Source organism: Pseudomonas sp. zfem002, assembly GCF_032621685.1.
GTDB classification, from domain to species: Bacteria; Pseudomonadota; Gammaproteobacteria; order Pseudomonadales; family Pseudomonadaceae; genus Aquipseudomonas; species Aquipseudomonas japonica.
Genome location: NZ_JAVYJH010000010.1, coordinates 54,012 through 161,602, shown reverse-complemented (window position 1 = coordinate 161,602; position 107,591 = coordinate 54,012). Strand labels below are relative to the sequence as shown.

Annotated in this window: 106 protein-coding genes, 2 tRNA genes and 2 pseudogenes (1 of these 110 only partly in view); 55 read left to right on the top strand and 55 right to left on the bottom strand. The window is 64.0% G+C overall.

Translation table 11 applies throughout. The annotated features are described in order from the left end of the window. The 4 genes from RTI28_RS14140 to RTI28_RS14125 all read left to right on the top strand — a co-directional run. Positions 1–351 (top strand): transposase (locus tag RTI28_RS14140; RefSeq protein WP_316920996.1); only part of this gene is annotated, 351 nt, incomplete at its 5' end. A gap of 132 nt (positions 352–483) precedes the next feature. Beyond that, entirely contained in the window at positions 484–729 is a 246-nt protein-coding gene (locus tag RTI28_RS14135) for a hypothetical protein (RefSeq protein WP_316920995.1), read from the top strand. Further along, entirely contained in the window at positions 726–1,430 is a 705-nt protein-coding gene (locus tag RTI28_RS14130; RefSeq protein ID WP_316920994.1) for a hypothetical protein, read from the top strand. Before RTI28_RS14135 ends, RTI28_RS14130 begins: the two co-directional genes overlap by 4 nt. Then, positions 1,403–2,350 (top strand): hypothetical protein, encoded by a 948-nt coding sequence (locus RTI28_RS14125; protein ID WP_316920993.1) that lies wholly within the window; start codon positions 1,403–1,405, stop codon positions 2,348–2,350. Before RTI28_RS14130 ends, RTI28_RS14125 begins: the two co-directional genes overlap by 28 nt. 438 nt (positions 2,351–2,788) lie before the next feature. Here RTI28_RS14125 and RTI28_RS14120 read toward each other — a convergent pair whose 3' ends face one another. The 3 genes from RTI28_RS14120 to RTI28_RS14110 form a co-directional block, all read right to left on the bottom strand. Further along, positions 2,789–3,193 (bottom strand): type II toxin-antitoxin system HicB family antitoxin, encoded by a 405-nt coding sequence (locus RTI28_RS14120; RefSeq protein ID WP_316920992.1) that lies wholly within the window; start codon positions 3,191–3,193, stop codon positions 2,789–2,791. A gap of 71 nt (positions 3,194–3,264) precedes the next feature. Beyond that, on the bottom strand, positions 3,265–3,447 hold the full coding sequence (locus RTI28_RS14115) for a type II toxin-antitoxin system HicA family toxin (RefSeq protein WP_316920991.1): 183 nt from the start codon (positions 3,445–3,447) through the stop codon (positions 3,265–3,267). Between the two features lie 569 nt (positions 3,448–4,016). Further along, complete coding sequence (locus RTI28_RS14110; protein ID WP_316920990.1) at positions 4,017–4,376, bottom strand: hypothetical protein; 360 nt, start codon at positions 4,374–4,376, stop codon at positions 4,017–4,019. An 844-nt stretch (positions 4,377–5,220) separates the two neighbouring features. On the opposite strand from RTI28_RS14110, the gene RTI28_RS14105 reads away from it, so the two are divergent. The 6 genes from RTI28_RS14105 to RTI28_RS14080 all read left to right on the top strand — a co-directional run bounded on the left by RTI28_RS14105 (position 5,221) and on the right by RTI28_RS14080 (position 10,517). After that, on the top strand, positions 5,221–6,675 hold the full coding sequence (locus RTI28_RS14105; RefSeq protein ID WP_316920989.1) for a tyrosine-type recombinase/integrase: 1,455 nt from the start codon (positions 5,221–5,223) through the stop codon (positions 6,673–6,675). Further along, a complete protein-coding gene (locus tag RTI28_RS14100) occupies positions 6,662–7,453 on the top strand; it encodes a hypothetical protein (protein WP_316920988.1) in 792 nt (263 codons plus the stop codon). The genes RTI28_RS14105 and RTI28_RS14100 overlap by 14 nt, the downstream gene beginning before the upstream one ends. 51 nt (positions 7,454–7,504) lie before the next feature. Next, positions 7,505–7,702 carry a helix-turn-helix transcriptional regulator gene (locus RTI28_RS14095; RefSeq protein ID WP_316920987.1) on the top strand — a complete coding sequence of 66 codons (198 nt, stop codon included), beginning with the start codon at positions 7,505–7,507 and terminating at the stop codon, positions 7,700–7,702. 1 nt (position 7,703) lies between these two features. Further along, positions 7,704–8,003, top strand: a complete 300-nt coding sequence (locus RTI28_RS14090) for a helix-turn-helix domain-containing protein (protein ID WP_316920986.1) — start codon at positions 7,704–7,706, stop codon at positions 8,001–8,003. A gap of 3 nt (positions 8,004–8,006) precedes the next feature. After that, complete coding sequence (locus tag RTI28_RS14085; RefSeq protein ID WP_316920985.1) at positions 8,007–9,695, top strand: DUF3987 domain-containing protein; 1,689 nt, start codon at positions 8,007–8,009, stop codon at positions 9,693–9,695. 405 nt (positions 9,696–10,100) lie between these two features. Continuing rightward, positions 10,101–10,517 carry a hypothetical protein gene (locus RTI28_RS14080; protein ID WP_316920984.1) on the top strand — a complete coding sequence of 139 codons (417 nt, stop codon included), beginning with the start codon at positions 10,101–10,103 and terminating at the stop codon, positions 10,515–10,517. A 141-nt stretch (positions 10,518–10,658) separates the two neighbouring features. Here the strand turns inward: RTI28_RS14080 and RTI28_RS14075 are convergent. From RTI28_RS14075 to RTI28_RS14050, 6 genes are all read right to left on the bottom strand, one after another. Further along, a tRNA-Thr gene (locus tag RTI28_RS14075) sits at positions 10,659–10,734 on the bottom strand. Positions 10,735–11,227: 493 nt separating this feature from the next. Next, positions 11,228–12,475, bottom strand: a complete 1,248-nt coding sequence (locus RTI28_RS14070) for a methyltransferase (protein WP_316921002.1) — start codon at positions 12,473–12,475, stop codon at positions 11,228–11,230. A 128-nt stretch (positions 12,476–12,603) separates the two neighbouring features. Then, positions 12,604–13,293, bottom strand: a complete 690-nt coding sequence (locus RTI28_RS14065) for an ABC transporter permease (protein WP_316920983.1) — start codon at positions 13,291–13,293, stop codon at positions 12,604–12,606. After that, on the bottom strand, positions 13,290–13,985 hold the full coding sequence (locus RTI28_RS14060; RefSeq protein WP_316920982.1) for an ABC transporter permease: 696 nt from the start codon (positions 13,983–13,985) through the stop codon (positions 13,290–13,292). The genes RTI28_RS14065 and RTI28_RS14060 overlap by 4 nt, the downstream gene beginning before the upstream one ends. 55 nt (positions 13,986–14,040) lie before the next feature. Beyond that, positions 14,041–14,796 (bottom strand): ABC transporter substrate-binding protein, encoded by a 756-nt coding sequence (locus RTI28_RS14055; protein ID WP_316920981.1) that lies wholly within the window; start codon positions 14,794–14,796, stop codon positions 14,041–14,043. Between the two features lie 13 nt (positions 14,797–14,809). Next, entirely contained in the window at positions 14,810–15,583 is a 774-nt protein-coding gene (locus RTI28_RS14050) for an ABC transporter ATP-binding protein (protein WP_316920980.1), read from the bottom strand. 607 nt (positions 15,584–16,190) lie between these two features. On the opposite strand from RTI28_RS14050, the gene gabP reads away from it, so the two are divergent. After that, positions 16,191–17,585: a GABA permease gene (gene gabP / locus RTI28_RS14045; RefSeq protein ID WP_316920979.1), complete on the top strand. Its 1,395-nt coding sequence runs from the start codon at positions 16,191–16,193 to the stop codon at positions 17,583–17,585. 54 nt (positions 17,586–17,639) lie between these two features. On the opposite strand, the gene RTI28_RS14040 is transcribed toward gabP, so the two are convergent. From RTI28_RS14040 to RTI28_RS14025, 4 genes are all read right to left on the bottom strand, one after another. After that, on the bottom strand, positions 17,640–18,413 hold the full coding sequence (locus tag RTI28_RS14040; protein ID WP_316920978.1) for a hypothetical protein: 774 nt from the start codon (positions 18,411–18,413) through the stop codon (positions 17,640–17,642). Between the two features lie 226 nt (positions 18,414–18,639). After that, positions 18,640–19,074, bottom strand: a complete 435-nt coding sequence (locus RTI28_RS14035) for a hypothetical protein (RefSeq protein WP_316920977.1) — start codon at positions 19,072–19,074, stop codon at positions 18,640–18,642. A gap of 130 nt (positions 19,075–19,204) precedes the next feature. Then, a complete protein-coding gene (ppk2, locus tag RTI28_RS14030; RefSeq protein WP_316920976.1) occupies positions 19,205–20,251 on the bottom strand; it encodes a polyphosphate kinase 2 in 1,047 nt (348 codons plus the stop codon). A 275-nt stretch (positions 20,252–20,526) separates the two neighbouring features. Then, positions 20,527–21,225, bottom strand: coding sequence for a hypothetical protein (locus tag RTI28_RS14025; protein ID WP_316920975.1), 699 nt, complete (start codon positions 21,223–21,225; stop codon positions 20,527–20,529). Between the two features lie 150 nt (positions 21,226–21,375). Here RTI28_RS14025 and RTI28_RS14020 point away from each other — a divergent pair, with 150 nt between their 5' ends. Then, positions 21,376–22,200, top strand: a complete 825-nt coding sequence (locus RTI28_RS14020) for a hypothetical protein (protein ID WP_316920974.1) — start codon at positions 21,376–21,378, stop codon at positions 22,198–22,200. A gap of 432 nt (positions 22,201–22,632) precedes the next feature. On the opposite strand, the gene RTI28_RS14015 is transcribed toward RTI28_RS14020, so the two are convergent. From RTI28_RS14015 to RTI28_RS14000, 4 genes are all read right to left on the bottom strand, one after another. Continuing rightward, positions 22,633–22,708: transfer RNA gene (locus tag RTI28_RS14015), tRNA-Phe, on the bottom strand. Positions 22,709–22,799: 91 nt separating this feature from the next. After that, positions 22,800–23,072 (bottom strand): oxidative damage protection protein, encoded by a 273-nt coding sequence (locus RTI28_RS14010; protein WP_316920973.1) that lies wholly within the window; start codon positions 23,070–23,072, stop codon positions 22,800–22,802. Further along, a complete protein-coding gene (gene mutY, locus RTI28_RS14005; RefSeq protein ID WP_316920972.1) occupies positions 23,069–24,136 on the bottom strand; it encodes an A/G-specific adenine glycosylase in 1,068 nt (355 codons plus the stop codon). The genes RTI28_RS14010 and mutY overlap by 4 nt, the downstream gene beginning before the upstream one ends. Next, positions 24,133–26,379 (bottom strand): AsmA family protein, encoded by a 2,247-nt coding sequence (locus RTI28_RS14000; RefSeq protein ID WP_316920971.1) that lies wholly within the window; start codon positions 26,377–26,379, stop codon positions 24,133–24,135. The genes mutY and RTI28_RS14000 overlap by 4 nt, the downstream gene beginning before the upstream one ends. A 398-nt stretch (positions 26,380–26,777) precedes the next feature. Between RTI28_RS14000 and RTI28_RS13995 the strand changes: the two genes are divergently transcribed. The 7 genes from RTI28_RS13995 to RTI28_RS13965 all read left to right on the top strand — a co-directional run bounded on the left by RTI28_RS13995 (position 26,778) and on the right by RTI28_RS13965 (position 32,727). Further along, positions 26,778–28,439: an OFA family MFS transporter gene (locus RTI28_RS13995; RefSeq protein ID WP_316921001.1), complete on the top strand. Its 1,662-nt coding sequence runs from the start codon at positions 26,778–26,780 to the stop codon at positions 28,437–28,439. Positions 28,440–28,802: 363 nt separating this feature from the next. Next, entirely contained in the window at positions 28,803–29,396 is a 594-nt protein-coding gene (gene hisB, locus RTI28_RS13990; RefSeq protein ID WP_042120552.1) for an imidazoleglycerol-phosphate dehydratase HisB, read from the top strand. Next, complete coding sequence (gene hisH / locus RTI28_RS13985) at positions 29,396–30,034, top strand: imidazole glycerol phosphate synthase subunit HisH (RefSeq protein WP_042120551.1); 639 nt, start codon at positions 29,396–29,398, stop codon at positions 30,032–30,034. The genes hisB and hisH overlap by 1 nt, the downstream gene beginning before the upstream one ends. Further along, the gene (locus RTI28_RS13980; protein ID WP_042120550.1) at positions 30,034–30,294 is read left to right on the top strand and encodes a DUF2164 domain-containing protein; all 261 of its coding nucleotides are present in this window, start codon (positions 30,034–30,036) and stop codon (positions 30,292–30,294) included. The genes hisH and RTI28_RS13980 overlap by 1 nt, the downstream gene beginning before the upstream one ends. A 42-nt stretch (positions 30,295–30,336) precedes the next feature. After that, a complete protein-coding gene (gene hisA, locus RTI28_RS13975; RefSeq protein WP_042120549.1) occupies positions 30,337–31,074 on the top strand; it encodes a 1-(5-phosphoribosyl)-5-[(5-phosphoribosylamino)methylideneamino]imidazole-4-carboxamide isomerase in 738 nt (245 codons plus the stop codon). Positions 31,075–31,084: 10 nt separating this feature from the next. Further along, positions 31,085–31,855 (top strand): imidazole glycerol phosphate synthase subunit HisF, encoded by a 771-nt coding sequence (gene hisF, locus RTI28_RS13970; RefSeq protein WP_095155793.1) that lies wholly within the window; start codon positions 31,085–31,087, stop codon positions 31,853–31,855. A gap of 137 nt (positions 31,856–31,992) precedes the next feature. Next, positions 31,993–32,727 carry an ABC transporter substrate-binding protein gene (locus RTI28_RS13965; protein WP_316920970.1) on the top strand — a complete coding sequence of 245 codons (735 nt, stop codon included), beginning with the start codon at positions 31,993–31,995 and terminating at the stop codon, positions 32,725–32,727. Here the strand turns inward: RTI28_RS13965 and RTI28_RS13960 are convergent. The 4 genes from RTI28_RS13960 to gpmI form a co-directional block, all read right to left on the bottom strand. Beyond that, positions 32,718–33,485, bottom strand: coding sequence for a divergent polysaccharide deacetylase family protein (locus RTI28_RS13960; protein ID WP_316920969.1), 768 nt, complete (start codon positions 33,483–33,485; stop codon positions 32,718–32,720). The genes RTI28_RS13965 and RTI28_RS13960 overlap by 10 nt on opposite strands. Beyond that, the gene (locus RTI28_RS13955; protein ID WP_316920968.1) at positions 33,485–34,816 is read right to left on the bottom strand and encodes a S41 family peptidase; all 1,332 of its coding nucleotides are present in this window, start codon (positions 34,814–34,816) and stop codon (positions 33,485–33,487) included. Before RTI28_RS13955 ends, RTI28_RS13960 begins: the two co-directional genes overlap by 1 nt. Before the next feature lie 86 nt (positions 34,817–34,902). Beyond that, the gene (locus tag RTI28_RS13950; protein WP_316920967.1) at positions 34,903–36,201 is read right to left on the bottom strand and encodes a murein hydrolase activator EnvC; all 1,299 of its coding nucleotides are present in this window, start codon (positions 36,199–36,201) and stop codon (positions 34,903–34,905) included. A gap of 253 nt (positions 36,202–36,454) precedes the next feature. Continuing rightward, the gene (gpmI, locus tag RTI28_RS13945; protein WP_316920966.1) at positions 36,455–37,990 is read right to left on the bottom strand and encodes a 2,3-bisphosphoglycerate-independent phosphoglycerate mutase; all 1,536 of its coding nucleotides are present in this window, start codon (positions 37,988–37,990) and stop codon (positions 36,455–36,457) included. Positions 37,991–38,194: 204 nt separating this feature from the next. Here gpmI and RTI28_RS13940 point away from each other — a divergent pair, with 204 nt between their 5' ends. The 3 genes from RTI28_RS13940 to secB are packed head-to-tail and all read left to right on the top strand — an operon-like array spanning position 38,195 to position 39,387. Continuing rightward, complete coding sequence (locus RTI28_RS13940) at positions 38,195–38,611, top strand: rhodanese-like domain-containing protein (protein ID WP_316920965.1); 417 nt, start codon at positions 38,195–38,197, stop codon at positions 38,609–38,611. Position 38,612: 1 nt separating this feature from the next. Continuing rightward, positions 38,613–38,867: a glutaredoxin 3 gene (grxC, locus tag RTI28_RS13935; protein WP_316920964.1), complete on the top strand. Its 255-nt coding sequence runs from the start codon at positions 38,613–38,615 to the stop codon at positions 38,865–38,867. 40 nt (positions 38,868–38,907) lie between these two features. Next, complete coding sequence (secB, locus tag RTI28_RS13930) at positions 38,908–39,387, top strand: protein-export chaperone SecB (RefSeq protein WP_316920963.1); 480 nt, start codon at positions 38,908–38,910, stop codon at positions 39,385–39,387. A 141-nt stretch (positions 39,388–39,528) separates the two neighbouring features. On the opposite strand, the gene RTI28_RS13925 is transcribed toward secB, so the two are convergent. Continuing rightward, positions 39,529–39,984: a tRNA (cytidine(34)-2'-O)-methyltransferase gene (locus tag RTI28_RS13925; protein ID WP_316920962.1), complete on the bottom strand. Its 456-nt coding sequence runs from the start codon at positions 39,982–39,984 to the stop codon at positions 39,529–39,531. Between RTI28_RS13925 and RTI28_RS13920 the strand changes: the two genes are divergently transcribed. Further along, positions 39,983–40,423: a hypothetical protein gene (locus RTI28_RS13920; protein WP_316920961.1), complete on the top strand. Its 441-nt coding sequence runs from the start codon at positions 39,983–39,985 to the stop codon at positions 40,421–40,423. The genes RTI28_RS13925 and RTI28_RS13920 overlap by 2 nt on opposite strands. Before the next feature lie 294 nt (positions 40,424–40,717). Here RTI28_RS13920 and ntrC read toward each other — a convergent pair whose 3' ends face one another. The 4 genes from ntrC to glnA all read right to left on the bottom strand — a co-directional run bounded on the left by ntrC (position 40,718) and on the right by glnA (position 45,973). Further along, positions 40,718–42,154, bottom strand: a complete 1,437-nt coding sequence (ntrC, locus tag RTI28_RS13915; RefSeq protein ID WP_316920960.1) for a nitrogen regulation protein NR(I) — start codon at positions 42,152–42,154, stop codon at positions 40,718–40,720. Then, on the bottom strand, positions 42,151–43,236 hold the full coding sequence (gene glnL / locus RTI28_RS13910; RefSeq protein WP_042120528.1) for a nitrogen regulation protein NR(II): 1,086 nt from the start codon (positions 43,234–43,236) through the stop codon (positions 42,151–42,153). Before glnL ends, ntrC begins: the two co-directional genes overlap by 4 nt. A 259-nt stretch (positions 43,237–43,495) precedes the next feature. Continuing rightward, the gene (aroQ, locus tag RTI28_RS13905) at positions 43,496–44,422 is read right to left on the bottom strand and encodes a gamma subclass chorismate mutase AroQ (RefSeq protein ID WP_316920959.1); all 927 of its coding nucleotides are present in this window, start codon (positions 44,420–44,422) and stop codon (positions 43,496–43,498) included. 144 nt (positions 44,423–44,566) lie between these two features. Next, positions 44,567–45,973: a type I glutamate--ammonia ligase gene (gene glnA, locus RTI28_RS13900; RefSeq protein ID WP_042120526.1), complete on the bottom strand. Its 1,407-nt coding sequence runs from the start codon at positions 45,971–45,973 to the stop codon at positions 44,567–44,569. A 330-nt stretch (positions 45,974–46,303) separates the two neighbouring features. Between glnA and thiI the strand changes: the two genes are divergently transcribed. Next, complete coding sequence (thiI, locus tag RTI28_RS13895; RefSeq protein ID WP_316920958.1) at positions 46,304–47,758, top strand: tRNA uracil 4-sulfurtransferase ThiI; 1,455 nt, start codon at positions 46,304–46,306, stop codon at positions 47,756–47,758. 115 nt (positions 47,759–47,873) lie between these two features. Beyond that, positions 47,874–49,697, top strand: a complete 1,824-nt coding sequence (gene typA, locus RTI28_RS13890) for a translational GTPase TypA (RefSeq protein ID WP_042120524.1) — start codon at positions 47,874–47,876, stop codon at positions 49,695–49,697. A gap of 218 nt (positions 49,698–49,915) precedes the next feature. On the opposite strand, the gene RTI28_RS13885 is transcribed toward typA, so the two are convergent. Next, a complete protein-coding gene (locus RTI28_RS13885) occupies positions 49,916–50,320 on the bottom strand; it encodes a YkgJ family cysteine cluster protein (protein ID WP_316920957.1) in 405 nt (134 codons plus the stop codon). A gap of 199 nt (positions 50,321–50,519) precedes the next feature. Here RTI28_RS13885 and RTI28_RS13880 point away from each other — a divergent pair, with 199 nt between their 5' ends. The 3 genes from RTI28_RS13880 (at position 50,520) to RTI28_RS13870 (ending at position 54,726) form a co-directional block, all read left to right on the top strand. Continuing rightward, positions 50,520–52,970: a glycogen/starch/alpha-glucan phosphorylase gene (locus tag RTI28_RS13880; RefSeq protein WP_316920956.1), complete on the top strand. Its 2,451-nt coding sequence runs from the start codon at positions 50,520–50,522 to the stop codon at positions 52,968–52,970. Between the two features lie 142 nt (positions 52,971–53,112). Continuing rightward, on the top strand, positions 53,113–54,123 hold the full coding sequence (locus RTI28_RS13875) for a class 1 fructose-bisphosphatase (RefSeq protein ID WP_042120520.1): 1,011 nt from the start codon (positions 53,113–53,115) through the stop codon (positions 54,121–54,123). Positions 54,124–54,129: 6 nt separating this feature from the next. Further along, positions 54,130–54,726: a DUF924 family protein gene (locus tag RTI28_RS13870; RefSeq protein ID WP_316920955.1), complete on the top strand. Its 597-nt coding sequence runs from the start codon at positions 54,130–54,132 to the stop codon at positions 54,724–54,726. Positions 54,727–54,894: 168 nt separating this feature from the next. Here RTI28_RS13870 and RTI28_RS30340 read toward each other — a convergent pair whose 3' ends face one another. After that, on the bottom strand, positions 54,895–55,620 hold the full coding sequence (locus tag RTI28_RS30340) for a methyl-accepting chemotaxis protein (protein ID WP_410478987.1): 726 nt from the start codon (positions 55,618–55,620) through the stop codon (positions 54,895–54,897). Between the two features lie 129 nt (positions 55,621–55,749). Beyond that, a pseudogene (locus tag RTI28_RS30335) lies at positions 55,750–56,787 on the bottom strand (cache domain-containing protein); the annotation flags it as partial. Positions 56,788–57,012: 225 nt separating this feature from the next. Between RTI28_RS30335 and bamE the strand changes: the two are divergent. Both bamE and RTI28_RS13855 read left to right on the top strand, forming a co-directional pair. Continuing rightward, the gene (bamE, locus tag RTI28_RS13860) at positions 57,013–57,267 is read left to right on the top strand and encodes an outer membrane protein assembly factor BamE (protein WP_042120514.1); all 255 of its coding nucleotides are present in this window, start codon (positions 57,013–57,015) and stop codon (positions 57,265–57,267) included. Further along, on the top strand, positions 57,267–57,830 hold the full coding sequence (locus tag RTI28_RS13855) for a lipocalin family protein (protein WP_316921000.1): 564 nt from the start codon (positions 57,267–57,269) through the stop codon (positions 57,828–57,830). Before bamE ends, RTI28_RS13855 begins: the two co-directional genes overlap by 1 nt. Before the next feature lie 25 nt (positions 57,831–57,855). Here the strand turns inward: RTI28_RS13855 and RTI28_RS13850 are convergent, their stop codons facing one another. After that, complete coding sequence (locus RTI28_RS13850) at positions 57,856–59,220, bottom strand: formimidoylglutamate deiminase (protein WP_316920953.1); 1,365 nt, start codon at positions 59,218–59,220, stop codon at positions 57,856–57,858. A 143-nt stretch (positions 59,221–59,363) separates the two neighbouring features. On the opposite strand from RTI28_RS13850, the gene hutC reads away from it, so the two are divergent. From hutC to RTI28_RS13765, 17 genes are all read left to right on the top strand, one after another. After that, entirely contained in the window at positions 59,364–60,074 is a 711-nt protein-coding gene (gene hutC, locus RTI28_RS13845; RefSeq protein ID WP_316920999.1) for a histidine utilization repressor, read from the top strand. Next, positions 60,071–60,649 (top strand): HutD family protein, encoded by a 579-nt coding sequence (locus RTI28_RS13840; protein ID WP_316920952.1) that lies wholly within the window; start codon positions 60,071–60,073, stop codon positions 60,647–60,649. The genes hutC and RTI28_RS13840 overlap by 4 nt, the downstream gene beginning before the upstream one ends. A gap of 313 nt (positions 60,650–60,962) precedes the next feature. Then, a complete protein-coding gene (gene hutU / locus RTI28_RS13835) occupies positions 60,963–62,642 on the top strand; it encodes a urocanate hydratase (RefSeq protein ID WP_316920951.1) in 1,680 nt (559 codons plus the stop codon). 124 nt (positions 62,643–62,766) lie between these two features. Beyond that, complete coding sequence (locus RTI28_RS13830; RefSeq protein ID WP_316920950.1) at positions 62,767–63,735, top strand: ABC transporter substrate-binding protein; 969 nt, start codon at positions 62,767–62,769, stop codon at positions 63,733–63,735. 36 nt (positions 63,736–63,771) lie between these two features. Then, entirely contained in the window at positions 63,772–64,623 is an 852-nt protein-coding gene (locus RTI28_RS13825; protein ID WP_316920949.1) for a proline/glycine betaine ABC transporter permease, read from the top strand. Next, on the top strand, positions 64,620–65,450 hold the full coding sequence (locus RTI28_RS13820; RefSeq protein ID WP_084702422.1) for a glycine betaine/L-proline ABC transporter ATP-binding protein: 831 nt from the start codon (positions 64,620–64,622) through the stop codon (positions 65,448–65,450). Before RTI28_RS13825 ends, RTI28_RS13820 begins: the two co-directional genes overlap by 4 nt. A gap of 8 nt (positions 65,451–65,458) precedes the next feature. Continuing rightward, on the top strand, positions 65,459–66,979 hold the full coding sequence (gene hutH / locus RTI28_RS13815; RefSeq protein WP_316920948.1) for a histidine ammonia-lyase: 1,521 nt from the start codon (positions 65,459–65,461) through the stop codon (positions 66,977–66,979). A gap of 22 nt (positions 66,980–67,001) precedes the next feature. Beyond that, the gene (gene hutH, locus RTI28_RS13810) at positions 67,002–68,537 is read left to right on the top strand and encodes a histidine ammonia-lyase (RefSeq protein ID WP_316920947.1); all 1,536 of its coding nucleotides are present in this window, start codon (positions 67,002–67,004) and stop codon (positions 68,535–68,537) included. 14 nt (positions 68,538–68,551) lie between these two features. After that, positions 68,552–69,757: an imidazolonepropionase gene (gene hutI, locus RTI28_RS13805; protein WP_316920946.1), complete on the top strand. Its 1,206-nt coding sequence runs from the start codon at positions 68,552–68,554 to the stop codon at positions 69,755–69,757. A gap of 10 nt (positions 69,758–69,767) precedes the next feature. Further along, positions 69,768–70,559, top strand: a complete 792-nt coding sequence (hutG, locus tag RTI28_RS13800; RefSeq protein WP_316920945.1) for an N-formylglutamate deformylase — start codon at positions 69,768–69,770, stop codon at positions 70,557–70,559. Positions 70,560–70,808: 249 nt separating this feature from the next. Next, complete coding sequence (pip, locus tag RTI28_RS13795; RefSeq protein ID WP_316920944.1) at positions 70,809–71,783, top strand: prolyl aminopeptidase; 975 nt, start codon at positions 70,809–70,811, stop codon at positions 71,781–71,783. After that, on the top strand, positions 71,780–72,217 hold the full coding sequence (gene dtd / locus RTI28_RS13790; protein ID WP_064302615.1) for a D-aminoacyl-tRNA deacylase: 438 nt from the start codon (positions 71,780–71,782) through the stop codon (positions 72,215–72,217). The genes pip and dtd overlap by 4 nt, the downstream gene beginning before the upstream one ends. 264 nt (positions 72,218–72,481) lie before the next feature. Beyond that, positions 72,482–74,221: a glucan biosynthesis protein G gene (locus RTI28_RS13785; RefSeq protein WP_316920943.1), complete on the top strand. Its 1,740-nt coding sequence runs from the start codon at positions 72,482–72,484 to the stop codon at positions 74,219–74,221. Then, complete coding sequence (gene mdoH / locus RTI28_RS13780) at positions 74,214–76,784, top strand: glucans biosynthesis glucosyltransferase MdoH (RefSeq protein ID WP_316920942.1); 2,571 nt, start codon at positions 74,214–74,216, stop codon at positions 76,782–76,784. The genes RTI28_RS13785 and mdoH overlap by 8 nt, the downstream gene beginning before the upstream one ends. 187 nt (positions 76,785–76,971) lie before the next feature. Next, the gene (locus tag RTI28_RS13775; protein WP_316920941.1) at positions 76,972–77,772 is read left to right on the top strand and encodes a transporter substrate-binding domain-containing protein; all 801 of its coding nucleotides are present in this window, start codon (positions 76,972–76,974) and stop codon (positions 77,770–77,772) included. A 187-nt stretch (positions 77,773–77,959) separates the two neighbouring features. Continuing rightward, positions 77,960–78,922 (top strand): amino acid ABC transporter permease, encoded by a 963-nt coding sequence (locus tag RTI28_RS13770; protein WP_316920940.1) that lies wholly within the window; start codon positions 77,960–77,962, stop codon positions 78,920–78,922. Continuing rightward, positions 78,915–79,649: an amino acid ABC transporter ATP-binding protein gene (locus RTI28_RS13765; protein WP_316920998.1), complete on the top strand. Its 735-nt coding sequence runs from the start codon at positions 78,915–78,917 to the stop codon at positions 79,647–79,649. The genes RTI28_RS13770 and RTI28_RS13765 overlap by 8 nt, the downstream gene beginning before the upstream one ends. Before the next feature lie 119 nt (positions 79,650–79,768). Here the strand turns inward: RTI28_RS13765 and RTI28_RS30330 are convergent, their stop codons facing one another. From RTI28_RS30330 to ubiE, 11 genes and pseudogenes are all read right to left on the bottom strand, one after another. Further along, positions 79,769–80,482 carry a methyl-accepting chemotaxis protein gene (locus RTI28_RS30330; protein ID WP_410478986.1) on the bottom strand — a complete coding sequence of 238 codons (714 nt, stop codon included), beginning with the start codon at positions 80,480–80,482 and terminating at the stop codon, positions 79,769–79,771. Positions 80,483–80,623: 141 nt separating this feature from the next. Next, positions 80,624–81,673: pseudogene (locus tag RTI28_RS30325) on the bottom strand (methyl-accepting chemotaxis protein); the annotation flags it as partial. A gap of 190 nt (positions 81,674–81,863) precedes the next feature. Beyond that, a complete protein-coding gene (locus tag RTI28_RS13755; RefSeq protein ID WP_316920938.1) occupies positions 81,864–82,571 on the bottom strand; it encodes a 16S rRNA (uracil(1498)-N(3))-methyltransferase in 708 nt (235 codons plus the stop codon). Further along, positions 82,568–83,359 (bottom strand): twin-arginine translocase subunit TatC, encoded by a 792-nt coding sequence (gene tatC / locus RTI28_RS13750; RefSeq protein ID WP_316920937.1) that lies wholly within the window; start codon positions 83,357–83,359, stop codon positions 82,568–82,570. Before tatC ends, RTI28_RS13755 begins: the two co-directional genes overlap by 4 nt. Continuing rightward, entirely contained in the window at positions 83,356–83,745 is a 390-nt protein-coding gene (gene tatB, locus RTI28_RS13745) for a Sec-independent protein translocase protein TatB (protein WP_316920936.1), read from the bottom strand. Before tatB ends, tatC begins: the two co-directional genes overlap by 4 nt. Positions 83,746–83,749: 4 nt before the next feature. Next, on the bottom strand, positions 83,750–84,022 hold the full coding sequence (locus RTI28_RS13740) for a twin-arginine translocase TatA/TatE family subunit (protein ID WP_042120487.1): 273 nt from the start codon (positions 84,020–84,022) through the stop codon (positions 83,750–83,752). Between the two features lie 25 nt (positions 84,023–84,047). Next, complete coding sequence (locus tag RTI28_RS13735) at positions 84,048–84,383, bottom strand: phosphoribosyl-ATP diphosphatase (RefSeq protein ID WP_042120485.1); 336 nt, start codon at positions 84,381–84,383, stop codon at positions 84,048–84,050. A 1-nt stretch (position 84,384) separates the two neighbouring features. Continuing rightward, positions 84,385–84,777 (bottom strand): phosphoribosyl-AMP cyclohydrolase, encoded by a 393-nt coding sequence (gene hisI, locus RTI28_RS13730; protein WP_316920935.1) that lies wholly within the window; start codon positions 84,775–84,777, stop codon positions 84,385–84,387. A 73-nt stretch (positions 84,778–84,850) separates the two neighbouring features. Continuing rightward, positions 84,851–86,455: a ubiquinone biosynthesis regulatory protein kinase UbiB gene (gene ubiB, locus RTI28_RS13725; protein ID WP_316920934.1), complete on the bottom strand. Its 1,605-nt coding sequence runs from the start codon at positions 86,453–86,455 to the stop codon at positions 84,851–84,853. Next, on the bottom strand, positions 86,452–87,075 hold the full coding sequence (locus RTI28_RS13720; RefSeq protein WP_316920933.1) for an SCP2 domain-containing protein: 624 nt from the start codon (positions 87,073–87,075) through the stop codon (positions 86,452–86,454). Before RTI28_RS13720 ends, ubiB begins: the two co-directional genes overlap by 4 nt. Further along, positions 87,075–87,845: a bifunctional demethylmenaquinone methyltransferase/2-methoxy-6-polyprenyl-1,4-benzoquinol methylase UbiE gene (gene ubiE, locus RTI28_RS13715; RefSeq protein WP_316920932.1), complete on the bottom strand. Its 771-nt coding sequence runs from the start codon at positions 87,843–87,845 to the stop codon at positions 87,075–87,077. Before ubiE ends, RTI28_RS13720 begins: the two co-directional genes overlap by 1 nt. Positions 87,846–87,971: 126 nt before the next feature. Here ubiE and RTI28_RS13710 point away from each other — a divergent pair, with 126 nt between their 5' ends. The 3 genes from RTI28_RS13710 to RTI28_RS13700 all read left to right on the top strand — a co-directional run bounded on the left by RTI28_RS13710 (position 87,972) and on the right by RTI28_RS13700 (position 89,607). Continuing rightward, positions 87,972–88,247 (top strand): polyhydroxyalkanoic acid system family protein, encoded by a 276-nt coding sequence (locus RTI28_RS13710; protein ID WP_316920931.1) that lies wholly within the window; start codon positions 87,972–87,974, stop codon positions 88,245–88,247. Positions 88,248–88,379: 132 nt separating this feature from the next. Then, complete coding sequence (locus tag RTI28_RS13705) at positions 88,380–88,799, top strand: phasin family protein (RefSeq protein WP_316920930.1); 420 nt, start codon at positions 88,380–88,382, stop codon at positions 88,797–88,799. Positions 88,800–88,809: 10 nt separating this feature from the next. Continuing rightward, positions 88,810–89,607 carry a phasin family protein gene (locus RTI28_RS13700; RefSeq protein ID WP_316920929.1) on the top strand — a complete coding sequence of 266 codons (798 nt, stop codon included), beginning with the start codon at positions 88,810–88,812 and terminating at the stop codon, positions 89,605–89,607. An 87-nt stretch (positions 89,608–89,694) separates the two neighbouring features. On the opposite strand, the gene RTI28_RS13695 is transcribed toward RTI28_RS13700, so the two are convergent. The 14 genes from RTI28_RS13695 to gshB all read right to left on the bottom strand — a co-directional run bounded on the left by RTI28_RS13695 (position 89,695) and on the right by gshB (position 103,549). Beyond that, a complete protein-coding gene (locus RTI28_RS13695) occupies positions 89,695–90,309 on the bottom strand; it encodes a TetR/AcrR family transcriptional regulator (RefSeq protein ID WP_316920928.1) in 615 nt (204 codons plus the stop codon). A 12-nt stretch (positions 90,310–90,321) separates the two neighbouring features. After that, entirely contained in the window at positions 90,322–92,004 is a 1,683-nt protein-coding gene (gene phaC / locus RTI28_RS13690; RefSeq protein ID WP_316920927.1) for a class II poly(R)-hydroxyalkanoic acid synthase, read from the bottom strand. Between the two features lie 121 nt (positions 92,005–92,125). After that, positions 92,126–92,977 carry a poly(3-hydroxyalkanoate) depolymerase gene (gene phaZ / locus RTI28_RS13685; RefSeq protein WP_316920926.1) on the bottom strand — a complete coding sequence of 284 codons (852 nt, stop codon included), beginning with the start codon at positions 92,975–92,977 and terminating at the stop codon, positions 92,126–92,128. Positions 92,978–93,035: 58 nt separating this feature from the next. After that, positions 93,036–94,715, bottom strand: a complete 1,680-nt coding sequence (phaC, locus tag RTI28_RS13680; RefSeq protein WP_316920925.1) for a class II poly(R)-hydroxyalkanoic acid synthase — start codon at positions 94,713–94,715, stop codon at positions 93,036–93,038. 353 nt (positions 94,716–95,068) lie between these two features. Next, positions 95,069–95,446, bottom strand: a complete 378-nt coding sequence (locus tag RTI28_RS13675) for a DUF971 domain-containing protein (RefSeq protein ID WP_316920924.1) — start codon at positions 95,444–95,446, stop codon at positions 95,069–95,071. 59 nt (positions 95,447–95,505) lie between these two features. Next, a complete protein-coding gene (gene hslU / locus RTI28_RS13670) occupies positions 95,506–96,843 on the bottom strand; it encodes an ATP-dependent protease ATPase subunit HslU (protein WP_316920923.1) in 1,338 nt (445 codons plus the stop codon). Between the two features lie 76 nt (positions 96,844–96,919). Further along, the gene (gene hslV, locus RTI28_RS13665; protein ID WP_028945572.1) at positions 96,920–97,450 is read right to left on the bottom strand and encodes an ATP-dependent protease subunit HslV; all 531 of its coding nucleotides are present in this window, start codon (positions 97,448–97,450) and stop codon (positions 96,920–96,922) included. Between the two features lie 241 nt (positions 97,451–97,691). Next, positions 97,692–98,963, bottom strand: coding sequence for a dihydroorotase (locus RTI28_RS13660; RefSeq protein ID WP_316920922.1), 1,272 nt, complete (start codon positions 98,961–98,963; stop codon positions 97,692–97,694). After that, entirely contained in the window at positions 98,960–99,964 is a 1,005-nt protein-coding gene (locus RTI28_RS13655; protein WP_042120455.1) for an aspartate carbamoyltransferase catalytic subunit, read from the bottom strand. The genes RTI28_RS13660 and RTI28_RS13655 overlap by 4 nt, the downstream gene beginning before the upstream one ends. 12 nt (positions 99,965–99,976) lie before the next feature. Then, positions 99,977–100,495, bottom strand: a complete 519-nt coding sequence (pyrR, locus tag RTI28_RS13650) for a bifunctional pyr operon transcriptional regulator/uracil phosphoribosyltransferase PyrR (RefSeq protein WP_316920921.1) — start codon at positions 100,493–100,495, stop codon at positions 99,977–99,979. Between the two features lie 61 nt (positions 100,496–100,556). Then, a complete protein-coding gene (gene ruvX, locus RTI28_RS13645) occupies positions 100,557–100,988 on the bottom strand; it encodes a Holliday junction resolvase RuvX (protein ID WP_042120451.1) in 432 nt (143 codons plus the stop codon). Further along, the gene (locus RTI28_RS13640; RefSeq protein WP_316920920.1) at positions 100,988–101,557 is read right to left on the bottom strand and encodes a YqgE/AlgH family protein; all 570 of its coding nucleotides are present in this window, start codon (positions 101,555–101,557) and stop codon (positions 100,988–100,990) included. Before RTI28_RS13640 ends, ruvX begins: the two co-directional genes overlap by 1 nt. 48 nt (positions 101,558–101,605) lie before the next feature. Continuing rightward, complete coding sequence (locus tag RTI28_RS13635; RefSeq protein ID WP_316920919.1) at positions 101,606–102,508, bottom strand: energy transducer TonB; 903 nt, start codon at positions 102,506–102,508, stop codon at positions 101,606–101,608. A gap of 87 nt (positions 102,509–102,595) precedes the next feature. Next, positions 102,596–103,549, bottom strand: a complete 954-nt coding sequence (gene gshB / locus RTI28_RS13630) for a glutathione synthase (RefSeq protein ID WP_316920918.1) — start codon at positions 103,547–103,549, stop codon at positions 102,596–102,598. A 190-nt stretch (positions 103,550–103,739) separates the two neighbouring features. Between gshB and pilG the strand changes: the two genes are divergently transcribed. The 5 genes in view from pilG to RTI28_RS13605 are tightly spaced (at most 46 nt apart) and all read left to right on the top strand, a layout consistent with a single transcriptional unit that may run on beyond the window. Then, the gene (gene pilG / locus RTI28_RS13625) at positions 103,740–104,150 is read left to right on the top strand and encodes a twitching motility response regulator PilG (RefSeq protein ID WP_316920917.1); all 411 of its coding nucleotides are present in this window, start codon (positions 103,740–103,742) and stop codon (positions 104,148–104,150) included. Positions 104,151–104,196: 46 nt separating this feature from the next. Beyond that, positions 104,197–104,562 carry a twitching motility response regulator PilH gene (gene pilH, locus RTI28_RS13620; RefSeq protein WP_316920916.1) on the top strand — a complete coding sequence of 122 codons (366 nt, stop codon included), beginning with the start codon at positions 104,197–104,199 and terminating at the stop codon, positions 104,560–104,562. Positions 104,563–104,573: 11 nt separating this feature from the next. Beyond that, on the top strand, positions 104,574–105,113 hold the full coding sequence (locus RTI28_RS13615; RefSeq protein ID WP_316920997.1) for a chemotaxis protein CheW: 540 nt from the start codon (positions 104,574–104,576) through the stop codon (positions 105,111–105,113). A 15-nt stretch (positions 105,114–105,128) separates the two neighbouring features. Next, positions 105,129–107,177, top strand: a complete 2,049-nt coding sequence (locus RTI28_RS13610; protein WP_316920915.1) for a methyl-accepting chemotaxis protein — start codon at positions 105,129–105,131, stop codon at positions 107,175–107,177. Beyond that, positions 107,177–107,591, top strand: the 5' end (the start) of a protein-coding gene (locus RTI28_RS13605) for an Hpt domain-containing protein (protein WP_316920914.1). 4,874 nt of this gene lie beyond the right edge of the window; the window shows 415 of its 5,289 coding nt (coding positions 1–415); its start codon is at positions 107,177–107,179; the stop codon falls past the right edge of the window. Before RTI28_RS13610 ends, RTI28_RS13605 begins: the two co-directional genes overlap by 1 nt.

Genomic DNA, 107,591 nt, shown 5'->3' with positions numbered 1-107,591 from the left:
GATGAAAATGTTGTCTGTGCCGATGCGGGTTATACCGGCGTGGAGAAAAGGTCTGAGCATGACGGGAGGCCAGTGATCTGGCAGATTGCGGCTCGCCGCAGTACCTACAAGCACCTGAGTAAACGCAGCGCGCTTTACAAAGCCAGACGCAAGATCGAGAAGGTCAAGGCGCAGGCGCGAGCGAAAGTGGAACATCCATTTCGCGTGATCAAGCGTCAGTTCGTTTATGTGAAAACCCGCTTCCGTGGCTTGGCCAAGAACACGGCGCAACTGACCACGCTGTTCGCCCTGTCGAATCTGTGGATGGTGCGCCGGCAATTACTGACTGCTGCGGGCGAGGTGCGCCCGTAACGGCAGATGACCAAGGCTTTGCCTTGGTTATCCAATAATCAGCGGCTGAAAATCGGGATTTTCGGCATCCATAAGCCACCAATTTCCGGCTGATGAGCAACTTGTTCGGAGTTTCCCTAGCGCTCTGGTGTCATGGCTGAGAACTGTAAGCAGGTGAGGCGAGTCCAGTTCGGCCTGACAGAGAAGAAGTCGAACCCGGAAAATGTCGAGAAGCGGCGCGACAAGAACGCGGTTACCGCCCAGGGCGGCACCGGCTCGGCGGTCGGCGGCAGCACCAGCGGCGCCGGCGGCGCAACGGGTGGCGATGGCCAGCCCGGGCTGAGTGGTTTCGAGGAAACGCTGAAAAGGGTAGATGACTGGCTGGGGAGCGGTTCATGAAGCTGCACCAGGTACTGAACATTGCCGGCGTCGACTTCGACCTGGTCAACGCCGATGTCCGGCTTGAGCTGCATACCCCAGGCCGGGCCACGTTCACGATCCAGGCCGAGGCGCCGGTGAAGGGCCTGGTGACGTTCGACGTCGGCTACAACGACAAGCCCCTGCAGCGCCATTTCATCGGGTACGTCGAGCGCTGCACCGCCGCCAATGCTCGCCAGCAAGTACTGTTCTGCCGCGAGCTGGCCGCGATCCTGGCCAGGCCACTGCCGATGAACCTTCGTCACGTCGACCTGCGCGCCGTGCTGCAGGAGATCAGCCGGCAAACCGGCCTGACCTTCCGGGTACCGGAGCAGGCCTATGCCGCGACCAAGGCCCCGTTCTTCTACAGCCTGGCCACCGGCGTCCAGGCCATGGAAAGCATGGCCCGCGTCTACAACATCCCCGACTTCATCTGGCAGCAGCAGGGTGACGGCGAGGTGTTCGTGGGCAGCTGGGCCGACAGCTTTTTCGGCGCCCGCGCCGCCCTGCAGTTGCCGATCGAGCTGTTCGACGGCTACCAGGGCAACCAGTCCGCCATGATCGCGGCCCTGCCCGGGCTGCGACCAGGTGCAACGATCAACCAGGGCGAACGGGTGACCCACGTCGCGCTCGCCGGCAACCAGATGGCCATCAAATGGAAGACGCAATCCGCCGCGCTGTAGAGCGCCAATTCCCCGAAATCACCGGCGGCTACCACCTGCCGCGCTTCGGTCGGGTCGTTGCGGTACCGGACGCGCCGGCGGCGCAAGCGCTGTGCGACGACTTCCGACCGCGGTTCGGCGTCGACGTCCAGGTGCTGCTGCCGGACGGCGAGCCGGACCCGGCGCTGCCGGTGTTCAACAGCCTGCCGCTGCCGGCGCCGATGGGCGGCCAGGAAGCGGGCATGTTCGGCTTTCCGGAAGAAGGCACGACGGTGGTCGTGTCGTTCGCCTACGGCCTGCCCCACAAGCCGTTCATCCAGCAGATCCTGCCGCACGGCCTGAGCCTGCCCCGGGTATCGAAGGGCGACCAGGTGTGGCAGCACAGCGAGGCCTGCCAGCAGCGGGTCGACGCTGACGGCAACTGGCTGCGCCAGACGGACGGAAAGATCCAGGACAAGGCGATCGAGCGCGAGGTAGAGGCCCTGGCCAACGCCGAGCAGTTTCAGAGCCACACCAGGAACGTCGACGATCACAGCACGGAGACGGTCGGGGGCATCAAGAAGATCGAGGCCTTGGGCGCGCTCAAGCTGCTGTCGGGCGGATCCGCGAGCCTGGCGGCGGTCGACGACCTGCACCAGGCCACCGGCCGCGATTTGAACCTGGTGGTGGGGCAGAAGCTGAACGCGACGATCGGCGGCAATCTGCAGGAGCGGATCCAGGGCATCCGCCGGAGCATCGCGCCCAAAACCTGGTTGGGATCGGAAGGGGTGAACGTGCTGAAGGTGCTGTGCGACCTGCTGGACTTGGTGGAGCAGATGAACCTGCAGATTGCCAGCCACGTTCACGCCTCCAGCCCACCGCCCAGCAACGCCGCCGCGTTCAGCGCTGCAGCGCAGAGCAGCGCCACATTGGCGGGGAAGATGAAGCCGATTACCGCTTAGCGATATACCGCGGCTTGAGCCTGGGTCGGATCTTCAACGGATCATCCGGGCCCCATTCCCACACACTCGCCAGTTCTTCGGTTGCCTCTGGTACTGTGATCCCCGGCGTCAGGTCGACGAACGTCCCCCGCGCTGGGTGTCTCAGTTGGACGCCTTCGCGCTGCTGCTCAGCGTAAAATTCGATCGCCTCGGAAACGTTGGGGAAATGGCGGTCCTCATGACCACATGTAGCGAAACTCATGACGTATGGCATGCAGAAACAATCCCTTTCTCTGCTGGGGTGTGGAAAACGGTGGCGCAATAATACTGTAACGAGGCATGACCAGGGCGATTTTTTGGTGGCCAGTGGCCACTTTGGCCGTGCGCCTGCAGGCGAAAATACAAAGGGGCCCGCGGGCCCCTTGTAGTTCTACCGATTCAGCAACCGGCACGGCAGGATCATGCGCCGGCGAGCACCCGGAGCGCAGCCGAGGCCAGGAAGCCAGAGCGGCTTTTTTGCTCAGGGTGATTTGCAACGTAATCGTCAATCCGCTGCAGCAAATGCTCTGGCAACGTGGCGTTGAAGCGCACTGACTTGCCCAGGTAGGGGGTGATATCGAAGTCGACGACTGCCCACACACCACCGGCATAGTCCGGATTGTTCAGATGCACATCGATCGGCTGGCTCTTCGGAAGCGGATCGCCGTCGGCCACCGAGCCTTCGCAGTAGAGCGCCAGTGCCTCGAGCACATTGTCCAACGCCTCTTCGACTGTTACCCCTCCGCTGAAACAGCCTGGTGCGTCTGGCACAGTCACGCCGTAATCAGAGTCCGGATCCTTGTGGATAACCACGGGAAATTTCATTGCGTTCTCCTACTGGAGTCAGAGCTGGCCACCCTACGGGAGGCCCGGCCCTGCGGTGTAAGTTACCGGCCTCATTTGAGGCCGGCGGTCTTCAGGATGCTATTCAAGGTGCCTATCGGGGTTTGTATCTTGGGGTGGGGCACTACCACCTTTCCCGGTTTGGTTGGGTGTTTGAAGTAGTGGTGGCTCCCTCTCACCCCCACTAGCACCCATCCATCTGCCTCTATCAACTCGATCACTTCACGACTTCGCATGTTCCCTCCGCTGCGCTGTTGATGTGTGTATAGTACACACCAAAACCCAGCAAGGCAAGAGATCAATACACATAATACACATTATTTTTCGATGCACAAACTACACTGGCCGGCACCACCACGACTGGGCACAGGCGCATCCGAACTGCCGCGATCGGGTGTGGGGAAAATCACCAGGTGACAAAAAAATCAGGGAAGAAAATCACTTATCCCCCTCCCGCCGGCGGGCTTTCCGCCCCAAAAAAGTGCAAACGCCGGGGATGGTGCAATGGCAGCGCAGGGCAGGCAGGCCGTGGGGCCTGCGCAGGGGGTAGCCGTTGCACGGTGTGCAAGGAATTGAAGGGTTGTGCAACCGAAGTTGGGGTATGTAGTGGGGGAGGATGCCGGCCTCGGTGGGCTGGAGGCCACGGAATCCGTGGGGGCGAGTCGAAAAACCCCTGTTTTCCCGGGTTTTCCATTTCGGAATGGGTCATTTCAACCGACGCGGATCACTCCAGGCGCACAGCACTGATGCGCCTGGAGCCCCCGAGCTGCGTGGGGCTGCTGCTTCGTCAGCATTGCACAGCGTTTCAGTCGTGCTCACCAGCTACCAGGCGGATATGGGGAAGGTTGGCTTCCTGCTTGAGACGCTTGAATTCGTTGGCGACGACTGGGGTCAGCAGACGATCCAGGGCGACCCGTAGCTGCACCGCCTGAGTTTCGGTCAGCCGCTTCACTGATCCGGTGCGAGCGCTCGCACATGACACCTTCTCCGGTGCGATACCGATCGCGTCCAATGCGCCATCGATGTAGCCGTCCAGGTACTCGCGGCGCTTGTACAGGATCGAGCTCTCTGGGGCTTCCTGGTAGTCCCAATGCACCTCCCATGACTTGCCGGACTGGAAGACTTCGATGATGGGCAGTGCCGCTTGGGTCGCTGGTTTGCGCATGCTGATGCTCTCGATCAATTCGCCACGCGGGCAGTGTGAAGGATTGTTCCAGGGTGCCCCATGAAAGGTTTTTCAGGCTGACCCTCAAATCCCTGTCAGAACATGGATATCTGTCAGGAAGTCGGCTGGAGGCCGCGTGTTTACTGGGTTTGCGATCTGACAACGAACTGGGATATTCGCGGCAAATCTGACACTCAGAAATAAAAAGCCTTATAAATCAATGGCTTGATAACTCTAAATCTGACACGGCGGTTTTGTCAGGTTCTGACGCCTCGCTGACACCTTTCTGACATTGCCTGAAAGCGCTGTAGGCCTTGATATAGAAGGGTTAGACAGAGGTGAGAATATCCATCTGACAGATCTGACAGGCTTTTTAGGGGTCAACCTAAATTTCGCCTTTCTACGTGCATGGAGGTGTTTCGTATGGCGCGTATACACAGCGACGGCTCGAAATACCCGACCTATCACACCGCGATACTGCTACTACTCACCCCTTCGCATACGAGCTCTCTGGCTTGCCTGCAGGAGGCCGCTGGAGACTGGAGGAGGGTGCTTGTTACGTCCGCTGTTACGCATAGCCCCGAATGAGGCTTAGCAAACGATCGTAACTGCTTGATTTGAATGGTGCCGGCACCAGGAATCGAACCCGGGACCTACTGATTACAAGTCACAAAGGCATGTAATTTCACGAAATAAGCAGAACCCATAAATCCGCTGAAGGTATCGATTTTAACGGGGTTTATGCTGATTAACCTATTTCCTGTCCTTTCACGAAATACCCTTGTGCTTCAGAGAAGTGTTGAGCAAAGTGTTGAGCACGAAAACGGCCTGGAGGGCACGTGTTATGGGGCTCAAACTGACCGATACCCAAGTAAAAGGATGGGTAAGCAGCGGGACAATCAAGAAAGGGGGCGAGATTCAGCCTGCCCGTACCCTTTCCGAACAGCTCGGGGAACGTGGCGCCGGTTCGATGTTGCTGGAGCGTCGCCCGACTGGAGTTGTTGAGGTTTACCTGGCTTTGCGCCGTGAGGGTAAGCAAGAGCGCCGCAAGCTGGGCTCATTTGGTGAGATGGGCGCAGAGGGTTTGATTCGTGGCCTTGCCCACTGGAGGAAAGAAGCTGAGCGCGTATCTGCTGAGGTGCGCCGCTTTCCCACCTTGAGGGCATATGACGAGCACCAGCGCCAGCAATCGGCAATGGCTGAGCGTGCCGCTAGCCTGGAAGCACGCAAAGGCTCTTTTGAGCAACTGCTGGCCGGCTATGTGGAGGATATGCGGCGCAAGGGCAAGAGCAGCGCCAAGGACGTGCAGGGCTCATTCAATCTGAATGTGTTGAGCGCGTTCCCCGAACTGGCCGCCCGCAAGGCGAAAGAGATTCAGCCCGGCGACATAACCGAAATTCTGCGCCATTGCCTGACCCGCCCACCTGCAACGAAAGGCCGGGGAGCACGCAAGACCACTGCCAGCGCCAGCAATGGCAAGCTGACAACGGCTAATCGTCTGCGTGCCTACCTTCGTGCAGCCTTCGCCTTTGGCCTAAAGAACGACCTGAGCCCGCAACGATCTGGGGGCGCTGTTGAGTTCGGCCTGTCGCATAATCCGGTTACTGATCTGCCGACCATTGAGGGCGCTGAAAGGGCCAATACTGAGGCGCTGAACAAGGACGAATTGCGGCATCTGCTAAGCGCGCTAGACAGCTTGCCGACCCACCACCAGGCCATTGCCAGAGCCATGCTCTACATGGCCGGGCAGCGCGTGGAAATGCTCTGCCGGGCTAAGTGGGATGATCTACTTGACGATCCCGAGCACGGCCCACTGTTGCGCCTTGTGGACTACAAAGGCGGCAAGGGCACCCCGCCACGGGATCACCTGCTGCCCATCGGTGGGCGGCTTGGCGAAGTACTGGCGCCATTGCTGGCGCGGGGAGAGGCGCAGCCATGCAAATTGGCCGGCCCCTTCGCGCTGAGCAGCCGCCCGCTGTCGTCCGACACCGCACTCAAGATATTCAGCGAGCTGGGTAGCGAACTGGCCGGCAAGGCTCTGACCCGCCGCTTCACTTGGCGAACCATGCGCGCCACGATTGAAACTCACCTTGCAGAGCTGGGCACGGATGAGCAACGCCGGGCCTGGCTGTTGTCGCATGGCCGCAGTGGAGTACAGGCAAAGCACTATGACCGTTACAGCTATGTGAGTGAAAAACGCGAGGATTTATCCCGCTGGGCTCGTTACCTAGACGGGCTAGCGGGGCAGGTACCTGCTGATAATATTGTGCCACGGAGGGCTTCTAATGGGCTGGATTAGTGACTATTTGGCCGACGGTGGTATGCACGGCATGGCCGCGCAATCCCTGTATGAGCTACTGACCACGGCTAGCGAGGGGCACCCGCTGGCAGAGGTGGCTGCCCTGATGCGCGCAACCTCGCCGCCTTCCAAAGACACATGGGTGCAGGCCCTAGAGGTGGTAGGCGAGATATTCATCAGCAGCGCCGCCGATAAGCCCGAGCCATTGGCTAGCGAGGCGTTCGAGCAACTGCAAGCAAAGCACCCGTCGTACCTGCTGGCGCTGGCGCTGATCCTGCTGGCTGACTTCGATGGCCGTATTGACCCGCCACTGCCCGATACCCTGCGGGGCCCGTTTAGGGTGTATATGAATTTTCTACAGGCCAAGTGCTTGGTTGGCCATATGCTAGATGGTGGAGGGCCTGATATTAGTGGCCTGAAGGTTGAGGCATTGTTTTATCTAGGCGCGATGTTTGCAGACCGCTCCAGGCAGAAAGAAGTAGCGGCCAAACCTAGGCCACGAAACAAGCCGAAAGAGCCTCGCAAATACAATACGAATTTGCGCGCCGCGTTTATAGCGGCAATGAAGAAGGCAAGGCTCGGGGGCTCAACCTTGATGGTCTTTATCGACTCGGTAAGGGTGGGCAGCATAGACGGCGGCCTAACACTGGAGGACGGCCCCGAGGGCGCGTGCCGTTACTTGCTAGGCGCCGATGATTTGGACGAGCCGTACAGAGTGGCCATGAGCACGTTGCGCGACTGGTGGAAGGCTGCCGGGAAGGGTGAGTTAGCCGGCTAATCCCTTCCCACCCCTGAAAGTGAAGTCACCCACTAGAGGAGACTTCACAAGATGCACCAACAAACCGACATCATCCGCAGCAATCAGGCCACCGCTGATTATCTGGGCGGTATTTCCCTTGTAACTCTTTGGCGTCTGAGTCAGACCGAAGGCTTCCCCCGCAAGATCAAGTTGAGCGCCCGTGCCGTGGGCTATCGCAAGTCCGAGCTTGATGCATGGCTGGCTACCCGTCAGGGCGAGGTGGCATGAAATGACAGACAAGAAAAAGGCCGACCAACAGGCCGGCCCTAATAATTCAACGCGCCCCGATCATAGCAGCACCAGCGCCCAGCGTGCCTGTCTGCTGGCACGCCTGCGACTCGGCCCCGTGGACACCCTTACCGCTCGCAGTGAGCTGGGCATTCTGATGCCCGCCGCCAGGATCAAAGAGCTGAAAGAGCGTGGTTACAGGATACGCGCCCAGCGCATCCGCATGACCGACGATCAAGGCCGCACGCATCGCGGCATCGCTCTGTATTACCTGGCATCAAATACTGACGGGGAGGTGTGAGCCATGAGTGACCTTACGCAGCCCTACATGGATACGATTCCATTGGAGGCATACAGCGACATGGAAGGCATGCAGAGTGACGATGGCCAACACTTCGACCAAGCGTATGATTACCCCATTGCTGAATTGCCGCCTGCTGATCCTGTCGATACACGCCCACGCTTACCCAATGGAGAGCCAGACATGGGGCCAGCGCCAAAGGCCAAGCGTATCGGGCTAATAAAAACAGTATCTAGCCGGCCATATGCTCAGGAGTTTTTGGAGCCGATCACCGCGCCACGCCCTTTACTGCTCGACCTTGAAGCCGCAGAGCCTTACCCGCTGGAGGCGTTGCCGTCGCTTATGCGTGACGCCGCCCAAGCAATTGCCGAGCATGTACAGGCACCGCCAGCCCTGGCTGGCCAATGCGTGACCGGGGCCGCAGTGCACTTGGCTCAGCCCCGAGTTAATGCGCCCCATATCCACAGGCCAGGCGGTATGCCTTGCTCTATGTTCCTGCTGACGCTGGCCGACTCTGGCGACCGCAAAAGCGAATGTCGCCGCCTGGCATTCAAAACTATTGATGAAGCCGAAGAAAAGGCCCGCACCGATCACCGCAAAGCCTGTGCTGACATATCCAATATGGCCGCTGGCTTGAGGGGTAAGCAGCTTGAGCAATTCACCGCTGAGCACCCGATCCCCTTTGATCCTCGCACTCAATACAGCGATGCCACCTTTGAGCGTATTGCAGGTGACATGATCCGGGGCACGCCTGCCGCTAGTTGGGACACGGATGAAGGTGGGCAAGTGCTCGGCGGTGCCTCACTGAAAGCAGACACACGGGCCGCAACACTGGGCGGCTTGGTTAAGGCATTCGACACGGGCACCTTTGAGCGCACCCGCTCACACGGTAATGCCGAGGGCTCAGGCTTTGCGTACAACCGCCGCCTCAGCGTGCATCTTTTAGCTCAGAGCGTAACGGTATCGGATGCGCTTAATGATCCCTTATTGCGTGGCCAGGGCTTTCTGCCCCGGTTCTTGTTCGTTAGCCCTGAGAGCTTAGCCGGTACGCGCTTTCTGACCTCAGACCAATTAAACCGCAAGGCTTATGCCGATTCGCGCCTGCAACGCTACTGGGCACGGTGTGAGGCTATCGCGGCAACGCCCCAAGAAATTGACCATGAGACCGGCGAAGTTAAACCGCCGGCGCTGGAGTTGGACACCGAAGCCGAACAGGACTGGCTGGAGTTCTACAACGAAGTGGAAGGTGAGCAATCTAGCCTCGGTAAGTTCGAGAACCTGCGCCCCTTCGCTGGCCGTGCGGGTGAACTAGTGCGCCGCCTAGCTGCTGTATTTGCCTGCTTTGAGGGGCAGCAGCGGATAGATGGCGAATGTCTGCGCCGTGCTACCGTGCTGGCGCGGTACTCACTTAACGAATGGGCACGCTATACCGATTCGGAATCTGTTAACCCTGATATGAGGGACGCCGTTGCCATTATGGAATGGATGCAAGATCCCAAGCGGGCCGCAAACTGGCGCACCTTCGATAAGGCTCATGCCGGTAAATCATGGCCCCAGCGCATGCGTCACGCCAAAAAACGTGACCGTCTGCTAGGCATTCTGGCTGAGTACGGCCACCTGCTGACCAGCGACGGCAATCAGTTCAGGATCAATCCGCTTGCGGAAGCTGCGGAAAATGCGGAGCGCCAGTAGCGGCGCGGCCTGCCGCTTGCGGAAGAGTTGCGGAAAAGTGCGGAGAACGCGACCGTCGTTGCTGGTACCTGATCTATGGATACCGATTTTCCGCAGCCCTCCGCAGAGCCTCCGCAATCTACACGCCAGCAACGATGGGGCATTCCGCAAAATCCGCGCTTTCCGCACCCGTCAGCCTGGATCAAGCACGGGCAATTCTTAGCCCCGCATTTTTCCAATTGATTTAGGTTCGATTCGATGGGCAGAGCACGAGAGAAAGACAGCACCGCTGATTACCGCAGGCTGAGCATGAACGGGCTGAGGCGCGGCAAGTTGCTAACACCAGGTGCGTGTTTCGACTGGTGCTGGTGGCGAGATGGCGAGAAGGTGGCCGGTATCTGTATTACAGTCGAGAGCCGGTGTGGTATGCGCCTGCGCTATCAAAGCCGCAGCCAGGGCAGCGAGCCAGTACAGTACGATTATCCTGTGTCGATTACCTGGACGCCCTGCCACCTGGGTGGGGAGCGTCCGTGGTTCCGCTGCCCGCAATGTGACAGCCGCGTTCTGAATTTGTACGGTGGTGCGATGTTCGCCTGTCGTCATTGCATGCGGCTTAACTATCGCAGCCAGCAAGCCAGTAAGCGTGATCGCGCTACGGATCGCTCTTGGGCGTTGCGCTACAGCCTGGGCTGTGATTCCGGGCCGTTTGACTACCCCGCCGAGTACATACGCCGCCCCAAGGGCATGCACCGCAAAACCTTTGCGCGGCGCCTCGAGCAGCTATCACGCATCGAGGAAAAAGCAGTGGCTGAGATAGACGCTCTGCTGGAGGTGCTGAGGTGAGGCATCAGGGTGTGCCAGCATTGAGGTAGCAGCTCCGGGGAGTGTTGAGCAGAAAGCCCAGCGTGAGAGAAGTGTTGAGCGAAGTGTTGAGCAAAAACGAAAAAGGCCCACCGTAAGGTGAGCCTAAGTCGTTGATCTATATGGTGCCGGCACCAGGAATCGAACCCGGGACCTACTGATTACAAGTCAGTTGCTCTACCATCTGAGCTATACCGGCAAGGTAGGCGCGCTATTATAGCGATCGGTTTGGTTCTGTAAACCTATTCATTGTGATCCTGTTGGAAGCCCCGTATTTCGGGGCTTTCAGTGTTTTGGGTGGCGGGTTTTGGGAGGTCTGGTGCCCACGGACTGTGGGGAGCGGATTCCCCCGGAGCGCCTGACAGCAGCGATTTGGCGCGAAGCGGAGATTAAGCTGGTACCCAGGTGGATCAGGCAGATGCGGGATTCAGGTTTTACGACGGCTGCGCCGCCGATCGCGGATGAATCCGCTCCTACACAGAAGCCGATACGGCACCCCGCTCAACCCGGATCTGAACCACCCCCGCCTAATTCGCTTTAACGCTTATGCACAAACCACATCGACCCCTTGCACCCCATGCAAGTGCGCTGCCTCGCCGCATTGACGCCGGTGCAAACGGCTGTTTTCTCAGGCGTTTAACAGGTGCGGAAAAATACCTTCGATCCGCAGACCCGCTCAGCACCGCGACTTTTCAGCCCGAAAGCGTGAAGTTGCTCACAGAGTTATCCACAGGTTTTTCCGCCAACAACAACAGATTGCGTGGGGTCAGTTGGTGCGGGCAGAAGGTGCCGAGGCGGACGTTGTAGCCCTGTTCGCGCAGATACAGTGCACGGTCGAGGACGAGCCAGAGCTCCAGCGGGCGGCGGAACAGGTTGCGCACCCGCTCCAGATTGCGCACCTGGGCCAGGCGTTGCCAGCCGGCGGCTTCCAGAGCCGGCCAGTCGGGAGCGTCCGTCACGCTCAGGCCCTTGAGGGCGGCAAGGTCGTGGCAGTAGTCGGCGAAGGACTTGTGCAGCCAACTGCTCGGCAGTGACGGGGTCGGCAGATAATCGTCGCTCTTTCGCAACTGGCGTTGCAGCAGGTCGAAACCCAGGCGCCAGGCCATTGACTGGTCGCGCTGGCGGCGCACGCGGCTGCCAGCGGTGACGGTTTCGCTCAGGGGCAGGCCGAGGTCGTCGAGGTCGAGGCGCAGTGTCGATGCGCGGGCGGCGGTGGATAACGGTGTGTACCCAGGTCCGCTGGTGCGGTTGTAGCAGCAGGGGGCGATCGCCAGTTGCTGGCAGCCGCTGGCACTGGCGAGCTGGATCAGGCGGACATGCAGATCGCCGCACGCATGCAAGGCCACGGGGGTGTGTTGCGCGCTGAGCTGGGCGGCAGCGCTTTCGGCCATGACGTCCTGCAGGCGGTGCTCGGCCGGCAGTTGGTGGTGCCGGCTGAGGCGCTCGCCAGCGGCGACCAGCGCGCTGTCGTGTTCCAGGCAGGTGAGGCGCTGCACTGCGCCCAGCAGGCGGCGGCCGAGGTGGCCCTTGCCGGCGCACCAGTCGAGCCAGTGATGCGCGCGCCGGGCGAAGTCGAGGTGGCTGGCGAAGGCTTCGATCTGCTGCCATTTGCGCCCGGGCACATCGACGTTGAGGCGCGGGCTGGCGGCGGCGAGGGCCGTTGTGGATAAGTCGCCCAGGGCTGCCAGTGCCTGGGCTTCGGCCGCCAGTCGCGGGTAGGGGGCCGGGGCGAGGACGTGGCAGGGATCGTTATCGGCAGACTCGGCGTCGGCCAGGGTTCGGCCGCGCAGCCATTCGGCCAGCTCCGGGTGGCTGGTTTCCCAAGGCAGGCGCAGGGTGGTGAACGGGCGCGGGTGCCAGAGGTGGTGGTGCTCGCGCAGGAACTGGTCAAGGGCCTGGAAGCGCGGGAGGAGCTGGTCGTTTTCCAGGTAGGCGGTCATGGGTGGGCCCGGGGGATCGAGGATGGAGGGGGTGTGGCCGCTTTGCGGCCATTCGCGAGCACGCTCGCTCCCACGGGGATTGTGGTTGCCCATGAAATCGGGGCCACCTGCGCGGCCCCGATTTCAGCTTACCGAGCCTGGGTCGCGTCCACCCGCAGCCAGCGTTCCAGCAGCTTGAACGCCTGCACCAGGACGAACGAGATCACCAGGTAGAACACACCCGCGGCGAAGAAGATCTCCACCGGCATGTAGGTCCGGGCGATGATCGTGCGGGCCATGCCGGTGATGTCCAGCAGGGTCACGGTACTGGCCAGGGCGCTGGCCTTGAGCATGAGGATCACTTCGTTGCTGTACGCCGGTAGGCCGATGCGCGCGGCGCGCGGCAGCATGATGTGCAGCATCGCGGTGGCGCGGGACATGCCCAGCGCCCGCGCCGCTTCGATCTCGCCACGCGGGATGGCCTGCAGCGAACCACGCAGGATCTCGGCGATATAGGCCGCGGTGTGCAGGGTCATGGTCAGCGCGGTACACCAGAACGGGTCGCGCAGGTACGGCCACAGCGAGCTGGAGCGGACCGCGTCGAACTGCGCCAGGCCGTAGTAGACCAGGAACAGCTGCACCAGCAGCGGTGTGCCACGGAAGAAGAAGATGTAGCCATAGGGCAGGGCACGCACGTACCACAGCCGCGAGGAACGGGCGATGCCCAGCGGGATGGCGACGATCAGGCCGACGATGACGGCGATGGCCAGCAGCTCCAGGGTCAGGGTCGCGCCCTGGGCCAGGCGCGGCAGCCATTTGATGATGACTTCCCAATTCATGAGTTGGCCCTCGCGAAGCCGCGTCCGGCGCGTTTTTCCATGAAGTGCATGCCGGTCATGGCAAGGACGGTCAGCCCCAGGTAGATCATGGCCGCCACCATGTAGAAGGTGAACGGTTCCTTGGTGGTGGTCACGCCGTTCTGCGACTGGCGCATGATCTCTTCAAGGCCGATCACCGACACCAGCGCGGTGTCCTTCATCAGGATCATGAACAGGTTGCCCAGACCAGGCAGGGCGATGCGCCACATCTGCGGCAGGATCAGCTTCGAGAAGATCCGCCCCTTCGACAGGCCCAGCGCCAGGCCCGCTTCACGGTGACCCTTGGGGATCGCCAGCAGCGCGCCGCGGAACACTTCCGTGGCATAGGCACCGAAGCACAGGCCGAGGGCGATGACGCCGGCGGCGAAGGCGCTCAGTTCCAGGCCGGGGATGCCCAGCAGGTCGCCGAGCTGGCTCATCAGGGTGACCGAGCCGAAATAGATGAAGAGTACCCAGAGCAGTTCCGGTACGCCGCGAACGATGGTCGAGTAGCTGCCGCCGACCCAGCGCAGGGGTTTGTACGGCGAGGTCTTGGCCAATGCACCGAGCAGGCCGAGGACCAGGCCCAGGCACAGCGCCGACAGCGCCAGTTTGACGGTCATCAGCGTGCCAGCGGCAAGCGCCGGCCCGAATCCGTGTAGATCAATATTCATGGGCAGGAGTGTTCAAGGGACCGGCACCGCGCGAGGCGGTACCGGTCGGGGCGAATCAATAGATGCTGAACGGGAAGTACTTGTCGTTGATCTTCTTGTACGTGCCGTCGGCGATGATCTCGTCCAGCGCGGCGTTCAGCTTGTCGACCAGTTGCTTGTCGCCCTTGCGCACGGCGATGCCGATCTCGTCGCTTTCGACCACGGGCTCGCCCTTGAACTCGTAGTTCTTGCCGGCATCGGATTTCAGCCAGTCGTAGTTCACGTACTTGTCGGCCAGCAGTGCGTCGACACGGCCGGAGGTCAGGTCGAGGTAGGCGTTTTCCTGGGTGTCATACAGCGATACCCGGATGTCGCCGCCGTAGGTGTCTTCCAGCCAGGTGGCGGACAGGGTGGCGCGCTGGGTGCCGATGGTCTTGCCCTTCAGCGAGGCCTTGTCGGTCTTGAAGTCGACGTTCTTCGGCGCGATGAACTGCAGCTTGTTCGAGTAGTAGCGCTTGGTGAAATCGACGGCATTCTTACGCTCGTCGGTGATCGACAGCGAAGAGACGATGAAGTCGAACTTCTTGGCGTTCAGGGCCGGGATGATGCCGTCCCAGTCGGAGGTGACCACTTCGCACTCGACTTTCATCTTGGCGCACAGGGCGTCGCCGATGTCCTTGTCGAAGCCGACCACCTGGCCGCTGGCGTCCTTGCTGTTGAACGGCGGGTAGGCCGCCTCGATACCCATCCGCAGTTTTTCCGCGGCCATGGCATTGGCCGAGAACACCAGCGTGGCGGCAGCGGCCAGGAGGAATTTCTTGTAGGTCTGCATGCGTGTTGCTCCGTTAGCGGTTGCTGGACATGAATTGCTTACAACGCGCCGAGGTCGGGTTTTCGAAAACCTGCTGCGGCGTTCCCTGCTCTTCGATCAGGCCCTGATGGAGGAAGACGACTTCGCTGGACACCTGCCGGGCGAAGCTCATTTCGTGGGTCACCAGCAGCATGGTGCGGCCTTCTTCGGCCAGTGCGCGGATGACGTTGAGGACTTCCTGGACCATTTCCGGGTCCAGTGCGGAGGTCGGTTCATCGAACAGGATGACCTTGGGCTTCATCGCCAGGGTGCGGGCGATGGCCGCGCGCTGCTGCTGGCCGCCCGAGAGTTCGCTGGGGTAGCTGTGCCGCTTGTTGTGGATGCCGACCTTGTCCAGCAGCGCTTCGGCATGCTCGATCGCCTCGGCCTTGCTCTGGCCCAGGACGCGACGTGGCGCCTCGATGATGTTGTCGAGGATGGTCATGTGCGGCCACAGGTTGAAGTTCTGGAAGACGAAGCCGATTTCGCTGCGCATGCGGTTGATCTGCTTGCCGTCGGCGGCGACCAGTTCGCCATTGCGCGCGGCTTTGAGCTTGAGCGCTTCGCCGGCGACGAGGATTTCGCCCTGGTGCGGGTTTTCCAGAAGGTTGATGCAGCGCAGCAAGGTCGACTTGCCGGAACCGGAGGAACCGAGGATGGAGATCACGTCGCCGTCGCGGGCGGTGAGGGAAATGCCCTTGAGAATCTCCTGTTCACCGTAGCGTTTGTGCAGGTTGCGGATTTCCAGCGCGGGCGTGGCCTGGGCCATGTGCGGTCCTCATATGTTCTGTGCGTTCTGCTTGTTGGCGGCCGTCCTGGCGAGGCGCCACGCTAGCATAGCGCTCGGATCGCAGCCAAGAAGGTCGAGCAGCGTGGTCGGCCATGGGGGCGGCGGGTGTCGCATCGTCGCAGGGGACTGTCGCGTCGCTGTCCGCCGGTCCGCTTCGCGGGGTCTCGGCCTGGATGAAAAAAGGCGCGATGGTGCCATTTTTGGCCGCCGCTGGAAAGTCGTATTTGGTCGCGGCGATGGTTGGTGGCGCCTGCGCGGAGCGCTTTGGCGGCTTAAGGTTGCACCTTGGTGACTCGTAAAGTTGCACAAGGTGTTACCTGTGTTCGGTTATGGCGCACCCATTTCTAATTGTAAGTGGGTATTTCAGTAATCCGGCGAAGTCTGGCAATTTTGGCGGCCTTTCGGCCAATGGCTGGCTGAAAGCGCCGCAGGCCTTGTCTGTCGTGGTTACGGGGTATTTCGACATAAACGGTCCAACAACCTGGCCCGCTTATTGCCATCCACCTCTCACGAGACCCAGGGCGCCCCAAAAGGGCATGCGGCCTCGAACGCGGGAAGATCCCCCATTCTTTGCATAGGTAGTTTTATGAGCGGTAAGCACAATTCCAATGACCTCGCTCAGGGGCTCAAGCAACGGCATGTGACCATGCTGTCCATCGCTGGCGTGATCGGTGCCGGCCTGTTCGTCGGCTCCGGCCATGCCATCGCCGCCGCCGGTCCGGCCGTGCTGCTGGCCTACGCCGCGGCGGGCACGCTGGTGGTACTGGTGATGCGCATGCTCGGCGAAATGGCCGTGGCCTCGCCGGACACCGGTTCCTTCTCCACCTACGCCGACCGTGCCATCGGGCACTGGGCCGGTTTCACCATCGGCTGGCTGTACTGGTGGTTCTGGGTGCTGGTCATCCCGCTGGAGGCCAACGCCGCCGCGACCATCCTGCATGCCTGGTTCCCCGATGTGGCGATCTGGGTGTTCACCCTGGTCATTACCCTGCTGCTGACCGCGACCAACCTGTTCAGCGTGAAGAACTACGGTGAATTCGAATTCTGGTTCGCCCTGCTCAAGGTGGTGGCGATCATCGGCTTCATCATTCTCGGCCTGGCGGCGATCTTCGGCTTCATGCCGAACAGCCAGGTCAGCGGTGTCAGCCATCTGTTCGACACCCAGGGCTTCATGCCCAACGGCCTCGGCGCGGTGCTGGGCGCCATGCTGACCACCATGTTCTCGTTCATGGGTACCGAAATCGTCACCATTGCCGCCGCCGAGTCGAAGGACCCGGGCCGGCAGATCAGCAAGGCGACCAACTCGGTGATCTGGCGGATCTTCCTGTTCTATCTCGTCTCGATCTTCATCGTCGTCGCCCTGGTGCCGTGGAATGCCGGCGAGCTGGCGGAAGTCGGTTCGTACCAGACCGTGTTGCAACTGATGGGCATCCCGCATGCCAAGCTGATCGTCGACATCGTCGTGCTGATCGCCGTGACCAGCTGCCTGAACTCGGCGCTGTACACCTCGTCGCGCATGCTGTTCTCCCTGAGCAAGCGCGGTGATGCCCCGGCGCTGGCCCAGCGTACCAACGCCAGCGGCACGCCGCACTGGGCAGTGCTGCTGTCCACCGCGGCGGCGTTCCTCACCGTGTTCGCCAACTATGTGGCGCCGGCGCAGGTGTTCGAATTCCTCCTGGCCAGTTCGGGCGCCATTGCCTTGCTGGTGTACCTGGTGATCGCCGTGTCGCAACTGCGCATGCGTCGTCAGCGCATGGCCCGTGGCGAGAAGATCGCTTTCAAGATGTGGGCGTTCCCGGTGCTGACCTGGGTCACCATCTTCTTCATCATCGGTGTGCTGACCCTGATGCTGGTGCGTCCGGATCATCGGGCGGAGGTGCTTTCCACTGGCTTGCTGAGCATTGCCGTGGTGGCCGCCGGTCTGCTGGTGGCGCGCAAGCGCAAGGCCGAAAGGGCTGGACGCCTGGTGATGGACAACTGAAGGGCTTGAGTTGAAAGAAGAAGGCCGCGATCTGATCGCGGCCTTCTTCTTTGTTTATTTTTCGTCTGGCCGGGGCAGCGATAGCGCCTGTTCGTAGCTCTCGAGAATGTCGTCGCTCAGGGCCCATTCAGTAGCTTCTTCCTTGCTGCTGTCGTGTACCCATTGGTGGTAGATGCTGATCACATGCTTGGCATAGATGGCGAATGAGTCCTCGTCGTAGCCGTCCTCGACCAGGATCGTCATGGGGTCGTGACAGAAGACGGTGAACATGTTGACGAGGCTGGTCTTCTGGGCCTCCTGCATCTTCTCGTACAGCTCTTCGTAGTGGCCGGAGTCGAAGGCTTTCATGATCAGTTCATCGATGGGCGGGAGGACCAGCTCTTCGTCGAATGCGTCATCCTGCTCGTATTGCATGGCCGCCAACTCTGCACCATCCATGAAAGCATCCTGTACTTCTTCGCTCAGGTACCAAGCCGTGGCTTCTTCCCTTGTGCTGTTGTGCAACCAATGGTGATAGGCACAGAACAGGCTTTCGACGTAGTAGGAATATTCATCCGTGTAGGTGTCCTCCACCGCGTCGGTAAGGGGATCACGGAAGAAGAGAGAAAACACCTCGGCGAGGCTGGTCTTTTCGGCTTCGTTCATCTCCTTGAACAGCTTCTGGTAGTGGCCGGACTCAAAGCCGATACGAATCAGATCATTGACCAGTGGGGCGTCCAGGTCGACTTCGGCTTTGGGTGCCGCTGTTCCGTTGCGTACCATGCGGTTTTGCTTGGCCTTGGCCGCGGCGCGCTTGGCGCGTTTCTGTTGCTTGCTGCTTGAAGACATCCTGACGCTCCTTCCAACTCAGGCTTTGCGCGACCTCTGCAGGAGCTGGCTTGCCTGCGATGGACCGCGTAGCGGTCCCAAAGCCTGTCACGCCGAGCCTCTGGATAAATATGGTCAAGCAGGCACTGAATCCAGGAACTCACCCTGACGGTAGCTCGTGCTGGATGGTTTTGGGACCGCTATGCAGTCCATCGCAGGCAAGCCAGCTCCTACAGAGGGTGTGCCGTCAGCCGAATTTCTTCTGCTTCGACACCAGCTCCGACGCCGCCACATAGGCGTCCTGGAATTCCTCGCTCTCCAGCCAGGCCATGGCCTCGGCTTCCTCGGTGCCGTCCAGCCATTTGCGATAGGCGCAGAAGACCATGCAGATGTAGTCGGTCGCATGCTCTTCCTTGTGGCCCTTGAGCACCAGGGTCAGCAGCGGGTCGACCATGAACACGGCGATCATGGCTTCCAGGCTGGTCTCCTGGGCTTTCTTCATCTTGTCGAACAGCGCGGCGTAGCTGTTCGAGCTCATGGCCTTGTCGAACACCTGCTGGACGCTGGCGCTGGAGGCCTCGCCGCCGCTCTTCACCGCCTGGCCGCTGCGCACCATGCGGTTCTCGCGGGCCTTGGTGGCGGCGCGCTTGGCGCGTTTCTGTTGTTTGGTGTTCGAGGCCATGGGGGTTCCCTTGTGCGAAGTCAGTCAAATGGCGCGTATTGAAACGCAGTTGACCGGGAAACCCAAGCCGGCGAGGGGGATTAACGGACCGCAGGCAGTGGCGCCCGGCATGCCAGGCGCACTGCAGGCTTCAGCGCGGCAGCACCAGGGAACTGACCCGGCTCTGCAGCTGCGCGTCTTCCTCGTCGCGACGGTCTTCCTCGATCTCCCGTGAAGCGCGGCCCACCAGCAGCGGGTCGGGTTCGTGGGCGACGCGGAAGTCCTTGCCGGGGTAATCCAGCGAGTGCAGGAAGTGGCGGATGCAGTTGAGCCGCGCGCGCTTCTTGTCGTCCGACTTGATCACGGTCCAGGGCGCATCGGCGGTGTCGGTGTGGAAGAACATGGCCTCCTTGGCCGCGGTGTACTCGCCCCACTTGTCCAGCGACTTGATATCGATGGGCGACAGCTTCCAGTGCTTGAGCGGGTCGTCGCGGCGTGAGATGAAGCGGCGCAGTTGCTCCTCGCGGTTCACCGAGAACCAGTACTTGAACAGCAGGATGCCGCTGTTGCACAGCATGCGCTCCAACTCCGGGGCCTGACGCATGAACTCCAGGTACTGCAGCGGCGTGCAGAAGTCCATGACCCGCTCGACGCCGGCGCGGTTGTACCAGGAGCGGTCGAAGAAGACCATCTCGCCCGCGGTTGGCAGGTGCTGGATGTAGCGCTGGAAATACCACTGGCCCTTTTCCTGATCGGACGGTTTTTCCAGGGCGACGATCCGCGCGCCACGCGGGTTCAGGTGCTCCATGAAGCGCTTGATGGTGCCGCCCTTGCCCGCGGCATCCCGGCCTTCGAACAGGATGACCACGCGCTGGCCGGTTTCCTTGACCCAGTTCTGCACCTTCAGCAGCTCGATCTGCAGCGCGTGTTTGGCCTTGTCGTATTCGGCGCGGCGCATGCGCGTGCTGTACGGATAATTGTGCGGCAGCTGCGCCGACGCGCTGTCCTCGTCGCTGCCATGGGGGGCATGGGCGACTTCGAGGGCGGCAGGGCTGTTCGGCACGATATCGGTTTCGACGATCGGCGAAGGCTTGCGTGAGCGACGTGGCGGGCGCGGGGTGGCGGGTTTGTGCGGTGTGACGTGGTGCGTGCTTACCCCGGGCTCTGGGAGCGGGAGGACGGGGGTTTCTTCACTCATGGGATCGGGCCTTCTGTTCCTTCGAATGTCCAACCCACAACTTACATAGATCGGGTGATGGCGTATTGATATCGATCAATGCGTGGGTGGTTTTTCGCGCACGAACAAAAAACCTGAATCCGGCATTGGTTTTCGGCCGTGAGTCGACTCATCTCAATTGCAAGCTTCGAGCCTTTGCGCCACTCAACGGCTTTCCATCCGAAGCCTCTTGCTGCCCGGACGTTTTCGTTGGAGTCATCAATCAGGCAGATCTGCTCTGGCGACATGGGTTCGCGTTATTCATCTTCATGTACCTTGGTCTGCTTGCGAGCAAAGGCCGCATTCGACTCTACCGTTACAACATCAATCCAGCCCTCGGGGTGTATGCAGTCCGACTGGTTAGTAACTCGCCATGCGTAAGTCACGGTTCCATTTTTTTTTCCGTTGATATCACATTTCTGGGTTCTACCCTGATAGCAAATATAAGTTTTTGGCGAGTGAAAGGCTCCCGGAATGTCCTGGATTACATAGGGGCAGCCCTGGGCTTCAATATTCACCTTTTCGTTGTTTGGTGACTTGGCTCTTGAGTTATTCCCTTCCGAGGCCCATGGGTTGCTTGCAGGATCATTGGCGGCATCAGCAGCGACTTTATCGATGGATTTACTCTTTTTCCCAGGAGGATTACTGGGGGGCGAAGGCTTGGATATGGACTCGGTTGTCACCTTGTTCAAACAGCTCTGCAGCGTGCTAACCATCAATGCTGCCAGCTCAACAGTCGCCTCGCACTCTTCAGCGTTCACTACGCTTGAGCAATCTTGCGCACGACTTTGATCCAGGCCTAATTGAGCGTTGGCCAATGCGTTCGCGCCGTAGGTATTGATGAAACTTCGTAGATCAACGGATCCACTTGCCGTATTTAAAACATCTGGACAGCTATCGGCTAGAGCAATAGGTGTACCTGCAAAGGCAAGTGCAAGAACGAGAAGCGATTTCATTTAAGCCTCCAATCATCATTCATGAACGTCGGGCGTTCATGTTTTTTGCAGCGTCGATAATGCTGGACTAACCTGAACATTAGCTCAGCCAAGTGTCAGAGGCTCGATTTACTGGCTTTAATTGGTAAATAATCATCAGTAGGGGGCTCTGTGAAAAAGCCAATCGCCTTTGTCTGTTTCATTTCTTTAACACTATTGATACATGGCTGCGCAACAGATCAGGGCTGGGAATACTGGGATGCGAGGCGCGCTGAGCTAGAGCGTACCGGCGTACCCAAGGAAGGTGCACCGAACCTTGATGCCGTCACCCAAAGAGTCGAAAGCGAATATCAGGAACACTGTGTCAAGGGAGCGAGCGGAGCAGATTCTTTTTGCCTGGAAGCCGAAGAGCTACTTCCGAAGATGTTCTTTAATCAGCGCGCCCACGCCAAATCCCTATTTTTCCTGTACGCGCTTAAGAAAAGGAACATGAGTCAGGCCGCTACGGCCAGTTGGGCTCCTTCTGAAAGTTCTTGTTTTGAAACATGTCAGTTGATTTACATGAACCAGGTCAGACTGGAGCGAAAACCCACCTCCGAAGAGTTTTATTCCGCCTGGATGGACGCTATGGACCGGTTGTATTACGGCTACAGAAGGGAGTATTGCTGTGAGGGGTTGGCCCGATTTGAATCGACTGATGAGTTTGTCAAGGATGCGCACAAATACCTGCCTCCTGCAGAGGCGTATTATGCTGAGTCTTTTATTGCCAACGTGATCATCAAGATGAAGCAGCAGCATGAAATTATTGGGCAAAAGAGCGGCTTCACACCGGGAGTTACTCCAACGCCTGAGCAAATGGATCGGTCGGATGGCTATTATGCCGCTCTCTATAAAAATGCGATCGACTACATGAGAAAGAATGATTTCCCGCAACGATACGTAGACTTCGTAGGCAATCTCTACGCGACGGTTAAAAGCGCTCATGAAAATAGATAGCTTCTTCGTGCAGATGCGAGGCGCTGGGGTGGCCGTAAGTCAGTATGTGGCTTGATCATTCTCACTGCGTCAGGTGGCTGCGGGTGTTTGCGCTTCCAGCGCCAGGTTGACGTCAGCCAGAAGACGAAAACTCTTGATCTCGAGTTGATGGATTCGCATCAGGTTCTCCGTGAGCTATGGCGTGTCGGTTCGACTTGCTGACGTTGCCATACTCGGACAAGGGAGAAGGAGATTCTTTGCTCTGGAATGCATGCGCTGGAGTGGCAGCGAGAGGCGCCTGTTGAGGCTCGGTGGCGAGATGTGCGGAATGACTCTGGAGGGCTGGCGATCACTCGCTCAAGCCCGACGATACGCTAACCGTGCAGGCACCCTGAAATCGCAGGCAAGAAAAAACCCCAAGGGACACGTGGTTCCTTGGGGTTTCTCGGTATTTGGTGCCCAGAGACGGAGTCGAACCGCCGACACGAGGATTTTCAATCCTCTGCTCTACCGACTGAGCTATCTGGGCAACGGGGCGCATTAAAAGGCTTTTTCAGGTTTGCGTCAACAACAATTTCAAAATTTTTTTAATTAATACCGACGCTTACGTTTCCAGGGGGTCATTCGCTGGGTGGAACGTAGCCTTCGGCCTTCTCGAATGCCTCGCCGGAGAAGAACTTGTCCATCTCGCCCTGGATGAATTTGCGGTCCTCGGCGTTCATCATGTTCAGGCGCTTTTCGTTGATGAGCATGGTCTGCTCCTTCTGCCAGTCGGCCCAGGCCTTCTGCGAGATGTGTTCGTAGATGTCGAGGCCCTTGGGGCCCGGATACGGTGGACGCTCCAGGCCTGGCAGTTGTTCTTTGTACTTGCGGCACATAACGGTGCGGGTCATCGCGACTCTCCTGCAGTCAATACGTCGGCCGCGCGCTTCAGCAGCTTCTTGACCGGGGCGGCGAGGCCCAGGCGCGGCGGGGTGGCGAGGTTATACCAGAGCCAGTCGGCCTCGGCCACGCGATCGCCCTGCGGGCCGACGCGCACCAGCCACGGCTCGATGGCCAACTGGAAATGGCTGAAGGTGTGGGTCAGGCCGCTGAGCGCGTGGCGGCTTTCGATGTGCAACTGGTGCTGCTCGGCGAGGTGCTGCAGATCGTCCAGGTCGTCCAGCTCCGGCAGGCTCCACAAGCCGCCCCAGAGTCCGCTGGAGGGCCGCCGGTAAAGCAGGATGGCGCCTTCGTCGTTGGCCAGCAGCGGCATCAGCGTGCGCTTCTGTGGCAGTTCCTTGCGCGGCTTGGGCAGCGGGTAGCGGATCTCCTGGCCGAGCATGTGCGCCTCGCAGCCACGCTCCAGCGGACACAGCAGGCAACTGGGCTTGCTGCGGGTGCAGAGGGTGGCACCGAGGTCCATCATCGCCTGGGTGTAGTGGTTGACCCGGGCATGCGGGGTGAAGCGCTCGGCATTGGCCCACAGCGCCTTCGCCACCTTCGGCTCGCCGGGATAGCCCTCCTGCGCGGTATAGCGGGCCAGCACGCGCTTGACGTTGCCGTCGAGGATCGGCGCACGCAGGCCCATGCTGATGCTGGCGATCGCGCCGGCGGTGGACAGGCCGATGCCGGGCAGCTCGGTGAGTTTCTCCACGTCGCGGGGAAACTCGCCGCCGTACTGCTCGACGACGATCCGGGCGGTCTTCTGCAGGTTGCGCGCGCGGGTGTAGTAGCCGAGCCCGGTCCACAGGTGCAGCACTTCGTCTTCCGGCGCCGCGGCCAGTGCCTGGACGTCCGGCAGGGCGTCCATGAAGCGGCTGAAGTAGTTGAGCACGGTGCTGACCTGGGTCTGCTGCAGCATGATCTCGGAGACCCACACCCGGTACGGGGTGATGCCCTGTTGCCAGGGCAGGTCGTGGCGGCCGTGGCGGTCGAACCAGTCGAGGACCGCGGTGGAAAACTGCTCGGGGGTCATCGTTTGAACAGGCCCTTCAATGCGTCTTTGAGTTCGGGACTGACCTTGTCGCCGAGCTTGTCGTCGAGTTTTTCATTGAGTTTTTCGTTGATGCGGTTGCCCAGCGCCTGGCCGGCCAGCTTGCCGACACCTTCCTGGTCGACCCGGCAGGCCCGCGCACCCAGCTCCAGCGGGCCACGGCAGCGCAGCGGGAATTCCAGACCGGCAAAGCGCTCGTTGACCTGGCAGGCCGGGTCCGGCATCTCGCGCTTGTCGCCTTCGACGATCACCCCGACGCGGTAGTCCATGCCCAGCACACGCAGGTCGATGTCGCCATTGCCATTGACGGTCAGGCCAGGGATACGCACTTTCAGGTCCGGGTTGCTGGCCACGCCGTTGCGCAGCACCAGGCTGCCCTTGAGTTCCTGGAACGGGGTGTCCTTGCCGCGTGGCTCGCCGCTCAGGGTCTTGCGGTTGAGGGTGGCGATGCCCTGGCACAGTTGCTGTTCGAGGTTGGCGTTGATCAGCACGCCGTCGTTGATGACGAAGCTGGCATTGCCGTTGAGCGTGTCGATCAGGGCTTTCTGGCTGTTGCCGCTGGCGGTCAGGTCACTGTTCAGGGTGAGCAGGCCCTTGAGCGGCGGGGTATCGCCATCGTGCTTGATGAAGTGCTCCACCGGCACTCGGTCGATCTTGCCGGTGATGCCGATCTGCGGGATGTCCGGACGGACGTCGAGGGTGCCGCGGGTCTCGAAGCTGCCGTTGTACAGACCGCCGCGCAGGCTCTGCAGGGTGATCAGGCCACCCTGGCCGCTGGCTTTGAGCTCGGCATTCTGGATCGGCAACTTGTCCAGGGTCAGCACGCCGAAGTTCAGGTCGGCCTGCAGGTCGAGGGCGCGCAGGCGATCCACCGGCAGCAGTTTGTCGCTGCTCCAGGCGACCTGGGTCGGTGCTTCCGGCAGCGGCGATGTGCTCGGGCCGGAGAGGGCGCTGCTCTCGTTGCTCTTGACCTCGGCCTGGCGCGCGGCGCTGGCGCTGGCCGCGGCTTCGCTTTTCGCCAGCAGGTAGCGATCGGCGTCGAACTTGTCGTTCTTCAGCTGGATGCGCAGGGCCTGCCGGGCGAAATCCTCCACCGCCAGGCGGCCGGTGAAGGTGCTGGCATCGAGCTTCAGGGCCAGGTCTTCCAGGGCCAGGCTGGTTTTCGTGCCTTCCAGGCGGCCGACCAGCTCGACGTTGGTCAGGGTGCTCGGGTCGTTCATCGGCGGCAGGGCGACGCCGACGCTGTCGAGGAACTTGCGCAGGTCGAACTGGGCGATGGAAATGCCGCCGGTGAGTTTCGGCTCGCTGTTCAGGTCGCGCACGTGCAGCTCGCCGAGGGCGCGCAACTGGTTGGCGGAGAGCTTCAGGCCGTTCCACTCGGCGACGTTGGCGGCCAGGTCGGCGAGCAGTTGGCCCTGGGCGGAGAAGGTCATGCTCTTCTGCTGCAGCGGTTCGCCGGAGAGCTCGCCGCTGAGCTTCATGTCTTCCAGCTGGTAGCGGCGCAGGGCGCGGTCGAAGCGGGCTTCGCCGTTGAGCTCGATGCGCGCGCGCAGTACCGGTTGGCCGGAACTGAGGAAGGCGGTGAGTTTCAGTGGGATATTGACGCCGTCATGCACGGCCTCTGTGCTCAGCTGGATGCTTTCGGCGCTGAAGCTCTGGCCGCTGCGCGCGTCGTTGTACTGCACCCGGGCGTTGTTGACGGTGAGGCTGTCGATATCCAGTTTCAGCGGGCGCTCGCCGGCAGCGGGCTTGCTTTCGCTCGCGGTGGCGGGCGGTGTGGCGGGTGCGGGCTCGCCGCTGGCTGCCGGGGTGCTGGCGGGCAGTGGCTTGCCGATATCTTCCCAGTTGCCATGGCCGTTTTCGTCACGGCTCAGGGTCAGGTTCAGGCCTTCCACGCGCACGTCGCTCATCTGCACTTCGCGGCGCAGCAGCGGCAGTACGCGCACCGACAGGCCGAGCATCTGCAGGTCGGCGAACGGTTCGGTGGGCTTGTTCAGCGTGGCAACGCTCGCTTCGTGCAGCTCCAGGCCGAGCCAGGGGAACAGGCTCCAGCCGATGTCGCCGTTGAGGGTCAGCTCGACATGCGCCTTGTCGCGAGCCAGTTGGCGGATCTCGTCTTTGTAGTCGTTGGGATCGAAGAGGTGGGTGAGGGCGAAGCCTCCTGCCACGACGATCAGCAACAGCCCGAGAACCACCAGTCCCAGGATTTTGCCAAACGCTTTCATGGGCGAGTCCTTGTAGTCCGATGTCTGAAAATTCAGCCGCAGAGTATAGCCTTGCGACCTTGGCGACTGCGATTAGTCCTAGGTGTGGGGGAAATGGATAAAGCCTGTCGGATCGGGTTGCACCACCCTGTACGCCAAGGCATCAGCAGTTGGCCATTTCGACCCAGCAGCGAGCGACAGTTCCGCGAAGGGGGTCTCAGTTGCGTGCAATTCTGCGATATCAGTTTGGCTTCTGTTAGCAAGCTAAGTGCTACTCTTGCGCGGTTCCCGGGTCTTGCTGCGACGCTTTGTCGCGACAGGGCCGGCTGCCTGCAAAAGAACGACTCGCTGCCTGCGTGCGCCAAAGTCGATGGGTGTCCGGTTCGACAGGGGAACCCTACCTATCTACGAGGGCAACAATAATGAGCAGCATCACTGCGGGAGCCGTCGACAGCACGCCGGGCTTCCTCTCCAAGGAGCGCATCGTCGCTCGCAGCGGATTCAACCGCTGGCTGGTTCCACCGGCCGCCCTGGCCATCCACCTGTGCATCGGCATGGCCTACGGCTTCTCGGTGTTCTGGCTGCCGCTGTCCAAGGCCATCGGCATCACTGCGCCAGTCGCCTGCTCGGCGGACATCGGCTTCTTCGCCCAGGTCTTCTCGTCCAGTTGCGACTGGCCGATCTCCATGCTGGGCTGGATCTACACGCTGTTCTTCATCTTCCTCGGCTGCTCGGCGGCGATCTGGGGCGGCTGGCTGGAACACGCCGGGCCGCGCAAGGCTGGTGTGGTCTCGGCGCTGTGCTGGTGCGGCGGTCTGCTGATTTCCGCGCTGGGCGTGTACACCCACCAGATCTGGCTGATGTGGCTCGGTTCGGGGGTGATCGGTGGCATCGGCCTGGGCCTGGGCTACATCTCGCCGGTCTCGACCCTGATCAAGTGGTTCCCGGACAAGCGCGGCATGGCCACCGGCATGGCGATCATGGGCTTCGGCGGCGGTGCGATGGTCGGTGCGCCACTGGCCGCGGCGCTGATGAATCACTTCGCCAGCCCTGAGGGCGTCGGCGTGTGGCAGAGCTTCGTGGTGATGGCGGCGATCTACTTCGTGTTCATGATCGGTGGCGCCCTGGCCTACCGCGTGCCACCCACCGGCTGGAAGCCGGAAGGCTGGATCGCCCCGGCGAAGAAGGTCAACAACGCGATGATCACCCACCGCCACGTGCATGTCAGCGTGGCCTGGAAGACCCCGCAGTTCGCCCTGATCTGGCTGGTGCTGTGCCTCAACGTCTCGGCCGGCATCGGCATCCTCGGCATGGCCTCGCCGCTGCTGCAGGAAGTCTTCGCCGGCAAGCTGCTGGGCAACAACCTGACCTTCGGCGAACTGGACACCGCGCAACTCGGCCAGATCGCGGTGATCGCCGCCGGCTTCACCGGCCTGCTCAGCCTGTTCAACATCGGCGGGCGGTTCTTCTGGGCGTCGTTCTCCGACTACATCGGGCGCAAGAACACCTACTTCGCCTTCTTCGCGCTGGGCTTCGCCCTGTATTCGCTGGTGCCGAACATGGGCCACCTGGGCAACATCGCCCTGTTCGTCGCGGCGTTCTGCATCATCCTGTCGATGTACGGTGGTGGTTTCGCCACGGTGCCGGCGTACCTGGCCGACCTGTTCGGTACGCAGATGGTCGGTGCGATCCACGGTCGCCTGCTGACTGCCTGGGCCGCGGCGGGCGTGCTCGGGCCGGTGCTGGTCAACTACCTGCGCGAGTACCAGTTGAAGATCGGCGTGGAGCGGGCCGCGGCCTACGACATCACCCTGTACATCCTCGCCGGCCTGCTGGTGCTGGGTTTCATCTGCAACGCCCTGGTGCGCCCGGTGGCCGACAAGCACTTCATGACCGACGCCGAACTGGCCGCGGAGCAGGCGCTGGGCCATGACAAGGGTGCCGACAGCAGCACTGTGCTGGAGTGGTCGGCCGCGCCGGCGAGCCAGCCGCTGGTGATCGCCGCCTGGCTGGCGGTGGGCATTCCGCTGGCGTGGGGGGTGTGGGTGACGCTGCAGAAGACGGCGGTGTTGTTCCAGTAGACCCGTTGCTCGGGCGCGCTTGCGCCCGCTTTTCGTAGGAGCGTGGCTTGCCCGCGAAGGGCTGCAAGGCAGGCCCGATGCGGTTGATAGCATTTTGGGACCGCTGCGCGATCCTTCGCGGGCAAGCCACGCTCCTACGGGTTTTTCGCGGGCAAGCGGCGTTTCTCGGGATTCTCGCGGGCAAGTGGCGTTTCTCGGGATTCTCGCGGGCAAGGGGCGTTCCTCGGGATTTTCGCGGGTAAAGCCAGTTCGAGATTCTTCGCCGGCAAGACCTGATCGCCATATGTCATGTTCGTTTCAAGATGCGACGTTCTGCGCCTATAATGGACACCTTTTTCGCCCAATGATTTTGCGGAGCTGGTGATGGTCGAACGTAAGGCATCCGTCGAGCGCAATACCCTGGAAACCCAGATCAAGGCCTCGATCAACCTGGATGGCACTGGCAAGGCCCGATTCGATATCGGTGTGCCTTTTCTCGAGCACATGCTGGATCAGATCGCCCGTCACGGGCTGATCGACCTGGACATCGAGTGCAAGGGCGACCTGCATATCGACGATCACCATACCGTCGAGGACGTCGGTATCACCCTCGGCCAGGCCTTCAACCAGGCCATCGGCGACAAGAAGGGCATCCGCCGCTACGGCCATGCCTACGTGCCGCTGGACGAAGCGCTGTCGCGCGTGGTGATCGACTTCTCCGGCCGTCCCGGCCTGCAGATGCACGTGCCGTACACCCGCGCCAGCGTGGGCGGCTTCGACGTCGACCTGTTCCAGGAGTTCTTCCAGGGCTTCGTCAACCACGCCAACGTCACCCTGCACATCGACAACCTGCGCGGGCACAACACCCACCACCAGATCGAAACCGTGTTCAAGGCCTTCGGCCGCGCGCTGCGCATGGCCATCGAGCTGGACGAGCGCATGGCCGGGCAGATGCCGTCGACCAAGGGATGCCTGTAATGCAGACCGTCGCCGTTATCGACTATGGCATGGGCAACCTGCACTCCGTGGCCAAGGCCCTGGAGCACGTGGGTGCCGGCAAGGTGCTGATCACCAGCGATGCCAGCGTGATCCGCGAAGCCGACCGGGTGGTCTTCCCCGGCGTCGGTGCGATGCGCGACTGCATGGCCGAGATCCGCCGCCTGGGCTTCGACGCCCTGGTCCGCGAGGTCAGCCAGGACCGGCCGTTCCTCGGCATCTGCGTGGGCATGCAGGCACTGCTCGACCACAGCGAGGAGAACGACGGTGTCGACGGCATCGGCCTGTTCCCCGGCAAGGTGCGCTTCTTCGGCAAGGACCTGCATGAAGACGGCGAGCACCTGAAAGTGCCGCACATGGGCTGGAACGAAGTCAGCCAGGTGGTCGATCACCCGCTCTGGCACGACATCCCGGACCGCGCGCGCTTCTACTTCGTGCACAGCTACTACATCGAGTCCGGCAAGCCGTCCCAGGTGGTCGGTCGCGGTCACTACGGCGTCGATTTCGCCGCGGTACTGGCCGAAGGCTCGCGCTTCGCCACCCAGTTCCACCCCGAGAAGAGCCACACCCACGGCCTGCAGCTGCTGCAGAACTTCGCCGCCTGGGATGGCCGCTGGTAATGAGCCGCTCCAGGAACAAGACCCCGGTCATGACCCTCAGCTCCGAACAGGAGCGTGAGGCGCTGGACACCCTCAAGCGCTTTCTCGAAGACCGTTTCGAGCTGCAGTTGGGGTCGTTCGAGGTGGCCGAGGTCCTGGAACTGATCGGCAAAGAAATCGCACCGCACTACTACAACAGGGCGATCTTCGATGTTCAGGCGCAGCTCAAGGAGCGCTTCGAGAGCATCGAGAGCGACCTGTGGGCGCTCGAGAAGAACTGACTTCCCGGGCATCACTGTTTACCGAATAGACAGGTTTTCCAGATGCTGATTATCCCCGCTATCGATCTCAAGGACGGTGCCTGCGTACGTCTGCGCCAAGGCCGCATGGAAGATTCCACCGTGTTCTCCGACGACCCGGTGAGCATGGCCGCCAAATGGGTGGAAGGGGGCTGCCGCCGTCTGCATCTGGTCGACCTCAACGGCGCCTTCGAAGGCCAGCCGGTCAACGGCGAAGTGGTCACTGCGATCGCCAAGCGCTACCCGAACCTGCCGATCCAGATCGGCGGCGGCATCCGCTCCCTGGAAACCATCGAGCACTACGTCAAGGCCGGCGTCAGCTACGTGATCATCGGCACCAAGGCGGTCAAGCAGCCCGAGTTCGTCGCCGAAGCCTGCCGCGCCTTCCCGGGCAAGGTCATCGTCGGCCTGGATGCCAAGGACGGTTTCGTCGCCACCGACGGCTGGGCCGAGGTCAGCTCGGTGCAGGTCATCGACCTGGCCAAGCGTTTCGAGGCCGATGGCGTCTCGGCGATCGTCTACACCGACATCGCCAAGGACGGCATGATGCAGGGCTGCAACGTGCCCTTCACCAAGGCCCTGGCCGAAGCCACGAAGATCCCGGTGATCGCCTCCGGCGGCATCCACAACCTGGGCGACATCAAGGCCCTGCTGGACGCGAAGGCCCCGGGCATCATCGGCGCCATCACCGGTCGCGCGATCTACGAAGGCACCCTGGATGTCGCCGAGGCGCAAGCCTTCTGCGACAGCTACAAAGGCTGAGGAGAACGCCATGGCCCTGGCCAAACGCATCATCCCTTGCCTGGACGTGGACAACGGCCGGGTCGTCAAGGGCGTCAAGTTCGAGAACATCCGCGATGCCGGCGACCCGGTGGAAATCGCCCGGCGCTACGACGAGCAGGGTGCCGACGAGATCACCTTCCTCGACATCACTGCCAGCGTCGATGGCCGTGACACCACCCTGCACACCGTCGAGCGCATGGCCAGCCAGGTGTTCATCCCGCTGACCGTGGGCGGTGGCGTGCGTACCGTGCAGGACATCCGCAACCTGCTCAACGCCGGTGCCGACAAGGTTTCGATCAACACCGCGGCGGTGTTCAATCCGGAGTTCGTCGGCGAAGCGGCGGCGCATTTCGGTTCGCAGTGCATCGTCGTCGCCATCGACGCGAAGAAGGTCTCCGGCCCGGGCGAAGCGCCGCGCTGGGAGATCTTCACCCACGGCGGGCGCAAGCCCACCGGGCTGGATGCGGTGGAGTGGGCGAAGAAGATGGAAGGCCTGGGCGCCGGCGAAATCCTCCTGACCAGCATGGACCAGGACGGCATGAAGAGCGGCTTCGACCTCGGCGTGACCCGGGCCATCAGCGATGCCCTGGGCATTCCGGTGATCGCCTCCGGTGGCGTGGGCAACCTGCAGCACCTGGCCGACGGCATTCTCGAAGGCCACGCCAGCGCGGTGCTGGCGGCGAGCATCTTCCACTTCGGCGAGTACACGGTGCCCGAGGCGAAGGCCTATATGGCGCAGCGTGGGATTGTCGTTCGCTGACATTTGAATGGGACCGCGTTGCGGTCCTTTCGCGGGCAAGCCACGCTCCTACGGGTGATCGGTATTGCCCGCTTTTTGCAGGCGCTGGCTTGCCTGCGAAGGGCTGCAAAGCAGCCCCAAATCTCAGGGTTCAACCTATGCTCACCCGCCTGGCGCTATTCCTGCTGCTCTCCTTCTCTGCCACAACCCAGGCCAGCGAACCCCTGGTCCTGCTCACCGAAAACTTCCCGCCGTACAACATGTCCAGCGACGGCAAGAGCTTCGCCCGCGAACCTGAAATCCAGGGCATCGCCGCCGACCTGGTGCGCGAGATGTTCCGCCGTGCCGACATCCCCTGCAGCATGACCCTGCGTTTCCCCTGGACCCGCGTCTACCAGCAGGCCAAGGACACGCCGAACCATGGTGTCTTCGTCCTCGCCCGCCAGCCGGACCGCGAGCCGTTGTTCAAATGGGTCGGCCCGCTCGGCCCGGACGACTGGGTACTGCTGGCCCGCGCCGGCAGTGCGCTGCAGCTGGACAACCTGGAACAGGCCAAGGGCCTGCGCATCGGCGCCTACAAGGGCGACGCCATCGCCGAAAGCCTGCAGAAGAGCGGCCTGAAACCGGTGCTGGTCCTGCGTGACCAGGACAACGCAAAGAAGTTGTCCACTGGCGAGATCGACCTCTGGGCCACCGGCGACCCCGCCGGCCGCTACCTGGCGCGACAGATCGGCATGACCGCGTTCAAGACCGTGCTGCGCTTCAACGGCACCCAGCTGTACCTGGCGCTGAACCGGAGTGTGCCGGACGAGGTGGTGAACAGGCTGCAGGCGTGCCTGGAGCAGATGCGCGAAGACGGCTTCGTCGACGCCACCTTCGCTCGTTACCTGTAGATCCCGCCCTTGCCGTGGGCGGGCATGGCGCGGTTGCTGCGCTCGCCGATCATCTGCCGCAACTCGATCAACTCCACGCCCTGGGCCTTGAGCCGCGGCAATTCGCGCTCCAGCACCTCCAGGGTCTGTGGATAAGGGTGCCCGATCGCCACCGCGGTGCCCTGCTTGCGGGCCAGTTCCACGGCCAGGCGCAGTTGCCCGGCAATCGCCTCGGTCGTGCGCACGTCATCGAGGAAGACATCCCGCGAGACACTGGCCAGGCCGATGGCCTGGGCCTTGGCCGCCGCCACGGTGGCGGCGCTGGTGCGGCTGTCGACGAAGAACAGGTCACGGCGCTGCAACTCGCCCATCAGCCAGGCCATGGCCTGCGCCTGCGCGGTCATGCGGCTGCCCATGTGGTTGTTCACGCCGGCGGCGTAGGGGACCTTGGCCAGCGCGGCCTCCAGGCGCCGTTCCAGCTCCGGCAGCGCCAGGTCGGGGTGCCAGGCGTAGGGGCCGGTAGCCGGGTCCATCGGCATGTGCAGGATCACCGTGCGCCCGGCTTTGTGCGCCTGGCGGGCGAAGTCGGTGGCGTGCGGGGTGTCCGGCATGATCGCCATGGTGACCGGGCCGGGCAGGGCGAGGGTGCGCGAATCCTTGGCCGGGCTCTGGCCAAGGTCGTCGATGATGATGCTGAGGTAGGCCTTTGGCGTCGTGTCCGGTGCCGCATGAGCGGCACCGGCCAGCAGGCAGAGCAGGGCGAGGCAGAACGCGCGCATCACTTGTCGCGGGTGATGCTCAGACCCTTGAGCAGGCTGAGGGCCTGGCTGAGCTGGAAGTCGTCGTCCTGCGGACGCTCCTTCTTGCTCGTGCCGCTGGCCTTGCTGCCGGATGGCCGGTCGGCGCCACCGTTGCCGTTGCCAAGGTGGCCCTGCAGGTCGGCTTCCTTGAAGTTCTCGGTGTCCTGCTCGCGGGTGATCTTGGCCCGGCTGACCTCGATGTCGGGGACGATGCCCTGGGCCTGGATCGAACGGCCGTTGGGGGTGTAGTACAGCGCGGTGGTGATCTTCAGCGCGCGGTCGTTGTTCAGCGGCAGCACGGTCTGCACCGAGCCCTTGCCGAAGCTGTCGGTGCCCATCAGCACACCGCGTTTCTGGTCCTGCAGGGCGCCGGCGACGATTTCCGCGGCCGAGGCGCTGCCGCCGTTGATCAGCACCACCAGCGGCACGCCTTCGCTGGCGTCGGCCGGATCGGCGGAGAAGCGCAGCTCGGAGTTGGCGATGCGGCCCTTGGTGTAGACGATCAGGCCCTTGGTCAGGAAGTGGTCGGCCACTTCCACGGCCGACTGCAGCACGCCGCCGGGGTTGTTGCGCAGGTCAAGGACCAGGCCGCGCAGCTTGCCGTTGTTGTCCTTGCGCAGCTTCGCCAGGGCCTTGCCGACTTCCTCGCCGGTCTTGACCTGGAACTGGGTGATGCGGATGTAGCCGTAGCCGGACTCCAGCAACTGGCTCTTCACGCTCTTCACCTGGATCACCGCGCGGGCCAGGGTCACGTCGAACGGCGTGCCGCCGTCACGGACCAGGGTCAGGGTGATCTTCTCGCCGATCTTGCCGCGCATCTTGTCCACGGCTTCGGTCATGGTCTGGCCGCGGGTTGGCTGGCCGTTGATCTTGACGATCAGGTCGCCGGCCTCGATGCCGGCGCGGGAGGCCGGGGTGTCGTCGATCGGCGAGACCACCTTGACGAAGCCGTCCTCCATGCCGACCTCGATGCCGAGGCCGCCGAATTCGCCGCTGGTGCTTTCCTGCAGCTCCTGGAAGTCCTCGGGGCCGAGGTAGGCGGAGTGCGGATCGAGGTTGCTGAGCATGCCCTTGATGGCGTTTTCCAGCAGGGTCTTGTCATCCACCGGCTCGACATAGGCGGCCTTGACCCGGTCCAGCACCTCGGCGAAGGTGCGCAGCTCGTCCAGCGGCAGCGGCGCCTTGGCGCTGACCGTAGTCGGCGCGACCGCCGCCGCGGGCTTGGCCGGCTCGGCCGCGAAGGCCAGGGACGCACCGCTGACCAGTGCGACGGCCAGGGCCAGCGAAGTAAGGCGAGGCGAATGCAGCATGTCGAACGAACTCCTGATCCTGTGTGAGCCCCGTGAGGAGCCTCGCGCCGGTCATTGGGCGACGGGCGCGTGAAAAAAGGTAAAACCTATCCCTGGCCGCGGCACCACTGCGCGGGGTCGGTCGGCCGGCCCTGCTGGCGGATGGCGAAGTACAGCGCCGGCGTGCTCTGGCCACCGCTGTTGCCGACGGTGGAGATCGCTTCACCGGCCTTGACGATGTCGCCAGCGTCCTTGAGCAGGGTCTGGTTGTGACCGTAGAGGCTGAGGTAACCGTTACCGTGGTCGAGAATGACCAGAAGCCCGGCTCCGCGCAACCAATCGGCGAATACCACGCGCCCGCCGTGCACCGCATGCACCTGGCTGCCGGCCGAGGCGCTGATCATCACCCCGTCCCATCTGGCCCGGGCGTCGTCGCCGCGGGTTTCGCCGAAGCGTGCCAACAGTCGACCATTGACCGGCCACGGAAGTTTTCCCTGTGCCGCGGAAAATGCGCCGCCGTACACCGCGCCGTCGCTGGAAACCAGCGGGCCCGGGGTCTTCACTGGCTTCTTCGGCTCGTCGTCCTGTGCCTGGCGGGCGGCGAGGGCGGCCTCGCGCTGGCGTTTCTTCTCGGCTTCCTGCTCGGCCAGCAGCGCACGCTGGCGCGCTTCCTCGGCTTCGCGGGCCTGGCGGGCGAGGGTTTCCTCGATGGTCTTGAGCACCTTGCCCAGCTCGGCCTGCTCCTGTTCGCGGGCGGCGAGCTTCTGGTCGTTGTTCTTCAGGTTGCTGTTGACCTTGGCGAGGATCTCCTGGCGCTCGGCGCGGACCTTTTCCAGTTCCTGGCGCTGGGCGTCGAGGGTGCCTTGCTGGACCAGGAGCTGGGCCTGCTGCCGGGCGATGTCCTGTTCGACGTTGGCCAGCTGGCGCAGGGTTTCGTTGAAACTGCGCAACTGGGCCATGCGCGCCTGGCTCAGGTAATCGTAATAGGTCAGGGTCCGGGCGAATTTCTCCGGGTTCTGCTGGTTGAGCAGCAGCTTGAGGTATTCCTCGCGGCCGTTGTTCTGGTACGCGGAGCGGGCCTGGATGGCGATCAGGCGTTGCTGTTCGAGGCGGGCGGACTGGAGTTTCTTCTTTTCAGTGTCGAGGCGCTCCAGTTCGCCCTCGCTCTTTTTTAGTTCTTTCTGCAGGTCCTCCACCTGCTTCTCCAGCTTGCCGATGTCGGTTTCGGTGCCGCGCAGGTCCTTCTGCACGCCGGATTTCTCTTCCTGCAGCTGGCCGAGCTTCTTTTTCAGCTCGGCGATGTCCTGGCGCGTGGCGTCCAGTTGTTGCTGGGTTTGCGCGCGCTCGTCGGCGAAGGCCGGGCCGAGCAGGCAGGTCAGGGCTAGAACGATCAGGGCGCGAAGCATGGAATGGCGATAACCAGGGGATGGAGACCGGCCTAGTATGCCCGCCGCTGGCGCCAAAAAAAACGCCCCGATGGGGCGTTTGTCTGGAAATCCGGGGCCTCTGGCCCAATGCACGACCATTGTAGGAGCTGGCTTGCCTGCGAAGGACCGCAAAGCGGGCCCAGATCTCACCGCCATCGGGGACCGCTTTGCGGTCCTTCGCGGTGGTTCGTCACACGACAAGCCACGCTCCTGCACCACTCGCGCAAGCCCGTCAGGCATCAACCAGAATGCTGGTACCGGTCATTTCCTGCGGAATCTCCATGCCCAGCAGGGTCAGCATGGTCGGCGCCACATCCGCCAGCACGCCGCCGTCACGGACCTTCAGGTCACGCTTGCCGTAATAGATGAACGGCACCGGCTCGGTGGTGTGGGCGGTGTGCGCCTGGCCGGTGCACTCGTCTTCCATCTGCTCGACGTTGCCGTGGTCGGCGGTGATCAGGGCTTCGCCGCCGACCTTGTCCAGCGCCTCGACGATGCGCCCGACGCAGCCATCCAGGGCTTCCACGGCCTTGACCGCGGCCTCGAACACGCCGGTGTGGCCGACCATGTCGCCGTTGGCATAGTTGACCACAATCACGTCATAGCGCTGCTGCTCGATGGCCTCGACGATGCGGTCGGTGACTTCCGGGGCGCTCATTTCCGGTTGCAGGTCATAGGTGGCGACCTTCGGCGACGGGATCAGGATGCGCTCTTCGCCGGCGAAGGGCTCTTCGCGCCCGCCGGAGAAGAAGAAGGTGACGTGGGCGTATTTCTCGGTTTCGGCGATGCGCAGCTGGGTCTTGCCGTTGTTCGCCAGGTATTCGCCGAGCACGTTGTTCAGGCTGCTCGGGGCGAAGGCCGCCGGCGCCGGGATCTTCGCCGAGTATTGGGTCAGGCCGATGTAGGCCGCCAGCTTCGGCAGGCGCGCACGCGGGAATTCATTGAAGTCGGCCTCGACGAACACGCGGGAGATCTCGCGGGCGCGGTCGGCGCGGAAGTTCATGAAGATCACGGCGTCGCCGTCCTCGACCTTCACTGCCTCGCCGATGCGGGTGGCCTTGACGAATTCGTCGCTCTCGTCGCGGGCGTAGGCTGCTTCCAGGCCGGCGACGGCGCTGTCGGCGCTGTATTCGGCGACGCTGTCGACGATCAGGTTGTAGGCGGCGCTGACGCGGTCCCAGCGGTTGTCGCGGTCCATCGCGTAGTAGCGGCCGATCAGGCTGGCGATGCGGCCCTTGCCCAGTTTGGCGAAGGTGGCGTCGAGCAGTTCGATGGACGATTGCGCGCTGCGCGGCGGGGTGTCGCGACCGTCGAGGAAGGCGTGCAGGTAGATGCGCTCGGCACCCCGTTGCGCGGCCAGTTCGGCCATGGCCACGAGGTGGTCCTGGTGGCTGTGCACGCCGCCGTCGGAGAGCAGGCCGAGGATGTGCACGGCCTTGCCGGCGCCGACTGCCTTGTCCACCGCGCCGGTGAGCACGGGGTTGGCGAAGAACTCACCGTCGCGAATGGCCTTGGTCACGCGGGTGAAGTCCTGGTACACGACCCGGCCGGCGCCGAGGTTCATGTGGCCGACCTCGGAGTTGCCCATCTGCCCGTCGGGCAGGCCGACATCCATGCCGGAACCGGAGATCAGGCCGTGCGGCTGGGTAGCGCGCAGGCGATCGTAGACCGGGGTGTTGGCGGCATAGATGGCGTTGTACTCAGGGCTTTCGCTGTGACCGAAACCATCCAGGATGATCAGGACCAAAGGCTTGGGCGTGCTCGTCATCAAAATCTACTCACGGTTGTAGATGAGAAAGGACCGCATTTTAGGGCAAATTGGTCAGCTGTGACGAATTCCGCGTATCGGTAGGCCGACGGACTGTAGCGCGCAGATGAGAATTGCTGTCGACAACAGCGTGCGGCGGGCTTTGGCGGCCCATGGCTGCTGTGTATACTGGCCGACATTTTTAATGACCTGGAACACCCTCCGATGGTTGCTCATCTGATTGAATTCGCGACAAATCACTATCCGCTGGTTGCTATCTTCCTCGTTCTGCTGGTCCTGCTGATCGTCACCGAAGCGCGCAAGGGCGGCCGCAGCCTGAGCAACGGCGAGCTGACCGCGCTGGTCAACGGCGACAAGGGCCTGGTGATCGATATCCGTTCGAGCAAGGAATACTCCGCCGGCCACATCGTTGGCGCGCTGAACATCCCGCAGGACAAGGTCGCCGCACGCATCGGCGAGCTGGAAAAGCACAAGGGCAACAAGACGCTGATCGTAGTCGACAACATGGGCCAGCACGCCGGTGCCGTCTGCCGCGACCTGCTCAAGGCCGGCTTCACCGCCGCCAAGCTGTCGGGTGGCGTGTCCAGCTGGAAAGCCGACAACCTGCCGCTGGTGAAGTGACATGACCCAGGTCACCGTCTACTCCAGCGACTACTGCCCTTACTGCATCCGCGCCAAGCAGTTGCTGGCGAGCAAAGGCGTGGCCTTCGAAGAAATCAAGGTCGATGGCAAACCCCAGGTGCGCGCGGACATGGCCCAGAAGGCCGGCCGCACCTCGGTGCCGCAGATCTGGATCGGCAATACCCACGTCGGTGGTTGCGACGACCTCTATGCGCTGGAGCGCGCCGGCAAGCTCGACGCCCTGCTCAACGCCTGAAATCCCAAACCCTCTAAGACCCTGCAAGGAAGGATCTGCCATGACCGAGCAAAACAACGGCGCTGCCGAAGACAACGCACCACAATTCTCCCTGCAGCGCATCTACGTGCGTGACCTGTCGTTCGAAGCGCCGAAAAGCCCGGCGATCTTCCGTCAGCAGTGGGAACCGAGCGTTGCCCTGGACCTGAACACCAAGCAGAAAGGCCTGGAAGGCGACTTCCACGAAGTGGTCCTGACCCTGTCGGTCACCGTGAAGAACGGTGACGAAGTGGCCTTCATCGCGGAAGTGCAGCAGGCCGGCATCTTCCTGATCAAGAACCTCGATGCCCCGTCGATGAGCCACACCCTGGGTGCGTTCTGCCCGAACATTCTGTTCCCGTACGCCCGTGAAGCCCTGGACAGCCTGGTCACCCGCGGTTCGTTCCCGGCGCTGATGCTGTCCCCGGTCAACTTCGACGCCCTGTACGCGCAGGAAATGCAGCGCATGCAGGAAGCCGGCGAAGCGCCTTCGCTGCAGTAAGCGATGCCGGAATGAAAAAACGCCCTTCGGGGCGTTTTTTTATGGTGAAACGGATGGCCTTGTCGCGGGCAACGCCCGCTCCCACAGATCTCGCGCACACCACCGAACCTTGTGGGAGCGGGCGTTGCCCGCGATGCTCTTTCAGGCGAAACCCTGCTGGCGCCAGGCCTCGTAGACAGCCACCGCCACGGTATTGGACAGGTTCAGGCTGCGGCACCCCGGCCGCATCGGCAGGCGCAAGCGCTGCCCGCTCTCCAGGGCATCCAGCACCTCCGCTGGCAAGCCGCGGCTCTCCGGTCCGAACAGGAAGGCATCGCCCGGCTCGAACGCCACCTCATGGAACGGCTGCGAACCCTTGGTGGTGAAGGCGAACAGACGCGGCTGGCCGAGGCTTTCCAGGCACGACGCAAGGTCGGCATGGCGCTTGAGCGTGGCGTACTCGTGATAATCCAGGCCCGCGCGGCGCAGGCGCTTGTCGTCCAGCTCGAAGCCGATCGGATCGATCAGGTGCAGATCGCAGCCGCTGATGGCGCAGAGCCTGATAATGTTGCCGGTATTCGGCGGAATTTCTGGTTGAAAAAGGATCACGTGAAACATGCACGGCTCCGAGCATAAAGATGACGCGCATTCTACTCCTGACGAGCCGGAACCGCGTTCGAAATACTGGCCCCGCTTCCTCTTCTCCCTGGCCCTGTTCGGCCTGCTGGTGGGACTGATGATCGGCCGCCTGACCACGCCGGAGCCCCGTGAGCTGGAACGCATCGAGGTGGTCGCCGGCGGCCTCGACCTGTGGTTCAACGAAGAGCCGAAGCTGCATGGCGAGATGGTCGATGGCACCGTGGCGCTGCTGTTCGATGCACAAGGGAAGCCCGCGAAAGGCCAGTTGAGCTTCGCCGACCGACCGGTGAGCTGGCGGCTGCGCAAGACGGATGGGGGATTGTTGTTGAGCCTGGTGGCGGCCCGTCCACTGCAGGCCCGCTGGGCGGGTGAGTCAGTGGAGGACCGCTGGCGAGTGCAGGTGAGACTGCACGAATAAAAGAGGGGATTCCCCGGCCTGCCTGTACCAAGGTCCCCAAAACTGGAGATGTGTGTATTAATGCAGGCGTTGTGCCAACTTTGCGAAAGCCAGTAAATACAAGGCTTTCCGGGTATCTGGCGGGGAATTCCAGGGGTATTTCCAGGGTTTTTGCCTTGCGGCGGTGCGCCGCGGGCGATTTCGGTTCAGGAATGGGGCATTCACGCCGTTGTCCGGCTGAAACGACTGCGGGGCCGGGCCTGCTCACGATCATGTCGTGGCAGGCGCCGGCCCCGCGTCCTTCCAGCAGGCGAATCAGGACTCTTCGTCTTCTCCCTCGTCGCCGCCATCCACCTTCATGCCCAGCTCCTTGATCTTGCGGGTCAGGGTGTTGCGTCCCCAGCCCAGCAGCACGGCGGCGTCGCGACGACGACCGGCGGTGTGCTTGAGGGCGGTCTCGATCATGATCCGTTCGAAGCTCGGCACGGCGCTGTCGAGCAGGCTCGACTGGCCGCGGGACAACGCCTGGTCGGCCCACTGGCGCAGCGCCTGCTCCCAGTTGGTCACGGGCGCAGCGTCCTGCGGCAGGCTCAGCAGCTCCGGCGGCAGGTCACCGATATGCACTTCGCGGCCCGAAGCCATCACGGTGATCCAGCGGCAGGTGTTTTCCAGCTGGCGCACGTTGCCCGGCCACGGCAGGTTGCGGATGAACTCTTCGGTCTCCGCCTTGAGCAGCTTGGGCTCCACCGCCAGTTCCTGGGCGGCGCGGCCGAGGAAGTGGCGGGCCAGGGTCGGGATGTCTTCGCGACGATCGGCCAGGCGCGGGATATGGATGCGGATCACGTTCAGACGATGGAACAGGTCTTCGCGGAACTTGCCGGCCTGGACCAGGGTTTCCAGGTTCTGGTGGGTCGCGGCGATGATGCGCACGTCGACTTTCACCGGGGTATGCCCGCCGACCCGGTAGAACTCGCCATCGGCCAGGACCCGCAGCAGGCGGGTCTGGGTGTCGGCGGGCATGTCGCCGATCTCGTCGAGGAACAGGGTGCCGCCATCGGCCTGTTCGAAACGGCCGCGGCGCAGGTTGGCGGCGCCGGTGAAGGCGCCTTTTTCATGGCCGAACAGCTCGGACTCCATCAGGTCCTTGGGGATCGCCGCCATGTTCAGGGCGATGAACGGCGCCGCGGCGCGCGGGCTGTGGCGGTGCAGGGCATGCGCCACCAGCTCCTTGCCGGTCCCGGATTCGCCGTTGATCAGCACGGTGATGTTGGAGTGGCTGAGGCGACCGATCGCGCGGAACACCTCCTGCATCGCCGGCGCCTCGCCGATGATTTCCGGGGTGCGGGTCAGGGTCGGGACGACGTCCATGCCCTGTTGTTCCTGGGCATGCTGGTTGGCGCGCTTGACCAGCGACACCGCTTCGTCGACGTCGAACGGCTTGGGCAGGTATTCGAACGCGCCGCCCTGGTAGGACGCCACTGCGCTGTCCAGGTCGGAGTGGGCGGTCATGATGATCACCGGCAACCGTGGATGCTGCTCGCGGATCTGTGCCAGCAGGTCCAGGCCGCTGGCGCCGGGCATGCGGATGTCGGAGATGATCACGTCCGGCTGCTGGCGGGACAGGCGGCTCATGACGCCGTCGGCACTGTCGAAGCTTTGCGTGGTCATGCCTTCCTGCTGCAAGGCTTTTTCCAGGACCCAGCGGATGGAGCGGTCGTCGTCGACGATCCAGACAGTTTCACTACGGCTCATGAGGAAGCGGCTCCTTGTTCCAGTGGCAGGAAGATCGAGAAGGTGGTGTGACCCGGGTGGCTGTCACACTCGATCAGGCCCTGGTGCTGGCTGATGATGTTCTGGGTAATGGCCAGGCCCAGTCCGGTGCCGTCCGGGCGACCGCTGACCATGGGATAGAAGAGGGTGTCCTGCAGTTCCGCGGGAATGCCGGGGCCGTTGTCGATGATCTCGATCCGGGCCACCAGGCGATGGCGGATATGGCCGATGGTGAACTGGCGCATGGCCCGGCTGCGCAGGGTGATGCGCCCCAGGCGCAGTTCGTTCTGCGCGCTGATGGCCTGCATGGCGTTGCGCACGATGTTGAGCACGGCCTGGATCATCTGTTCGCGGTCGATCAGCACGTCCGGCAGGCTCGGGTCGTAGTCGCGGACCAGGGTGATGCCGCCCTGGCTCTCCGCCTCGACCAGGCTGCAGACCCGTTCCAGCACTTCGTGGATATTGGTCGGCGCGAGCAGCGGCAGCTTGTTCGAGCCGAGCATGCGGTCGACCAGGTTACGCAGGCGGTCGGCTTCTTCGATGATGACGTTGGTGTAGTCCTTCAGCCCTTCGTCGGGCAGTTCGCGGGCCAGCAGCTGGGCGGCGCCGCGGATGCCGCCGAGGGGGTTCTTGATCTCGTGGGCCATGCCGCGCACCAGCATCTTGGTGGTTTCCTGCTTGGACAGCTGGGCTTCTTCCTTGGTGATGCGCAGCAGGCGGTCACGCGGATGAACTTCGAGCAGGAGCAGGGTGCGCCCGTTGTTGAGGATCGGCGTGACGGCGTAATCGACGGTCAGGCTCTGTCCGGTCAACGAGGTGAGCTGGGCTTCGCGCTTGGTGAACGGGTGCGCGTGCTCCACCGCCTGGCGCAGCGAGTTGAGGGCCTCGGTGGACTCGGTGAACAGTTCGCTGATGAATTGACCATGGCTGCGCTGGCCGCTGATGGCCAGGAGCATTTCCGCCGCCGGGTTCATGTACTCAAGGCGCAGGTCGGCGTTGAGCAGGATGGTGGCGGTGGTCAGGTTGTCCAGTAGCAATCGGTGCAGTGCATCGCTGATGGTCATGCGGCTTCTTTGACCTCTTTTGGCACATGTCGGACCTGGCGATGGCCAGGGGCGCGAACGCTGGTAATCCGCTGAACCCGGGAAAATGCAAAAAGCAAACCAAGGCTCCGAAAAGAAGCGGAAACCCCGGAAAAACCCCTGGATCTGCCCGAAAAAGGCCTACAAAGACCTGAATTTGCGGATTTCGTGACCCAAAATGGGCTGAGTGGCACCAGCGAACGCGAGTTTGCGCACCAATATAGAGCATAGGCGGGATGAGTCAGGTTTCTGCGCAAAGACGACCGCTCGCCCGGGTCAGCGCCACCCGCCGCAGCGGGTCGCTGCCGCGTTGTTGCAGGGCTTGCGCCAGCACTTGTTCGCAGCGTGGCGGCCTTTGCTGGTCGAAGGCTGCCAGGCGGGCCAGCAGTTCATCGCGCAGGTGGTCGAGACGCGGGCGTAGCTGGCTGCCGAGATCGCGGCGCGGAATCTCCGGTGCGCGTCCCTCGGCGTGCCAGCCCGACAGTGCACCATATTGAAGCAGCCTGTTGGCTTCGATCTGATCGGCGAAGAAATCCGCGGCTCGCTGTTCGTCCAGGCCATGGCTGGAGGACTGCCGTCGGGCCTGATCCAGCACCTGGCGCTCGCGCGGGGCGACCTGCACGGGATGGCCGTGGTCCCATTTGTACAGGGCCACCGCCTCGGCCAGGTCGAGGCGCTGGTCGATGCTGTCGAGCAAGGCAGTCAGGGTGCTGGGCGCCGCAGTGGAAAAGGTCTGGCTGCTGGCGGGGGCCTGCTGCGCCTTTTCCGCCAGCGGCAAGCCCGGGGTTCCGGCGTAGAACACGATCAGCTCGGCGCCCTGGCTGCCGCTGCGCCCGCGGTGCACGCGATCCATGACTTCGGCCAGGGCCTCGCCGGCCTGTACCCGCGTGCGCTGGCCCTCGCGGGTTTCCACCTGCAGTTCGCCTGCCAGCAGGTAGCCGGCGTTGGGCGACGGATGGCGATGCCAGTCCAGGGTGGTATTGGGCGGGATGCGGATCTTCAGCAGGCTCAGTTCGGGCGTGCCAGTCGCATAGCTCGGGTAGGGCGAGCCGTCCCAGGCGGCGCTGGCGCGGAGCAGGAGCTGCGTTTCGGTGGTGTCGCTGGAGGGCGTGGTGCCGCAGGCGCTGATGAAGGCCAGCAGGCTGAGCAGGGAAAGGCGGCGAATCATGGCGTGGCCTCGCTGAAGGGGAAGCGGGCCAGCATGGGTGACCTGGAAAGGCTGAACTATCAGCCGGGGAGTCACCGCCTGTAAGAAAAAGGCCTCCCGAAGGAGGCCTTTTCCGACTACGTCGCTTGCGCGAGCGTCACTGGATCAGCAGCTGTAGTACAGATCGTATTCCAGTGGGTGTACGAAGGTGCGAACCTTGATTTCTTCTTCCGATTTCAGCGCGATGTAGGCATCGATGAAGTCGTCGGAGAATACGCCGCCCTTGGTCAGGAAGGCGCGGCCCTTGTCCAGCTCTTCCAGGGCTTCTTTCAGGCTGCCGCAAACCTGCGGGATTTCCTTGGCCTCTTCAGGCGGCAGGTCGTACAGGTTCTTGTCGGCGGCATCGCCTGGGTGGATCTTGTTCTGGATACCGTCCAGACCGGCCATCAGCAGGGCAGCGAAGGCCAGGTACGGGTTGGCAGCCGGGTCCGGGAAGCGTGCTTCGATACGACGGGCTTTCGGGCTGCCGACGTAAGGAATACGGATCGAGGCGGAACGGTTGCGCGCCGAGTAGGCCAGCATTACCGGAGCTTCGAAACCTGGAACCAGACGCTTGTAGGAGTTGGTTGCCGGGTTGGTGAAGCCGTTCAGGGCCTTGCCGTGCTTGATGATGCCGCCGATGAAGTACAGGGCGGTGTCGGACAGACCGGCATAGCCTTCGCCGGCGAAGGTGTTCTTGCCGTCTTTCCAGATCGACATGTGGACGTGCATGCCCGAGCCGTTGTCGCCGTACAGAGGCTTCGGCATGAAGGTCGCGGTGCGGCCGTAGGCATCGGCAACGTTGTGCACGACGTATTTCAGGGTCTGAACTTCGTCAGCCTTCTTCACCAGGGTGTTGAACTTGACGCCGATTTCGTTCTGGCCGGCAGTCGCCACTTCGTGGTGGTGAACTTCGACGGACTGACCCATCTCTTCCAGTGCGTTGCACATGGCGGTACGGATTTCGTGGTCGTGGTCGAACGGCGGAACCGGGAAGTAGCCGCCCTTGACGCCTGGACGGTGGCCTTTGTTGCCGCCTTCGACGTCCTGGTCGGACATCCAGGAGCCTTGTTCGGAGAAGATCTTGAACATCGAGCCGGAGATGTCGGACTTGAACTTCACTTCGTCGAAGATGAAGAACTCAGGCTCTGGACCGGCGAACACGGTGTCACCGATCAGGGTGCTTTTCAGGTATTCCTCGGCGCGCTTGGCGATCGCACGTGGGTCGCGATCGTAGCCTTGCATGCTGGAAGGTTCGATGATGTCGCAGACCAGGATCAGGGTCGGCTCTTCGGTGAACGGGTCCAGGACGGCGGTGTCGTCGACCGGCATCAGGATCATGTCGGATGCTTCGATGCCTTTCCAGCCAGCGATGGAGGAACCGTCGAACATCTTGCCGACTTCGAAGAAGTCGTCATCCAGCGCATCACGGGCTGGCATGGTCACGTGGTGCTGAGTGCCGCGGGTGTCAGTGAAGCGCAGATCAATCCATTTAACGTCATGATCTTTGATGAGTTGAACCGACTTCGACATAGTGTCCTCCGGGTGGGGTAGAGCGTGCCTGTGCAGCCCTTCAATTTGGGTGATGCCGGGCGCGAATAGTCGGCCAGGGCAACCTGCATCACAAGGGAGCAAATTGCATGCCAGTGCCCGGAAATGGGATTTATGCCCCCTTTTCTCGCGTTTCAGCCCTTTCTGTAGGAAATCTCGATTTTTTCTGCACTCTTTAGATGCGCAAAAAAGCCAGGGCGAACCAAAATGGTGCATCGTAAAGCGATCGGACAAAAGTTGGTCAAACCTTGAGCAATTTCCGCTATAATCCGCGCCCCCCTTTTTCGGCTGGCCGCTCGCGCGCTGTTTTTCATGAAACTGATCGTCAAAGTCTTTCCAGAAATCACCATCAAGAGCCGCCCGGTCCGCAAGCGGTTCATCCGTCAGCTCGGCCGTAACATCCGTGCCGTGCTGCGTGAACTCGATCCCGAGGTCAAGGTCGACGGCGTCTGGGACAACCTCGAAGTGGTCACCCGCATCGAGGACGAGAAAGTGCTGCGCGAGATGACCGAGCGCCTGACCTGCATGCCGGGGATCGCGCATTTCCTGCAGGTCGACGAATACCCGCTGGGCGACTTCGACGACATCGTCGCCAAGTGCAAGACGCATTTCGGCCACCTGCTGGCCGGCAAGCGCTTCGCCGTGCGCTGCAAGCGCGGCGGCCACCACGATTTCACCTCGATGGACGTCGACCGCTATGTCGGCAGCCAGCTGCGCCAGCAGTGCGGCGCAGCCGGCATCGACCTGCGCACCCCGGAAGTGGAAGTGCGCATCGAGATCCGCGACAAGCGCCTGTACGTGATCCACAACCAGCACAAGGGCATCGGCGGCTACCCGCTGGGCGCGCTGGAGCAGACCCTGGTGCTGATGTCCGGTGGCTTCGACTCCACCGTGGCGGCCTTCCAGATGATGCGCCGCGGCCTGATGACCCACTTCTGCTTCTTCAACCTCGGCGGCCGCGCCCATGAGCTGGGGGTGATGGAAGTCGCCCACTACCTGTGGAAGAAGTACGGCAGCAGCCAGCGCGTGCTGTTCGTCAGCGTGCCGTTCGAGGAAGTGGTCGGCGAGATCCTCGGCAAGGTCGACAACAGCTACATGGGTGTGACCCTCAAGCGCATGATGCTGCGCGCCGCCACCAAGGTTGCCGACCGTCTGGAAATCGATGCGCTGGTGACCGGCGAGGCGATTTCCCAGGTGTCCAGCCAGACCCTGCCGAACCTCGCGGTGATCGACTCGGCCACCGAGAAGCTGGTGCTGCGCCCGCTGCTGGCCAGCCACAAGCAGGACATCATCGACCAGGCCAACCAGATCGGCACCGCCGAGTTCGCCAAGCACATGCCGGAATACTGCGGCGTGATCTCGGTGAACCCGACCACCTGCGCCAAGCGCCACCGTGTCGACCATGAAGAGAAGCAGTTCGACATGGACGTGCTGGAGCGCGCCCTGGAGCGCGCCCGCTACATTTCCATCGACAACGTGATCGACGAACTCGGCCAGGACATCCAGGTCGAAGAGCTGAGCGAGGCCCTGCCGGGCCAGATCGTCATCGACATCCGTCACCCGGATGCCCAGGAAGACGAACCCCTGAAGCTCGACGGCATCGAAGTCCAGGCCGTGCCGTTCTACGCCCTGAACAGCCGCTTCAAGCACCTGGATGGCAACCGTCAGTATTTGCTCTATTGCGATAAAGGTGTCATGAGCCGCCTGCATGCTCATCACCTGCTCAGTGAGGGACACGCCAATGTGCGCGTTTATCGCCCCGCCTAGGAAGCACGATGGCGACCGCTCTCGCCATCGTCCTCCCGACCGGATTTCCTGCTCCGACTACTGAAACCCGCTGCCCTGGCGGCGGCACCGAATACCTGAGATCGAGATACACACAGTGATTGAGAATCTGCGCAACATCGCCATCATCGCCCACGTTGACCATGGCAAAACCACCCTGGTCGACAAACTCCTGCGCCAGTCCGGCACCCTGGAGCGTAACGAGCTCAACGACGAGCGCGTCATGGACTCCAACGACCAGGAAAAAGAGCGCGGCATTACCATTCTGGCGAAGAACACCGCCATCAACTGGAATGGCTACCACATCAACATCGTCGACACCCCCGGCCACGCCGACTTCGGTGGCGAGGTAGAGCGCGTGATGTCGATGGTCGACTCCGTGCTGCTGCTGGTCGACGCCCAGGACGGCCCTATGCCGCAAACCCGCTTCGTGACCAAGAAGGCCTTCGAAGCCGGTCTGAAGCCGATCGTCGTGATCAACAAGGTCGACCGTCCGGGCGCGCGTCCTGACTGGGTTCTGGACCAGATCTTCGACCTGTTCGACAACCTCGGTGCCACCGACGAACAGCTGGACTTCAAAGTCGTCTACGCCTCGGCCCTGAACGGCATCGCCGGTCTGGACCACACCGAGATGGCCGAAGACATGACCCCGCTGTACCAGTCGATCGTCGACAACGTGCCTGCGCCGGCCGTTGACCGCGATGGTCCGTTCCAGATGCAGATCTCCGCTCTGGACTACAACAGCTTCCTGGGTGTGATCGGTGTTGGCCGTATCGCCCGTGGTCGCGTCAAGCCGAACACCCCGGTGGTCGCCATCGACACCGACGGCAAGCGCCGCAACGGCCGTATCCTCAAGCTGATGGGCCACCACGGCCTGCACCGCATCGACGTCGAAGAAGCCCAGGCTGGCGACATCGTCTGCATCAGCGGTTTCGACGAGCTGTTCATCTCCGACACCCTGTGCTCCCCGGACGCAGTCGAAGCGATGAAGCCGCTGACCGTCGACGAGCCGACCGTGTCCATGACCTTCCAGGTCAACGACTCGCCGTTCTGCGGCAAGGAAGGCAAGTTCGTGACCTCCCGCAACATCAAGGAGCGTCTGGACAAGGAGCTGCTGTACAACGTTGCCCTGCGCGTTGAAGAAGGCGACTCGGCCGACAAGTTCAAGGTTTCCGGTCGTGGTGAGCTGCACCTGTCGGTTCTGATCGAAACCATGCGTCGCGAAGGCTTCGAGATGGCCGTGGGCCGTCCTGAAGTGATCATCCGCGAAGTCAATGGCAGCAAGCACGAGCCGTTCGAAAACGTCACCATCGACATCCCTGAAGAATCCCAGGGCAAGGTCATGGAAGAGATGGGCCTGCGTAAGGGCGACCTGACCAACATGGCGCCGGATGGCAAGGGCCGTGTACGTCTGGAGTACAACATCCCTGCTCGCGGTCTGATCGGTTTCCGTAACCAGTTCCTGACCCTGACCAACGGTGCCGGCATCCTGACCTCGATCTTCGATCGCTACGACACCATGAAGTCCGGCCACATGTCCGGCCGTCTGAACGGTGTTCTGGTTTCGGTCGAAACCGGCAAGGCCCTGACCTACTCCCTGGAAACCCTGCAGGCGCGCGGCAAGCTGTTCGTCGAGCACGGCCAGGAGATCTACAACGGTCAGATCGTCGGTCTGAACAGCCGCGACAACGACCTGGGCGTCAACCCAACCAAAGGCAAGAAGCTCGACAACATGCGTGCTTCGGGCAAGGACGAGACCATCGCCCTGGTTCCGCCGGTTCGTTTCACCCTGGAACAGGCCCTGGAATTCATCCAGGACGACGAACTGTGCGAAGTCACGCCGAAGTCGATCCGTCTGCGCAAGAAGATCCTCGACGAAGGCGAGCGTACCCGCGCTGCCAAGAAAGCCAAGGCCAACTAAGCCAGGCTTGAAATGAAAAAGCCCCCGGTCGAAAGGCCGGGGGCTTTTTTTTACCTGCGCGGTCGGCGTGGGAGCGGATTCATCCGCGATTGGCCGCGAAGCGGCCATAAAACCTGTATCCCCGATATGTCGGACAGATTGGGGGCTCAGGGTTTACGACGGCTTTGCCGCCGATCGCGGATGAATCCGCTCCCACGCCGTCCGTGTTGAATCAAGGATCAGCGCGCCACCGGCTTCGGTTTGTACGCGCAGTACCCCGGCCGCGGCCCCACCCGTGGGTGGTTGCGGCAGGTGTCCGGGCGCTTGTCGTAAATGGTGCACAGGCGGCTCTTGCGATCCAGATAGAGGCAGTCGTCGTTGCTCATCCGGGTCAGGGTGAAGATCCCCGACTTCTGGTTGAAGCGCTCGACGATGCCGTCCTTCTGCAAGCGCTTGGCGATATTCTTCGGCGGCTCGCCGATTTCGAATTCATCCACCACGCCGATACGGATCAGGTCTTTCAACTTCACTTCCACCGGCAGGGTGCAGCAGGTGGACATGCAGCCGCCGCACATGTGGCTGGCGTACTTCTGCCACGTTTCGAGACGGTCGAGCTCGGCGGCGGCAATCAGGGTCGGTTTCATCAGGGGTCAGGCATATAGGTATAGGAAGGCGCGCGATCATACCGGAGTTGATCAAAATGTGAACAACCATTTGCGAAATCGTCCCTGGGCGGTCCCGCTTTTGCAGGGTTACCGGCGAACCAGCGGCAACGCTCTGTGTCGAACCGTCTAGGCTGTCTGATCTCCATCCGCAATCGCCAAACTCGCCCGAGGACACCGCATGTCTCAGGAATCGAATGCTCGTGACGCAGAGGTGGCGGCATTTCGCACCGCTGTGCTGGAAAAACTGACCTATGCGGTCGGCAAGGACCCGGAACACGCTTTCGACCATGACTGGTTCGAAGCCATCGCCCTGGCGGCCAGGGACCACATGGTCGATCACTGGATGGACCACACCCGGCAGATCTATCGCAAGAGCCAGAAGCGCGTTTATTACCTCTCCCTCGAATTCCTCATCGGCCGCCTGCTGTACGACAGCCTGAGCAACCTTGGCCTGCTGGACGTGGCCCGCGAAGCCCTGGAGGGGCTGGATGTCGATCTCGAACGCATCCGCCTGCTGGAACCGGACGCGGCGCTGGGCAACGGTGGCCTCGGGCGTCTGGCGGCGTGCTTCATGGAAAGCATGTCGACCCTCGGCATCGCCGCCCATGGTTATGGCATCCGCTATGAGCACGGTCTGTTTCGCCAGGCGGTGGTCGATGGCTGGCAGCAGGAGCAGACCGAGAACTGGCTGGACTTCGGCAACCCCTGGGAATTCGAACGGGCCGAGGTGATCTACCCGATCAGCTTCGGCGGTCGCGTCGAAACCGTCAGCGGCGGCGACGGCGAGCCGCGCCAGGTCTGGTGGCCGGCGGAAACCGTGCGCGCGGTGGCCTATGACACTCCGGTGGTCGGCTGGCGCGGCGCCAGCGTCAACACCCTGCGCCTGTGGCGCGCGCGGGCCCTGGAGGAGCTGCACCTGGAGCGCTTCAACGCCGGCGACCACCTGGGCGCGGTGGCCGAAGTGGCCCGCGCCGAAAGCATTTCCCGGGTGCTGTACCCGGCCGACAGCACCGAGGCCGGCCAGGAGCTGCGCCTGCGCCAGGAGTACTTCTTCGTCTCGGCCTCGCTGCAGGACCTGCTGCGCCGCCACCTGAACATGCACGACAGCCTGCTCAACCTGCCCGAGCAGGCGGCCATCCAGCTCAACGACACCCACCCGTCGATCGCCGTGGCCGAGCTGATGCGCCTGCTGGTGGACCAGCACGAGGTGCCGTGGGATACCGCCTGGCGCCTGACGGTGAACACGCTTGCCTACACCAACCACACCCTGCTGCCGGAAGCGCTGGAGACCTGGGCGGTCGGCCTGATGGAGCGCATGCTGCCGCGGCACATGCAGATCATCTACCTGATCAACGCCTACCATATCGATGCCCTGCGGGCCAAAGGCATCCACGACTTCGACGTGCTGCGCGCGGTGTCGCTGATCGAGGAAGACAACGGCCGGCGGGTGCGCATGGGCAACCTGGCGTTCCTCGGCTCGCACAGCGTCAACGGCGTGTCGGCGCTGCACACCAAGCTGATGCGCAGCACGGTGTTCGCCGAGCTGCACAAGCTCTACCCGGAGCGGATCAACAACAAGACCAACGGCATCACCTTCCGCCGCTGGTTGTACCAGGCCAACCCGGCGTTGACCCACATGCTCATGGATGCCCTGGGCGATGACGTGCTGGACAACCCGGAAACCAAGCTGCGCGGCCTCGAACCCTTTGCCGACAAGCCGGCGTTCCGCAAGAAATTCGCCGAGCAGCGCCTGCACAGCAAGCGCGCCCTGGCGAGCATCATCCAGGAACGCCTGGGCATCACGGTCAATCCGGAAGCGATGTTCGACGTCCAGGTCAAACGGATCCACGAGTACAAGCGCCAGTTGCTCAACCTGATGCATACCGTCGCCCTGTACCAGGCGATCCGCGCCGAGCCGGGCACCGACTGGGTGCCGCGGGTGAAGATCTTCGCCGGCAAGGCGGCGGCCAGCTATCACCAGGCCAAGCTGATCATCAAGCTGGCCAACGACATCGCCCAGGTGGTCAACAACGACCCCACCGTGCGCGGCCTGCTCAAGGTGGTGTTCCTGCCCAACTACAACGTCAGCCTGGCGGAAAGCATCATTCCGGCGGCGGACCTCTCCGAGCAGATCTCCACCGCCGGCTATGAGGCCTCGGGCACCAGCAACATGAAGTTCGGCCTCAATGGCGCGCTGACCATCGGCACCCTCGACGGTGCCAACGTGGAAATGTGCGAGCAGGTAGGCGCCGAGCACATGTTCATCTTCGGCCTGACCGCGCAGCAGGTGGAAAGCCGCAAGCGCAACGGCGATTTCGGCGCCAGCCCGATCATCGGCGCCTCGCACCGGCTCAACGATGTGCTCCAGGCGATCCGTGGCGGGGTGTTCTCGCCGGACGACCCGGCGCGCTACGTCGGCCTGGTGGATTCGCTGGTGGCCTACGACCGCTTCCTGCTCTGCGCCGATTTCGATGCGTACTGGGAGGCGCAGCGGCGGGTCGACGAACTCTGGCACGAGCCCAACCGCTGGTGGCGCTCGGCGGTGCTCAATACCGCGCGGATGGGCTGGTTCTCCTCGGACCGGACCATCGGCGAGTACGCCCGGGAGATCTGGACCGCCCTGGAATGAACGGCAGCGGCGCGGCGGGCGGCGGGAACCAGACGCCGAATGTGTCGTCTGATCGGGCAGGGCTGTCCTACTGCTCGCCCGCGCCGTGCTCTCCCTGTAAACTGCGTGGGATTTTTTCCTCCCCAATCCTCCGGAGCCATACATGTCCCGCGTTACCCTGAGTCGCTATCTGATTGAGCAGACCCGTAGCAACAGCACCCCTGCCGATCTGCGCTTCCTCATCGAAGTGGTGGCGCGCGCATGCAAGGAAATCAGCCACAACGTGTCCAAGGGCGCCCTCGGTGGCGTGCTGGGCAGCATGGGCACCGAGAACGTGCAGGGCGAAGTCCAGAAGAAGCTGGACGTGATCTCCAACGACATCCTCCTCGAAGCCAACGAGTGGGGCGGTCACCTGGCCGGCATGGCCTCGGAAGAGATGGACAATGCCTACCAGATTCCCGGCAAGTACCCGAAAGGCGCCTACCTGCTGGTCTTCGACCCGCTGGACGGCTCGTCGAACATCGACGTCAACGTCTCCGTCGGCACCATCTTCTCGGTGCTGCGCTGCCCCAACGAGTACCTGAGCCAGAACGAAAGCCTGAACGAAAAGGCCTTCCTCCAGCCGGGCACCAAGCAGGTCGCCGCCGGTTACGCGATCTACGGTCCGCAGACCATGCTGATCCTGACCCTGGGCAACGGCGTCAAGGGCTTCACCCTGGACCGCGAGCTGGGCAGCTTCGTCCTGACCCACGAGAACATCAAGGTGCCGGAAACCACCGCCGAGTTCGCCATCAACATGTCCAACCAGCGTCACTGGGAAGCCCCGGTCAAGCGCTACGTCGGCGAGCTGCTGGAAGGCGAGACCGGCCCGTTGAAGAAGAACTACAACATGCGCTGGATCGCTTCGATGGTTGCCGACGTGCACCGCATCCTGACCCGCGGCGGCCTGTTCATGTACCCGCGCGACGCCCGTGAGCCGGGCAAGCCGGGCAAGCTGCGACTGATGTACGAAGCCAACCCGATGTCCTTCATCATCGAGCAGGCCGGTGGTGCGTCCACCGACGGTACCCAGCGCATCCTCGACATCCAGCCGGACAGCCTGCACCAGCGCGTGGCGGTATTCCTCGGTTCGAAAGAGGAAGTCCAGCGCGTCACCGGTTATCACCAGGAGTAAACAGCCATGCTCGCACCTTGGCAGCCGTTGCTGGAGTGGTGGTTCGGATGGGGCACCAGTCCCCAGGACGTGGCTGACGAGAAGAGCACGCTGTGGTTCGGCAAGCACCACGACGCCGAGGCGCAGGAGCGCTTCGGCCCGCTGGTCGAGCAGGCCCTGGCCGGTGGTCTGGACGAGTGGCTGCAGAGTCCGCAGGGCTGGCTGGGGCTGGTCCTGCTGCTGGACCAGTTGCCGCGCATGATCCACCGCGACACGCCGCGCGCCTTCGACGGCGACCGGCGCGCTCAGGTGCTGGTGATGCAGGGCCTGGATCGGGCCTGGGATTACCAGCTGCTGCCGCTGCAGCGGGTGTTCATCCTGCTGGTGCTGGAGCATGCCGAGGTGCTGGACTGGCAGAACATCTGCGTCGAGCGCTACCAGGCCCTGCTGGCGGCGCAGCCGGCGGCGGATCGTCGCCTGTTCGAAGGCTTCCTCGACTATGCCGAGCAGCACCAGCGGGTGATTGCCCGGTTCGGGCGCTTCCCGCACCGCAACCTGGTGCTGGGGCGGCCGAGTACCAGTGAAGAGATGGATTTCCTGCTGGAGCCGGGTTCCCGGTTCTAGGAGCCGCGCCAACCTCGTAGGAGCGTGGCTTGTCGTGTGACGAACCACCGCGAAGGACCGCGCAGCGGTCCCAGATAGCGTTGAGGTCTGGGACCGCTGCGCGGTCCTTCGCAGGCAAGCCAGCTCCTACAGGTCCTTCGCGGGCAAGCCACGCTCCTGCAGGGCAGTTCAGATCCTGAAGCTACCTACGAGGTGCTTCAACCGCTCGACCTGATGCTCCAGGTCGTTGCAGGCACGCAAGGTCGCCTGCAGGTTTTCCACACCTTCCTGGTTCAGCGTATTGATCTCGGTGATGTCGACATTGATCGACTCCACCACGGCGGTCTGTTCCTCGGTGGCAGTGGCGACCGACTGGTTCATCCCGTCGATCTCGCCAATGCGCTGGGTCACGCTGCCCAGGCGTTCGCCCGCCTGGTTGGCGATGCCCACGCTGTGCTGGCTGTGCTGCTGGCTCTCGGTCATGGTGCTCACCGCCACCTGGGCGCCGGATTGCAGTTCCTCGATGATCCGTTGCACCTGCTGCGCCGAGTCCTGGGTGCGGTGGGCGAGGTTGCGCACTTCGTCCGCCACCACCGCGAAGCCACGACCCGCCTCGCCAGCCCGCGCCGCTTCGATAGCGGCGTTGAGCGCCAGCAGGTTGGTCTGCTGGGAGATACCGGCGATCACTTCGAGGATCTGCCCGATGTTCACCGTATTGGCGTTGAGCGTCTCGATATTGCCGCAGGAGTCGCTGATCTTCGCCGATAGCTGGTTCATCACCTCGATGGTCTGCTCGACCACCTGCTGACCGTCTTCGGCCAGGCCGCGCGCAGCGCTGGAATGCTGCGAGGCGAGGGCGGCGTTCTGGGCGATTTCCTGGGCTGCGGCGCCCAGTTCGTTGATCGCCGCGGCCACGCTGCTGGTGCGGCTCGACTGCTGGTCGGCGTTGTGGATCGAGGCATTGGACGCGCTGATCACGCGCAGGGCGACCTCGTTGACCTGGCCGGTGGCCGAGGACACTTCGCGGATCGATTCGTGAATGCGCTCGACGAAGCGGTTGAACGACTGGCCCAGGGTGCCGAATTCGTCGTGGGCGTGGATGTTCAGGCGGCGGGTCAGGTCGCCCTTGCCCTCGGCGATGTCATGCATGGCCCGGCCCATCACGTGCAGCGGTTCCATCAGCACGCGGATCAGTACGCCGAGCAGGGCGATGATGATCAGCACCGCGGCGATGGTCGCCACCACCGCCGAGCTGCGCAGCTCGCCGAGCATGGCGAAGGCGGCGTCCTGGTCGAGGACCAGGGCGACATACCAGTCCGCCGATGGCACACCGTCGACGTGAGTGAAGCTGATGAACTGCGCGCGGCCGTCGATCTCGACTTCCTTCATGCCCTTGCCGATCACCGGCGCGCCCTGTGGATAAGCTTCCGCCAGGGTTTTCAGGGCCAGCTCGCCCTTGGGGTGGATGAGGATCTTGCCGTCGCCGTTGACGATGAAGGCGTGGCCGTGGCCGTCGAAATTCAGCGAGTTGATGATCGCGCTGATGGTATCCAGGGCGGTGTCGGCGCCGGCGACGCCGATCTGCTGACCAGCCTGCTGCACCGGGGTGGCGATGGTCACCACCAGCTTGCCCATGGAGGCGGAGATGTACGGCTCGGTGACGATGGTCTGGCCGGCGGCCGTGGCGCTCTTGTACCAGCCGCGCACCCGCGGGTCGTAGTCGGCGGGACGGTTGCCGACCGGGACCGACTGCATGGCGCCGTCCTTGCCGCCAAAGTAGGTGAGGGCGAAGTTGGCGTTGTACACCGGCAGCGCCAGGCTGCGGTTCAGGGCGTCCTTGCCGGGACCGTCGACAGCCACCTGCTGGGCGAAGGAGGCGAGGATCTGGATGCGGCTGTCCAGCCAGCTGCGGATGTTGCCGGCGGTCAGGGTACCCAGTTCCTGCATCGAGGCTTCGGTGCCGGCCCGCAGGGACTGGCGTTGGCGGTAATCGTTGAACAGGACGAAGCAGGTGAAGGCCAGCACCACGATGAGGGCGGCCGCCACCAGGATCTTGTGGCTGAATTTCAGGTTCTTGGTCATTTCGAGGTCACGCAATTCACGGAAGGGGCGCGGCAATCCGCCGCAGCGCCTCCTGTGTCGTCCGCCGCAGGAAAAAGATTAATCGGTTCCGCCAGCAGCCGACAAAAGGTGAACGATTGCGCGGGATTGAAAGCGGGGGCCTTCGGGAACCGGAGTGAGATTTATCCTTCTAAGCTGTCGGCAGCGGTCTGGCCCTGTCACCTTCATTCCCAGGAGTACCCCTTCATGTCGTTGCGTTCCGTCGCCCTGTTGTCCCTGTGCGTGTTGCTGGCTGCGTGCAGCAAGCTCAACCAGGAAAACTATTCCAAGCTCAAGACCGGTATGAGCAAGGCCGAGGTCGAGAGCCTGCTGGGCAGCCCGACCGAATGCTCCGGCGCCCTCGGTGTGTCCAGCTGCACCTGGGGTGATGAAAAGACCTTCATCAGTGTCCAGTACGCCGGCGACAAGGTGCTGATGTACGCGGGGCAGGGACTGAAATGATTCGTCGTGCGCTGCTGGCCGGTTGCGCGGTGCTGGCGCTGGCCGGTTGCGCCACGCCGGACGTCGGGCCCGTGCCGCCGAAGACGGTGGATCGCGTCGATTTCAAGCGTTACCAGGGCAAGTGGTACGAGCTGGCGCGTCTGCCGATGTATTTCCAGCGCGACTGTGCGCAGTCCGAAGCGCACTACAACCTGCGCGTCGATGGCAGCGTCGGGGTGCTCAATCGCTGCCTGACCCTCGAGGGCAAATGGCAGGAAGCCAGCGGCAGTGCCACGCCGCAGGTGCCGGGCAAGACCGACAAGCTGTGGGTGCAGTTCGACAACTGGTTCATGAAATTGCCCGGCGCGCCCAGGGGCAACTACTGGGTGCTGTATGTGAGCAGCGACTACCAGACGGCGCTGGTGGGCAACCCGGATCGCAAGTACCTGTGGTTGCTGTCGCGGACCCCGAACTTGCCGGCGGTGGAGCGCGAGAGCCTGCTGGCCAAGGCGCGGCAGCAGGGGTATGACACGACGCGGCTGGTGTGGCGGGTTGCGGATCGGGATATGGCCCGGAAACCGTGATTGGGACCGCTTTGCGGTCCCAGAATCAGCCAAGCAGCTCTTTCAGGACGCCGGTAAACGCAAGGGCACTGTCCTCTTCATCCGCATGCCGCCCCTGCCTGACCACCCACCGCCCATTCACCATCACATCCCGCACCTGCCGATCCCCGCCGGCAAACAGCCAGCGGTTGAGGATGTTGTCGCCATCGGCGGTGGCGATATACGGGTCCACGCCGTCCAGCACCAGCCAGTCGGCGCGCTTGCCCACGGCCAGTTCGCCGATGGCCTGCCCCAGCGCCTGCGCACCGCCATCCAGCGCGGCATCGAACAGGGTGCGCCCGACCATCGGCTGCGCCGCGCCATACAGGCGGTTGCGCCGCTGATCGCGCAGGCGCTGGCCGTACTCCAGCCAGCGCAGTTCCTCCACCACGCTCAGCGACACATGGCTGTCCGAACCGATGCCCATGCGCCCACCCTGGGCGAGGAAGTCCACGGCCGGGAAGATCCCGTCACCGAGGTTCGCCTCGGTGGTCAGGCACAGCCCGGCGATCGCCCGGCTCCTGGCCATCGCCGTCACTTCATCGGCTTCGGCATGGGTGGCATGCACCAGGCACCAGCGCTGGTCCACCTCGACGTTGTCGTACAGCCACTGGATCGGCCGACGCCCGCTCCAGGCCAGGCAGTCGTTCACTTCCTTCTGCTGTTCGGCGATGTGGATATGCACCGGGCAGGCCTTGTCGCTGGCGGCCAGCACGCTGGCGATCTGCTCTGGCGTCACCGCACGCAGCGAGTGGAAGCACAGCCCCAGGCCCTGGGCCGGTTGCGCGGCCAGCACCGCTTGCAGTCGCGCCTGCAGATCGAGGTACTGCTCGGTGCCGTTGATGAAGCGCCGCTGGCCCTCGTTCGGGGCCTGGCCGCCGAAGCCCGAGTGGCTGTAGAGCACCGGCAGCAGGGTCAGGCCGATGCCGCTCTGGCTGGCCGCGGCGCTGATGCGTCGGGACAGTTCGGTCGGGTCGGCGTAGGGCTTGCCCTGCGGGTCATGGTGGACGTAGTGGAATTCGGCGACCGAGGTGTAGCCCGCCTTGAGCATCTCGATGTACAGCTGGCGGGCGATCACCTGCAGTTGCTCGGGGCTGATCTTGCCGACCAGGCGGTACATCAGCTCGCGCCAGGTCCAGAAGCTGTCGTTGGGATTGCCGGCGACTTCCGCCAGCCCGGCCATGGCGCGCTGGAAGGCATGCGAGTGCAGGTTGGGCATGCCCGGCAGCAGCGGGCCGGCGAGTTTTTCCGCGCCGTCCGACGAAGCGTCGGCCTGGATCGACGTCAGCAGGCCATCGGCGCCGACCTCGATCCTGACGTTTTCAGCCCAGCCACCGGGCAACAGAGCGCGTTCGGCAAAGAAGACGGACATCGACACGGCACCTCGTTCTGTTTATTTGTATATACATATACAGACGTTTGCCTGCTGGGTAAACTCCGGCAAGCTACCGTTCATTCAATAGAACAAGGACTTTTCCAGTGCCGAAACCTCCTGTCTCCAAGCTGGTTGCCCAGATGGGCGAGGGGCCGGCGCCGCTGTATGCCCGGGTCAAACAGATGATCGTCCAGCAGATCGAGAGCGGCACCTGGCCGCCGCACCATCGGGTGCCCTCGGAAAGCGAACTGGTCAACGAACTGGGCTTCAGCCGCATGACCATCAACCGTGCCCTGCGTGAACTGACCGCCGAGGGGTTGCTGGTGCGCATGCAGGGCGTTGGTACTTTCGTCGCCGAACCGAAGACGCACTCGGCGCTGTTCGACGTGCACAACATTGCCGACGAGATCGCCGCCCGCGGTCACCAGCACAGCTGCCAGGTGGTGACCCTGGCCGAGGAAGTCGCCGGTTCCGAGCGTGCCCTGGCCCTGGACATGCGCGAAGGCCAGCGGGTCTTCCATTCGTTGATCGTGCACTACGAAAACGGCGTGGCAGTGCAGATCGAAGACCGCTACGTCAACGCACAGATCGCCCCGGACTACCTCAATCAGGATTTCACCCGGCAGACGCCCTATGCCTACCTGTCCCAGGTCGCGCCGCTGACCGAAGGCGAGCACGTGGTCGAGGCGATCCTCGCCGATGCCTATGAATGCAGCCTGCTGCAGATCGAACACAGCGAGCCCTGCCTGCTGATCCGCCGTCGTACCTGGTCGGGCCGCCAGCCGGTCACGGCCGCGCGACTGATCCACCCCGGTTCCCGCCATCGCCTCGAAGGACGCTTCAGCAAATGACCGAGTTGACCCTGTTACGCGCCGCCGACTACCCGCGCATGCCGTGGAAGAATGGCGGCGGCAGCACCGAAGAGATCACCCGCGACGCCGGCCAGGGCCTCGAAGGTTTCGGCTGGCGCCTGTCGATCGCCGACATCGGCGAGTCCGGTGACTTCTCCAGCTTCGCCGGTTACCAGCGGATCATCACCGTGTTGCAGGGCGATGGCATGGTCCTGCAGGTCGATGGTCAGCCGAGCCGCGCCCTGCTGCCGTTCGATGCCTATGTGTTCAGTGGTGAGAGCCAGGTCAGTTGCCGCCTGCTGGGCGGGCCGATCCGTGATTTCAACCTGATCTACGCGCCGCAGCGTTACCGTGCGCGCCTGCAGTGGTTCAGCGGCTACAGCCGGGTGTTCAGTTCCGCCAGCACGCTGCTGCTGTTCAGTGCCCAGGCTTCGTTGCAGATCGGCGTCAGCGGTCAGCCGGAGCAGACGCTCGGTCTGTACGACTGCCTTTATCTGCAGGACAACGAGCAACTGCGCACCCTGGATATCACCGGTCGCTGCTGCCTGATCGAACTCACCGCTGTTTCCGGGTAACGCACCACCCGCGCACACTTTGTTACCGAATGCCCCAAGGTGGCGCAATGCCGCCTTGGTCCCCACTGCTCCCTCCGTTCCTCTCCATTCTCCTCTGCAAGATTTCCCGGCCTTGTTCCACAAGGGCTGTAGGCATGCGCCGAGTTTTTTTGATGAAGCCGTTCCAAGGGTTGGCAATCCAATTGCATATGCTTGTATGTACAAGTAAAGATGTGTGCGTATGAGTGGATAGGCCGTCCCCTCCGCGCTGTTCGTAAACGCCGCTGGCCCACCGCCTGGTTGGGATTGGATAGATCGCTCGAGGAGCCCTTTCGTGACTGACAACAACCTGAACAAATTCCGTGACGTCGAAATCCGCGCCCCCCGCGGCAACAAGCTCACCGCCAAGAGCTGGCTGACCGAAGCCCCGCTACGCATGCTGATGAACAACCTCGACCCGGAAGTGGCGGAGAACCCGAAAGAACTGGTGGTCTACGGCGGCATCGGTCGTGCGGCGCGCAACTGGGCGTGCTACGACAAGATCGTCGAGAGCCTGACCCACCTGAACGACGACGAGACCCTGCTGGTGCAGTCCGGCAAGCCGGTCGGCGTGTTCAAGACCCACGCCAATGCCCCGCGCGTGCTGATCGCCAACTCCAACCTGGTACCGCACTGGGCCAACTGGGAACACTTCAACGAACTGGATGCCAAGGGCCTGGCCATGTACGGCCAGATGACCGCCGGCAGCTGGATCTACATCGGTAGCCAGGGCATCGTCCAGGGCACCTACGAAACCTTCGTCGAAGCCGGTCGCCAGCACTACGACGGCAACCTCAAGGGCAAATGGGTACTGACCGCCGGCCTCGGCGGCATGGGCGGCGCCCAGCCACTGGCCGCGACCCTGGCCGGCGCCTGCTCGCTGAACATCGAATGCCAGCAGAGCCGTATCGACTTCCGCCTGTCCAGCCGCTACGTCGACGAGCAGGCCAAGGACCTCGACGACGCCCTGGCGCGCATCGCCCGCTACACCGCCGAAGGCAAGGCCATCTCCATCGCCCTGCTGGGCAACGCCGCGGAAATCCTCCCGGAACTGATCAAGCGTGGCGTGCGTCCGGACATGGTCACCGACCAGACCAGCGCCCACGACCCCCTGAACGGCTACCTGCCGGCCGGCTGGACCTGGGAGCAGTACCGCGACCGCGCGAAAACCGAGCCGGCCGCAGTGGTCAAGGCCGCCAAGCAGTCCATGGCCGTGCACGTACAGGCCATGCTGGACTTCCAGAAGCAGGGTATCCCGACCTTCGACTACGGCAACAACATCCGCCAGATGGCGAAAGAAGAGGGCGTCGCCAATGCCTTCGACTTCCCCGGTTTCGTCCCGGCCTACATCCGTCCGCTGTTCTGCCGCGGCATCGGGCCGTTCCGCTGGGCCGCGCTGTCGGGCAACGCCGAGGACATCTACAAGACCGACGCCAAGGTCAAGGAACTGATCCCGGACGACGCCCACCTGCACAACTGGCTGGACATGGCCCGCGAGCGCATCAGCTTCCAGGGTCTGCCGGCACGTATCTGCTGGGTCGGCCTGGGCCTGCGCGCCAAGCTGGGCCTGGCATTCAACGAAATGGTCCGTCGCGGTGAGCTTTCCGCGCCTATCGTTATCGGTCGCGATCACCTCGACTCCGGCTCGGTCTCCAGCCCGAACCGCGAAACCGAAGCGATGCAGGACGGTTCCGATGCCGTGTCCGACTGGCCGCTGCTCAATGCCCTGCTGAACACCGCCAGCGGTGCCACCTGGGTCTCCCTGCACCACGGCGGTGGCGTGGGCATGGGCTTCTCGCAACACTCGGGCATGGTCATCGTCTGCGACGGCAGCGATGAAGCGGCCGAGCGTATTGCCCGCGTGCTGACCAACGACCCAGGCACCGGTGTGATGCGTCACGCCGACGCCGGCTACCAGATTGCAATCGACTGTGCCAAAGAGCAGGGCCTGAACCTGCCGATGATCACCGGCTGATCCGCGTCGCGGGGGCCGTGCACACGGCCCTCGTCGCGGCGTTTCATGGACGGGACGACCGGGCGCCTGGCCCAAGGGCCGCTGAACTGCCGATATCCACTTTCCTGTTTGGGAGCGTCATGCAATGAAAACCAACAAGACCCTGCTTGCGTCGCTGTGTGCCCTTGGCCTGTTGAGTCTGTCGGGCGGTAGCCAGGCCGCCGGCTGGTGCGAGTCCGGCAAGGCGGTGAAATTCGCCGGACTGAACTGGGAAAGCGGGATGCTGCTGACCGACGTCATGCAGTTCGTCCTGAAGAACGGCTACGGCTGCGAAACCGACAGCCTGCCGGGCAACTCCATCACCATGGAGAACGCCCTGGGCACCAATGACATCCAGGTCTTCGCCGAGGAGTGGGTCGGCCGCAGCGAGGTGTGGAAAAAGGCCGAGGCCGCCGGCAAGGTGGTCGGCGTCGGCGCCCCGGTGGTCGGTGCCGTCGAAGGTTGGTACGTACCGCGCTATGTGGTCGAGGGCGATGCCAAGCGCAAGCTCGAAGCCAAGGCGCCGAACCTCAAGGCCATCGCCGACCTGGGCCAGTACGCGACGGTGTTCAAGGACCCGGAAGAGCCGTCCAAGGGGCGTTTCTACAACTGCCCGGCCGGCTGGACCTGCGAGCTGGACAACTCGGCGATGCTCAAGGACTACGGCCTGGAAAACAGCTACACCAATTTCCGCCCGGGCACCGGCCCGGCACTGGATGCGGCAGTGCTGTCGAGCTACAAGCGCGGCGAGCCGATCCTCTTCTATTACTGGACCCCGACCCCGCTGATGGGCCAGGTGGACCTGATCAAACTGGATGAAAAGCCCGGTGTCGACAAGAGCGTGAGCATCAAGGTCGGCCTGTCGAAAGCCTTCCACGAGGGCGCTCCGGAGCTGGTCGCGGTGCTGGAGAAGGTCAACCTGCCGATCGACCTGCTCAACCAGAACCTGGCGCGCATGAGCAAGGAGCGCATCGAGTCGCCGAAGCTGGCAAAAGCCTTCCTCAAGGAACATCCTGAAATCTGGCATGCGTGGGTCAGCGAAGACGCGGCGAAGAAAATCGACGCGGCGCTCTGAGCACCTTTTCCACCTGATGAGTGATGAGTGAACCCTATGTTCCCCGAAAACTTTACCTTCTCCATCGCCGACTGGGTCAACGGCTGGGTCGATGCGCTGGTGACCAACTACGGTGATGTGTTCCGGCAGATCTCCGACACCCTGCTCTGGGCCATCGTCAACCTCGAAGGCCTGCTGCGGGCCACGCCCTGGTGGCTGATGCTGGCGGTGGTCGGCCTGGTCGCCTGGCACGCCACCCGCCGCGTGCTGCCGACCGTGGTGATCGTCGGCCTGCTGTTCCTGGTAGGGGCGGTGGGGCTGTGGGACAAGCTCATGCAGACCCTGGCGCTGATGCTGGTGGCGACGCTGATCTCGGTGCTGATCGGCATCCCCCTGGGCATCCTCTCGGCGCGCAGCGACCGCCTGCGCGCCGTGCTGATGCCGCTGCTCGACATCATGCAGACCATGCCCAGCTTCGTGTACCTGATCCCGGTGCTGATGCTGTTCGGCCTGGGCAAGGTCCCGGCGATCTTCGCCACGGTGATCTACGCCGCGCCGCCGCTGATCCGCCTCACCGACCTGGGCATCCGCCAGGTCGATGGCGAAGTCATGGAAGCGATCAACGCCTTCGGCGCCAACCGCTGGCAGCAACTGTTCGGCGTGCAGCTGCCGCTGGCCCTGCCGAGCATCATGGCGGGCATCAATCAGACCACCATGATGGCCCTGTCGATGGTGGTGATCGCCTCGATGATCGGCGCCCGCGGCCTCGGCGAGGACGTACTGGTGGGCATTCAGACCCTGAACGTCGGTCGCGGCCTGGAAGCCGGGCTGGCAATCGTGATTCTCGCGGTGGTGATCGACCGCATCACCCAGGCCTACGGCCGGGCGCGGCATGAGGTGAGCAAATGAGTACGGCTGCCATGAACAAGATCGAAGTGAAGAACGTCTTCAAGATCTTCGGCGAGCGTTCCGCCGAGGCGCTGCGTCTGATCGGCGAGTCGCACAGCAAGGAGCAGGTACTGGCCAAGACCGGCTGCGTGGTGGGGGTCAACGACCTGTCGCTGTCCATCGGCGCCGGCGAGATTTTCGTCATCATGGGCCTGTCCGGTTCCGGCAAGTCGACCCTGGTGCGTCACTTCAACCGCCTGATCGACCCCACCAGCGGCGCGATCCTGGTGGATGGCGAGGACATCCTGCAGTACGACATGGAAGCCCTGCGCCAGTTTCGCCGGCGCAAGATCAGCATGGTCTTCCAGAGCTTCGGCCTGCTGCCGCACAAGACCGTGCTGGAGAACGTCGCCTACGGCCTGAAGATCCGCGGCGAGAGCAAGCAGCTGTGCGCCGAGCGCGCCCAGCACTGGATCACCACCGTGGGCCTGAAGGGCTACGAGAAGTCCTATCCGCACCAGCTTTCCGGCGGCATGCGCCAGCGCGTCGGCCTGGCCCGGGCCCTGGCCGCGGACACCGACATCATCCTCATGGACGAGGCCTTCAGCGCCCTCGACCCGCTGATCCGCGCGGAAATGCAGGACCAGTTGCTGGAACTGCAGAAAACCCTGCACAAGACCATCGTGTTCATCACCCATGACCTCGATGAAGCCGTGCGCATCGGCAACCGTATCGCGATCCTCAAGGACGGGCGGCTGATCCAGGTCGGCACGCCGCGGGAGATTCTCCATTCGCCGGCGGACGAGTACGTCGACCGCTTCGTCCAGCGCCGCGCCGCCACCGTATGAGGACCGCCATGCCGCAAGAGAATGTGCTGATCGCCGACGCCCCGTTGCGCTGGCAGGACATCGTCGCCGTGGCGCGCCACGGCGCCAGCCTCAGCCTGTCGTACAGCGCCTGGGCGCGGATCGAGAATGCCCAGGCCATCGTTCGCCGCATCGTCGAAAGCGGCGAGCGTGCCTACGGCGTCAATACCGGCCTGGGGGCGCTGTGCAACGTCGCCCTGCAGGGCGAGCAACTCAGCCAGCTGTCGCGCAACACCCTGCTCAGCCACGCCTGCGGTGTCGGTCCGGTACTCAGCGACGAGCAGACTCGGGCGATCATCTGCACCGCCATCGTCAACTTCAGCCATGGCAAGTCGGGGATCCAGCGCCCGGTGGTGGAAGCGCTGCTGGCCCTGCTGGAGCGCGGGATCACCCCGCAGGTGCCGTCCCAGGGCTCGGTGGGTTACCTGACCCATATGGCCCATGTCGGCATCTGCCTGCTCGGCGTGGGCAAGGTCAGCTATCGCGGACAGATCGTCGATGCCGCCGCGGCCCTGGCCGAGGAAGGCCTGGCCCCGGTGCAACTGGGCGCCAAGGACGGCCTGTGCCTGGTCAACGGCACGCCGTGCATGACCGGCCTGAGCTGCCTGGCCCTGGCCGACGCCACGCACCTGCTGGAGTGGGCCGATATCATCGCGGCGATGAGTTTCGAGGCGCAGCGCGGACAGATCGCGGCCTTCGACGAAGAGATCATCGCCCTCAAGCCCCACCCGGGCATGCAGCAGGTCGGCGCCAACCTGCGCGCGCTGCTGGACGGCAGCGAAGTGATCGCCAGCAGCAAGGGCATCCGCACCCAGGACGCCCTGAGCATCCGTTCCATCCCGCAGGTCCACGGGGCCTCCCGCGACCAGTTGGCCCATGCCGTGCGGCAGGTCGAGACCGAGCTCAACTCGGCCACCGACAATCCGCTGCTGCTGGGCACCCCGGAGGCGTTCCGGGTGATGTCCCAGGCCAACCCGCACGGCCAGTCCGTGGCCATGGCCGCCGACCTGCTGGCGGTGGCGGTGGCGGAGATCGGCGCGATCGCCGAGCGGCGCCTGGATCGTCTGGTCAACCCGCATGTCAGCGGGCTGCCGGCATTCCTGGTCAGCGAACCGGGGGTCAACTCCGGGATGATGATCGTCCAGTACGTCGCCGCTTCGCTGTGCGCCGAGAACCGTCAGCTGGCGCAGCCGGCGGTGGTCGACAACTTCGTCACCTCGGGCCTGCAGGAAGACCACCTGAGCCTCGGCACCAGCGCCGCGCTCAAGCTGCACCGGGCCCTGGAAAACTGCACGCAGATCCTCGCCATCGAGTACCTGCTGGCGGCCCAGGCCTTCGAATTCCTCAAGGAGCAGCGCTTCGGCGCGGGCACCGGACGCGCCTGGCAACTGCTGCGCGAACGGGTTCCGGCCTACCTGCAGGACCGTTGGCTGGCGCCGGACATCGCCACCACGGCCGCGTTGCTCAAACAGCCGCAACTGCCCCGGCACATCCTGCCGGCGCTGCTCTGAAACCACGACAAGGAGCCAGAACATGCACGTCTTCAATTTGATTCCCGGCCAGGTCAGCCTCGCCGAACTGCGCGGTGTCTACGAGAAACCCGCGCGCCTGAGCCTGGTCGCCAGTGCCGCGGCGCAGATCGACGCCAGCGTCGCCTGTGTCGAACAGATCCTCGCCGAGGACCGTACCGCCTACGGCATCAACACCGGCTTCGGCCTGCTGGCCTCGACCCGCATCGCCAGCCACGACCTGGAAAACCTCCAGCGCTCGCTGGTGCTGTCCCACGCTGCCGGCATCGGCGCGCCGCTGGACGACGCCATGGTGCGGTTGATCATGGTGCTCAAGATCAACAGCCTGAGCCGCGGTTTCTCCGGGATCCGGCGCAAGGTGATCGACGCGCTGATCGCCCTGGTCAACGCCGAGGTCTATCCGCATATCCCGCTGAAGGGCTCGGTGGGCGCCTCCGGCGACCTCGCGCCACTGGCGCACATGTCGCTGGTCCTGCTCGGCGAAGGCAAGGCGCGCTACAAGGGTGAGTGGCTGCCGGCGGTGGAAGCCCTGGCAGTCGCCGGCCTGGAGCCGCTGACCCTGGCGGCCAAGGAAGGGCTGGCACTGCTCAACGGCACCCAGGCCTCGACCGCCTACGCCCTGCGTGGCCTGTTCGAAGCCGAGGACCTGTTCGCCGCCGCCGTCGCCTGCGGCGGCCTGACCGTGGAAGCGGTGCTCGGCTCGCGCTCGCCGTTCGATGCCCGCATCCACGCCGCCCGTGGCCAGCGCGGGCAGATCGATGCCGCTGCCTGCTACCGCGACCTGCTCAGTGACGGCAGCGAGGTATCTGCCTCCCACGAAAACTGCGGCAAGGTCCAGGACCCGTACTCGCTGCGCTGCCAGCCGCAGGTCATGGGTGCCTGCCTGACCCAGCTGCGCCAGGCCGCCGAAGTGCTGGCCGTCGAGGCCAACGCGGTGTCCGACAACCCGCTGGTGTTCGCCGAGCAGGGTGATGTGATTTCCGGCGGCAACTTCCACGCCGAACCGGTGGCCATGGCCGCCGACAACATGGCCCTGGCCATCGCCGAGATCGGTTCGCTGAGCGAGCGTCGCATCTCGCTGATGATGGACAAGCACATGTCGCAACTGCCGCCGTTCCTCGTGGAAAACGGTGGGGTCAACTCCGGCTTCATGATTGCCCAGGTCACCGCTGCGGCCCTGGCCAGCGAGAACAAGGCCCTGTCCCATCCGCACAGCGTCGACAGCCTGCCGACCTCGGCCAACCAGGAAGACCACGTGTCCATGGCCCCGGCCGCCGGCAAGCGCCTGTGGGAGATGGCCGAGAACACCCGCGGCATCCTCGCCATCGAGTGGCTCGGCGCCTGCCAGGGCCTCGACCTGCGTACCGGGCTGAAGACCTCGGTCAAGCTGGAGCAGGCCCGCAAGGTGCTGCGCGATCGCGTGCCGCACTACGACAAGGACCGCTTCTTCGCCCCTGACATCGAGATCGCTGCGCAGCTGCTCGCCGAGGCTCGCCTCACCGGCCTGCTGCCGGGCGGCGTGCTGCCAAGCCTGTCGTGAGCGAGGACACCCGCATGAAGACCCTCTGGCAGCACTGTCATGTGGCGAGCATGGCCCAGGGCACTTACTCGATCATCGAGGACGCGGCGATCGTCAGCGAGGCCGGGCGCATCGTCTGGATCGGCCCGCGCCAGTCGCTGCCGGACCTGGCCGTGGAGCGGCAGGTCGACCTGGGCGGTGCCTGGGTCACCCCGGGGCTGATCGACTGCCATACCCACACGGTGTTCGGCGGCAACCGCAGCGGTGAATTCGAACAGCGCCTGCAGGGTGTCAGCTACGCCGAGATCGCCGCCCAGGGTGGCGGCATCGCCAGCACCGTGCGCGCCACCCGCGCGGCCAGCGAGGATGAGCTTTACGCCAGCGCCCTGCGTCGGGTGCGGGCGCTGATGCGCGATGGCGTGACCACCCTGGAGATCAAGTCCGGCTACGGCCTGGACCTCGCCAACGAGCGCAAGATGCTCAAGGTTGCCCGTCGCCTTGGCGCGACCCTGCCGCTGACCGTGCGCGCCACCTGCCTGGCGGCCCATGCGCTGCCACCGGAATACAAGGAGCGCAGCGACGACTACATCGCCCATATCTGCGAGGTCATGCTCCCAGCGCTGGCCGCCGAGGGGCTGGTGGATGCGGTGGATGCCTTCTGCGAGTACCTGGCGTTCTCGCCGGAGCAGGTCGAGCGGGTGTTCATCAAGGCTCGGGAACTGGGGTTGCCGGTCAAGCTGCATGCCGAGCAACTGTCCGCCCTGGCCGGTTCCAGCCTGGCGGCGCGTTATCACGGGCTGTCCGCCGATCACCTGGAGTTCATGACCGAGGCCGATGCCATCGCCATGGCCGCCGCCGGGACCGTCGCCGTGCTGCTGCCGGGCGCCTTCTATTACCTGCGCGAGACCCAGCTGCCGCCGATGGACGCCCTGCGCAAGCACGGGGTGAAGATCGCCATCGCCAGCGACCTCAACCCCGGCACCTCGCCGGCGCTGTCGCTGCGCCTGATGCTGAACATGGCCTGCACCCTGTTCCGCATGACCCCGGAGGAAGCCCTGGCCGGCGTCACCCTGCATGCCGCCACGGCGCTGGGGCTGGGTGACAGCCATGGCTCGCTGGAGGTGGGCAAGGTCGCCGACTTCGTCGCCTGGGATATCGAGCGTCCGGCCGACCTGGCGTACTGGCTGGGTGGCGAACTGGACAAGCGCGTGGTGCGCCACGGCGTCGAACTGACTGATTGAGGCAACGACGATGGACAAGGTTCTGAATTTTCACCAGGGCACGCTGCCGCTGCTGATCAGCATGCCCCACGCCGGACTGAAGCTGACCCCGGCCGTGCGCGACGGCCTGGTGGCGCCTGCGCGCAGTCTGCCGGACACCGACTGGCACATCCCGCAGCTGTACGACTTCGTCCGTGAGCTGGGCGCCAGCGTGGTGGCGGCCGAGTATTCGCGCTTCGTCATCGACCTGAACCGGCCCGAGGATGACCAGCCGCTGTATGTCGGCGCCACCACCGGCCTGTATCCGGCGACGCTGTTCGATGGCAGCCCGCTGTTCGAGGCGGGCAAGGTGCCATCCGTCGAGGAGCGGGCCGGCTACCTGGAGGGAATCTGGCGGCCGTATCACGACACCCTGCGCAACGAGCTGGCGCGGCTGAAGGCGAAGTTCGGCTATGCGCTGCTGTGGGATGCCCACTCGATCCGTTCCCATGTGCCGCACCTGTTCGACGGCAAGCTGCCGGACTTCAACCTGGGCACCTTCAACGGTGCGAGCTGCGACCCGCAACTGGCCGCGCGGCTGGAAGCGGTGTGCGGCGAGGCGCCGGGCTACAGCCATGTGCTCAACGGGCGCTTCAAGGGTGGGCACATCACCCGGCATTACGGCGATCCGGCCAACCATATCCATGCGGTGCAGCTGGAACTGGCGCAGAGCACTTATATGGAGGAGGTGGAGCCGTTCGCCTATCGGGATGACCTGGCCAGGCCGACTCAGGTCGTCCTCCGGCAACTGCTGGAAGCAACCCTGGCCTGGGCCAAAGGCTGACGCGGACACGATTGCCCAACCCTCGTAGGAGCGTGGCTTGCCCGCGAAGGACCGCGTAGCGGTCCCGGTTCCTGATCTACAGTCAGCAGATTGGGAACCGGGACCGCTACGCGGTCCTTCGCGGGCAAGCCACGCTCCTACGGGGCATCGCGGCCAGTCTGCAGAACAGTTGACCCAAGGGGGCATGCTCAAAGCGCATTTCGGGTTTATGATGCCCAACGGCAGAATAATTCCCACACGGAGTGCGTAATGCAGACCTTGTACCCACAGATCAAACCCTACGCCCGGCACGATCTGGCAGTCGAAGCACCGCATGTACTGTACGTCGATGAAAGCGGTTCCCCGGAAGGTCTGCCGGTGGTGTTCATTCACGGTGGTCCCGGCTCCGGGTGCGATGCCCAGAGCCGCTGCTACTTCGACCCCACCGTCTACCGCATCATCACCTTCGACCAGCGCGGCTGCGGCCGTTCCACGCCCCACGCCAGCCTGGAAAACAACACCACCTGGCACCTGGTCGAAGACCTGGAACGCATTCGCAAGCACCTGGGCATCGAGAAATGGGTGCTGTTCGGTGGCTCCTGGGGCTCGACCCTGGCCCTGGCCTATGCCCAGACCCACCCCGAGCGCGTCCATGGCCTGATCCTGCGCGGCATCTTCCTCTGCCGTCCGCAGGAGATCGAATGGTTCTACCAGAGCGGTGGCGCCAGCCGCCTGTTCCCCGACTACTGGCAGGACTACATCGCGCCGATCCCCCAGGAAGAGCGCCACGACCTGGTCCAGGCATTCCACAAGCGCCTCACCGGCAACGACCAGATCGCCCAGATGCACGCCGCCAAGGCCTGGTCGACCTGGGAAGGCCGCACCGCCACGCTGCGTCCCAACCCGCTGGTGGTCGATCGCTTCTCCGAGCCGCAGCGCGCGCTGTCGATCGCCCGGATCGAATGCCACTACTTCGTCAACAATGCCTTCCTCGAAGAAAACCAGCTGATCCGCGACATGCCGAAGATCGCCCACCTGCCGGCGGTGATCGTGCATGGCCGCTATGACGTTATCTGCCCGCTGGACAACGCCTGGGAACTGCACCAGGCCTGGCCGAACAGCGAACTGAAGGTGATCCGCGACGCCGGTCATGCCGCCTCCGAGCCCGGCATCACCGACGCGCTGGTGCGCGCCGCCGACCAGATGGCCCGGCGCCTGCTCGATTTGCCGCTGGACGAAGCATGAAGGGGTTGCTGCAGCGCGTGCGCGGTGCGCGCGTGGAAGTGGAGGGCGAGATCGTCGGTTCCATCGACCAGGGCCTGCTGGTGCTGGTCGCGGTGGAACCGGGGGATACCCCCGAGCACGCCGACAAGCTCCTGCACAAACTGCTCAACTACCGGGTCTTCAGCGATCCGCAGGGCAAGATGAACCTGTCGCTCAAGGATATCGACGGCGGCCTGCTGCTGGTGTCGCAGTTCACCCTCGCCGCCGACACCCGCAGCGGCCTGCGCCCGAGCTTCTCCACGGCCGCGCCGCCGGCCCTCGGCGCCGAGCTGTTCGACTACCTGCTGGCGCAGGCGAGGCTCAAGCACGGGACTGTCGGCAGTGGCCGCTTCGGCGCCGACATGCAGGTCCATCTGGTCAATGATGGCCCGGTAACATTTATGTTACAAATATGACGTCAAAAAACCCCCTGTTTGCAGGAAAACAAGGGGTTTCACAGCAAAAATAGTTGGCCGGCCCTGATGCGTTGTAACGCAGCCTGCTAGATAATCGCGCGCTACGTGGGCCGACGTTCGACGGCCTGTTTCACTCTGACTCGAGAACTGTCCGGAACCGTTTGGGGAATCATTGAGCCCTTTCGGAGTCCGAACAGTGCTCGCCAACCCGGCATGTGTCGCTGGCCGTTGGTTCTTTAGATCTGTTTTCGGCGAGGGTTGCTCGTGATTGTAAGTCCCTTTGATGCTCCAAGAACGCCTGCCAATCGGCTGCGCAAGGCTCTGCTCGCAGGTTCGGCACTGGTCTGCCTGCTCGGCGCCGGCCAGCTCTGGGCGTTCAACCTTGACGACGTGGCGGCCAAGGCGAAGGACCTGGCCGGGCAGAAGTACGAAGCACCGAAAAGCAACCTGCCTGCCGTCTTCCGCGACATGAAGTTCGGCGACTACCAGAAGATCCGTTTCCGCTCCGAGAAAGCCGAGTGGGCGGACGACAAGACGCCGTTCAAGCTGTCCTTCTACCATCAGGGCATGCACTTCGACACGCCGGTGAAAATCAATGAAGTCACCGCCACCACCGTCGAGGAAATCAAGTACGACCCGAGCCGCTTCGACTTCGGCGACCTGCAGTTCGACGCCAAGGCCACCGAACAGCTGGGCTACGCCGGTTTCCGCGTGCTGTTCCCGATCAACAAGGCGGACAAGCAGGACGAGATCATGACCCTGCTCGGCGCCAGCTATTTCCGCGTGGTCGGCAAGGGCCAGGTGTATGGCCTGTCCGCACGTGGCCTGGCCATCGACACCGCGCTGCCGTCCGGCGAAGAGTTCCCGCGCTTCACCGAGTTCTGGGTCGAACGCCCGAAAGCCGCCGACAAGCACCTGGTGATCTACGCCCTGCTGGATTCGCCGCGCTCCACCGGCGCCTACAAGCTGATCCTGCGTCCGGGCAGCGACACCATCGTCGACGTCGAGTCCAAGGTGTTCCTGCGTGACCACGTCAGCCGCCTGGGCATCGCCCCGCTGACCAGCATGTACCTGTTCGGCAGCAACCAGCCGTCGCGCGTACCGAACTACCGTCCTTCGCTGCATGACTCCGAAGGCCTGTCGATCCATGCCGGCAACGGCGAGTGGCTGTGGCGCCCGCTGAACAACCCGAAACACCTGGCCGTGAGCAACTTCAGCGTGGAAAACCCGCGCGGCTTCGGTCTGCTGCAGCGCAACCGCGACTTCAGCTTCTTCGAAGACCTGGACGACAACTACCAGAAGCGTCCGAGCACCTGGATCGAGCCGAAAGGCGACTGGGGCAAGGGTACCGTCGATCTGGTCGAGATCCCGACCGCCGACGAGACCAACGACAATATCGTGGCCTTCTGGAGCCCGGAAAAACTGCCGGAGCCCGGTACCCCGGTCGAGTACCAGTACCGCCTGCACTGGACCATGGACGAGTCGGCCTTCCATTCGCCGGAGCTCGGCTGGGTCAAGCAGACCATGCGTTCCACCGGCGACGTCAAGCAGTCCAACCTGATTCGTCAGCCGGACGGCAGCGTGGCCTTCCTCGTCGACTTCGAGGGCCCGGTACTGGCCAAGCTGCCGGAAGACACCGCGCTGCGCAGCCAGATCAGCGTTGGCGACAACGCCGAGGTGGTGGAGAACAACCTGCGCTACAACCCTGAAATCAAGGGCTGGCGCCTGACCCTGCGGATGAAGGTCAAGGATCCGGGCAAGGCCGTGGAAATGCGTGCCGCGCTGGTTCGCGACGTACCGGTCGAGCCGGTCAAGGCCGAGCCGGCCAAGCAGGAAAAACAGGACAAACCCGCGAAGCATGACAAGGCCGCCGCCAAAGCCGCGAAAGCCGAAGCCCCTGCCGAGCAGCCAGCCGCCGAAGCGGCGCCCACCACTGGGGAACCGGCCACGACCGAACAGGTGTTGACCGAGACCTGGAGCTATCAGTTGCCAGCCGATGAGTAACTCTTGCGCACGGCCAGAATCGCTTGCCGAATACCTGGCCCATCTACCCCTGAGCGACGAGCAGCGTGCCGAACTGGCCAGCTGTTCCTCGTTCAGCGAGCTGCACCAGCGCCTGTCCGCACAGCCGGGTGCCACCGTCGAGCCTGCCCAGGGCTCGGTCGGCGGCCGCCTGAACCTGCTCAGCGCCACCGATATGGAAGAGGCCGAGATGCTCGGCCTCGATGCCAGCGGCCGGGTCTGCCTCAAGGCGACCCCGCCGATCCGCCGGACCCGGGTGATCCCCGAGCCGTGGCGGACCAACATCCTGATTCGCGCCTGGCGCCGGATGACCGGGCGCACCAATGCGCCGGCCCCGGAGAAGCGCGAGCTGCCGGCCGCGCGCTGGCGCTGGGTCGGTTCGATGCGCCGCTATATCCTGCTGGCGCTGATGGTCGGCCAGACCCTGGTCGCCGGCTGGTACATGAAGGGCATCCTGCCGTACCAGGGCTGGTCGTTCGTCGATCTCGACGAAGTCCTGCACCAGCCGCTGCTGCAGACTGCCACCCAGGTCTGGCCGTATGCGCTGCAGACCACCATCCTGATCCTCTTCGGCATCCTCTTCTGCTGGGTCTCGGCGGGCTTCTGGACCGCGCTGATGGGCTTCCTCGAACTGCTCACCGGGCGCGACAAGTACCGCATTTCCGGGAGCAGCGCCGGTAACGAGCCGATCGAGAAGGGCGCGCGCACCGCGCTGGTCATGCCGATCTGCAACGAAGACGTGCCACGGGTTTTCGCCGGCCTGCGCGCGACCTTCGAGTCGGTGGCCGCCACCGGCGACCTCGACCGTTTCGATTTCTTCGTCCTCAGCGACACCAACGACACCGACATCGCCGTGGCCGAACAACAGGCCTGGCTGGACGTGTGCCGCGAGGCCAAGGGCTTCGGCAGGATCTTCTACCGCCGCCGCCGCCGTCGCGTGAAGCGCAAGAGCGGCAACCTCGACGACTTCTGCCGCCGCTGGGGCAGCGATTACCGCTACATGGTGGTCCTCGACGCCGACAGCGTGATGAGCGGCGAATGCCTCACCAGCCTGGTGCGCCTGATGGAAGCCAACCCGGACGCCGGGATCATCCAGACCGCGCCGAAGGCTTCGGGCATGGACACCCTGTATGCACGCATGCAGCAGTTCGCCACCCGGGTCTACGGCCCGCTGTTCACCGCCGGCCTGCACTTCTGGCAGCTGGGTGAGTCGCACTACTGGGGGCACAACGCGATCATCCGCATGAAGCCGTTCATCGAGCACTGCGCCCTGGCGCCGTTGCCGGGCAAGGGCGCCTTCGCCGGCGCGATCCTCTCCCACGACTTCGTCGAAGCCGCGCTGATGCGCCGTGCCGGCTGGGGCGTGTGGATCGCCTACGACCTGCCGGGCAGCTATGAAGAACTGCCGCCGAACCTGCTCGACGAGCTCAAGCGCGACCGCCGCTGGTGCCACGGCAACCTGATGAACTTCCGCCTGTTCCTGGTCAAGGGCATGCACCCGGTGCACCGTGCGGTGTTCCTCACCGGGGTGATGTCCTACCTGTCGGCGCCGCTGTGGTTCTTCTTCCTGGTGCTGTCGACCGCGCTGCTGGCGACCAACACCCTGATGGAGCCGCAGTACTTCCTCGAACCACGACAGCTGTACCCGCTGTGGCCGCAGTGGCATCCAGAGAAGGCCATCGCGCTGTTCTCGACCACCATCGTCCTGCTGTTCCTGCCCAAGCTGCTCAGCGTCATCCTGATCTGGGCCAAGGGCGCGAAGGAATACGGCGGCCGCATCAAGGTCACGATGTCGATGCTCCTGGAGATGCTCTTCTCCATGCTGCTGGCGCCGGTGCGGATGATCTTCCACACCCGTTTCGTCCTCGCCGCCTTCCTCGGCTGGGCCGCGACCTGGAACTCGCCGCAGCGTGACGACGACTCCACGCCGTGGAGCGAAGCGGTACGCCGCCATGGTCCGCAGACCCTGCTGGGTGTGGCCTGGGCCCTGCTGGTGGCCTGGCTGAACCCGAGCTTCCTGTGGTGGCTGGTGCCCATCGTCGGTTCGCTGACCCTGTCGATCCCGGTCTCGGTGATCTCCAGCCGGGTCAACCTGGGCCTGCGCGCCAAGGACGAGAAGCTGTTCCTCATCCCCGAGGAGTACGCCACGCCGCAGGAACTGCTGGCCACCGACCAGTACACCCATGAAAACCGCTGGCACGCCCTGCACGACGGTTTCGTCCGGGCCGTGGTCGATCCGCAGCAGAACGCCCTGGCCTGTGCCCTGGCCACCGCCCGCCACGGCGTCGCCGAGCCGATCGAGGCGCTGCGCGCCGAGCGTATCGCCAAGGCCCTGCAGGTCGGCCCGTCGGCTCTCGACGGTGCGACCCGCCTGGCCCTGCTCAGCGACCCGGTCGCGCTGTCGCGTCTGCACGACAGCGTCTGGGCCGAGCACAACGCGGCCTGGCTGGACGTCTGGCGCGCGTCGATCGCCAACGATCCGCACTCGCCGCTGCTGCCGCTGCATCCCGAGCCGGTGCTGCAGCCGAGCCTGGCCAGCGCGTGATCTGCAACGGGGCGACTTCGGTCGCCCCGTTCGCTTTTCTGGTATCAATAAGTAACAAAGTCATCACGGACGCTAGGTCCCATGCCGCTCATGCGTTAGCATCCCACCCCGACTATGGCGCGATCCCTGTAGGACTTTTCGCGCACACAATAAAATTCGAGCGTTTTCTTGTTGGGGGAACCTGGTGATGTTCAAAAAGTATCTGTCGATGCTGCTGGCCGGCGTCGCGGCCACTGTCGCGGTCAGCACCGCACAGGCCGGCGTGATCGATGACGCGGTCAAGCGCGGCACCCTGCGCGTGGGCATGGACCCGACCTACATGCCGTTCGAGATGACCAACAAGCGCGGCGAGATCATCGGTTTCGAAGTGGACATCCTCAAGGCCATGGCCAAGTCCATGGGCGTCAAGCTGGAGCTGGTCTCCACCGCCTATGACGGCATCATCCCGGCGCTGATGACCGACAAGTTCGACATGATCGGCAGCGGCATGACCCTGACCCAGGAACGCAACCTGAAGCTGAATTTCAGCGAACCCTTCATCGTCGTCGGCCAGACCCTGCTGATCCGCAAGGAACTGTCGGACAAGATCAAGTCCTACAAGGACCTGAACAGCGCCGAATACCGCCTGACCTCCAAGCTCGGCACCACCGGCGAAATGGTCGCCAAGAAGCTGATCGGCAAGGCCCAGTACCACGGCTACGACAACGAGCAGGAAGGTGTGATGGACGTGGTCAACGGCAAGGCCGATGCCTTTGTCTACGACGCGCCGTACAACGTCGTCGCGGTGACCAAGGTCGGCAACGGCAAGCTGGTCTACCTGGACGAGCCGTTCACCTTCGAGCCCCTGGCCTTCGGCCTGAAGAAGGGCGATCACGACAGCCTGAACTTCATCAACAATTTCCTGCACCAGATCAAGCACGACGGCACCTACGATCGAATCCACGACAAGTGGTTCAAGAAGACCGAGTGGCTGAAGGACATGGAATAAACGGCAACTGTAGGCCGTGAGTTTCGAATCGAGACGAACGATGCTGGTCAGTTGACATGCTGGGGCTGCTTTGCAGCCCTTCGCGAGCAAGCTCGCTCCCACGAGGTCCGTGTGATCCTGTGGGAGCGAGCTTGCTCGCGAAGGGTCGCAAAGCGGCCCCAGTTGGCTTTTTAGGGGAACGCCTCACGTGATCAAACACAAGAAAGCCCAGTGGCCCTGGCACGGGCTGACCGCGCTGGTCCTGGTCGGACTGGCGCTGAGTCTGTATTTCGCCACCTCGATGATTTCCTACGAGTGGCGCTGGAACCGGGTACCGCAGTACTTCGCCTACCAGGCCGAAGAGGCCCATCGCGCCGCCGGCTATGGCACCGTGCAGGAGATCGTGCGCAAGGGCGACACCGCGCGGGTGACCCTGCGTGACGAAGACGGCAACCAGCAGGTGCTGGAGGTCGACCAGGCCAGCGTGCAGCTGTCCCAGGGCGACGACGTGGCGGAAGGCGACGTCATCGGCCTGACCCACCACTGGGCTGCCGGCCCGCTGGCCTGGGGCCTGTGGACCACAGTGTGGATCTCGGTGGCTTCCGGGATCCTCGGCCTGGTGATCGGGCTGTTCGCCGGCCTCTGCCGGCTGTCCAGCAATCCGACCCTGCGCGACCTGTCGACGGTCTACGTCGAACTGGTGCGCGGCACGCCGCTGCTGGTGCAGATCTTCATCTTCTATTTCTTCATCGGTACCGTGCTCAACCTGTCCCGCGAGTTCGCCGGGGTGGCCGCACTGGCGCTGTTCACCGGCGCCTATGTGGCGGAAATCGTCCGTGCCGGCGTGCAGTCGATCGCCAGGGGCCAGGGCGAGGCGGCGCGTTCGCTGGGCCTGAACGCCTCGCAGTCGATGCGCCACGTGATCCTGCCGCAGGCGTTCAAGCGCGTGCTGCCACCGCTGGCCGGGCAGTTCATCAGCCTGGTCAAGGACACGTCGCTGGTCTCGGTGATCGCCATCACCGAACTGACCAAGAGCGGCCGCGAGGCGATCACCACCTCGTTCTCGACCTTCGAGATCTGGTTCTGCGTCGCCGGGCTGTACCTGCTGATCAACCTGCCGCTGTCGCATTTCGCCAGCCGGCTCGAGCGGAGGCTTGCGCAAAGTGATTGAAGTCCGTGATCTGACCAAAGTCTTCGACACCCGCGGCATGGTCGTGCGGGCGGTGGACAACGTCACCACCCAGGTGGCGCGTGGCGAGGTGCTGGTGGTGCTCGGCCCGTCCGGTTCGGGCAAGTCGACCTTCCTGCGCTGCCTGAACGGCCTGGAGTCGTTCGATTCCGGCAGCGTCGCCATCGACGGCCTGCAGCTGGCCGACCCGAAGACCGATATCAACGCCTATCGCCGCGAAGTGGGCATGGTGTTCCAGCATTTCAACCTGTTCCCGCACATGACCGTGCTGGAGAACCTGTGCCTGGCGCAGAAGGTCGTGCGCAAGCGCGGCAAGGCCGAGCGCGAGGCCAAGGCCAGGGCGTTGCTGGACAAGGTGGGCATCGGCCAGAAGGCCAATGAGTACCCGTCGCGGTTGTCCGGTGGCCAGCAGCAGCGCGTGGCGATCGCCCGGGCGCTGGCCATGGACCCCAAGGTCATGCTGTTCGACGAGCCGACCTCGGCGCTCGACCCGGAGATGGTCGGCGAGGTGCTGGACGTGATGAAGACCCTGGCCCAGGAAGGCATGACCATGGTCTGCGTGACCCACGAAATGGGCTTTGCCCGGGAAGTGGCGGATCGGGTGCTGTTCTTCGATCACGGCAAGTTGCTGGAGGATTCGCCGCCGGAGCAGTTCTTCACGGCGCCAAAGGATCTGCGGGCCCAGGCGTTTCTGCGGCAAGTCCTTTAAGTCCTCTGGGCCTGCTTTGCAGGCCTTCGCGGGCAAGCCACGCTCCTACGAGGATACGCGCTACCGCTGTAGGAGCGTGGCTTGCCCGCGAAGGACCGCAAAGCGGTCCCCACTCGCGACTACAGCCGGAACCGCGAAACCAATCCCTGCAGATGCGTCCCCAGCCGCGCCAGCTCCATGCTGGACGCCGCGGTCTCCTCACTCGCCGATGCCGTCTGATCCGACACATCGCGCACGCTCATCACGCTGCGGTTGATCTCCTCCGCCACCGCACTCTGCTGCTCCGCCGCCGCCGCGATCTGCTGGTTCATCGACTGGATCGACGACACGGTCCGGGTGATGGTCTCCAGGGACACGCCGGCACTGCGGGTCAGCTGCACGCTGCTGTCGGTGAGGCTGCGGCTGTTGTCCATCACCGCCGCCACCTGCTGGGTGCCGTTCTGCAGCCCGGCGATCAATTCCTCGATCTCCTCGGTGGACTGCTGGGTACGCTGCGCCAGGCTGCGCACTTCGTCCGCGACCACGGCGAAGCCACGTCCGGCCTCGCCGGCACGGGCCGCTTCGATGGCGGCGTTGAGGGCCAGCAGGTTGGTCTGCTCGGCCACCGACTTGATCACGTCGAGGACGCTGCCGATCTTGTCGCTCTCGCTCTTGAGCTGGCTCATGGCCTCGCTGGAGTTGCCCACCTCTTTGGCCAGGCGCTCGATCTGCGCAATGGCCTCGGCCACCACGCGATCGCCCTCGCGGGCCTGGTTGTCGGCCATCTTCGCCGCCTCGGAGGCTTCCTCGGCATTGCGCGCGACTTCATGCACGGTGGCCGCCATTTCGTTCATGGCGGTGGCGACCTGGTCGGTCTCGACCTTCTGGTTGTTGACCCCGGCGCTGGTCTGCTCGGTGACCGCCGAGAGCTCCTCGGCGGCGCTGGCGATCTGGGTGACACCGTCGCCGATACCACCGATCAGCTCGCGCAGGCTGACCGTCATGCGCTGCATGCTGCGCTGCAACTGGCCCAGTTCGTCGCGGCGCTGCTCGTTGAGATCGTGGCTGAGGTCGCCGCCGGCAATGCGGTCCACGGCGGTGAGGGTGTGGCGCAGCGGGATGACGATCTGCCGGGTGATGGCCCAGGAGGCGACGATGCCGAACAGCAGCGCCAGCACGGTGGCCAGGCCCAGGGTCGACTTGGCCTGCTGCGATTCGGCATCGCGGATCCTGGTCTGCGACACGCTCAGCTCGGTGCTCAGGTCGAGCAGGCGGGTACCCTGCTGGCCCATCTGCGCCAGGGCCTGTTCGCTGCTTTCCTGGGCGTTGCCGAACTGCACCACGGCACCACGGTAGGCGGACAGCGCGTCGGCGGCACCCGCGAGGTCGCCATGGTGTTCCGCCGGGACGCGCTCAGGCAGGCTCTTGAGCAGGCTCAGGGCCTGGTCGATGGCGGTCAGGGCGGTCGCCTGGTACTTGTTCGCGCCGCTGTAGGTGTAGCCGCGCACCTGGAAACGCGCCTGCTGCAGCAGGCCGGCGGCCTCCACCGCGCTGTTGAACAGCTGGATGTCGCCGCCTTGCAACAGCGCCTGCTGGACCTTGGCGATCAGCGCGGCCGCCTTGTCGGCACTGGCACCGAGCAGGACTCGCGCGGACTCGCGGGCGTCGGCGGATTTCTTCAGCTCGACGAAGCTGCGCTCGTACTCGCGCACAGCCTCGCTCTGCTGCACCAGACGGCGGTGGTCGTCGCCTTCGCTGATGAGCTTTTCCACCTTGCGCAGTTCGCCATCCAGCGTGGCCAGGGCCTTCTCCACCTGAGCGATGGACTCGGCATCCTGCTTGTGTTCATAGGCCTGGCGGGAAATGCGCAGGACCTGGGTGGCCTGGTAGACCTCGGAAATCTCGCCGAGCTTGTCGCCACGGTCGATCACGCCGCTCAGCCCCGACCAGCCGGTGAGGGTGATCACCAGGGTCAGCAGCAGGACCACGCTGAAGCCGATGCCCAGTTTCAGGTTGACGCTCACATTGCCCAGGTGCTGGGCCATCCATCGGTACATGCCGGGACTCCATTTCGATCAGGCGGACAGGTTTTTATTAGAGGTGATCCTGCATCGGCGCGCGACGTGGAAACTGAAGGTAGAAACCTGTCTGAAACGGGCTTTCCAGACTAGCCAATAGTCTTATACGGAGTAGGGATAATGGCCCGGAAAGATGTCGGATCTTTCCGGAGTCGCGCTAGAACAGGCGTGCCAGCAACGCCGTGACCGCGGTTTCCACCCGCAGGATGCGCTCGCCCAGTTGCACCGGGGCCAGCCCGGCCTTGCCCAGCAGGTCGATTTCGTAGGGAATCCAGCCGCCTTCGGGGCCGATGGCCAGGGTCACCGGCTGGGTGACGCCGCGCGGGCAGGGCGGATGGTTGCCGGGATGGCCGACCAGGCCGAGGGTACCCTGGGCGATGGCTGGCAGGCGGTCCTCGACGAAGGGCTTGAAGCGCTTCTCGATGATCACCTCGGGCAGCACCGTGTCGCGCGCCTGTTCCAGGCCGAGGATGAGGTTTTCGCGGATCGCCTCGGGATCGAGGAACGGGGTCTGCCAGAAGCTCTTTTCCACCCGGTAGCTGTTGACCAGCACCAGCTTCGCCACGCCCATTGTGGCGATGGTCTGGAACACCCGACGGAGCATCTTCGGCCGCGGCAGGGCGAGGACCAGGGTCAGCGGCAGCTTGGCCGGCGCTGGCTGGTCGAAAGTCAGCGACAGTTCGGCTTCATGGCCTTCCAGGCGTTCGACCCGGGCCTGGCCCATCAGCCCGCCGACACGGCCGACGCGCAGGCTGTCGCCGACCGCCACGCGGTGGATGTCCTGCATGTGGGTAAAGCGGCGGTCGCTGAGGACCGCCCGGTCGGCCGCGGTGAAGTCGGCCTCCTCGAGCAGCAGCAGGTTCACTGTTGGGTCGCTGGCGGCTGGTCGTCAGGGCTGTCGTCGCTGGCCTCGTGCGCCTGGCTGCGCTTGCGCACCAGGCCGCCGAACAGCACGCCGACCTCGAACAGCATCCACATCGGCACGGCCAGCAGGGTCTGCGAGAAGATGTCCGGCGGGGTCAGGACCATGCCGACCACGAAGCAGCCGATGATCACGTAAGGACGGATCTTGCGCAGGTACTGCACGTCGACCACGCCGATCCACACCAGCAGCACCACCGCGACGGGAATCTCGAAGGCCACGCCGAAGGCGAAGAACAGGGTCATGACGAAATCGAGGTAGCTGGCGATGTCGGTCATCATCGACACGCCTTCCGGGGTGGCGCTGGCGAAGAAGCCGAAGATCAGCGGGAACACCAGGAAGTAGGCGAAGGCCATGCCGGCGTAGAACAGCAGGATGCTGGAAACCAGCAGCGGCACGGCGACGCGCTTTTCGTGGCGATACAGGCCCGGGGCGATGAAGCCCCAGATCTGGAAGAGGATGTACGGGATCGCCAGGAACAGCGAGACGATCATGGTCAGCTTGAACGGCGTGAGGAACGGCGAGGCCACGTCGGTGGCGATCATCGTCGCGTTGGCCGGCAGGTGCGCGCGCAGCGGCGCCGAGACCAGGGTGTAGATCTGCTGGGCGAAGGAGAACAACCCGGCGAAGATCAGGAAGACCGCGGCGACGCAGCGCAACAGGCGGGTACGCAATTCGGTGAGGTGCGACACCAGCGGCATCGGCTGGTCGTTTTCCGGGATATCGCTCATGGGGCTCGCGGCGGTTGGGTCGGTTCGGTGGGCGTCGCTGCCGCTGCCGGTGACGCGGCTTCAGGCGTCGCGGCGGGCGGCACGGGCGTCGCTTCGGCGGACGGGCCGAGCGGGGTGCTGGCCGGGTCCGGGGTCACGCTCTGCGGGTTGAGGATGCGCCGGGCTTCCTGCTCCATCGAGAGGATGTGCTCGTTGTGCAACTGCCGGCGAATCTCGTCGGCGCCGATCTCGCGCTCCACTTCCTGCTTGATCGCGTTGAAGCTGCGCTTGAGCCGTCCGACCCACAGGCCGGCGGTACGCGCGGCGCCGGGCAGGCGCTCGGGACCGAGCACCACCAGGGCGACCAGACCGACGAGCAGCAACTCACTGAAGCTGATGCCGAACATGGAATCACTCTTTCCTTGCAGGTTCCTGGACCTTCTGCGCCTGGCCGTCGATGGTGTGCGGCTGGTTCAGCGGGGTGCCCTGCGGTTGGACCGGCTGGGAAGGTTGCGCGTTCTGGACGTTCGGGTCGGCTGGTTTTTCGTCTTCGTTCATGGCCTTGCGGAAGCCCTTGATGGACTCGCCCAGGTCGCTGCCGAAGTTCTTCAGTTTCTTGGTACCGAATACCAGTACCACGACGACCAGCAGAACGATCCAGTGTTTCCAGTCAAAAATACCCATGGTGCTTTCCTCGAATGGTGTTCAATCAGGCCGAAGGCTGGCGCGCGGCTTTCTCGTCATGGCCGGACAGGCCGAAACGCCGCTCCAGCTCGTCCAGCACGGCCTGCGGGTGCTGGCCCAGGGCGCTGAGCATGACCAGGCTATGGAACCACAGATCGGCGGTTTCATAGATGACATCGCTGTAATCTCCGCTGGCGGCGGCATCCTTGGCGGCGATGATGGTTTCCACCGACTCCTCGCCGACCTTCTCCAGGATCTTGTTCAAGCCCTTGTGGTACAGGCTGGCGACGTAGGAACTGTCGGGGGCCGCACCCTTGCGGGCTTCCAGTACTTCGGCCAGGCGGCTCAGGGTGTCGCTCATGTCAGTGTCCTGCGCGGTAGATGGCATTCGGGTCCTTGAGGACCGGATCGACGGTTTTCCACTGGCCGTCCTCGAAGACGCGGTAGAAGCAGCTTTCGCGGCCGGTGTGGCAGGCGATGTGGCCCAGTTGCTCGACCATCAGGATGATCACGTCGGCGTCGCAGTCCAGGCGCATTTCGTGCAGTTTCTGCACATGGCCGGACTCTTCGCCCTTGCGCCACAGTTTGCCACGGGAGCGCGACCAGTAGATGGCGCGCTGCTCGGCGGCGGTCAGGGCCAGCGACTCGCGGTTCATCCAGGCCATCATCAGCACGCGCCCGGTCTTGTGGTCCTGGGCGATGGCCGGTACCAGGCCGTCGCTGTTCCAGTTGATCTCGTCCAGCCAGTCTTTCATGTTCGACTCCAAAATCAGGCCACGGCCCCGCGCCGATGCCGGCGGCTAGTGTGCCAGCGGTTGACGCGGCTGGCTATCGGCGCACCACCAGATAGAGGCCTGCGGCCAGCATCAGCCCGGCCGGCCAGGACGTCACGGCGGTCAGGGGTTCGGCGCCGGCGGCCAGTGTCGCACCACCCCCGAGCAGGACGGCACCGAGCAGGCGCAGGGCCCAGTGGTCCTGCTGCTTCCATGGCGCCGGCGGGTCGCTGCGGTGCGGCTGCGACATGCGTTCGAGCAGGTCGCGGGTCATGTTGGCCAGGTGCGGCACCTGCTCGACCTGGCTGTGCAGGTTCTGCAGCAGGGTCTTGGGGCTGACCCGATCGCGCATCCAGCGTTCCAGGAACGGCTGCGCGGTGCTCCACAGGTCGAGGTCCGGGTACAGCTGGCGGCCCAGGCCTTCGATGTTGAGCAGGGTCTTCTGCAGCAGCACCAGTTGCGGCTGCACTTCCATGTTGAAGCGCCGCGCGGTCTGGAACAGGCGCATCAGCACCTGGCCGAAGGAGATGTCCTTGAGCGGTTTTTCGAAGATCGGCTCGCACACGGTGCGGATCGCCGCCTCGAATTCGTTGAGCTTGGTCTGCGCCGGGACCCAGCCCGAATCGATGTGCAACTGTGCCACGCGGCGGTAGTCGCGCTTGAAGAAGGCGAACAGGTTGCGCGCCAGGTAGTCCTGGTCTTCCGGGGTCAGGCTGCCGACGATGCCGCAGTCGATGGCGATGTACTGCGGGCTCCACGGCTTCACGGTGCTGACGAAGATGTTGCCGGGGTGCATGTCGGCGTGGAAGAAGCTGTCGCGGAACACCTGGGTGAAGAAGATCTCCACGCCACGCTCGGCCAGCATCTTCATGTCGGTGCGCTGGTCGGCGAGGGTTTCCAGGTCGGTGACCTGGATGCCGTAGATGCGTTCCATCACCAGCACCTTCGGCCGGCACCAGTCCCAGTAGACCTGGGGCACGTACATCATGTCCGAGCCCTCGAAGTTGCGCCGCAACTGGCTGGCATTGGCCGCCTCGCGGAGCAGGTCGAGCTCGTCGTAGATGGTCTTCTCGTAGTCGCTGACCACGTCTACCGGGTGCAGCAGGCGGGCGTCGGCGGAGACCCGTTCGGCACCGCGGGCGATGAGGAACAGCCAGGCCAGGTCCTGGGCAATCACCGGCTTGAGGCCCGGGCGCACCACCTTGACCACCACTTCCTCGCCGCTCTTCAGGCGCGCGGCATGGACCTGGGCGACCGAGGCCGAGGCCAGCGGCTCGACGTCGAAACGCGAGAACACCTCGCTGATTTTCGCGCCGAGCTGCTCCTCGATCAGGGCCACGGCTTTCTGCGGGTCGAATGGCGGCACGCGGTCCTGCAGCAGCATCAGCTCGTCGGCGATGTCCGCCGGCAGCAGGTCGCGGCGGGTCGAGAGCAACTGGCCGAACTTGATGAAGATCGGCCCGAGGTCCTGCAGGGCCAGGCGCAGGCGCGCGCCGCGGCTCAGCTCGAGCTGCCGGCGCGGCAGCCAGCGCCAGGGCATGAGCAGGCGCAGCGAGGCGAGCCACCAGGGCAGGGGGAGGTCGAACAGCAGGTCATCGAGACGGTAGCGGATCACGACGCGCTGGATGCGCAACAGACGGCGGACGGCAAGCAGCTTCATGCGTTATCGCTGGATTCAAGGGATCGGGCAAGGCGCTCGATGCGCGCCTCGAGGCGTTCAATATCGACTTTGAGGGTGTCGAGCTCGCCGAAGCGGGCTTCGGCTTCGCGCAGACCGACCAGGGTCCGCGACTCTTCGGCCAGGTACTCGGCGGCGGTGCGGCTGAGGCTGGCCAGGCTCTGCCGGGTCCAGCGCGCGCGGCTGCGCAGGTGGCCGCCGAGCAACTGGGTGGCCACCGGGCCGAGCCAGCGGGAGATTTCGTACTCCCAGTCCAGCTCCAGGTCCTGCAGTACGCCGACCAGGTCGAGCAGCACGGTGCTGTCGCCGTCCAGTTCGACCTGCGGGCTGTGCAGCACCGCGCTCTTGTCCTGGCTCAGGGCCAGTTGCAGCAGGCTGCTGGCCGGGGCGCGCAGGGTGCAGTCGGCGCCACTGGCCCACTGGCTGGCGAGCAGCAGGCCTTCATCGCTGGGCAGAATGAACAGCTGCAGGGCCGGCTGGCGGCAGTCGATGGCGATCACCTTGCCATCGAGCGGGGCCAGGCGCGGCAACGCGGTGCTGTCCAGGCGCAGGACACGGTTGAGGCCGTGCTCGACGCTGGCGAGAAGGCCGGCCAGCAGCATCAGGGCTTGATACCGCGATGCAGGGCGACGACGCCGTTGGTCATGTTGTGGTAGGTGACGCGGTCGAAGCCGGCGTCGACCATCATGGCCTTGAGGGTTTCCTGGTCGGGGTGCATGCGGATCGATTCGGCCAGGTAGCGGTAGCTTTCCGAGTCGTTGGTGATCAGCTTGCCGGCCAGTGGCATGAAGGCGAACGAGTAGGCGTCGTAGAGCTTGGACATCAGCTTGCTGGTCGGCTTGGAGAACTCCAGCACCAGCAGGCGGCCACCGGGCTTGAGCACGCGCAGCATGGAGCGCAGGGCCTCGTCCTTGTGGGTGACGTTGCGCAGGCCGAAGGCGATGGTCACGCAGTCGAAATGGTTGTCCGGGAACGGCAGCTTTTCCGCGTCGGCCTGGACGAACTCGACGTTGCCGGACACGCCCAGGTCGAGCAGGCGGTCACGACCGACCTTGAGCATCGAGGCGTTGATGTCGGCCAGCACGACCTGGCCGGTAGGGCCGACCAGGTGGGAGAACTTGCGGGTCAGGTCGCCGGTACCGCCCGCGATGTCCAGCACCCGGTTGCCGCTGCGCACCCCGGACAGCTCGATGGCGAAGCGTTTCCACAGGCGGTGCATGCCGCCGGAAAGCACATCGTTCATGAGGTCGTATTTGGCGGCTACGGAATGGAAGACCTCGGCGACCTTGTCGGCCTTCTGGCTTTCCGGAACGCTCTGGTAACCGAAATGAGTGGTGGGTTCGGCGTTATCGCCTTTGCGCTGCTCGTTCATATCGCTTCACCGGGAAAAATTACTCGCCATTCTAGGGCGTGCGACTGCATTTGTCTTGGCGGGGTTGTCGCGGCTGGAGGCGGGGGCATAATGCGCCAGTATGCCCTTGCAGCCAGGACCGGATGAATGACCCAGATCAGCGTTGAACGTAAACACAACCTCGGCCGCGAGGCCGCCCGCCAGAAGGCCGAAGCCCTGGTCGAGCGGCTTTCCCGCGAGTATGACCTCAAGGCCGAATGGAAGGGCGACCGGGTCGAGGTCAAGCGCAGCGGTGCCAATGGCAGCGTGGAGATCGGCGAGGACAGCATCCGCGTCGAACTCAAGCTGGGCATGATGCTGTCGATGATGGGCGGCACCATCAAGACCGAAATCGAGCGCGCGCTGGACAAGGCGCTGGCGTGAATAATGTGTGGCGGGGCGTGCAATGCGCCCCGTCCTTTAGGGTGCCCATTCTAATTTTTCTCCGTACCTTGGCTTCCAATCCCCGATCCGTGGGTAGTTCTTCCATTCCGTCATCAGTGCGAGGTGCAGAGCATGGCCAAAGCGATCCTGAAGAAAAAAGACGATGTCCAGAGCAGCCTGGGCGAAGTGCGTGGTTACGCGCGCAAGATCTGGCTGGCTGGCCTTGGGGCCTATGCCCGTGTCGGCCAGGAGAGTGCCGAATACGTCAAGGACCTGATCAAGGCGGGCGAACAGGTCGAGAAACGCGGCAAGAAACGTATCGACCAGGAAGTCGAAGCAGCCAACAGCGAGATCGATTCGGCGAAGGAAGAACTGCGCAGCGTGAAGGGCAAAGTCGAGGTCCAACTGGACAAAATCGAAAAGGCTTTCGACACGCGGGTAGCCAGCGCCTTGAATCGCATCGGCATTCCGTCTAAACATGACGTTGAAGCACTTTCTGTCAAGCTCGACGAGCTGACGGCGTTGCTCGAACGTGTCACGGGCAAACAATAAGGAGAGCGGGATGGCTGACAAGAAAACGACTGATAAAAAAGAAGGCAGCTCCTGGATCGGGGGAATCGAAAAGTACTCCCGCAAGATCTGGCTGGCGGGCCTGGGTATCTACTCGAAGATCGACCAGGACGGTACCAAGCTGTTCGATACTCTGGTCAAGGACGGCGAAAAAGCCGAGAAGCAGGCGAAGAAAAGCGTCGATACCGCCAAGGACGGTGCCAAGGCAGCGACCTCGCGCGTCACTGACGTGAAGGACCGCGCCCTGGGCAAGTGGAGCGAGCTGGAAGAGGCTTTCGACAAGCGTCTGAACAGCGCGATCTCGCGCCTTGGCGTGCCAAGCCGCAATGAGGTCAAGGCACTGCACAAGCAGGTCGATACGCTGACCAAGCAGATCGAGAAACTCACCGGTGCTTCGGTAACGCCGGTTTCTCCACGCACCACGGCGACCAGGACTGCGGCCGCCAAGCCTGCGGCGAAAACTGTGGCGGCGAAGCCTGCTGCCAAGACCGCTGCGGCCAAACCTGCCGCTGCCAAGCCAGCGGCCAAGCCGGCTGTAGCGAAAACCGCAGCCGCCAAACCGGCAGCGAAGCCTGCTGCCAAGCCTGCCGCGAAACCAGCGGCCGCCAAGCCAGCCGCGGCGAAGAAGCCGGCGGTGAAGAAGGCCGCTGCACCGAAGCAGGAAGCGCTCAAGCTGGCATCCTCGCCGGCAAACGGCGCGGCTCCGGTCGCAAGCGCCGCGCCGGCTACCACCAGCGCAGCAGCACCAGCGCCAGCGGCTCCGGCAGCGACGCCATCCAGCCAGTCCTGACCACAGGCGGCTGCAAACAGAACGCCCGGCTCAGTGCCGGGCGTTTTGTTTTGTCAGGCACTCAACCCCTCTGTAGGCGCATGGGTTTCAGCCTTCCAGATAGCGCAGGGCCAACTGCTCGGCCGCATGCCGCGACGGCGCCTCCAGGTGCGGTGCCACCAGCATCATGATCTGGTACACCACCACGCCCACTTCCGCCTCCCGCGCCAGCACGCGCTGGTAATCGAGGGAGAACAGTAGCGTCAGGGTGATCTGCTCCACCAGCTGCCCCAGGGCCCGGGTATCGCTGGTCACCTGGCCCTGGGCCTTGAGGCTGGCGAGCAGGGCGGCGAGGGTGCGCTTCAGCGAGTTGAGCAGGGTGCGCATGCCGCGGGCCAGCTTCGGCAGGCGACCGGTGAGGTTCGACAGGTCCTGGAACAGGAAGCGGTACTGCGCCATGCGCTCGACGATCAGGTGCAGGAACAGCCAGTAGTCCTCGGCGTCCAGCCGTACTTCCAGCGGCGGATCGAGCAGTGGCGTCAGCTCCTCCTCGAAGCGTTCGAACAAGCCCAGCACCACCGGCTCCTTGCCGTGGAAGTGGTAGTACAGGTTGCCGGGGCTGATGCCCAGCTCGTTGGCGATCTCCAGGGTCGAGACGTTCGGTTCACCTTGCTGGTTGAACAGCAGCAGGGCGCATTCGAGGATGCGGTCGCGGGTTTTCATCCAGTCCTCTGATCAGCGCACCAGCACGTACTGGCCAGGTGCGGGGTCCATCGCCGGGTAGCTGGCGCTGCCCAGGCTGCTGACGGTTTCACGCAAGGCGCCGGAGCGTGCCTGAATCCATTCCAGCCACAGCGGCCACCAGCTGCCGTCCTTCTTTTCCGCATCGTAGTACCAGGCCCGTGGGTCGCTGCTCAGCTTGGGGTTGAGTACGTAGTGCGCCTTGGGATTGCCCGGCGGATTGATGATGCTCTGCACATGGCCGCTGTTGGACAGCACGAAGCGCCGCTCGCCACCGAGCAGCAGGGTCGAGCGGTACACCGCATCCCACGGGGTGATGTGGTCGTTGTTGCCGGCGACATGGAAGCTGTCGACGGTGATCTTCTGCAGGTCGATCGGTGTGCCGCAGACCTCCAGGCCGGCGGAGTGGGCCAGCGGGTTGTACTTGAAGAAGTCCAGCAGATCGCCGTGCAGCGCCGCGGGCAGGCGCGTGCTGTCGTTGTTCCAGTAGAGGATGTCGAAGGGCGGCGGCGTCTTGCCGAGCAGGTAGTTGTTGACGAAGTAGTTCCACACCAGGTCGTTGGGGCGCATCCAGGCGAACACCCGGCTCATCTCGCCGCCATCGAGCACACCCTGCTGGTACGAACGGCGCTTGGCCGCCTCGAGGGTCTGCTCGTCGGCGAACAGGCTGGCCGGGCTGTCCAGCTGGCTGTCGAGCAGGCTGACCAGGTAGGTGGCGCTGTGCACCCGGCGCAGTTGCCGCTTGGCCTGCAGATGCCCCTGCAGGGCGGCCATGGTCAGGCCGCCGGCGCAGGCGCCCATCAGGTTGACGTCGCGGCTGCCGGTGATCGAGCGGCACACGTTCATGGCCTCTTCCAGCGCCGCCACGTAGCTCGACAGGCCCCACTCGCGGTGGCGCGGATCGGGGTTGCGCCAGCTGACCATGAACACCTGCAGGCCGTTCTTCAGCATGTACTGCACGTAGCTGTTGGTCGGGTTGAGGTCGAAGATGTAGAACTTGTTGATCTGCGGTGGGACCACCAGCATCGGCCGGGCGTACTGTTTCTCGCTCATCGACTTGTACTGGATGAGTTCCAGCAGCTCGTTGCGAAACACCACCGCCCCCGGTGTGGTGGCCAGGTTGCGACCGACCTCGAAGGCATCCCGGGCAACCTGTCGCGGCATGCCGCCGTTGTGACGCAGATCGTCGAGCAGGTGGCCGAGACCGCGGACCAGGCTCAGCCCGCCGGAGTTGAAGACTTCCTTCAGGGCGGCCGGATTGAGCAGGGTATTGCTCGGCGACACGGCGTCGTTGAGCAGGGTGAAGAGGAAGTGCGCGCGGGCGCGGTCGTCTTCGCTCAGCTGGCTTTCGTCGATCCACTGGCGGGTCTGCTTCTGCCAGCTCAGGTAGGCCTGCAGGCCGCGGCGGTAGAATGGATTGAGGCTCCAGGCCGGATCGCTGAAGCGGCTGTCGCGGGCGCTGGGCTGGTGCAGGGTGTCGCCGAGCAGTACGCGGCCCAGCTGGCCGCCCAGCTCGAGCACGTGCCGCGCGGTGTACAGCGGATGGCGCAGGCTATGGCGACTGACGTGGCGCAGGGTCGAGATCAGGTCGCGACCGCGCAGGCCGGTGATCGCGTTCTGGATATTGATCGTGGTGGCGGGGGTGGTGGCCACCGTTTTCACAGGTTTGTCTTTCATCAGGCAACACTCCGTCGTCGAGCCATCGACAAACTGAACCAGGGCAATGAGCGACTCCACCTTGACCATGCGCTCGCGTGCTCCGGCGTTCCAGCCGGACGTGCGGGCGATGAGGTGCGGTTCAAGCGCTCGGGGCGGGCCGAGGGTGCATGACGGCGCGTTGGCGCTCCTGCTGGAGGAACTTCATGATGATCGGCGCCACGGCCTCGGCACGGGTAATCAGAAACAAATGTCCATCGTCGATTATGTGTAGCTGGGCATTGGGAATTCGCCAGGCCAGGAAGCGCATATTGATCAATGGGATCAGCGGGTCATCGTCGCCGGCCAGGACCAGGGTCGGCTGCTGGATCTTGTGCAGCCAGTGCGCGCTGGTCCAGCCCAGCCCGGCGAACAGCTGCCAGTAGTAGCCGAGCTTGCCGCCGGAGCGCACCTTGGAGGCATGCGACAGGGCCAGTTCCGGATCGCGGCGGAAGGCGCCGCCGTAGATCTGCGGCGCGATGCGGATCACATGGGACGGCTGCACGTAGCGCCGCGGACTGGCCATCATCCACAGCACCTTGGGCTTGCCCGGGACCATCACCGCACCGGCGGCGGTGGCGGCCAGCACCAGCTTCTTGCAGCGTTCCGGGTAGTCGTGGGCGAACTGCTGGGCCAGGGCGCCGCCCCAGGACACGCCAATGACATTGACCTGGCCGTAGTCGAGGTAATCGAGCATGCGCGCGGTCAGCTTGGCCAGGCCCGGGAAGCGGTAGGGCTGGCGCGGCGTCGACGAGCCGCCGACACCGGGCACGTCGAAGGCAATGACTTCGAGGTCCGGATCGAGGGCCTGGATGAAGGGGAAGACCAGCTCAAGGTTGGCACCGATGCCATTGAAGATCAGCAGCGGCGTCAAATGCGGCTTGCCGGGGCGAACCGCGGTGCGGATGGTCTGTCCATCCAGGTCGACGGTTCGGAAGATGTACGGTTGCGGCATGCGCGGACCCTGTCGGCTAAGGGCGTGCCGCCGGTTTCAGGCCGGCGGCACGACGGTTTCAACGTTCGTGGACGTAGGTGCCCGGCGACGCCTCGCCTGCCGGGTAGGCCTTGTTGCCGAGACTGCCCGGCGCCGGCTTCAGCTCGCCGGAGCGCTCGCCCAGCCACTTCTGCCAGTACAGCCACCAGGAGTCGGTGTGCTTGCTGGAGTGCTCTTGCCAGTCATTGGCATCGACGGGCATTTCCGTGCTGGTCATGTAGCGCGCCTTGGGGTTGCCCGGCGGGTTGAGGATGCTCTGGATATGCCCGCTGTTGGACAGCAGGAACTCCACGTTGCCGCCGAACAGTTGCGCCGATTTGTAGCAGGACTGCCACGGGGTGATGTGGTCGGCGGTGCCGGCGACGCAGAAGATGTCGGTGGTCACCTGCTTCAGGTCGATCGGCGTGCCGCAGACTTCGAGGGCGTCGGGCCGGGTCAGCGGGTTGTTCTTGAACATCTCGATCAGGTCGCCGTGGAAGGCGGCGGGCAGGCGCGTGGTGTCGTTGTTCCAGAACAGGATGTCGAACACCGGCGGCTCGTTGCCCAGCAGGTAGTTGTTGACCCAGTAGTTCCAGATCAGGTCGTTGGGGCGCATCCAGGCGAATACCTTGGCCATGTCGCGACCCTCCAGCACCCCGGCCTGGTAGGAGTGGCGCTTCGCTGCTTCGAGGGTCTGCTCGTCGACGAACAGGGCGACCTGGGTGTCGAGGGTGGTATCGAGGACGCTGACCAGCAGGGTCATGGCGTTGACCTTCTTTTCCCCCAGCGCCGCATAGTGGCCGACCAGCGCGGTGCAGGTGATGCCGCCGGAGCAGGCGCCGAGCATGTTCAGGTCGTCGCTGCCGGTGATGGCCAGGACCACGTCGACGGCTTCCTTCAGCGCGTCGATGTAGGTCGACAGCCCCCACTCGCGCTGTGCCTTGGTCGGGTTGCGCCAGCTGACGATGAAGGTCTGCACGGTGGAGCGCAGGCAGAAGCGCGCCAGGCTCTTTTCCGGGCTGAGGTCGAAGACGTAGAACTTGTTGATCTGCGGTGGCACCACCAGCAGTGGCCGTTCGTGGACCTGTTCGGTGATCGGGCTGTACTGGATCAGCTCCAGCACGTCGTTGCGGTACACCACCGCGCCTTCGCTGGTGCCGAGGTTCTTGCCGACCTCGAAGGCGTCCATGTTGACCTGGCTCGGCATGCCGCCGTTGTTCACCAGGTCCTTGGCCAGGTTGGAGAGACCGTCGAGCAGACTCTTGCCGCCGGTTTCGAAGAAGCGTTTGACCGCTGCCGGGTTGGCCGCGGTGTTGGTCGGGGCCATGGCTTCGGTCATCAGGTTGATGACGAAGTGGGCACGGCTGATATCGGTGTCGGACAGGCTGCTGTTGCCGATCCAGTCATGCAGTTCCTTGCGCCAGGCCAGGTAGGTCTGCAGATAGCGGCGATACAGGGGGTTCTGGCTCCAGGCCGGGTCGTTGAAGCGACGGTCGTCGCCTTCCGGTTGCAGGGCCGATTTGCCGAAGATCACGTCCTTGAGCTCCATGCCGAAGTGCGCGACGTGCTTGGCGCTGTGCAGCGGTTGCCGGATGGCCTGGCGCAGCACCATGCGGGCAGAAGTCAGCAAATCCTTGCGGCGCAAGCCTATGACCGGGTTCAGACCCAGGGTGTTTTCCGAGGCTTGGCGCTGCAGGTCATCGTTACTCTTGTTGCTCATCTACGACGCTCCGTTGTCCTGAGACGAGTACCGCTGTGCGCCTGGCGTTGACCAGACGATGCCGGTACTGCTGCTCGGGTGACCAGTGATAACGAATTGCGATCCTGCGGGCCGGCGCGGAGCAGCGTTGAGCGTTGCGGGTACTGTCCGCGGGTGAAGACTGCCTGCTTTCGCTCGCGTTCTCTGCATGCCGGCCCGTTCTCGATCTTCTGCGAAAAGATGCAGAGAACCTGCCAGATCCATTGGTTACCCGACTTTCCTTCAATGCGCAAGCCGGCCAGACGCTGGCCGGTGCCGCAGGCATTCAAACAGATCGCTTTAGAAAATGCGCTCTAAAACAGGAGAGTACCGGGCTAGAGCATCAGCTTGATGACAGACTCGGACGGGTCGCGGGATTTGCCGGCGGCGGCGAGATCCTTGAGATATTCGGCCCAGAGTTCGTCCTGACGCAGGCACAACTGTTCGAGGTATTCCCAGGTGAACAGGCCGCTGTCATGGCCGTCGTCGAAGCTCAGTTTCAGTGCGTACTGGCCGGCGGGTTCGATCTTGCTCAGGCCGACGTCGATCTTGCCAAATTGCAGGATCGGATTGCCGTGGCCCTGGACTTCGGCGGAGGGTGAGTGCACCCGGAGGAATTCGGCGGGGAGGGTGTAGACCTCGTTCGGCCCGTAGGTGAGGGTCAGGGTCTTCGAGGCTTTGTGCAGGTTGATCGCGGTGGGCAGGCGGGACATGAGTGGCTTCCTGATACAGGCGGTAGGCTGCATGCAGCTTACCGCCTGAAGCGTGGCGCTTACAGGATGTAGCGTGACAGGTCTTCGTTCTGCGCCAGCTCGCCGAGGTGGCTGTTGACGTACTCGGCGTCGATGCGAATCGGCGCTTCGCTGTGGGCACTGGCCAGGTCGCCGGCGCTGAACGACACCTCTTCGAGCAGGCGCTCGAGCAAGGTGTGCAGGCGACGGGCACCGATGTTCTCGGTCTTCTCGTTGACCTGCCAGGCGATCTCGGCGAGGCGCTTGATGCCTTCCGCGGCGAACTCGATGTTCAGGCCTTCGGTCTTCAGCAGTTCGCGGTACTGCTCGGTGAGCGAAGCGTGCGGCTCGCTGAGGATGCGTTCGAAGTCTTCCGGGCTCAGGGCCTTGAGCTCGACGCGGATCGGCAGGCGACCCTGCAGCTCGGGCACCAGGTCGCTCGGCTTGCTCAGGTGGAACGCGCCGGAGGCGATGAACAGGATATGGTCGGTCTTGACCATGCCCAGCTTGGTGTTGACCGTGCAGCCTTCGATCAGCGGCAGCAGGTCGCGCTGCACGCCTTCGCGGGAGACATCGGCGCCGCCGACGTTGCCGCGCTTGGCCACCTTGTCGATCTCGTCGATGAACACGATGCCGTGCTGCTCGACCGCTTCCAGGGCCTTGGCCTTGAGCTCTTCCTCGTTGACCAGGCGACCGGCTTCCTCGTCACGCACCAGCTTGAGCGCTTCCTTGACCTTGAGCTTGCGGCTCTTGCGCTTGCCCTTGCCCATGTTGGCGAACAGGTTCTGCAGCTGGTTGGTCATCTCTTCCATGCCCGGTGGCGCGGAAATGTCGACGCCCATGGCCTCGGCCACTTCGATCTCGATTTCCTTGTCGTCCAGCTGGCCTTCGCGCAGACGCTTGCGGAACAGCTGGCGGGTGTTGGAGTCCTGGCTCGGCGCCGGGTCTTCGTTGAAGCCGGCACGGGCCGGTGGCAGCAGGGCGTCGAGGATACGGTCCTCGGCGGCGTCCTCGGCGCGGTGGCGCACGCGAATCATTTCCTGCTCGCGGAGCATCTTGATCGCCGCGTCGGCCAGGTCACGGATGATCGACTCGACGTCGCGACCGACGTAGCCGACTTCGGTGAACTTGGTCGCTTCGACCTTGATGAACGGCGCGTTGGCCAGCTTGGCCAGGCGGCGGGCGATTTCGGTCTTGCCGACGCCGGTCGGGCCGATCATCAGGATGTTCTTCGGCGTCACCTCGACGCGCAGTTCGGCGGGCAGTTGCATGCGCCGCCAGCGGTTGCGCAGGGCGATGGCCACGGCGCGCTTGGCGTCGTCCTGGCCGATGATGTGGCGGTTGAGTTCGTGAACGATCTCGCGGGGGGTCATGGACATGGTATGTGGTGGTCCCGTGGCGGTGAGGTCAGCGTGGAAAAGCCCGGCGGTGTATCCGGGCGCCAGATCAGCTGAATCACTCGGCCAGGTCCTGCTCCTCGATGGTCAGGTTGTGGTTGGTGAACACGCAGATGTCGCCGGCGATGTTCAGGGCGGTCTCGGCGATTTCCCGGGCCGACAGGTCGGTCTTCTGCAGCAGGGCGCGGGCTGCGGCCTGGGCGTAGGCGCCACCGGAGCCCATGGCGATCAGGCCGTCTTCGGGTTCGACCACGTCACCGTTGCCGGTGATGATCAGCGAAGCGTCCTTGTTGGCGACCGCAAGCATGGCTTCCAGGCGGCTCAGGGAACGGTCGGTACGCCATTCCTTGGCCAGCTCGACGGCGGCACGGATCAGGTGGCCCTGGTGTTTTTCCAGTTGGCCTTCGAAACGTTCGAAGAGGGTGAAGGCGTCGGCGGTGGCGCCGGCGAAACCAGCGATGACCTGGCCGTGGTACAGGCGGCGCACCTTCTTGGCGTTGCCTTTCATCACGGTGTTGCCGAGGGAAACCTGGCCGTCGCCGCCCATGACGACTTTGCCGTGGCGACGAACTGAAACGATGGTGGTCAAGGGAGAGTCTCCACGCAGCGGGGCGAAAATGCCTGTGCAGACTCATATGGGGGTGCGGGGAAGGATTTCAACCTTGACGGATGGGCGGTGCGACCTTGGTCTTGGGGCCATGCAGATCCGTAGGAGCGTGGCTTGCCCGCGAAGGACCGCGTGCAGCGGTCCCAGACCTCACGCTATCTGGGGACCGCTATGCGGTCCTTCGCGGGCAAGCCTCGCTCCTACGGGAGGGCGCGATATGGCCTCAGCCCTCGTGGCTGATATGCCCATCCACCACGGTGTAGCGCACCGCACCCGGCAGGCAGTGGCCGATGAACGGGCAGTTTTCGCCCTTCGAGCGCCATTGCTCGCCGACCACGGTCGAGGCGTTCGGGTCGAACAGCACCAGGTCGGCCGCCGCGCCGACACGCAGTTCACCGACCGGCAGGCGCAGCGCCGCGGCAGGACCGGCGGACAGGCGCTGGAGCAGGGTCGGCAGGTCGAGCAGGCCGTCCTCCACCAGGGTCAATGCCAGCGGCAGCAGCACTTCGACGCTGCTGATGCCCGGCTCGGTGGCGCCGAACGGCGCCAGCTTGGCATCCCGCTCATGGGGCTGGTGATGGCTGGAAATCGCCTGGATCACCCCGGACTTCACCGCTTCGCGCAGGCCGTCGCGGTCGGCGCGGGTGCGCAGCGGCGGTTGCACGTGATACAGGCTGGAGAAGTCCACCAGCGCTTCGTCGGTAAGGATCAGTTGGTACAGCGCGACATCGGCGGTCACCGGCAGGCCGCGGGCCTGGGCCTGGGCGATCAGTTGCGCGCCGCGAGCACTGGTCAGTTGGCTGAAGTGCGCGCGCACGCCGGTCTGCTCCACCAGCAGCAGGTCGCGGGCCAGGGCTACGGTCTCGGCGGTTTCCGGGATGCCCGCCAGGCCGAGGAAGCTGGCCATGGCGCCTTCGTGGGCCAGGCCGCCGGCGGCCAGGTCGCGGTCCTGGGAGTGGAACACCACCGTCAGGTCGAAGGTGGCCGCGTACTCCAGGGCCCGGCACAGGGTGCGGGTATTGCGGAAGCTGTCCAGGCCGTTGCCGAAGGCTACGCAGCCGGTGTCGCGCAGGGCCACCAGTTCGGCCAGTTGCTCGCCTTCCAGGCCCTTGCTCAGGGCACCGACCGGGAACACCTTGGCGTGCCCGGCTTCGCGGGCGCGGTCGAGGATCAGTTCGGCGACTGCGGGGGTGTCCAGCACCGGTTTGGTGCGCGGCGGGCAGCACAAGCTGGTGACGCCACCGGCGGCGGCGGCGCGGGTTTCGCTGACGATGGTGCCCTTGCGGCTGTAGCCCGGCTCGCGCAGGGACACGCTGAGGTCGACCAGACCCGGCGCGACCACCAGGCCGCTGGCGTCGATGCTGCGGATGGCCTTGAAGCCCGCGGGCGCGGCGCCGATGGCGACGATCTTGCCGGCGTCGGTGTGCAGGTCGGTGACCTGGTCCAGGCCGCTGTTGGGGTCGATGACCCGGGCGCCGAGGATGCTGAGGGTCACTGGGCGTTCTCCTGCTCGAATTGACGTTGGGCGTTCTGCCCGCTCATGGCCATGGACAGTACCGCCATGCGCACGGCGATGCCGTAGGTGACCTGGTTGAGGATCACCGAGTGGGCGCCGTCGGCCACCGCCGACTCGATTTCCACGCCGCGGTTGATCGGTCCCGGGTGCATGACGATGGCATCCGGCTTGGCCCCGGCCAGGCGCGCGGTGGTCAGGCCGAACAGGCGGTAGAACTCGCCCTCGCTGGGCAGCAGGCCACCGGCCATGCGTTCGCGCTGCAGGCGCAGCATGATCACCACGTCGACGTCCTTGAGGCCTTCCTCGAGGTTGGTGTAGACCTTCACCCCGTACTGCTCGATACCTACCGGCAGCAGGGTTTTCGGGCCGATCACGCGGATGTCGGGGCAGCCCAGGGTCTTCAGCGCGAGCATGTTCGAACGCGCCACCCGCGAGTGCAGGATGTCGCCGACGATGGCCACCGAGAGGTTCTCGAAGCCGCCCTTGTGGCGACGGATGGTCAGCATGTCGAGCATGCCCTGGGTCGGGTGGGCGTGGCGGCCGTCGCCGCCGTTGATGATCGCCACCTCGGGGCAGACGTGCTCGGCGATGAAGTGCGCGGCACCGGAGTCGGCGTGGCGCACGACGAACATGTCGGCGGCCATGGCTTCGAGGTTGCGCAGGGTGTCGAACAGGGTCTCGCCCTTGCTGGTCGAGGAGGTCGACACATTGAGGGTGATCACGTCCGCCGACAGGCGCTGGGCGGCCAGTTCGAAGGTGGTGCGGGTGCGAGTGGAGTTCTCGAAGAACACGTTGCACACGGTCTTGCCGCGCAGCAACGGGACTTTCTTCACCGCCCGGGCGCCGACTTCGAGGAACGAGTCGGCGGTATCGAGGATTTCGGTGAGCAGCTCGCGGGGCAGGCCGTCGAGCGAGAGGAAGTGGCGCAGCTGGCCCTGATCGTTGAGCTGCAGCGGGCGCTTGGCGTCGATTGGCGTCATCGCGGGGGACTCTTAAAGGGCGGAAGCGGAGGCGAGGTCCTGGCGCTCGAGGACGAGCGGCGCGGGGCCGAGCAATTTTACCCGTTCATGGGGGGCCAGCGACAGGGTGGCACCGACCACGTTGGGGCGGATCGGTAGCTCCCCGGCATCCAGGTCGAGCAGGCAGACCAGGGTCACGCTGGCCGGACGGCCATAGTCGAACAGTTCGTTGAGCGCAGCGCGAATGGTCCGGCCGCTCATCAGCACGTCGTCCACCAGCACCAGGTGCTGGCCTTCGATCTCGAACGGCAGCTCCGAGGGGCGCACCTGCGGGTGTAGGCCGTTCTGGCTGAAGTCGTCGCGGTAGAAGGACACGTCGAGGGTGCCCAGGGCGGCGGTGTTGCCCAGTTCGTCGAGCAGCGCCTGGGCCACCCAGACGCCACCGGTACGGATACCGATGAAACGCGGCTCGGCGATGTTGCGACGGCTCAGATGGGCGCGAAGGTCGACGGCCATCTGCCGGATCAGTTCGGCGGGATTGGGTAGGCTCATGCTTGCTCCTCAAGAGGCCGGGGCAGTGGGCTGGCCCGACTGGAAACCAATGATTCGGGGGTTACGACGCGGTATTGGCCTCCAGCCAGCCTTGCAGGAGCAGGGCGGCGGCGATGGCATCGACCGGGTTGTCGCGATAACTGCCGCGCTGGCCGCCACGGGCCATGCGCTCGCCCTTGGCCTCGAAGGTGGTCAGGCGTTCGTCGTGGGTGTGTACCGGCAGGTTGAAGCGGCCGTTCAGGCGGCGGGCGAACTTTTCGGCGCGCTCGCTCATTTCACTGGGGGTGCCGTCCATGTTCAGCGGCAGGCCGACCACCAGGGCGTCGGGTTGCCACTCCTTGATCAGTTTTTCGATCTGGCTCCAGTCCGGCACGCCGTTCTGCGCCTTCAGGGTGCACAACTCGCGGGCCTGGCCGGTGATGACCTGGCCGACGGCGACCCCGATCTGCTTGCTGCCGTAGTCGAAACCCAGCAGCAGACGAAGCTCGGCCATCAGGCGTGCCCCGCCTGGCTGGTCAGCAGGTGCAGGTTGATGCCCAAGCGGGCGGCGGCGGCATCGAGGCGCAGCTCGGTGGCCATGCCGAAGAGGATTTCCGCGTCGAACGGGCAGTTCAGCCAGGCGTTGTCGGCCAGTTCGGCCTCCAGCTGCCCGGCTTCCCAGCCGGCGTAGCCGAGGGTGATCAGGCTGTTGCGCGGGCCGCTGCCGTTGGCGATGGCGAACAGCACGTCCTGCGAGGTGGACAGCGCCAGGCCATCGAGCTGGATGGTGGCCTGGTAGGACTTGTCATCGCTGTGCAGGACGAAGCCGCGATCGGTCTGCACCGGCCCGCCGATGTAGATCGGCACGTTCAGGCTGGAGGGCGACGGTTCTTCCTCGGGGCGCAACTGCTCGAGGATGTCGGCCAGGTTCAGCTCCTGCGGACGGTTGATCACCAGGCCCATGGCACCGTTGGCGTTGTGCTCGACGATGTAGGTCAGGGTCTGGGCAAAATTCGGGTCCGCCATGTGCGGCATGGCGATCAGGAACTGATGCTTGAGGTAACTCGGGCTGAAGTTTTTCATGCCTAGTAGTGTGGCGGCGAGGGACCGGGCTGACAAGCCGGGGTGTCGCTAATTGCTCGACAGGCGGTCGCCGCGGGCGAAGCGCCAGGTCCGGATGATTTCCAGCCGGTCGATGTCCGACAGGTCGCCGGTGAACGGCGCGAAGGGCGCCGCCAGGCGCACGATGCGCTGCGCCGCCTGGTCCAGCAGCGGCTGGCCGGACGATTCCAGTACCAGCACCTCGTACAGCGAGCCGTCGCGGTTGATCGAGACCATCAGCCGCAGGCTGCCGTAGATCTGCTGGCGTCGGGCTTCGTCGGGGTAATTGAGGTTGCCGATGCGCTCGACCTTCTTGCGCCATTCGTCCTTGTACCAGGCGCCCTTGTCGCGCATGGTCGAGGCGGCACTGAGGCGGTGGATACGCGGGCGCTTGGCGTAGAGCTGTTGTTCGTTGGCCAGTTCGGCTTCGAGGCTGGCGATCTGGCTGGACAGTTGCGAGCTGTCGAAGTCCGGCGTCTGCGCCTTGGGCGCCTGCTGTGGCTTGGCTTCCTTGGGTGCGGGCTGCACTTTCTGCGGCTTTGGCGTGACCGTGGTGACCGCGGCCTTGGCCGGCGGCGGAGGCACGTCTTCCTGGCGCGAGACCGGCGGTGGCGTGACCTTGTTCACCTTGCTGTCCTGGAACGGCGCCACTTCGGTGGTCTTGGGCACTTCCGCCTTGTCCAGGGTGCCGCTGCCCTGCTGGTTCTCCTGGGCGAGGAAATCAGCCTTTTTCGGCGCCACTTCGCTCTTGAAGGTGGCCAGGGTGATTTCCATGGTGCGGCGGATTTCTTCCGGCTTGGCGAAGCTGAAGCTCACACCGAGGATCAGCGCCAAGTGCAGCAGCGCCGCCACGAACAGGGTAAAGCCCAGGCGGTCCGCCGCGCGAATGCGGGGCGGGGCAAAGTCGGCGGGGAGATCGGCGGGAAGCGTCATCTAGGGTCAACAACCGGCGGAGCGGGGAGCCAGGTGGCAAAGGACCGGCATGATAACCCACTCCGCGGCGTTTCCTCTTGTCGTCGGTCAGCGGGCCTTCAGCTGGCGATCGATGGCGTCCATCAACTGCCCGCCGATGTGGGTGTTGTAGGCCGCATCGATCTCGCGGATGCAGGTCGGGCTGGTGACGTTGATTTCGGTGAGGTAGTCGCCGATCACGTCGAGGCCGACGAACAGCAGGCCCTTCTCGCGCAGGCTCGGGCCGACCTGGGCGGCGATCCAGCGGTCGCGTTCGGTCAGCGGGCGGGCTTCGCCGCGACCGCCGGCGGCCAGGTTGCCGCGGGTCTCGCCGCTGGCCGGGATGCGTGCCAGGCAGTAAGGCACCGGCTCGCCGTCGATCATCAGGATGCGCTTGTCGCCGTCCTTGATCTCCGGCAGGAAGGCCTGCGCCATGATCTGCTGGTGACCGTGCTGGGTCAGGGTTTCGAGGATCACCGAGAGGTTGGGGTCGCCCGGACGGTGACGGAACACCGAGGCGCCGCCCATGCCGTCCAGCGGCTTGAGGATCACGTCGCCGTGGGTGGTGGCGAATTCACGCAGGATGTCGGCACGGCGGCTGACCAGGGTCGGCGCCATGCACTGCGGGAAGCGCGTGGCGAACAGCTTCTCGTTGCAGTCGCGCAGGCTCTGCGGGCGGTTGACCACCAGCACGCCTTCGGCCTCGGCCTGCTCCAGCAGGTAGGTGCTGTAGACGAACTCGAGGTCGAAGGGCGGGTCCTTGCGCATCAGGATCACGTCCAGCTCGGCCAGCGGGCTGTCCTGCTCGGCCTCCAGCTCGAACCAGCGCTCCGGGTTGGCGAAGACTTTCAGCGGGCGCATCCGCGCGCGGGCCTGGCCGGCCCCCAGGTAAAGGTCCTTCTGTTCCATGTAGAACAGCGTCCAGCCACGCTCCTGGGCGGCCAGCAGCATGGCCAGCGAGCTGTCCTTCTTGTAGGAGATGGACGCGATGGGGTCCATGACAATGCCGAGGCGAACACTCATGGGGGTAAATCCTCTCGGCGGCGCGGGGCCGCGGTGGTTCGAATGAAAAGTGGCTCAGGGTGGCGCCCGCGGCGCTGGCGGTCAAGCGGAAAACCCCGGGGTGACTCGATGGAATGCACCCTGTGAGTGTGCTAAAAATGCGTGGCAGGTGGCCGGCATGGCGCGATCCGACAGTAATGGTAGAGCGAATATGGTTCAGCCCGACGCGGCATTGAAAGTGATGGTGATCGACGATTCCAAGACGATTCGCCGCACCGCCGAGATGCTTCTGAGCGAAGCGGGGTGCGAGGTCATCACGGCCATCGATGGTTTCGATGCCCTGGCCAAGATCGTCGACCACCGTCCCGGCATCATCTTCGTCGACGTCCTGATGCCGCGGCTGGACGGTTACCAGACCTGCGCCCTGATCAAGCACAACACGGCGTTCAAGGACACTCCGGTGATCATGTTGTCGTCCCGCGACGGCCTGTTCGACAAGGCCCGCGGACGGATCGTCGGTTGCGATCAGTTCCTGACCAAACCGTTCAGCAAGGAAGAACTGCTGGAAGCGATCCGTGTCCACGTGCCGGGTTTCACCGCAGAAGAACAACACGCACCCTGACGCCAGCGCCCCGCGCGCTGGCGTCTTTCCTTTCATGGGGAACAGCATGGCCCGAATTCTCATCGTCGACGACTCGCCGACCGAAATGTACAAGCTCACCGGAATGCTCGAAAAACACGGGCACCAGGTGCTCAAGGCGAACAATGGCGCCGACGGCGTGGCCCTGGCCGCCCAGGAGAAGCCCGATGCCGTGCTGATGGACATCGTCATGCCCGGCATGAACGGTTTCCAGGCCACCCGCCAGCTGAACAAGGACCAGGCGACCAAGGACATCCCGGTGATCATCGTCACCACCAAGGACCAGGAGACCGACAAGGTCTGGGGCACCCGCCAGGGCGCCAAGAGCTACCTGGTCAAGCCGGTGGATGAAGATGCCCTGATCCGGGTCCTCAACGACGTTCTCAAGGCTTGACCCGCGGCGCCATGGGCGAGTCGCTGACCGCATTCGAGCTGTTGCTGGACATCGACCGGCGCTGCCGCCTGCTGGCCGCCGACCTGCCCTTGCAGGAAACCCGCCTGCAGACCTGGAGCGGCATCGGCTTTCGCCTCGGCGAGTACTGTTTCGTCGCGCCCATGGGTGAGGTCGCCGAAGTCCTCACTGCGCCACGCCTGACCCGGATTCCGGGGGGCAAGCCGTGGGTCGCCGGGGTCAGCAACCTGCGCGGCCAGTTGCTGCCGGTGACCGACCTCAGCGGTTTTCTCGGTCTGGAGCCGTGCCTGGCGCGCAAGCAGCGGCGGGTGCTGGTGGTCGATCACGACGAGCTGCTCACCGGTCTGCTGGTGGACGAAGTGCTCGGCCTGCAGCATTTCGCCCTCGATGGCCTGGAACTGTCGCCACCCGCGCCGCTGCTCGGCAGCGCCGCGCCGTTTATCCAGGGGCATTTCCAGCGTGAGCATTGCTGGGGAATCTTCAGTCCGTTCGCCCTGGCCCAGGCCCCGGGCTTTCTCGATGTCGCGCTGTAAAGGAACGCCAGACCCGTGAGCCAGCTCAAGTCCGCCAGTTCAGTCAAAGGTTCGCGCAGCAGCGCGCAGATCGCCGCGTTGTTCGTGGTGCTGATCCTCTCGATCATCCTGCTGTTCGCCAACTTCGCCTACCTGAACACCCAGGCCAACCACGACAAGCAGTACATCGGCCATGCGGGCGAGTTGCGCGTGCTGTCCCAGCGCATTGCCAAGAACGCCACCGAGGCGGCTTCCGGCAAGACCGTGGCGTTTCGCCTGCTGAGCGAGGCGCGCAACGATTTCGAGCAGCGCTGGGGCTACCTGAAGAAGGGCGACCCGAGCACCGGCCTGCCTTCGGCGCCGGTGACGGTACGCGGCGAGATGGACGCGGTGCAGCGCGACTGGGAAACCCTGCGCAAGAACACCGACGTGATCCTCGCCAGCGAACAGACCGTGCTGTCCCTGCACCAGGTCGCCGCGACCCTGGCCGAGACCGTGCCGCAACTGCAGGTCGAGTACGAAAAGGTCGTGGAGATCCTGCTGCAGAGCGGCGCCCCGGCCAACCAGGTGGCCGTGGCCCAGCGCCAGGCGCTGCTGGCCGAGCGCATCCTCGGCTCGGTCAACACCGTGCTGGCCGGCGACGACACCTCGGTGCAGGCCGCCGACGCCTTCGGCCGCGACGCCAGCCGTTTCGGCCAGGTGCTGGCCGGCATGCTCGGCGGTGATCCGGGCCTGCAGATCAGCCGCGTCGAAGACCCCGACGCCCGTGCCCGTCTCGGCGAGATCGCCGAGCTGTTCCAGTTCGTCTCAGGCTCCGTGGACGAGATCCTGGAAACCTCGTCGGAGCTGTTCCGCGTGCGCGAAGCCGCGGGCAACATCTTCAGCCTGTCGCAGACCCTGCTCGACGAAGCCTCGCGCCTGGCCAACGGCTTCGAGAACCTGGCCAGCGGCCGCACCCTCGACACCGTCGGCGGCTACGTGCTGGGCCTGTTGGCGTTGGCCTCGATTATCCTCATCGGCCTGGTGATGGTCCGCGAGACCCATCGCCAGCTCAGCGAAACCGCACAGAAGAACGAACGCAACCAGCAGGCGATCATGCGCCTGCTCGACGAGATCGAAGACCTCGCCGACGGCGACCTGACCGTCACCGCCTCGGTCACCGAGGACTTCACCGGGGCGATCGCCGACTCGATCAACTACTCCATCGACCAGCTGCGCGACCTGGTGGCGACCATCAACCTCAGCGCCGAGCAAGTCGCCGCCGCCGTGCAGGATACGCAGAACACCGCGCACCAGCTGGCCAAGGCCTCCGAGCATCAGGCCCAGCAGATCGCCGATGCCTCGATGGCGGTGGGCGACATGGCCGAGTCTATCGATCGGGTCTCCAGCCACGCCTACGAGTCCGCCAAGGTGGCCGAGCGTTCGGTGGCCATCGCCAACAAGGGCAACGAGGTGGTGCACAACACCATCCACGGCATGGACAACATCCGCGAGCAGATCCAGGACACCGCCAAGCGGATCAAACGGCTGGGTGAGTCTTCCCAGGAGATCGGCGACATTGTCAACCTGATCGACGATATTGCCGACCAGACCAACATCCTCGCCCTCAACGCGGCGATCCAGGCGTCGATGGCCGGCGAGGCCGGGCGCGGGTTCGCCGTGGTCGCCGACGAAGTGCAGCGCCTGGCCGAACGCTCGTCCTCGGCGACGCGGCAGATCGAGGCGCTGGTGCGGGCGATTCAGGTGGACACCAACGAAGCGGTGATCTCCATGGAGCAGACCACCGCCGAAGTGGTGCGCGGGGCGCGCCTGGCGCAGGACGCCGGGGTGGCCCTGGAGGAGATCGAAGGGGTTTCGCAGACCCTCGCCGAGCTGATCCTGAGCATCTCCGACGCAGCGCAGCTGCAGACCTCGGCGGCCGGGCAGATTTCCCACACCATGGCGATCATCCAGCAGATCACCTCGCAAACCTCGTCCGGCTCCACCGCCACCGCCGAGAGCATCGGCAACCTGGCGCGCATGGCCAGCGAGATGCGCCGCTCGGTCTCGGGCTTCACCCTGCCCAGCACCGCGGAGTCACGCTGATGGCGGCCGAGCGACAGGATTTCGTCGCCCTGGCCTGGGTCAGGGAGGCGATCGAGGACAATCTCGCTCAGGCGCGCCAGGCCCTGGAGCAGTTCGTCGATGGCGCCGGCAACGGCCTGGCGGGTTTCATCGAGCCCGTGCATCAGGTACGGGGCTGCCTGCTGATGCTGGAGCTCAACGGTGCCGCGCTGCTCGCCGAGGAAATGGAAGCCCTGGCCCGGGCCCTGGCTGACGGCCAGGGCGCGGCCAACGGCGAAAGCCAGGGTGCGCTGTTCCGCGCGCTGAGCCAGTTGCCGCTGTACCTGGAGCGCCTGCGCGGCGCGCGGCGCGACCTGCCGGTGCTGGCCTTGCCGCTGCTCAACCAGTTGCGCGCCGCGCGCGGTGCCGAGGCGCTGGGTGAAAGCGCGCTGGGCG

Bases quoted from the DNA above. Each gene is read 5' to 3' on its own strand.
- RTI28_RS14000 (WP_316920971.1), bottom strand. From the start codon at position 26,379: ATGAAAGCGTTTGGCAAAATCCTGGGACTGGTGGTTCTCGGGCTGTTG.
- RTI28_RS13920 (WP_316920961.1), top strand. From the start codon at position 39,983: ATGCACGGCTCCGAGCATAAAGATGACGCGCATTCTACTCCTGACGAG.
- gpmI (WP_316920966.1), bottom strand. From the start codon at position 37,990: ATGACGAGCACGCCCAAGCCTTTGGTCCTGATCATCCTGGATGGTTTC.
- RTI28_RS13705 (WP_316920930.1), top strand. From the start codon at position 88,380: ATGGCCAAAGCGATCCTGAAGAAAAAAGACGATGTCCAGAGCAGCCTG.
- dtd (WP_064302615.1), top strand. From the start codon at position 71,780: ATGAAGGGGTTGCTGCAGCGCGTGCGCGGTGCGCGCGTGGAAGTGGAG.
- RTI28_RS13960 (WP_316920969.1), bottom strand. From the start codon at position 33,485: ATGCGCGCGTTCTGCCTCGCCCTGCTCTGCCTGCTGGCCGGTGCCGCT.
- RTI28_RS13925 (WP_316920962.1), bottom strand. From the start codon at position 39,984: ATGTTTCACGTGATCCTTTTTCAACCAGAAATTCCGCCGAATACCGGC.
- RTI28_RS13850 (WP_316920953.1), bottom strand. From the start codon at position 59,220: ATGTCCGTCTTCTTTGCCGAACGCGCTCTGTTGCCCGGTGGCTGGGCT.
- phaZ (WP_316920926.1), bottom strand. From the start codon at position 92,977: ATGCCGCAACCGTACATCTTCCGAACCGTCGACCTGGATGGACAGACC.
- RTI28_RS13700 (WP_316920929.1), top strand. From the start codon at position 88,810: ATGGCTGACAAGAAAACGACTGATAAAAAAGAAGGCAGCTCCTGGATC.
- tatB (WP_316920936.1), bottom strand. From the start codon at position 83,745: ATGTTCGGCATCAGCTTCAGTGAGTTGCTGCTCGTCGGTCTGGTCGCC.
- phaC (WP_316920925.1), bottom strand. From the start codon at position 94,715: ATGAGCAACAAGAGTAACGATGACCTGCAGCGCCAAGCCTCGGAAAAC.
- RTI28_RS14095 (WP_316920987.1), top strand. From the start codon at position 7,505: ATGCACCAACAAACCGACATCATCCGCAGCAATCAGGCCACCGCTGAT.
- RTI28_RS14070 (WP_316921002.1), bottom strand. From the start codon at position 12,475: ATGACCGCCTACCTGGAAAACGACCAGCTCCTCCCGCGCTTCCAGGCC.
- pilH (WP_316920916.1), top strand. From the start codon at position 104,197: ATGGCCCGAATTCTCATCGTCGACGACTCGCCGACCGAAATGTACAAG.
- RTI28_RS13875 (WP_042120520.1), top strand. From the start codon at position 53,113: ATGTCCCGCGTTACCCTGAGTCGCTATCTGATTGAGCAGACCCGTAGC.
- pip (WP_316920944.1), top strand. From the start codon at position 70,809: ATGCAGACCTTGTACCCACAGATCAAACCCTACGCCCGGCACGATCTG.
- RTI28_RS13940 (WP_316920965.1), top strand. From the start codon at position 38,195: ATGGTTGCTCATCTGATTGAATTCGCGACAAATCACTATCCGCTGGTT.
- gabP (WP_316920979.1), top strand. From the start codon at position 16,191: ATGAGCGGTAAGCACAATTCCAATGACCTCGCTCAGGGGCTCAAGCAA.
- RTI28_RS13635 (WP_316920919.1), bottom strand. From the start codon at position 102,508: ATGACGCTTCCCGCCGATCTCCCCGCCGACTTTGCCCCGCCCCGCATT.
- ppk2 (WP_316920976.1), bottom strand. From the start codon at position 20,251: ATGAGTGAAGAAACCCCCGTCCTCCCGCTCCCAGAGCCCGGGGTAAGC.
- RTI28_RS14055 (WP_316920981.1), bottom strand. From the start codon at position 14,796: ATGCAGACCTACAAGAAATTCCTCCTGGCCGCTGCCGCCACGCTGGTG.
- hslU (WP_316920923.1), bottom strand. From the start codon at position 96,843: ATGTCCATGACCCCCCGCGAGATCGTTCACGAACTCAACCGCCACATC.
- phaC (WP_316920927.1), bottom strand. From the start codon at position 92,004: ATGAAAGACAAACCTGTGAAAACGGTGGCCACCACCCCCGCCACCACG.
- RTI28_RS13710 (WP_316920931.1), top strand. From the start codon at position 87,972: ATGACCCAGATCAGCGTTGAACGTAAACACAACCTCGGCCGCGAGGCC.
- RTI28_RS14080 (WP_316920984.1), top strand. From the start codon at position 10,101: ATGCGCCTGCGCTATCAAAGCCGCAGCCAGGGCAGCGAGCCAGTACAG.
- RTI28_RS13675 (WP_316920924.1), bottom strand. From the start codon at position 95,446: ATGTCCCGCCTGCCCACCGCGATCAACCTGCACAAAGCCTCGAAGACC.
- hisF (WP_095155793.1), top strand. From the start codon at position 31,085: ATGGCCCTGGCCAAACGCATCATCCCTTGCCTGGACGTGGACAACGGC.
- RTI28_RS14010 (WP_316920973.1), bottom strand. From the start codon at position 23,072: ATGACCCGCACCGTTATGTGCCGCAAGTACAAAGAACAACTGCCAGGC.
- tatC (WP_316920937.1), bottom strand. From the start codon at position 83,359: ATGAGCGATATCCCGGAAAACGACCAGCCGATGCCGCTGGTGTCGCAC.
- RTI28_RS14090 (WP_316920986.1), top strand. From the start codon at position 7,704: ATGACAGACAAGAAAAAGGCCGACCAACAGGCCGGCCCTAATAATTCA.
- RTI28_RS13720 (WP_316920933.1), bottom strand. From the start codon at position 87,075: ATGCTGCTGGCCGGCCTTCTCGCCAGCGTCGAGCACGGCCTCAACCGT.
- RTI28_RS14130 (WP_316920994.1), top strand. From the start codon at position 726: ATGAAGCTGCACCAGGTACTGAACATTGCCGGCGTCGACTTCGACCTG.
- RTI28_RS14040 (WP_316920978.1), bottom strand. From the start codon at position 18,413: ATGTCTTCAAGCAGCAAGCAACAGAAACGCGCCAAGCGCGCCGCGGCC.
- RTI28_RS14100 (WP_316920988.1), top strand. From the start codon at position 6,662: ATGGGCTGGATTAGTGACTATTTGGCCGACGGTGGTATGCACGGCATG.
- bamE (WP_042120514.1), top strand. From the start codon at position 57,013: ATGTCGTTGCGTTCCGTCGCCCTGTTGTCCCTGTGCGTGTTGCTGGCT.
- pilG (WP_316920917.1), top strand. From the start codon at position 103,740: ATGGTTCAGCCCGACGCGGCATTGAAAGTGATGGTGATCGACGATTCC.
- RTI28_RS13840 (WP_316920952.1), top strand. From the start codon at position 60,071: ATGACCGAGTTGACCCTGTTACGCGCCGCCGACTACCCGCGCATGCCG.
- hisB (WP_042120552.1), top strand. From the start codon at position 28,803: ATGGTCGAACGTAAGGCATCCGTCGAGCGCAATACCCTGGAAACCCAG.
- RTI28_RS13885 (WP_316920957.1), bottom strand. From the start codon at position 50,320: ATGAAACCGACCCTGATTGCCGCCGCCGAGCTCGACCGTCTCGAAACG.
- hisH (WP_042120551.1), top strand. From the start codon at position 29,396: ATGCAGACCGTCGCCGTTATCGACTATGGCATGGGCAACCTGCACTCC.
- RTI28_RS13825 (WP_316920949.1), top strand. From the start codon at position 63,772: ATGTTCCCCGAAAACTTTACCTTCTCCATCGCCGACTGGGTCAACGGC.
- secB (WP_316920963.1), top strand. From the start codon at position 38,908: ATGACCGAGCAAAACAACGGCGCTGCCGAAGACAACGCACCACAATTC.
- glnL (WP_042120528.1), bottom strand. From the start codon at position 43,236: ATGACCATCAGCGATGCACTGCACCGATTGCTACTGGACAACCTGACC.
- RTI28_RS14035 (WP_316920977.1), bottom strand. From the start codon at position 19,074: ATGGCCTCGAACACCAAACAACAGAAACGCGCCAAGCGCGCCGCCACC.
- hutC (WP_316920999.1), top strand. From the start codon at position 59,364: ATGGGCGAGGGGCCGGCGCCGCTGTATGCCCGGGTCAAACAGATGATC.
- ntrC (WP_316920960.1), bottom strand. From the start codon at position 42,154: ATGAGCCGTAGTGAAACTGTCTGGATCGTCGACGACGACCGCTCCATC.
- RTI28_RS14115 (WP_316920991.1), bottom strand. From the start codon at position 3,447: ATGCGAAGTCGTGAAGTGATCGAGTTGATAGAGGCAGATGGATGGGTG.
- RTI28_RS13820 (WP_084702422.1), top strand. From the start codon at position 64,620: ATGAGTACGGCTGCCATGAACAAGATCGAAGTGAAGAACGTCTTCAAG.
- mdoH (WP_316920942.1), top strand. From the start codon at position 74,214: ATGAGTAACTCTTGCGCACGGCCAGAATCGCTTGCCGAATACCTGGCC.
- RTI28_RS13640 (WP_316920920.1), bottom strand. From the start codon at position 101,557: ATGAAAAACTTCAGCCCGAGTTACCTCAAGCATCAGTTCCTGATCGCC.
- RTI28_RS13880 (WP_316920956.1), top strand. From the start codon at position 50,520: ATGTCTCAGGAATCGAATGCTCGTGACGCAGAGGTGGCGGCATTTCGC.
- pyrR (WP_316920921.1), bottom strand. From the start codon at position 100,495: ATGAGCCTACCCAATCCCGCCGAACTGATCCGGCAGATGGCCGTCGAC.
- aroQ (WP_316920959.1), bottom strand. From the start codon at position 44,422: ATGATTCGCCGCCTTTCCCTGCTCAGCCTGCTGGCCTTCATCAGCGCC.
- hutI (WP_316920946.1), top strand. From the start codon at position 68,552: ATGAAGACCCTCTGGCAGCACTGTCATGTGGCGAGCATGGCCCAGGGC.
- RTI28_RS13655 (WP_042120455.1), bottom strand. From the start codon at position 99,964: ATGACGCCAATCGACGCCAAGCGCCCGCTGCAGCTCAACGATCAGGGC.
- thiI (WP_316920958.1), top strand. From the start codon at position 46,304: ATGAAACTGATCGTCAAAGTCTTTCCAGAAATCACCATCAAGAGCCGC.
- RTI28_RS14065 (WP_316920983.1), bottom strand. From the start codon at position 13,293: ATGAATTGGGAAGTCATCATCAAATGGCTGCCGCGCCTGGCCCAGGGC.
- hisA (WP_042120549.1), top strand. From the start codon at position 30,337: ATGCTGATTATCCCCGCTATCGATCTCAAGGACGGTGCCTGCGTACGT.
- RTI28_RS14135 (WP_316920995.1), top strand. From the start codon at position 484: ATGGCTGAGAACTGTAAGCAGGTGAGGCGAGTCCAGTTCGGCCTGACA.
- glnA (WP_042120526.1), bottom strand. From the start codon at position 45,973: ATGTCGAAGTCGGTTCAACTCATCAAAGATCATGACGTTAAATGGATT.
- hutH (WP_316920947.1), top strand. From the start codon at position 67,002: ATGCACGTCTTCAATTTGATTCCCGGCCAGGTCAGCCTCGCCGAACTG.
- hutG (WP_316920945.1), top strand. From the start codon at position 69,768: ATGGACAAGGTTCTGAATTTTCACCAGGGCACGCTGCCGCTGCTGATC.
- RTI28_RS13615 (WP_316920997.1), top strand. From the start codon at position 104,574: ATGGGCGAGTCGCTGACCGCATTCGAGCTGTTGCTGGACATCGACCGG.
- RTI28_RS13955 (WP_316920968.1), bottom strand. From the start codon at position 34,816: ATGCTGCATTCGCCTCGCCTTACTTCGCTGGCCCTGGCCGTCGCACTG.
- RTI28_RS13740 (WP_042120487.1), bottom strand. From the start codon at position 84,022: ATGGGTATTTTTGACTGGAAACACTGGATCGTTCTGCTGGTCGTCGTG.
- RTI28_RS14085 (WP_316920985.1), top strand. From the start codon at position 8,007: ATGAGTGACCTTACGCAGCCCTACATGGATACGATTCCATTGGAGGCA.
- ubiB (WP_316920934.1), bottom strand. From the start codon at position 86,455: ATGAAGCTGCTTGCCGTCCGCCGTCTGTTGCGCATCCAGCGCGTCGTG.
- grxC (WP_316920964.1), top strand. From the start codon at position 38,613: ATGACCCAGGTCACCGTCTACTCCAGCGACTACTGCCCTTACTGCATC.
- RTI28_RS30330 (WP_410478986.1), bottom strand. From the start codon at position 80,482: ATGAACGAAATGGCGGCCACCGTGCATGAAGTCGCGCGCAATGCCGAG.
- RTI28_RS13695 (WP_316920928.1), bottom strand. From the start codon at position 90,309: ATGAAAACCCGCGACCGCATCCTCGAATGCGCCCTGCTGCTGTTCAAC.
- RTI28_RS14105 (WP_316920989.1), top strand. From the start codon at position 5,221: ATGGGGCTCAAACTGACCGATACCCAAGTAAAAGGATGGGTAAGCAGC.
- RTI28_RS14025 (WP_316920975.1), bottom strand. From the start codon at position 21,225: ATGAAATCGCTTCTCGTTCTTGCACTTGCCTTTGCAGGTACACCTATT.
- RTI28_RS13735 (WP_042120485.1), bottom strand. From the start codon at position 84,383: ATGAGCGACACCCTGAGCCGCCTGGCCGAAGTACTGGAAGCCCGCAAG.
- RTI28_RS13965 (WP_316920970.1), top strand. From the start codon at position 31,993: ATGCTCACCCGCCTGGCGCTATTCCTGCTGCTCTCCTTCTCTGCCACA.
- RTI28_RS14125 (WP_316920993.1), top strand. From the start codon at position 1,403: ATGGAAGACGCAATCCGCCGCGCTGTAGAGCGCCAATTCCCCGAAATC.
- RTI28_RS14110 (WP_316920990.1), bottom strand. From the start codon at position 4,376: ATGCGCAAACCAGCGACCCAAGCGGCACTGCCCATCATCGAAGTCTTC.
- hisI (WP_316920935.1), bottom strand. From the start codon at position 84,777: ATGAAAGACTGGCTGGACGAGATCAACTGGAACAGCGACGGCCTGGTA.
- ubiE (WP_316920932.1), bottom strand. From the start codon at position 87,845: ATGAACGAGCAGCGCAAAGGCGATAACGCCGAACCCACCACTCATTTC.
- RTI28_RS14120 (WP_316920992.1), bottom strand. From the start codon at position 3,193: ATGAAATTTCCCGTGGTTATCCACAAGGATCCGGACTCTGATTACGGC.
- RTI28_RS13950 (WP_316920967.1), bottom strand. From the start codon at position 36,201: ATGCTTCGCGCCCTGATCGTTCTAGCCCTGACCTGCCTGCTCGGCCCG.
- ruvX (WP_042120451.1), bottom strand. From the start codon at position 100,988: ATGGCCGAGCTTCGTCTGCTGCTGGGTTTCGACTACGGCAGCAAGCAG.
- RTI28_RS13980 (WP_042120550.1), top strand. From the start codon at position 30,034: ATGAGCCGCTCCAGGAACAAGACCCCGGTCATGACCCTCAGCTCCGAA.
- RTI28_RS14060 (WP_316920982.1), bottom strand. From the start codon at position 13,985: ATGAATATTGATCTACACGGATTCGGGCCGGCGCTTGCCGCTGGCACG.
- RTI28_RS13775 (WP_316920941.1), top strand. From the start codon at position 76,972: ATGTTCAAAAAGTATCTGTCGATGCTGCTGGCCGGCGTCGCGGCCACT.
- gshB (WP_316920918.1), bottom strand. From the start codon at position 103,549: ATGAGTGTTCGCCTCGGCATTGTCATGGACCCCATCGCGTCCATCTCC.
- mutY (WP_316920972.1), bottom strand. From the start codon at position 24,136: ATGACCCCCGAGCAGTTTTCCACCGCGGTCCTCGACTGGTTCGACCGC.
- RTI28_RS14050 (WP_316920980.1), bottom strand. From the start codon at position 15,583: ATGGCCCAGGCCACGCCCGCGCTGGAAATCCGCAACCTGCACAAACGC.
- hutH (WP_316920948.1), top strand. From the start codon at position 65,459: ATGCCGCAAGAGAATGTGCTGATCGCCGACGCCCCGTTGCGCTGGCAG.
- RTI28_RS13870 (WP_316920955.1), top strand. From the start codon at position 54,130: ATGCTCGCACCTTGGCAGCCGTTGCTGGAGTGGTGGTTCGGATGGGGC.
- RTI28_RS13830 (WP_316920950.1), top strand. From the start codon at position 62,767: ATGAAAACCAACAAGACCCTGCTTGCGTCGCTGTGTGCCCTTGGCCTG.